General features: G+C 55.2%; 114 protein-coding genes and 1 pseudogene (1 of these 115 running past the window's edge). 30 read left to right on the top strand and 85 right to left on the bottom strand.

All coding sequences use genetic code 11. The features are described 5' to 3' along the window. Positions 1–601: the 3' portion of a tyrosine recombinase XerS gene (xerS, locus tag PVA01S_RS05740; RefSeq protein WP_127605889.1), read on the top strand. Its footprint begins 500 nt before the window's first position; the window shows 601 of its 1101 coding nt (coding positions 501–1101); its start codon lies beyond the left edge, outside the window; it ends in the stop codon at positions 599–601. A gap of 30 nt (positions 602–631) precedes the next feature. Here xerS and PVA01S_RS05735 read toward each other — a convergent pair whose 3' ends face one another. Both PVA01S_RS05735 and PVA01S_RS05730 read right to left on the bottom strand, forming a co-directional pair. Beyond that, positions 632–1930, bottom strand: coding sequence for a PASTA domain-containing protein (locus PVA01S_RS05735; protein WP_127605887.1), 1299 nt, complete (start codon positions 1928–1930; stop codon positions 632–634). Positions 1931–2331: 401 nt separating this feature from the next. Beyond that, a complete protein-coding gene (locus PVA01S_RS05730) occupies positions 2332–3024 on the bottom strand; it encodes an SOS response-associated peptidase (RefSeq protein ID WP_164751740.1) in 693 nt (230 codons plus the stop codon). A gap of 177 nt (positions 3025–3201) precedes the next feature. On the opposite strand from PVA01S_RS05730, the gene PVA01S_RS05725 reads away from it, so the two are divergent. Beyond that, positions 3202–4074 carry an aldose epimerase family protein gene (locus PVA01S_RS05725; protein ID WP_127605883.1) on the top strand — a complete coding sequence of 291 codons (873 nt, stop codon included), beginning with the start codon at positions 3202–3204 and terminating at the stop codon, positions 4072–4074. A 169-nt stretch (positions 4075–4243) separates the two neighbouring features. Here PVA01S_RS05725 and PVA01S_RS05720 read toward each other — a convergent pair whose 3' ends face one another. Next, the gene (locus PVA01S_RS05720) at positions 4244–4882 is read right to left on the bottom strand and encodes an NUDIX hydrolase (protein WP_127605881.1); all 639 of its coding nucleotides are present in this window, start codon (positions 4880–4882) and stop codon (positions 4244–4246) included. 193 nt (positions 4883–5075) lie between these two features. On the opposite strand from PVA01S_RS05720, the gene PVA01S_RS05715 reads away from it, so the two are divergent. Further along, on the top strand, positions 5076–5333 hold the full coding sequence (locus PVA01S_RS05715) for a YpbS family protein (protein ID WP_054795524.1): 258 nt from the start codon (positions 5076–5078) through the stop codon (positions 5331–5333). A gap of 101 nt (positions 5334–5434) precedes the next feature. On the opposite strand, the gene PVA01S_RS05710 is transcribed toward PVA01S_RS05715, so the two are convergent. The 3 genes from PVA01S_RS05710 to PVA01S_RS05700 form a co-directional block, all read right to left on the bottom strand. Continuing rightward, on the bottom strand, positions 5435–5983 hold the full coding sequence (locus PVA01S_RS05710; protein WP_174817561.1) for a hypothetical protein: 549 nt from the start codon (positions 5981–5983) through the stop codon (positions 5435–5437). A gap of 18 nt (positions 5984–6001) precedes the next feature. Further along, positions 6002–6766, bottom strand: coding sequence for an SDR family NAD(P)-dependent oxidoreductase (locus PVA01S_RS05705; RefSeq protein WP_127605879.1), 765 nt, complete (start codon positions 6764–6766; stop codon positions 6002–6004). An 85-nt stretch (positions 6767–6851) separates the two neighbouring features. Then, positions 6852–7376, bottom strand: coding sequence for an ADP-heptose synthase (locus PVA01S_RS05700; protein ID WP_127605877.1), 525 nt, complete (start codon positions 7374–7376; stop codon positions 6852–6854). 184 nt (positions 7377–7560) lie between these two features. Between PVA01S_RS05700 and PVA01S_RS05695 the strand changes: the two genes are divergently transcribed. Further along, a complete protein-coding gene (locus PVA01S_RS05695; protein ID WP_127605875.1) occupies positions 7561–8502 on the top strand; it encodes a DMT family transporter in 942 nt (313 codons plus the stop codon). Here the strand turns inward: PVA01S_RS05695 and PVA01S_RS05690 are convergent. The 10 genes from PVA01S_RS05690 to PVA01S_RS05645 form a co-directional block, all read right to left on the bottom strand. Beyond that, entirely contained in the window at positions 8499–9356 is an 858-nt protein-coding gene (locus PVA01S_RS05690; protein WP_244932910.1) for a DegV family protein, read from the bottom strand. The two genes, PVA01S_RS05695 and PVA01S_RS05690, sit on opposite strands and share 4 nt — an antisense overlap. Before the next feature lie 157 nt (positions 9357–9513). After that, on the bottom strand, positions 9514–10881 hold the full coding sequence (locus PVA01S_RS05685; protein ID WP_127605873.1) for a sensor histidine kinase: 1368 nt from the start codon (positions 10879–10881) through the stop codon (positions 9514–9516). Continuing rightward, the gene (locus PVA01S_RS05680; protein WP_054795439.1) at positions 10878–11567 is read right to left on the bottom strand and encodes a response regulator transcription factor; all 690 of its coding nucleotides are present in this window, start codon (positions 11565–11567) and stop codon (positions 10878–10880) included. The genes PVA01S_RS05685 and PVA01S_RS05680 overlap by 4 nt, the downstream gene beginning before the upstream one ends. A 137-nt stretch (positions 11568–11704) precedes the next feature. Then, complete coding sequence (locus PVA01S_RS05675; RefSeq protein WP_127605871.1) at positions 11705–12223, bottom strand: hypothetical protein; 519 nt, start codon at positions 12221–12223, stop codon at positions 11705–11707. Positions 12224–12264: 41 nt separating this feature from the next. Continuing rightward, on the bottom strand, positions 12265–12552 hold the full coding sequence (locus PVA01S_RS05670) for a hypothetical protein (RefSeq protein WP_127605869.1): 288 nt from the start codon (positions 12550–12552) through the stop codon (positions 12265–12267). Between the two features lie 82 nt (positions 12553–12634). Beyond that, positions 12635–14938: a thiamine pyrophosphate-dependent enzyme gene (locus PVA01S_RS05665; protein ID WP_127605867.1), complete on the bottom strand. Its 2304-nt coding sequence runs from the start codon at positions 14936–14938 to the stop codon at positions 12635–12637. Positions 14939–14967: 29 nt separating this feature from the next. Further along, positions 14968–15972 carry a 2-oxoacid:acceptor oxidoreductase family protein gene (locus PVA01S_RS05660; protein ID WP_127605865.1) on the bottom strand — a complete coding sequence of 335 codons (1005 nt, stop codon included), beginning with the start codon at positions 15970–15972 and terminating at the stop codon, positions 14968–14970. Positions 15973–16620: 648 nt separating this feature from the next. Further along, positions 16621–16920: a hypothetical protein gene (locus PVA01S_RS05655; protein ID WP_230875937.1), complete on the bottom strand. Its 300-nt coding sequence runs from the start codon at positions 16918–16920 to the stop codon at positions 16621–16623. A 55-nt stretch (positions 16921–16975) separates the two neighbouring features. Beyond that, on the bottom strand, positions 16976–18184 hold the full coding sequence (locus tag PVA01S_RS05650; protein ID WP_127605863.1) for an MFS transporter: 1209 nt from the start codon (positions 18182–18184) through the stop codon (positions 16976–16978). A 16-nt stretch (positions 18185–18200) separates the two neighbouring features. Next, complete coding sequence (locus PVA01S_RS05645) at positions 18201–19370, bottom strand: iron-containing alcohol dehydrogenase (RefSeq protein ID WP_127605861.1); 1170 nt, start codon at positions 19368–19370, stop codon at positions 18201–18203. Between the two features lie 181 nt (positions 19371–19551). Here PVA01S_RS05645 and uraA point away from each other — a divergent pair, with 181 nt between their 5' ends. Next, positions 19552–20844 (top strand): uracil permease, encoded by a 1293-nt coding sequence (uraA, locus tag PVA01S_RS05640; protein ID WP_127605859.1) that lies wholly within the window; start codon positions 19552–19554, stop codon positions 20842–20844. 68 nt (positions 20845–20912) lie between these two features. Here the strand turns inward: uraA and PVA01S_RS05635 are convergent, their stop codons facing one another. From PVA01S_RS05635 to PVA01S_RS05605, 7 genes are all read right to left on the bottom strand, one after another. Next, positions 20913–21308 (bottom strand): hypothetical protein, encoded by a 396-nt coding sequence (locus PVA01S_RS05635; protein WP_054795436.1) that lies wholly within the window; start codon positions 21306–21308, stop codon positions 20913–20915. Positions 21309–21504: 196 nt separating this feature from the next. Next, the gene (locus tag PVA01S_RS05630; protein WP_127605857.1) at positions 21505–23658 is read right to left on the bottom strand and encodes a hypothetical protein; all 2154 of its coding nucleotides are present in this window, start codon (positions 23656–23658) and stop codon (positions 21505–21507) included. A 39-nt stretch (positions 23659–23697) separates the two neighbouring features. After that, positions 23698–24873 (bottom strand): ABC transporter permease, encoded by a 1176-nt coding sequence (locus tag PVA01S_RS05625; protein ID WP_127605855.1) that lies wholly within the window; start codon positions 24871–24873, stop codon positions 23698–23700. Then, positions 24870–25589 (bottom strand): ABC transporter ATP-binding protein, encoded by a 720-nt coding sequence (locus tag PVA01S_RS05620; RefSeq protein WP_127606042.1) that lies wholly within the window; start codon positions 25587–25589, stop codon positions 24870–24872. Before PVA01S_RS05620 ends, PVA01S_RS05625 begins: the two co-directional genes overlap by 4 nt. Before the next feature lie 25 nt (positions 25590–25614). After that, the gene (locus tag PVA01S_RS05615; RefSeq protein WP_127605853.1) at positions 25615–27324 is read right to left on the bottom strand and encodes an efflux RND transporter periplasmic adaptor subunit; all 1710 of its coding nucleotides are present in this window, start codon (positions 27322–27324) and stop codon (positions 25615–25617) included. 141 nt (positions 27325–27465) lie between these two features. Further along, the gene (locus PVA01S_RS05610) at positions 27466–28725 is read right to left on the bottom strand and encodes a sensor histidine kinase (protein WP_054798934.1); all 1260 of its coding nucleotides are present in this window, start codon (positions 28723–28725) and stop codon (positions 27466–27468) included. Next, on the bottom strand, positions 28718–29404 hold the full coding sequence (locus PVA01S_RS05605; RefSeq protein ID WP_054795522.1) for a response regulator transcription factor: 687 nt from the start codon (positions 29402–29404) through the stop codon (positions 28718–28720). Before PVA01S_RS05605 ends, PVA01S_RS05610 begins: the two co-directional genes overlap by 8 nt. A gap of 181 nt (positions 29405–29585) precedes the next feature. Between PVA01S_RS05605 and udk the strand changes: the two genes are divergently transcribed. Continuing rightward, entirely contained in the window at positions 29586–30203 is a 618-nt protein-coding gene (gene udk / locus PVA01S_RS05600) for a uridine kinase (protein ID WP_127605851.1), read from the top strand. A gap of 111 nt (positions 30204–30314) precedes the next feature. On the opposite strand, the gene PVA01S_RS05595 is transcribed toward udk, so the two are convergent. From PVA01S_RS05595 to PVA01S_RS05580, 4 genes are all read right to left on the bottom strand, one after another. Then, the gene (locus tag PVA01S_RS05595; protein ID WP_054795432.1) at positions 30315–31139 is read right to left on the bottom strand and encodes a tyrosine-protein phosphatase; all 825 of its coding nucleotides are present in this window, start codon (positions 31137–31139) and stop codon (positions 30315–30317) included. 182 nt (positions 31140–31321) lie between these two features. After that, complete coding sequence (locus PVA01S_RS05590) at positions 31322–32824, bottom strand: flotillin family protein (protein ID WP_127605847.1); 1503 nt, start codon at positions 32822–32824, stop codon at positions 31322–31324. 12 nt (positions 32825–32836) lie between these two features. Next, positions 32837–33373 carry an NfeD family membrane protein gene (locus PVA01S_RS05585; protein WP_127605845.1) on the bottom strand — a complete coding sequence of 179 codons (537 nt, stop codon included), beginning with the start codon at positions 33371–33373 and terminating at the stop codon, positions 32837–32839. A gap of 127 nt (positions 33374–33500) precedes the next feature. Continuing rightward, positions 33501–34340: a hypothetical protein gene (locus tag PVA01S_RS05580; protein ID WP_127605843.1), complete on the bottom strand. Its 840-nt coding sequence runs from the start codon at positions 34338–34340 to the stop codon at positions 33501–33503. Between the two features lie 320 nt (positions 34341–34660). On the opposite strand from PVA01S_RS05580, the gene PVA01S_RS05575 reads away from it, so the two are divergent. Both PVA01S_RS05575 and PVA01S_RS05570 read left to right on the top strand, forming a co-directional pair. Then, the gene (locus PVA01S_RS05575) at positions 34661–35482 is read left to right on the top strand and encodes an NAD(P)/FAD-dependent oxidoreductase (RefSeq protein ID WP_236595901.1); all 822 of its coding nucleotides are present in this window, start codon (positions 34661–34663) and stop codon (positions 35480–35482) included. Between the two features lie 111 nt (positions 35483–35593). Next, positions 35594–36568, top strand: coding sequence for a YpdA family putative bacillithiol disulfide reductase (locus PVA01S_RS05570; RefSeq protein WP_127605841.1), 975 nt, complete (start codon positions 35594–35596; stop codon positions 36566–36568). Between the two features lie 63 nt (positions 36569–36631). Here PVA01S_RS05570 and PVA01S_RS05565 read toward each other — a convergent pair whose 3' ends face one another. Then, a complete protein-coding gene (locus tag PVA01S_RS05565; protein WP_127605839.1) occupies positions 36632–37360 on the bottom strand; it encodes a phosphonate ABC transporter ATP-binding protein in 729 nt (242 codons plus the stop codon). A 129-nt stretch (positions 37361–37489) separates the two neighbouring features. Here PVA01S_RS05565 and PVA01S_RS26490 point away from each other — a divergent pair, with 129 nt between their 5' ends. The 4 genes from PVA01S_RS26490 (at position 37490) to PVA01S_RS05550 (ending at position 39906) form a co-directional block, all read left to right on the top strand. Beyond that, positions 37490–37660 carry a hypothetical protein gene (locus PVA01S_RS26490; RefSeq protein WP_164751739.1) on the top strand — a complete coding sequence of 57 codons (171 nt, stop codon included), beginning with the start codon at positions 37490–37492 and terminating at the stop codon, positions 37658–37660. Between the two features lie 405 nt (positions 37661–38065). Then, positions 38066–38236: an aspartyl-phosphate phosphatase Spo0E family protein gene (locus PVA01S_RS05560; RefSeq protein ID WP_127605837.1), complete on the top strand. Its 171-nt coding sequence runs from the start codon at positions 38066–38068 to the stop codon at positions 38234–38236. Positions 38237–38418: 182 nt separating this feature from the next. Further along, complete coding sequence (locus PVA01S_RS05555; RefSeq protein WP_054795428.1) at positions 38419–38601, top strand: hypothetical protein; 183 nt, start codon at positions 38419–38421, stop codon at positions 38599–38601. A gap of 129 nt (positions 38602–38730) precedes the next feature. After that, positions 38731–39906, top strand: a complete 1176-nt coding sequence (locus PVA01S_RS05550; RefSeq protein ID WP_244932909.1) for a M20 family metallopeptidase — start codon at positions 38731–38733, stop codon at positions 39904–39906. Between the two features lie 50 nt (positions 39907–39956). Here the strand turns inward: PVA01S_RS05550 and PVA01S_RS05545 are convergent, their stop codons facing one another. The 12 genes from PVA01S_RS05545 to PVA01S_RS05490 all read right to left on the bottom strand — a co-directional run bounded on the left by PVA01S_RS05545 (position 39957) and on the right by PVA01S_RS05490 (position 49839). Then, complete coding sequence (locus PVA01S_RS05545) at positions 39957–40679, bottom strand: amino acid ABC transporter ATP-binding protein (RefSeq protein ID WP_127605835.1); 723 nt, start codon at positions 40677–40679, stop codon at positions 39957–39959. Then, positions 40672–41352 carry an amino acid ABC transporter permease gene (locus tag PVA01S_RS05540; RefSeq protein ID WP_127605833.1) on the bottom strand — a complete coding sequence of 227 codons (681 nt, stop codon included), beginning with the start codon at positions 41350–41352 and terminating at the stop codon, positions 40672–40674. The genes PVA01S_RS05545 and PVA01S_RS05540 overlap by 8 nt, the downstream gene beginning before the upstream one ends. Positions 41353–41461: 109 nt before the next feature. Further along, complete coding sequence (locus tag PVA01S_RS05535) at positions 41462–42301, bottom strand: ABC transporter substrate-binding protein (protein WP_127605831.1); 840 nt, start codon at positions 42299–42301, stop codon at positions 41462–41464. Positions 42302–42519: 218 nt separating this feature from the next. Further along, entirely contained in the window at positions 42520–42816 is a 297-nt protein-coding gene (locus PVA01S_RS05530; protein ID WP_127605829.1) for an RNA-binding protein, read from the bottom strand. A gap of 12 nt (positions 42817–42828) precedes the next feature. Further along, complete coding sequence (locus PVA01S_RS05525) at positions 42829–43035, bottom strand: YezD family protein (RefSeq protein ID WP_127605827.1); 207 nt, start codon at positions 43033–43035, stop codon at positions 42829–42831. 94 nt (positions 43036–43129) lie between these two features. Beyond that, positions 43130–43966: an alpha/beta hydrolase gene (locus tag PVA01S_RS05520; protein WP_054795424.1), complete on the bottom strand. Its 837-nt coding sequence runs from the start codon at positions 43964–43966 to the stop codon at positions 43130–43132. Between the two features lie 21 nt (positions 43967–43987). Then, positions 43988–45049, bottom strand: coding sequence for a sulfate/molybdate ABC transporter ATP-binding protein (locus PVA01S_RS05515; RefSeq protein ID WP_127605825.1), 1062 nt, complete (start codon positions 45047–45049; stop codon positions 43988–43990). Between the two features lie 5 nt (positions 45050–45054). Continuing rightward, entirely contained in the window at positions 45055–45942 is an 888-nt protein-coding gene (gene cysW, locus PVA01S_RS05510; RefSeq protein ID WP_127605823.1) for a sulfate ABC transporter permease subunit CysW, read from the bottom strand. A gap of 21 nt (positions 45943–45963) precedes the next feature. Beyond that, positions 45964–46800, bottom strand: a complete 837-nt coding sequence (cysT, locus tag PVA01S_RS05505; RefSeq protein ID WP_127605821.1) for a sulfate ABC transporter permease subunit CysT — start codon at positions 46798–46800, stop codon at positions 45964–45966. Between the two features lie 18 nt (positions 46801–46818). Then, positions 46819–47925 (bottom strand): sulfate ABC transporter substrate-binding protein, encoded by a 1107-nt coding sequence (locus PVA01S_RS05500; protein WP_127605819.1) that lies wholly within the window; start codon positions 47923–47925, stop codon positions 46819–46821. A gap of 272 nt (positions 47926–48197) precedes the next feature. Next, positions 48198–48692 carry a Fur family transcriptional regulator gene (locus PVA01S_RS05495; RefSeq protein WP_127605817.1) on the bottom strand — a complete coding sequence of 165 codons (495 nt, stop codon included), beginning with the start codon at positions 48690–48692 and terminating at the stop codon, positions 48198–48200. Between the two features lie 91 nt (positions 48693–48783). Continuing rightward, positions 48784–49839 carry a CobW family GTP-binding protein gene (locus PVA01S_RS05490; protein WP_127605815.1) on the bottom strand — a complete coding sequence of 352 codons (1056 nt, stop codon included), beginning with the start codon at positions 49837–49839 and terminating at the stop codon, positions 48784–48786. A 171-nt stretch (positions 49840–50010) separates the two neighbouring features. On the opposite strand from PVA01S_RS05490, the gene PVA01S_RS05485 reads away from it, so the two are divergent. Continuing rightward, a complete protein-coding gene (locus tag PVA01S_RS05485; RefSeq protein ID WP_244932908.1) occupies positions 50011–51369 on the top strand; it encodes an N-acyl-D-glucosamine 2-epimerase in 1359 nt (452 codons plus the stop codon). Between the two features lie 72 nt (positions 51370–51441). Beyond that, a complete protein-coding gene (gene trhA / locus PVA01S_RS05480) occupies positions 51442–52077 on the top strand; it encodes a PAQR family membrane homeostasis protein TrhA (protein WP_236595904.1) in 636 nt (211 codons plus the stop codon). A gap of 508 nt (positions 52078–52585) precedes the next feature. On the opposite strand, the gene PVA01S_RS05470 is transcribed toward trhA, so the two are convergent. The 3 genes from PVA01S_RS05470 to PVA01S_RS05460 all read right to left on the bottom strand — a co-directional run bounded on the left by PVA01S_RS05470 (position 52586) and on the right by PVA01S_RS05460 (position 56934). Further along, on the bottom strand, positions 52586–52999 hold the full coding sequence (locus PVA01S_RS05470; protein WP_244932907.1) for a DUF4395 domain-containing protein: 414 nt from the start codon (positions 52997–52999) through the stop codon (positions 52586–52588). A gap of 25 nt (positions 53000–53024) precedes the next feature. Beyond that, entirely contained in the window at positions 53025–55439 is a 2415-nt protein-coding gene (locus tag PVA01S_RS05465; RefSeq protein WP_127605811.1) for a type IA DNA topoisomerase, read from the bottom strand. A 247-nt stretch (positions 55440–55686) separates the two neighbouring features. Beyond that, entirely contained in the window at positions 55687–56934 is a 1248-nt protein-coding gene (locus tag PVA01S_RS05460) for a GTP-binding protein (protein WP_127605809.1), read from the bottom strand. Between the two features lie 320 nt (positions 56935–57254). Here PVA01S_RS05460 and PVA01S_RS05455 point away from each other — a divergent pair, with 320 nt between their 5' ends. Then, positions 57255–57680, top strand: coding sequence for an SRPBCC family protein (locus PVA01S_RS05455; protein ID WP_054796471.1), 426 nt, complete (start codon positions 57255–57257; stop codon positions 57678–57680). Between the two features lies 1 nt (position 57681). After that, entirely contained in the window at positions 57682–58071 is a 390-nt protein-coding gene (locus tag PVA01S_RS05450; protein WP_054799406.1) for an ArsR/SmtB family transcription factor, read from the top strand. 82 nt (positions 58072–58153) lie between these two features. Here PVA01S_RS05450 and fumC read toward each other — a convergent pair whose 3' ends face one another. Beyond that, positions 58154–59542, bottom strand: coding sequence for a class II fumarate hydratase (gene fumC, locus PVA01S_RS05445; RefSeq protein WP_127605807.1), 1389 nt, complete (start codon positions 59540–59542; stop codon positions 58154–58156). A 137-nt stretch (positions 59543–59679) separates the two neighbouring features. On the opposite strand from fumC, the gene PVA01S_RS05440 reads away from it, so the two are divergent. Both PVA01S_RS05440 and PVA01S_RS05435 read left to right on the top strand, forming a co-directional pair. Beyond that, a complete protein-coding gene (locus PVA01S_RS05440; protein WP_127605805.1) occupies positions 59680–59826 on the top strand; it encodes a DUF4023 domain-containing protein in 147 nt (48 codons plus the stop codon). A gap of 226 nt (positions 59827–60052) precedes the next feature. Beyond that, entirely contained in the window at positions 60053–62194 is a 2142-nt protein-coding gene (locus PVA01S_RS05435; RefSeq protein ID WP_127605803.1) for a HelD family protein, read from the top strand. A gap of 264 nt (positions 62195–62458) precedes the next feature. Here PVA01S_RS05435 and PVA01S_RS05430 read toward each other — a convergent pair. Then, positions 62459–62949, bottom strand: a pseudogene (locus tag PVA01S_RS05430) (cation efflux transmembrane domain-containing protein). Between the two features lie 237 nt (positions 62950–63186). Between PVA01S_RS05430 and PVA01S_RS05425 the strand changes: the two are divergent. Further along, positions 63187–63561, top strand: a complete 375-nt coding sequence (locus tag PVA01S_RS05425) for a hypothetical protein (RefSeq protein WP_127605801.1) — start codon at positions 63187–63189, stop codon at positions 63559–63561. Between the two features lie 68 nt (positions 63562–63629). Here the strand turns inward: PVA01S_RS05425 and PVA01S_RS05420 are convergent, their stop codons facing one another. The 8 genes from PVA01S_RS05420 to larE all read right to left on the bottom strand — a co-directional run bounded on the left by PVA01S_RS05420 (position 63630) and on the right by larE (position 72968). Further along, a complete protein-coding gene (locus PVA01S_RS05420; protein WP_127605799.1) occupies positions 63630–63890 on the bottom strand; it encodes an HPr family phosphocarrier protein in 261 nt (86 codons plus the stop codon). A gap of 25 nt (positions 63891–63915) precedes the next feature. Then, positions 63916–65661, bottom strand: a complete 1746-nt coding sequence (gene ptsP / locus PVA01S_RS05415; RefSeq protein WP_127605797.1) for a phosphoenolpyruvate--protein phosphotransferase — start codon at positions 65659–65661, stop codon at positions 63916–63918. A 33-nt stretch (positions 65662–65694) separates the two neighbouring features. Beyond that, the gene (locus tag PVA01S_RS05410; protein ID WP_127605795.1) at positions 65695–66852 is read right to left on the bottom strand and encodes a mannitol-1-phosphate 5-dehydrogenase; all 1158 of its coding nucleotides are present in this window, start codon (positions 66850–66852) and stop codon (positions 65695–65697) included. After that, a complete protein-coding gene (locus PVA01S_RS05405) occupies positions 66849–67286 on the bottom strand; it encodes a PTS mannitol transporter subunit IIA (RefSeq protein WP_127605793.1) in 438 nt (145 codons plus the stop codon). The genes PVA01S_RS05410 and PVA01S_RS05405 overlap by 4 nt, the downstream gene beginning before the upstream one ends. After that, positions 67283–69352, bottom strand: coding sequence for a BglG family transcription antiterminator (locus PVA01S_RS05400; protein WP_164751738.1), 2070 nt, complete (start codon positions 69350–69352; stop codon positions 67283–67285). The genes PVA01S_RS05405 and PVA01S_RS05400 overlap by 4 nt, the downstream gene beginning before the upstream one ends. Positions 69353–69425: 73 nt before the next feature. Beyond that, on the bottom strand, positions 69426–70877 hold the full coding sequence (locus tag PVA01S_RS05395) for a PTS mannitol transporter subunit IIBC (protein WP_127605789.1): 1452 nt from the start codon (positions 70875–70877) through the stop codon (positions 69426–69428). 196 nt (positions 70878–71073) lie between these two features. Next, positions 71074–72075 (bottom strand): 2-hydroxyacid dehydrogenase, encoded by a 1002-nt coding sequence (locus PVA01S_RS05390; protein WP_127605787.1) that lies wholly within the window; start codon positions 72073–72075, stop codon positions 71074–71076. Next, positions 72072–72968: an ATP-dependent sacrificial sulfur transferase LarE gene (larE, locus tag PVA01S_RS05385; protein ID WP_244932906.1), complete on the bottom strand. Its 897-nt coding sequence runs from the start codon at positions 72966–72968 to the stop codon at positions 72072–72074. Before larE ends, PVA01S_RS05390 begins: the two co-directional genes overlap by 4 nt. A gap of 312 nt (positions 72969–73280) precedes the next feature. Here larE and PVA01S_RS05380 point away from each other — a divergent pair, with 312 nt between their 5' ends. Both PVA01S_RS05380 and PVA01S_RS05375 read left to right on the top strand, forming a co-directional pair. Further along, positions 73281–74582: an AAA family ATPase gene (locus PVA01S_RS05380; protein ID WP_054796462.1), complete on the top strand. Its 1302-nt coding sequence runs from the start codon at positions 73281–73283 to the stop codon at positions 74580–74582. Positions 74583–74602: 20 nt separating this feature from the next. After that, on the top strand, positions 74603–76336 hold the full coding sequence (locus tag PVA01S_RS05375; protein ID WP_127605786.1) for a vWA domain-containing protein: 1734 nt from the start codon (positions 74603–74605) through the stop codon (positions 76334–76336). A gap of 46 nt (positions 76337–76382) precedes the next feature. On the opposite strand, the gene PVA01S_RS05370 is transcribed toward PVA01S_RS05375, so the two are convergent. The 6 genes from PVA01S_RS05370 to PVA01S_RS05345 form a co-directional block, all read right to left on the bottom strand. After that, positions 76383–77477 carry a DUF3900 domain-containing protein gene (locus PVA01S_RS05370; RefSeq protein ID WP_127605784.1) on the bottom strand — a complete coding sequence of 365 codons (1095 nt, stop codon included), beginning with the start codon at positions 77475–77477 and terminating at the stop codon, positions 76383–76385. Positions 77478–77668: 191 nt separating this feature from the next. Further along, complete coding sequence (locus PVA01S_RS05365; protein WP_054796461.1) at positions 77669–78286, bottom strand: superoxide dismutase family protein; 618 nt, start codon at positions 78284–78286, stop codon at positions 77669–77671. A 68-nt stretch (positions 78287–78354) separates the two neighbouring features. Continuing rightward, complete coding sequence (locus PVA01S_RS05360) at positions 78355–79740, bottom strand: MFS transporter (RefSeq protein ID WP_174817560.1); 1386 nt, start codon at positions 79738–79740, stop codon at positions 78355–78357. A gap of 359 nt (positions 79741–80099) precedes the next feature. Next, a complete protein-coding gene (locus PVA01S_RS05355) occupies positions 80100–80753 on the bottom strand; it encodes a GNAT family N-acetyltransferase (protein WP_397375996.1) in 654 nt (217 codons plus the stop codon). A 44-nt stretch (positions 80754–80797) separates the two neighbouring features. Further along, on the bottom strand, positions 80798–81661 hold the full coding sequence (locus PVA01S_RS05350) for a carbon-nitrogen hydrolase family protein (RefSeq protein WP_127605780.1): 864 nt from the start codon (positions 81659–81661) through the stop codon (positions 80798–80800). Continuing rightward, positions 81651–82337 (bottom strand): class I SAM-dependent methyltransferase, encoded by a 687-nt coding sequence (locus PVA01S_RS05345; RefSeq protein WP_127605778.1) that lies wholly within the window; start codon positions 82335–82337, stop codon positions 81651–81653. Before PVA01S_RS05345 ends, PVA01S_RS05350 begins: the two co-directional genes overlap by 11 nt. A gap of 176 nt (positions 82338–82513) precedes the next feature. Between PVA01S_RS05345 and PVA01S_RS05340 the strand changes: the two genes are divergently transcribed. Further along, on the top strand, positions 82514–82993 hold the full coding sequence (locus tag PVA01S_RS05340; protein ID WP_127605776.1) for a GyrI-like domain-containing protein: 480 nt from the start codon (positions 82514–82516) through the stop codon (positions 82991–82993). Here PVA01S_RS05340 and PVA01S_RS05335 read toward each other — a convergent pair. Further along, complete coding sequence (locus PVA01S_RS05335; protein ID WP_127605774.1) at positions 82990–83970, bottom strand: helix-turn-helix transcriptional regulator; 981 nt, start codon at positions 83968–83970, stop codon at positions 82990–82992. The genes PVA01S_RS05340 and PVA01S_RS05335 overlap by 4 nt on opposite strands. A 182-nt stretch (positions 83971–84152) precedes the next feature. Here PVA01S_RS05335 and PVA01S_RS05330 point away from each other — a divergent pair, with 182 nt between their 5' ends. Further along, a complete protein-coding gene (locus PVA01S_RS05330) occupies positions 84153–86306 on the top strand; it encodes a DNA topoisomerase III (protein ID WP_127605772.1) in 2154 nt (717 codons plus the stop codon). Positions 86307–86361: 55 nt separating this feature from the next. Here PVA01S_RS05330 and PVA01S_RS05325 read toward each other — a convergent pair whose 3' ends face one another. Together PVA01S_RS05325 and PVA01S_RS05320 are read right to left on the bottom strand one after the other, a co-directional pair. After that, entirely contained in the window at positions 86362–86667 is a 306-nt protein-coding gene (locus tag PVA01S_RS05325; RefSeq protein WP_127605770.1) for a hypothetical protein, read from the bottom strand. A gap of 13 nt (positions 86668–86680) precedes the next feature. Beyond that, the gene (locus PVA01S_RS05320; protein ID WP_127605768.1) at positions 86681–87577 is read right to left on the bottom strand and encodes a TIGR01777 family oxidoreductase; all 897 of its coding nucleotides are present in this window, start codon (positions 87575–87577) and stop codon (positions 86681–86683) included. Positions 87578–87756: 179 nt separating this feature from the next. On the opposite strand from PVA01S_RS05320, the gene PVA01S_RS05315 reads away from it, so the two are divergent. Further along, a complete protein-coding gene (locus tag PVA01S_RS05315; RefSeq protein WP_230875934.1) occupies positions 87757–92907 on the top strand; it encodes an AAA family ATPase in 5151 nt (1716 codons plus the stop codon). Positions 92908–92990: 83 nt separating this feature from the next. Here PVA01S_RS05315 and PVA01S_RS05310 read toward each other — a convergent pair whose 3' ends face one another. The 6 genes from PVA01S_RS05310 to purT form a co-directional block, all read right to left on the bottom strand. Further along, a complete protein-coding gene (locus tag PVA01S_RS05310; RefSeq protein WP_127605764.1) occupies positions 92991–93803 on the bottom strand; it encodes an alpha/beta hydrolase in 813 nt (270 codons plus the stop codon). Between the two features lie 34 nt (positions 93804–93837). Next, positions 93838–94179, bottom strand: a complete 342-nt coding sequence (ytxJ, locus tag PVA01S_RS05305; protein ID WP_127605762.1) for a bacillithiol system redox-active protein YtxJ — start codon at positions 94177–94179, stop codon at positions 93838–93840. Between the two features lie 50 nt (positions 94180–94229). After that, complete coding sequence (locus PVA01S_RS05300) at positions 94230–94736, bottom strand: metallophosphoesterase family protein (protein ID WP_127605760.1); 507 nt, start codon at positions 94734–94736, stop codon at positions 94230–94232. A gap of 166 nt (positions 94737–94902) precedes the next feature. After that, positions 94903–95175, bottom strand: coding sequence for a hypothetical protein (locus PVA01S_RS05295; RefSeq protein WP_127605758.1), 273 nt, complete (start codon positions 95173–95175; stop codon positions 94903–94905). 64 nt (positions 95176–95239) lie between these two features. Then, on the bottom strand, positions 95240–96028 hold the full coding sequence (locus PVA01S_RS05290) for a TIGR00266 family protein (RefSeq protein WP_054796447.1): 789 nt from the start codon (positions 96026–96028) through the stop codon (positions 95240–95242). A 97-nt stretch (positions 96029–96125) separates the two neighbouring features. Continuing rightward, the gene (gene purT / locus PVA01S_RS05285; protein WP_127605756.1) at positions 96126–97307 is read right to left on the bottom strand and encodes a formate-dependent phosphoribosylglycinamide formyltransferase; all 1182 of its coding nucleotides are present in this window, start codon (positions 97305–97307) and stop codon (positions 96126–96128) included. Between the two features lie 248 nt (positions 97308–97555). Between purT and PVA01S_RS05280 the strand changes: the two genes are divergently transcribed. Next, positions 97556–97879 (top strand): winged helix-turn-helix transcriptional regulator, encoded by a 324-nt coding sequence (locus PVA01S_RS05280; protein WP_054796475.1) that lies wholly within the window; start codon positions 97556–97558, stop codon positions 97877–97879. A 35-nt stretch (positions 97880–97914) separates the two neighbouring features. Here the strand turns inward: PVA01S_RS05280 and PVA01S_RS05275 are convergent, their stop codons facing one another. Together PVA01S_RS05275 and PVA01S_RS05270 are read right to left on the bottom strand one after the other, a co-directional pair. Next, the gene (locus PVA01S_RS05275) at positions 97915–98085 is read right to left on the bottom strand and encodes a hypothetical protein (RefSeq protein ID WP_244932905.1); all 171 of its coding nucleotides are present in this window, start codon (positions 98083–98085) and stop codon (positions 97915–97917) included. 114 nt (positions 98086–98199) lie between these two features. Beyond that, the gene (locus tag PVA01S_RS05270) at positions 98200–98403 is read right to left on the bottom strand and encodes an aspartyl-phosphate phosphatase Spo0E family protein (RefSeq protein WP_054799415.1); all 204 of its coding nucleotides are present in this window, start codon (positions 98401–98403) and stop codon (positions 98200–98202) included. Positions 98404–98634: 231 nt separating this feature from the next. Between PVA01S_RS05270 and PVA01S_RS05265 the strand changes: the two genes are divergently transcribed. Next, positions 98635–99345, top strand: a complete 711-nt coding sequence (locus tag PVA01S_RS05265) for a response regulator transcription factor (RefSeq protein WP_127605754.1) — start codon at positions 98635–98637, stop codon at positions 99343–99345. Positions 99346–99398: 53 nt separating this feature from the next. Here PVA01S_RS05265 and PVA01S_RS05260 read toward each other — a convergent pair whose 3' ends face one another. The 9 genes from PVA01S_RS05260 to PVA01S_RS05225 form a co-directional block, all read right to left on the bottom strand. After that, the gene (locus PVA01S_RS05260; RefSeq protein WP_054796446.1) at positions 99399–100139 is read right to left on the bottom strand and encodes a YhcN/YlaJ family sporulation lipoprotein; all 741 of its coding nucleotides are present in this window, start codon (positions 100137–100139) and stop codon (positions 99399–99401) included. A gap of 84 nt (positions 100140–100223) precedes the next feature. Beyond that, positions 100224–100745: a hypothetical protein gene (locus PVA01S_RS05255; protein WP_236595907.1), complete on the bottom strand. Its 522-nt coding sequence runs from the start codon at positions 100743–100745 to the stop codon at positions 100224–100226. A gap of 23 nt (positions 100746–100768) precedes the next feature. Further along, positions 100769–101416, bottom strand: coding sequence for a trimeric intracellular cation channel family protein (locus PVA01S_RS05250; protein WP_127605752.1), 648 nt, complete (start codon positions 101414–101416; stop codon positions 100769–100771). Positions 101417–101420: 4 nt separating this feature from the next. Beyond that, a complete protein-coding gene (locus PVA01S_RS05245) occupies positions 101421–102500 on the bottom strand; it encodes a Gfo/Idh/MocA family protein (protein WP_054796445.1) in 1080 nt (359 codons plus the stop codon). Between the two features lie 37 nt (positions 102501–102537). After that, a complete protein-coding gene (locus tag PVA01S_RS05240) occupies positions 102538–103197 on the bottom strand; it encodes a response regulator transcription factor (RefSeq protein ID WP_054796444.1) in 660 nt (219 codons plus the stop codon). A 6-nt stretch (positions 103198–103203) separates the two neighbouring features. Further along, positions 103204–103752 carry a sensor histidine kinase gene (locus tag PVA01S_RS27155; RefSeq protein WP_244932904.1) on the bottom strand — a complete coding sequence of 183 codons (549 nt, stop codon included), beginning with the start codon at positions 103750–103752 and terminating at the stop codon, positions 103204–103206. Between the two features lie 132 nt (positions 103753–103884). Then, positions 103885–104598 carry a hypothetical protein gene (locus PVA01S_RS27150; protein WP_244932903.1) on the bottom strand — a complete coding sequence of 238 codons (714 nt, stop codon included), beginning with the start codon at positions 104596–104598 and terminating at the stop codon, positions 103885–103887. Between the two features lie 19 nt (positions 104599–104617). Further along, positions 104618–105001: a kinase-associated lipoprotein KapB gene (kapB, locus tag PVA01S_RS05230; protein WP_054796443.1), complete on the bottom strand. Its 384-nt coding sequence runs from the start codon at positions 104999–105001 to the stop codon at positions 104618–104620. Between the two features lie 45 nt (positions 105002–105046). Next, positions 105047–105385: a thioredoxin family protein gene (locus tag PVA01S_RS05225; protein WP_054796442.1), complete on the bottom strand. Its 339-nt coding sequence runs from the start codon at positions 105383–105385 to the stop codon at positions 105047–105049. 107 nt (positions 105386–105492) lie between these two features. On the opposite strand from PVA01S_RS05225, the gene PVA01S_RS05220 reads away from it, so the two are divergent. Beyond that, entirely contained in the window at positions 105493–105681 is a 189-nt protein-coding gene (locus PVA01S_RS05220; RefSeq protein WP_054796473.1) for a hypothetical protein, read from the top strand. 107 nt (positions 105682–105788) lie between these two features. On the opposite strand, the gene abc-f is transcribed toward PVA01S_RS05220, so the two are convergent. The 3 genes from abc-f to PVA01S_RS05205 all read right to left on the bottom strand — a co-directional run bounded on the left by abc-f (position 105789) and on the right by PVA01S_RS05205 (position 110553). Next, positions 105789–107402, bottom strand: a complete 1614-nt coding sequence (abc-f, locus tag PVA01S_RS05215; protein ID WP_054799417.1) for a ribosomal protection-like ABC-F family protein — start codon at positions 107400–107402, stop codon at positions 105789–105791. Positions 107403–107517: 115 nt separating this feature from the next. After that, positions 107518–109461: an ABC-F family ATP-binding cassette domain-containing protein gene (locus tag PVA01S_RS05210; protein ID WP_127605750.1), complete on the bottom strand. Its 1944-nt coding sequence runs from the start codon at positions 109459–109461 to the stop codon at positions 107518–107520. Positions 109462–109506: 45 nt separating this feature from the next. Further along, positions 109507–110553: a M42 family metallopeptidase gene (locus PVA01S_RS05205; RefSeq protein WP_372812889.1), complete on the bottom strand. Its 1047-nt coding sequence runs from the start codon at positions 110551–110553 to the stop codon at positions 109507–109509. A gap of 105 nt (positions 110554–110658) precedes the next feature. Here PVA01S_RS05205 and PVA01S_RS05200 point away from each other — a divergent pair, with 105 nt between their 5' ends. Both PVA01S_RS05200 and PVA01S_RS05195 read left to right on the top strand, forming a co-directional pair. Then, the gene (locus PVA01S_RS05200) at positions 110659–110991 is read left to right on the top strand and encodes an ASCH domain-containing protein (RefSeq protein WP_127605747.1); all 333 of its coding nucleotides are present in this window, start codon (positions 110659–110661) and stop codon (positions 110989–110991) included. Between the two features lie 144 nt (positions 110992–111135). After that, a complete protein-coding gene (locus PVA01S_RS05195) occupies positions 111136–111567 on the top strand; it encodes a DUF2269 family protein (RefSeq protein ID WP_127605745.1) in 432 nt (143 codons plus the stop codon). An 8-nt stretch (positions 111568–111575) separates the two neighbouring features. On the opposite strand, the gene PVA01S_RS05190 is transcribed toward PVA01S_RS05195, so the two are convergent. Then, a complete protein-coding gene (locus PVA01S_RS05190; protein WP_054796439.1) occupies positions 111576–111866 on the bottom strand; it encodes a Dabb family protein in 291 nt (96 codons plus the stop codon). A 160-nt stretch (positions 111867–112026) separates the two neighbouring features. Continuing rightward, the gene (locus tag PVA01S_RS05185; protein WP_127605743.1) at positions 112027–112911 is read right to left on the bottom strand and encodes a PP2C family protein-serine/threonine phosphatase; all 885 of its coding nucleotides are present in this window, start codon (positions 112909–112911) and stop codon (positions 112027–112029) included. Positions 112912–113203: 292 nt separating this feature from the next. Between PVA01S_RS05185 and PVA01S_RS05180 the strand changes: the two genes are divergently transcribed. Beyond that, positions 113204–113593, top strand: coding sequence for a RidA family protein (locus tag PVA01S_RS05180; RefSeq protein WP_127605741.1), 390 nt, complete (start codon positions 113204–113206; stop codon positions 113591–113593). Positions 113594–113606: 13 nt separating this feature from the next. Here PVA01S_RS05180 and PVA01S_RS05175 read toward each other — a convergent pair whose 3' ends face one another. Beyond that, the gene (locus tag PVA01S_RS05175) at positions 113607–115259 is read right to left on the bottom strand and encodes a DUF6382 domain-containing protein (RefSeq protein WP_372812782.1); all 1653 of its coding nucleotides are present in this window, start codon (positions 115257–115259) and stop codon (positions 113607–113609) included. Between the last annotated feature and the right edge of the window lie 84 nt (positions 115260–115343).

Raw genomic sequence — 115343 nt, 5'->3', positions numbered from 1 at the left:
GAAGACGGGCTACGGCCAAGACGTGGCATCGAACAAGCAGGCGACCTATGCTTACGAGATCAATAAAACACGCGATGCCTGTCTCGTGAGCCTCATCCTCAACTCCGGACTGCGCGTGTCGGAGGTCGTTAACCTGAACGTCGAGGACGTCGATTTGAAGAAGAAGCTTATTTATGCGTTCCGCAAAGGCAAGAACGACGAGACGTTCAAAACGCCCGTCTATTTCCGGCAGGACGCGGTAGATGATCTGGCCTGTTATTTGGAGCTTCGCAGCTCTGTCTACAAAGCGCCGAAACGCGAGAAGGCGCTCTTCCTTGCTTTGGCTAACGGCAGACAGGAAGGCGAGCGTATGACCAAACGGGCGATTCAGGAAATGGTGATCAAATATGCCAAAAGATTCGGCAAACCTTACTTATCGGTTCATAAACTGCGCCATTCGTTCGCGACGGACTATTACTTGCGCAACGATCTGTACAAAACGCAGGAGCAGCTCGGTCACGCCTCGCCCGAAACGACACAAATTTACGCCCATCTAACCGATAAAACAATGTCTGAAGCGATCGACAAAGAGAAGAAGGACGGGATATCCGGTGCGTCTTGACGCCCGGAATTCCCGTCCTTCTTCGTCTGCTTAAGGCCCTTTGCTTACCCAGAACGATACATTGTCGCCTTTCTGGAGCGGAGTGCCCGGCGCAGGACTTTGACGAAACACCGTATTTGCCGAATGCGGGTTTTTCTCCAAATAAAACTGGTACCGAAGACCGGCAGCCAGCGCCTGTTTCTCCGCTTCTTCTTTGCTTAGACCGACCAGCTGCGGCGCTGTGACGGCTTGACCTTCTCCGGGTTGCGCCTCCGACGATGACTGAGGCTCAGCCGGTGTCGCGGGTACCGGGTTCGCTGCGGACGGCGTCTCCGGCAAAGCGGAGCTCTGGCCCGATTTCGCGGCGGTTTGCTGCGAGTCCGGAGACTTCCGGCCGATCCCGAGCTCCATAAACAATAGAAACACGCCGACCGCGGTCACGGCCGCCACCGTAAACAAGGCCATGCCGATCAGCGATTTTTTCCAAAAACCGCCGCTCTTAGCTTCTTCCACTTCTTCCACTTCTTCCTCTTCTTCGACGATCTCATCCTTTACGGTTGAACGAACGAGCTCATCCTTGGCCGGTACCGCTGCATGCTCCCGTTTGATCGCGAAGCGCACCTCTTCTTCCTTGTCCGGCATCCCGGCTGCCTCATCCGGCGCCGCCTGTCCGGACAGCTGGCCTAACTGCATGATGAACGACGATAAGGTATGCTGGCCCCTCCATGCACGTCCGAGAAGAACGAGCAATGCGTCCTTACGCTCATCCGTCGTGGCAACGAGAGCCGTACGCAAACGCTGCTCCCTCTGTTCCAGCGACGAAGGAATAGATTCCGTCCCCATAAACAGCTGATAGATCAAGCTGGCAAGTCCTCGAGCGCCCTGCTCGTCGCTCTTCACTTTTTCCCAGCAGTTAATAATTTTAAGGTGACCGTCGTTTCCGATCCAGACGTTGTCCGCCATGACGGAGAAGCCGGCGATGCCTTTTTCCAAGGCGTCTAGCATGCCTTTACTCAGCTCGAACGACATGGCAACGACGTCGGCCAAGGTGAATGCTCGGCGTTGTAGCCTGGCCAACAGCGGTTCCCCGTCGAACGATTTCAGAACGGCGTAAATCGATAAATCTTCGAAGCCGACGTCGAGCACATGCAAGAAGCGGGTATCATTTAAATGAGCTACCTCTTGAATCAAACGCATGTACGCTTGTTGTTCGTCGCGGTTCGGCTGCTCGGATACGAAAATAACGATATCCCGCCGCAGCGACAAATCCGTCCCCTCGAATAAAATACCGTTTTTGGCTGGAATAACCGGTTTTTTGAGTACATAACGGGCACGGAGCGTTTTCTCCATCGTGACCCCCTCCAAGCATTTACTTCTAAGCGATACTCGTTACTAACAGCATTAACCCGATTCGCAGGTTTTTAAACAGAACGGAAGACGGGCGCAAGACGGTTCTTATACGATTCGTACATCATCGTAAATTTGGAGGCGTAATCTGGAAAATCGCTTGCGGGATGCGGATGGGACACCGTTCGATAATTATTAATATTATTAATTATTAGTAATATTAAATATAAGATGACCTTCACATCTGCTTTAAGGTGTATTCGTGGGTAACCGCTTCTATACCTGACAAGTTCCATTCCCGTCTCATAGCCGCTTCATGCACGGATGATCTGTCCTGCACGGGAAAACGGCCGAAAAAGACGTTCCCAAGCGACCGTCCTTTTCGCCGCGGCACATGAACAAGCCTACCGTTTAAGCGATGCCTGAAGCAGCGCTTTTACCTTCATCGGCATCTCCCCCTCGCTGTCTTCGTCAGGGCTTGAGCCGGACCATTCGTCCGCACCTACCGGCTCCACGCGCATGCGCTCCGGCGGAAACGGCGATAACAGGCTTTGCAAAAAATCAGGCTCGCCGTTGCGCTTCGAGTCGAGCCACTCCTTCAGCTCCCGTTCCTGTAAAATCGCCGGCATCCGCTCCGTATAATCGTAGAGCAGCCGGTTGGCGGCAGTCGTCATCATGGTGCAAGTCCGAAACTCGCCGTTCTGCTTGTCTTTCCAAATTTCATAAAATCCCGCAACCCCGAAAGTCTTCCGGTCCGTCAACGAAACACGGACATAACGGCGGCGCTTGCCTTCCGCCGCAGATACATAAAACCCGTCGCAAGGAAACACACAGCGGTGTTTGGCAAACAGCTTGCGATACTCGCGTTTTTCCTGAATATCTGCGCCGCTGGTTAATACGGCGTCCTTCGCCCAAAAGGGGATCAGCCCCCAGCGGTACCCTTCCAGCTTGCGCTGTCCCTGCTCGTTCACGATAACCGGCACCGTACGGGTCGGAGCATAGTCCGAACGCGGACGGAGCGACATGCGGATGTCGTTCAACTCGAACCGATCGAATAACTCCGTAACCCCGCTCATGAGCGAGAACCGTTCGCACATGTCCATCCCCCCATCTTTATTCATCGATACATTACCAGTATCTTCTTGGGGTAAAATATTATGCACGCCGTCATCGTGAAGCCTTCTTGAAGCGGCGGCGATGAGCAGGGAATGAATGGCACAGTTTGTCCGGTTTATGATACCATAACGAAGTGTAATGAACGAGGAGGCGAACAAATGAGCGGTTATTCAATTCGAACCTACGAAGATACGTATACAGTTTATGAGTTAAAGGAAGCGGACGGCGACGCCTGGTTTCGCATCGTCCCGGAACGGGGAGGCATCGTGACGAGCTACGGAACGGCCGGAGTCGAGCGGCTTTACCTGGATCGGGCTACGCTGCTTGATCCATCCGCCAATATTCGAGGCGGCATTCCGGTACTGTTCCCGGTTAGCGGCTACATAACCGATAACCGTTACGAATGGAAGGGAACTCCATATTCGATGAAAAATCACGGCGTCGCACGGAACCACCCTTGGCGCGTCGAGAAGACCGGCGACGACAACGGCGTCTATATTACGCTGTCGCTCCGGGCTAACGAAGAGACGCTGGCGTCGTTTCCATTCGATTTCGAGCTGAGCTTCACCTACCGTCTGCTGAACGGGACCTTAACGATCGAGCAGCAGTACAGCAATCATTCCGCAGAACCGATGCCGATGTACCCCGGCTTTCACCCGTATTTCCTGGCGGATCGCAAGGCCGTCCGCTATGACATCGATGCGGATCGCTACTATGATTTCAACGATCATCGGGAGAAGCCGTACGAAGGTGAGGTCGATTTGGATCAGCTGCCTGAATCGGTCGTGTTCCTGGATGCGAAGGAACCGCGGATCGGTTTCACGTTCGAAGGCCGGCAAGTTGTCGAAATGACCTACAGCGAGGCGTTCCGATACGTCGTATTATGGTCGATTCAAGACAAGCCTTTCATCTGCGTCGAGCCTTGGATGGCGATGCCCGATGAGCTGAACCGCAAGCAAGAGCTTACGTATGTGCCGGCCGGCGGTGTCGTGCAGGCCGTTCTTGCCATAACGAGCAAATCCGGCGAATAGCAAACACGTGTTCGAAGACGGGCAAGCCGGCCGGGCGCCTTCATGAAACCCTGATGAAAGCCTGCGACATTGCCCGTTTCTCAAATTTCATGAACAGAAGGTAATTTGTCGAAAATGTCTGAAAAATCGAAAAACAAATCATTTCTTGCGCTTACCCGGGAAATGATCATCATTTCTCATCGTTTATTACCCGAACGGCATCGAGCACCATCCGGTAATACGCTTCCGGACGCGGTACGAAATCCGCCGTGGATACGACTCGGTGCGCGGCCGTCAGCTCCCCTGCATCATCCGGCCGGACACCGTGGATCCGCAAGTGATTCAGCTTGCCTGCCGCTAGAGCCTGGACATCCGCGAAGCGAACGGCGTACAAGCCGGTCACTTCGTCCGGTTGAAGCTTATAGGCCGTAAGCGGACGGCCGCTCTTCAACACAAATACGTGGCAAAACTCGCGGTCGATGCAGTCCGGCGCAAGGAGGGCTTCATCGGTATACATACCGCACTTATGCAGCTGCTCGAACGATGCTTCGACGCCCAGTTCTTCTTCCAGCTCCCGCAGGCCGTCCTCTACGCGTTCCCCCGCCAGCAAATGACCGGCGCACGATATATCGAGCAGTCCGGGATACGTATCTTTACCGGGATGCCGCTCTTGAAAGAGCAGCCACCCCTCCCCTTCCGTCTCGTACCACAGCCAGCATTGAAACGTCTGATGCCATAAGCCTTGCGCATGCACTTCGCCCCTGGATGCCGTTCCAACCAGGTTCATCCGTTCGTCGAATATGTCGAATCGCTCTTCTGATTTACTCATCTTTACCGGCCTCTCTCCGTGTATCGTTTCACTCTATCCGCGATCCGGAGCGACCCTGCTCCTGCTCCGTTCGCGCGGGCAATGTCCGTTGATACTCATAAGGTTTCGCTTTTCCGCCTGTTGTCATCGTCATAAGGGATAGTGTATCATGGATTTTATTGAAATGCATGATAACGAAGGAGTTGCAGTCTTCATGAGCGTACATGAAGCCATTACGGCCCATACGTCTAAGCAGCACGCCCATCTGGAGCGATTTCTACAGCTGGAAGAAGCGCGCGAGCGGGCCATCGATCAAGCGGCAGCCGACTGTGCGGCCGGGAAACCGTTCAGCGTCGAGGCGATCAATGCGATTACCGCACGCATCAACAGCCACGCGCAGCAGGGGATATCCCCCACCCGCGTTTATGTGACGGAAGCGATGATTCGCGAATTCGTCACGCGTAACAAGTAAATGCGCAGACGCGTCCGGCGTCGCGATCCATTTGGCGGATTCGCGGCGTCGGACGCGTTTTTTTGTCAACCGATAGCAGGCAGTGCCCAAGACGATCCGCCCTAACCCTGCACGAAATTTCTGCCCTCATCCGCGTACACAAGGCACATGACCGCGATATCGAGCCATTGCTCCAGCTCTTCGATGTGGCTTTCGTCGATGCGCTGACGGAATTTCAATTGAATCCGGTACGTTTCCGGCGCTTCCGAAGGGCCTTCGTTCGCCTCCGGCTGCAGCAGCACGGTTAATTCGTGGCGAATGTCCGCTTCCTCGCCCCACAGCCGGGTTAAATAATCGTGCAGCTCCGCACAGTGCGCCCGGCGTTCCCGGGGCAGATCGAGCGTCAGCAGCAGGTCCGCTCCCGGCCGCCTGTCGGCAAGCCGGGCAATGCGCCGTTCCGCCGCGAAGTCGGTCAGGCCGCTCGCCAGCGTCACCGCAGCCTGACACGTGCCGCCGTTACGTGCAAAGCGCATACAGAATTTGCGCGACATGGCGGCGAGATCGACGATATCCTCGCGTCCGCTGATGCGGATACGGTTTTCCGCATCCACATCGTACAGGCGCCCTTCCAACACTACTTTCAAATTATCGAAAATCGTAGGATCGAACATCCGTTCCGTTCTCCTTCACTAAAGGTCTCTCAAATCCAAAATATCGCCTTGCTTCCAATCGCCGTTGCGGACAACGCGAATCAGCTTATCCGCCGCCTCTTGCGGGGAGAACAGCTTGCCGGTACGCTTCAGCTCGACAAAGCGCGGCTTCGACGGGAATCGGGCTTCATCCGTTCCGCGAATTTGCTCCTGCATCGCCGTATCGACGACCCCGGGTGCAATCGATACGATTCGGGCCGCATGGGCTCCCTCCCCTTGCTCCGCCGCAACGCATCGGGTCAGCATGTCCATGCCGGCTTTAGCCGCGCAATAGGCGCTCCAACCGATATACGGCTTTTTGGCTGCGCCTGACGAGATGTTCACGATCGTTCTTACCGTTCGCTCCCGCAGCTCCTCCGTCAACCGCAGGAAAGCCGAAGTCATCAGCAGCGGCGCCGTTAAATTGACCTGCACATTGCGGGCCAGTTCGGCTTCGTCTGCAAGGCTAAGCTGCGCGATCGGTCCTAGCACGCCGGCATTGTGGATCAGCGTTAATCGGCCTCCGGCGTTCGTTTCCATCCGGACCGAATCGATAATACCCGCCATGCACTCGTAATGGCCATCCGCTCGTCCGAGGTCGAACGGCACGAAATCGAAACGCCCCGGAACCGAACCGGCGAGCTCGGCCAGGCGTTCATTGCTCGTCCGGGATACCCCGACGACGCGGTTATTTTCAAGCAGCAGCCGCTCGGCAAGCGCTTCGCCGAGGCCGCGTGACGAACCGGTAATGATATAGACGTCCAATTACCGTGTACCTCCTTCAAAAAAATATCCCCGAGACCGGGGATTCATCCGTTGTTGCCTTATTCGGTTTAGTTACGGTCCCAGCCTAGGGCTGCATCCAATCATCAGCGGTAATCCCCTGCTCAACGGCGAAATCAAAATCGTAAACATCGTATACTTGAACCGGAATTTCCGCTTGTATGATTTTATCCATAAGTTCAACCTGATCGGTCACGATGGGCGCTTGCTCACGCAGCGAAGTCAGAATAATTTCGGTTTCAATCGGATCGACGGCTTCGCCGTATTGGGCGTTCTCCATGGCATTGACGACGGTAAACGTCACATTGTCATTGATCGGCAGCGGCGGGCTTAAACGCCAAGGCGCCAGCAGCGCACGCTCCAGCTTCTTCTTATTGAACGAATCGTCAAAAAAGGCGATCAATTCACCGATTTTCTGCTTCACGTGAGCGTCGTCGTCGGCTTCCGGCATGACCGGCTCGGGGCTGTCTTTCATCTCGTAGAGCTCCATGATCGTGTTGTACGGGATCAAATACTCGACGGGCTGACTCGGTGCCAGCAATTCTCCATAAATCGCGACCAACACCGCTTCGATTACAAATCGCCGGGACATGCTCGATTCCTCCTTCAAATGATGCGTCCGTCCTTCTTGTCCGGCCTTAACTCTTTCTTAACATAAATGAACGGAAAAGTCCATCCGCAGCCGCACAAAGGGGCGTGATCTTTGACAAATATAGTGATATAATGGACTCTTGCTCACTATCCGACAACAAGATGCATACGAGGAGCGAATGCATATGAAGCCGTCCAAATCTTTTCCATTTCCGATCTCGCTGCTGCTTATCATCGGCATTGTGGCGATTTCATTCTCGTCTATATTTATCCGTTGGTCAAATTCACCTGTCTCGGTCTCGGCGATGTACCGGTTAACGATAACGGCGCTCCTGATGCTCCCGCTGCTGTTCCCATACCGGGCGTCCGTGCGTCGGATGCGCCTGCGCGAATGGTTGGAGCTGTTTGCTTCAGGACTTGCGCTGGGCCTTCATTTCCTGCTGTGGATGGGCTCGCTCCGGCTGACGTCGGTGGCCAGCTCCACCGCTATCACCTCGCTGGAGCCGGTGTTCGTGCTGCTTGGCGCCTGGTTGTTATATCGCCAAAAGACGAGCTGGCCCGCTATCCTGAGCATGGGCCTTGCCATGCTCGGCGCCTTGATGATCGGCTGGGGCGATTGGGGGCTTACAGGCTCGGCGCTGCTTGGCGATGCGTTATCGCTGCTCGGAACCGCCGCGGTGGCGGCTCACATGCTGCTCGGCAAGCGGCTCCTTGCCCACATGCCGCCTTTCGTATACAGCTTCTTCGTCTTCGTGTTTGCCGCCGTTTGTATAGCCGGTTACAACCTCGCGCTTGGCATTCCCTTAACCGGTTATCCGGCGCGGGAATGGGGGCTGTTCCTGCTGCTCGCGCTCGTACCGACGGTATTCGGCCATTATGTGTTCAATTGGCTGTTAACGTACATGCGGCCGGAGACGGTATCCATGAGCGTGCTGGGAGAACCGGTCGGCGCTACGCTGCTGGCGTATTTCCTGCTCGGCGAAGCGATCGGCCCGCGTCAGGCGGCGGCGGGACTGCTGCTGCTGCTCGGCGTATGGTTGTTCATCCGTACCCATGAAAAAGAGCAGCCGTCCATCCAGCCGCCCCTTTCCGTATCAAACGCGAACACGGATCGATCCATGAATTAATGATAGCAAACGAGCAGTCCGCCTTCGCCGGCATACGTGCCGATCACCGGGCCCATCTCCGTCACATACGCTTGCCGGAACGGATACCGCTTGAGAATCCGGTCCTTCAGTGCGATCGCTTCCTCCAGACAGTTGCTGTGTGCGATTCCGAGAACGCGCTCCTCCAGACCGTGACCGATATCTTCGAACTTTTCAATAAGACGGTTGAGCGCGTTTTTGCGCCCGCGCACTTTATCGGTCACCTCGATGGTGCCTTCCGGACTGGCATGCATCACGAGCTTGATGTTGAGGACGGAAGCGATGGCCCCTTTAGCCCGGTCCAGCCTCCCTCCCTTGATGACGTTCTCCAGCGTGTCGAGATAAAAGAACGTTTTCGTTTCCGGCACACGCTGCTGCGCTCTATCTACGATCTCATCGAAGGTACGGCCTGCCTGTACGTCAAGAATAAGCCGGTATAACATCAGGCCTGTGCCCATGGAAGCCGTCTTGGAATCAAGTACGGCGATTTTCCGCTTGGCGGCTCCGCCGCCGGATTCTTCCAGGATCGATTTCGCCATAGAAGCATGCTGATACGTGCTGCTGATATTGGATGATATGGTAATGAGGATGATATCGTCATCCGGATATTGTTCGAAAGCGCGTATAAAATCCTGCGGCGATGGACTAGCGGTTTTGGGTAAATTTGTATGCGTTTTAATTTCCTGGTAAAACACGTTTAAACCCAAGGAGTGATCGAACTCTTTACCGTCGAACGTCACATGAAGAGGAACGGTGCGAATCGGGTCGGTTCCCCCCCACTCCGCGGGAAAATCGACGCCGCCATCGGTTAATAATCGAATTGCCATGCGCTTCATTTCACTCTCTTCTTGGATGCTTTATTTCCTACAGTACGAGGAAAGTAAGATGCAGGTTTCATTATGACACACCCGGGAGGAAGCGACAATAAAAAAATAGGAGCCGTACCCGGATCGATACCGGATACGGCTATGCTTGCTGCAAGATCTTCCAGCGTCATGACGATTCTTCCGCGAGCGGCAGCCTGATTTCGACTTCCGTCCCTCGCGTTTCCCTGCTTCGGATGCGAATGCTGCCGTTATGCCGCTCGACAATTTGCTTCGCGATCGAAAGTCCCAGTCCCGTCCCTCCGCTGGAGCGGTGACGCATTTTGTCCACCCGGTAAAACCGCTCGAACAAATGCGGAATGTCTGCTTCGGGAATGCCGATCCCCTCGTCCTTCACGACAATGACAGCCTCGCTGCGCTCCCGGCTCAACCTGATTCGTACCGGGCGCCGGCTGTACTTGACTGCATTGTCGAGTACGATGACGAACAGCTGCTTCAGCGGTTCCGGTTCTCCCCAGCAAACAATCCGCTCATCCGCCGCATCCACGACCAAATCCCGTTCGAAAGCTACGCTCAACCTCCCGGCGGTCTCACGCATTAAGGCAACCGCCTCGACCGGCTGGAAAGAGATTTCTGCTTCCATACGCTCCAGCTCGGCCAGCCGCAGCAAAGCCTGAATGAGCCCTTTCAGACGGGAGGTCTCGGCTTGTATCGCCTGCAGCGCTTCTTCGCGAAGAGCCGGATCATTCGCTCCCCAGCGGCGCAGCAGCGAGGTATAGCTCTCAATGACGGTTAGCGGCGTACGCAGCTCGTGGGAAGCGTCGGCGACGAATTGCTTCTGCTTCTCGTCGTGCTCGCGAAGCGCTTCAATCATTTCGTTGAAGGTTTGACCGAGCTTGCCGAGCTCGTCCTTCTGCGAGGTGATCTTGGGGCTGAGCGTCACGAAGGTGCGGTTGCGCCGAACCGCCTTCATCGATTCGAGCAATTCCCGGATCGGACGGATAATAATTTGGGTGTAGACGAGCCCGCTGATCAGCGCAAAGGCGAGCACGCCGCCGGTCGCGATTACTAACCCGGTTCCGAGCTGCTTCATCCATTCGCTGACGACGTTCAGCGCCTTGCCCAGCTCCAACTGGCCGATTTGACGGTCATCGTCATAAATCGGCACCTGCAGGAACAGCATCCGAAATCCGAAATCGTTGACCATGTCGGTATAATAATTCGAACGAAACACGACCGGATACCCGGACAACTGCACATGGGTCGATATGCCGGCCACGACATCCCGGTTGGGCGCAATGATTCGAACCATCATATCGGGTTCTTTGAAATCTTCGAGCAGCTCCGGCTTCGTCCAATTGGAGCTATCGTGGATTTCCGGATTGCGCAGGATGATCTGTGCTTTCTTCCAGAGCAGCTTCGTTTCGTTAAGCGTCGTTGAAGCCGAGATATAAAAATATAACGATACGTTAAACACGACGACGATCAGTAAAATCCAGAGCGACGACAGCAGGATGAGCCTGGTGCGCAAGCTCATACGTCGGGAACCGATAACGCGTAACCGATGCCCCGCGCCGTCCGGATCAGTTTCGGGCGGTGCCCTTTATCGATTTTCAGCCGCAGATACCGCACGTACACATCTACGATATTCGTATCTCCCGTATGCTCATACCCCCACACATCGGTTATGATTTGCTCGCGGCTCAATACTTGCCCGGCGTGCTTCATCATATAGTGCAGCAGCTCGAATTCGGTGGGGGTCAGTTCAATCGGCCGGCCCCCGCGCATGACCTTCCGGGAGGCCGGCTCCAATACTAAATCGCCGACCGTCAGCGTCTGCTGGTCATCTGTTGCCGGCTCCGTCATTCGGATCAGATTGCGAATCCGTGCCAGCAACTCTTCGATGACGAACGGCTTGGTCACATAATCGTTAGCTCCCTGCTCAAAGCCGCCTACGATGTCAGGCGTCGAATCGCGCGCCGTCAGCAGGATGACGGGTACAAGCCGTCCATCCTGACGCAGGCGGCGCAGCACTTCGAGTCCGCTGCTGCCGGGAAGCATCACGTCCAGCACAATCAAGCTCCACGTCTGGCCCAGCGCCAGCTCCAAACCGGATAAGCCGTCACCGGCCACCTTCACCTCGTAGCCTTCGTGCCGCAGTTCCAGCTCAAGCACGCGGGCAATTTGTTGTTCGTCTTCGATCACAAGAATGGAACGCTTCATCCGGGTACATTTCTCCGCTCGTATGCGTTTTCACCTAGGTTCCCCTTGATGAAGTTCCTTTATTCGAGTGACCGTCAAGCATGGATAAACCGCCCGGTTGATGGTCCGGACGGTTCGGGTAGTTCGGGTGGTTCGGTTTACGCTTTCTTTTTCGACGGTTCGGAACGTTCGCTGCCGAACGCCATGATCACGTTTTGAATTTTTTGCAGCCGAATAAATTCGTTCTGCTTCAAGTCGGAGCGGAAATACGCGTACAAGTAGGCGCCCTCCAGAAACGTTAAGGACGGGTAGCAAGCCAAATCTGTATTCGTATACGGATTGTCAATGAGAATCTGCCATTCCCCGGCCCGATCGTCGCCTACTATCGATTCCAGCACGGTTTGCTTAAACTGTGCGATCTGCTCGAACTCGTTCCAGATGTCCACCCAAGAAGGGCTGAACCGTCCCGGCTCGGGAAACAACTGCCTGGCTGCGGCAAGCAGCCGGTTTACGCGCTCGATTTCACCATCCTCAAACCGTTTCAGCATGTCGCGGAATCCTTCCAGAAACAGCCGGAACGCTGTAAATCCGCCTTCAACGACCGTTTGCCGGAACTGCTGCAGCTCCTGATCGGTAGAGGCTTGTTCGAATATGTTAAAAGGGGTCGTTTGGTTCAATAGGTTACCCTCCCCGTTCCCGTCCTGACCCGCCTGCGTGTTTAACGCTGCCGGGTCGTCATCACGCCTTCCAAGCTTAACAGCAGTATTCGTGACGGATCGTTTTTCAATTTAACGTTACAAAGCTTCACGCGGTTCTCGTCGATGGACAGTACGAGCCAATACGGTGCGTCATCACGGCCGATTGCATGCAGAAACGATTCCTTCTGCGCTTCGGCCTCTTCTTCCGTTTCCCATTGCTTGACGCCGGAATAGTCCAAATCATAGTTGTTCTTCTGCAGACAGGCGGCGATTTCACCCGTGTTCGATTGTCTAAGCACAATGGGCATCTGATGAATCCCTCCCTTACCTGCGTCTTTGCGCCGGAAAAAAAGGGCGCAAGCCCATATCGAGTTTGCTCCCGGATTGATCTTACAAATACGGATTTTCGTGTCTGGCCTTCAGCCGGCTCCAGCGGCGCTCGACTTCGTTCTCGAACGATTGCAGCGCTTCGGCATATTCGGGCTTCGTCAAGTGTTTCGTCTTGCCCATGTTCTTCAACCAATCGCCAACCGGAATTCGCTTGTTTTTATCTTCCGGATTGTACGTGATCGTGGTCACGCCGTTCTCGATCTCATACATCGGGAAGAAGCAGGAGTTGACGGCTTCATCGATCAGCGTCTGGCCGATTTGCTCCTCGGACAACCAGTTAAGCGGGCACGTGATTAAGATTTTACCGTACACGAGGCCTTCGTTCTGGGCGTAATATTGAGCTTTTGCCGCTTTCTTCAGCAAATCCTGCGGCAGCGACTCGGAACCGGTGAACACGTAAGGGATGTTCGTGGCCGCCATGATTTGCGGCGTATCCTTATGGTGGAACAGCTTCCCGCCTTGATGCTTGCCGACGTTGGACGTGGACGTCCGGTGGCCGAGCGGCGTCGAGTAGGACAGCTGCGCGCCCGTATTCATATATCCTTCGTTGTCGTATTCCAAAATAATCATTTTATGATTGCGGAGCGCCGCGCCGATCGCAGGACCCATACCGATATCCATCCCGCCGTCGCCGGTAATCATGACGAAGGTGAAGTCGGCCGGCAGGTTATATTGATCGAGTTCGCCTCTTCGTTTGCGTTCCCAGAACATTTCGACCACGCCGGAGAGGGTAGCCGCACCGCTTTGGAACAAGTTATGAATGTATGTCGCTTTGTGTGAAGAGTACGGATAACCGGTCGTCACGACCATCGCGCAGCCGGTATGGAACAGCGCTACGATATCGCCCTCGATGCCTTTGAAGAATAGCTCGAGACCGGAGAAAATTCCGCAGCCCGGACAGGCCCCGTGACCTGGAGCGAGACGTTTCGGCTTCTTGGTCAATTGACGGATCGGCGGCACTTTCACTTTCAGCTGGCCGGTCTCTTCGTCTTTATTGACCGTGATCAGGCCGGTGTTCAAATCTTCGTACTTCATCGGCTCGATCACGCGCTGCGGCTTCTTGGCCGGATCGCCGGCCGTATGGCCATAGTAATCGAACGGCACGGCCACTTTGCCTGCCTCAACCGCCTCAAGTGCCAGTTGGAACAACGCGTGTCCGTCTTCGGCATAGAAATCTTTACCGCCGAGGCCGTAAACGCGGCTGATTACGAGCGTATCAGTGTAACCGGCCGTGTACAGCGCCGCTCTGATCTCGAGCGACATGTTCCCTCCGTGCGCGCCGTACGAATCCGCCCGGTCGCCGATCGTGACCGCCTTCACATTCTTCAACGCTTCGGCGATTTGCTTGGCCGGGAACGGACGAATCATGTTCGGTGCGATCGAACCGGCCTTAATGCCCTTCTCGCGAAGCTGGTCGACAACGTCTTTGATGATCTCGGACGACGAGTTCATCAGGAATACGGCCACTTCCGCGTCTTCCATCCGGTACAGGTCGAGGATCGGGTAGTCGCGGCCCGTCAACACTTTGTACTCCTGCCTGATGCGGTCAAATACTTCGCCCGCGCGATACATCGCTTCGGACTGCTGGTAACAGTTGTTGATGTAGTCCGGTTCGTTCATGTAAGGACCGACGGTGATCGGGTTGTTGCGGTCCAGCACGTGAGGGAAGTTTTGCGGCTGCTCGCCGATGAACGCATGCACGTCAGCTTTGTGAGCGAAGGTTTGCACCCGGCGCTTCTGGTGGGAAGTGAAATAACCGTCGGAAGCGACGATGACCGGCAAGCGCACTTCAGGGTCTTCGGCCAGCTTGATGGCCATGATATTCATATCGTATACGGCTTGCGGATCACGGCTCATCAGAATCGGCCAGCCCGTATTCAGCGCATAGTACAAGTCGGAGTGATCCCCGTGAATGTTAAGCGGTCCGGAGACGGAGCGGCACACCAGGTTCATGACCATCGGGAAGCGCGTACCGGATTGCACCGGCATTTGCTCCAGCATGTACAAGTAACCGTTGGCGCTCGTCGCGTTGAATACGCGGCCCCCCGCGGTCGATGCGCCGTAACAAATGCCTGCGGAACCATGCTCCCCGTCGGCCGGGATCAGTTTAATGTCGTGTTGGCCGTTGGCCTTCATCAGATCGAGGAATTGCGCGACTTCCGTCGACGGCGAAATCGGAAAATAACCCATGACATGATAATTGATCTGGTGCGCGGCATACGCAGCCATCTCGTTCCCGGACTCGTACACCATCCGCTGTTCGACCGTGCCCGTACTCACTTCTTTATTGATCTCAATAGCCATTTGTTTCGTTCACCTCTCCCGAATTTGTATTATTTCACCAAATCAAAGCGATGCGGCACGCGGTTCGCTTCGGCGTAGCCTTCCATTTCGCGGTTGGATGACAGCGCTTCCGTCGGACAGGCGACGACGCACTTGAGACAGCCCTTGCAGTATTGATAGTCAATGCCCTGCAGGAACATCTGCGGTCTGCCCTTCTTGTCCGGCTGCTCATCCCACACGAAACAAAAGTCGGGACAGGCGGTGTCGCACGCGGCGCAATGAATGCATTTCTCATCGTCAAAATGCGGCATCATCCCGTTCCGGGAAATGCTCAAGTCTTTCAAAATGCTGTTCCCCGGGTTGGAAACCATCCCGCCGATCGGCTGGGTCAAGTACCCGTATACCGGAATGTCCCAACGCTTCGGCTCCGGCATCGACTCGCCCTCGGGCAGCGTGAACGTCTGGAACCTGACTTCGTCGTAACCGCGTTGGAACGTGCGCAAAGCCGGCTCCACGGCGCCCGGGTATTTTTTCTCCAGACTCTTGCGGATAATGCTCTTCATATGTTCGAAATCCAGAAATTCGCACAGACGGAACAATCCGCCAAGCATCGCCATGTTGACGCGGTTTTTCTCCTCAAGCGCGATCCCTGTAGCATCGACGACGGCCACGGTTCCGCCGATGAGGTTCATCTTCTCTTTCAAATCTTCAGGAGATTTGCCGGAGTTCACGAGCACGACGCTGTCCTCGTAAATGCCGCTGACGACGTTAATCGTCTTGGATAAATTTTCATGAAATACGCCGACCACGTGCGGTCTTTCCACCGGTGTCGTATCGCGGATATTCGTTTGCAAGTCGCAGAATCGAATATGCGCTTTAACCGGAGAGCCTTTTTTCTCGGAACCGTAGGAAGAAAAGCTGACACCATTGAAACCGCTTCCGACAACGCCCGCTTCAGCAAGCATCTTGCCTGCCAGGTTAGCCCCAAGCCCGCCGATGGATTCTAGCCGAATCTCAAAGAAACCGAGCTCATTCGTTTTCGGGAGAACTCCCATGCTAGTAACGCCCCCTCGTACAATTGGATGGAAGGAATAGGATCCCTTTGCATCAGTATAACAGCTTCTAAGTTTCACGAATAGTGTTTTTATTATCATTTTTTCTGATAAGTGGCTTTCAGAAAGGATATTTTTCAACTTTACGCAGATATTTTTCACGTTGTTTAGTAGTATTTAGTAATACTACTAATACAGAATGAAAAGGAGTCTGACGGTGTAATCCTACGTCCTGTCAGCTTATCCGGACTGGAATTAAATTACATCCAAAGCAGCAAGAGAGCTTATGCGTCCGAGCGTTCAAGATGGTTTTGTCCGAAAATGGGGGTACGACCGGCAGCCTTTGCGCTATACATTTAGCCATGAGGGAACGTCAGGGAGCCTTGCGGCAGGCCGGCAGCCTGACATGTTTGGAAGCCCATATTCCGCGGAGATGTAAGAAAAGCTCCTGACCGGAGCCTTTTCGGGGAAGATACATTCGTGTTTTTAAGGCAGCTTTTCTTGCGATACAGCAAGTGTTCAGCTCCGCTGAAAACTAATACTTCCGGTATCTTAAGAAAAGCTCCTGACCGGAGCCCGGATCTTGTCTGCTGCGCTACGGTTTCCGAGCTAAAAAAAACTCCGTCCCGCACGGCAGGACAGAGGCATTCTTCAAACTTCGGTACGATAGCGGCGGAACAGCGTCCACCAGCCGATATACAGTGCGTACACGCCTAAATAGGCCCCGCTGCCCAAAAAAACAGGATCATAGAACACTTTATGCACTTCGGTCATCATCACGGTATCTTTCACGACAATATCGAACACCGCACGGGCCGTACACAATCCGAACCCGTACATCGCTGCAACCCCGACCGCGTCGAAAGCGATGGACGCCCGCGGCGCGAGAAAACGGATGACAAACATGAAGGCCGGAGCAGCGACGGAGCTTGCGGCCAGCAGCAAGAACAACGCGCATCACCTCAACCCTAGCTTGCGCCGGAGGCTGGGCGGCTATGCGCTGCTGTTACATTCTTTCCTCCCGAACATGCCGGACGGCCGAGCGTTTGCTCTTCGCCATAAACCATACGCGGGTCAATACGGCGGCGGTCAGCCCAAGAGCCCCGGCCAAATAAAATCCGCTCTTCAAGCCTCCCCATTCGTTCAAGCCTCCTGCCAGGAAAGGGCCTGCGAACATGCCGATCGCATAGACCGCCTGATAGAAGCCCATGGCAGTCGCTCGTTTCTCATCCGGGATATGTTCGATCGACAGACCGAGCAGCAGCGGCAGATGCAGCCCCTGCACGCAGCCGTTGATCGCTTGCGTGGCGACGAGCAGTCCGAAACCCGGTACGAGCGTAGTTCCTGCCGAGCATATCGCGCTGACAACGAAGCCGGTCATCACAACCGGCCATGCGCCGAACCGGGGCGCGAGCAGCCGGCCCGAGTAGTAGGCCGTCAAGGCGTGCGGGATCATGAAGGCCAACACGAGCAGGGTCAAGTCGAATTGATCGGCACCCATACTAAGTGCGTACGAAGGCGTAAACCCGAACATCGTAATAAAGAGGACGCCGTGCGCCAAGATCGAAAGCGTCGACACTTTCAGCAGCAGCCGGTCTTTCATGACCGCGAACAAATCCTCATACCGCATCGGCGCCCGATGCATCTCGCCCTTCGGCTCCTTCAAGGCAAACGCCAGCGCAAATCCGACCAGCCCAATGATGGTCCCGGCCCAGAACGTGGCCGCCCAACCGCCGGTTTCCACCAGCAAACCGCTGACGCTCATGCCGATCAACTGTCCGGCGGCGGTGAGCAGGCTGATCATGCCCATCGCACGCGTCGCCTCCTCTTTCCGGTACAGGCTGGCGTACATGACCGTAAAGGCAACCCATGTCGATGCGGATATACCGGCCATGATCCGCCCGGCAAGCGCCCAACCGAGCTGTTCGCCCATCGCAAAGCAGAGGCAGCTTAACGTGACGGTCAGCATGCCGAGAACCACATACGGCTTGCGGCGTTTCAACCGATCCGACGCGATGCCAAGCGGAAGCCGCAGAATGATTTGCATCAGCCCGTAACTGCCAAGCACGACCCCCATCATCGTATAAGAAGCGCCCAAATGCTCCAAGTACGGCGACAAAATCGGGACGTACACGTAAAGCGAACACCAATATAATATCGTTACGAGAATGAATATCGCATGGTTAAGACGATGCGAACGCTGGTTATTGTTCATGGCCGGTACCTGTCATTTACAAGCTCATGCGCAATATCGCCAGCACATCATCCGCGCCCAGCTTCCGGAAATAGCCGATCGGACCGAAGCGTACAGCCTCCTCCGCCATGCGCGGCAAGCTTTCCTCTCCGATGTTCAAGTCGCTCAACCGGGACGGCGCGCCGATACGCGTAAAATATTCGCGGGTCGCCTGAATGCCGGCAAGCGCGATTTCCTCGTCCGATTTGCCTTCGGGTTCAATGCCCCATACTCGGACGGCAAACTGGACGAAGCGATCGATCCGATCTCGGTATACGTATTTCATCCAGTTCGGGAAAATAATCGATAGCCCTTCCGCGTGGGCGATATCGTAGATCGCGCTAACTTCATGCTCCATGGCGTGCGTCGCCCAATCGCCCTGCATGCCGACGCTGATCATCCCGCCGTTCAGCGCGTAGGTGCCGCACAGCATCAGGTTCGCGCGCGCTTCCGGATGCGCCGGCTCCTGAAGTGCCTTCTCTCCGTTCTCAATGACGGTCTGCAGAATCGATTCGCACAGCCGTTCCTGCAGCGGCGTATCCGTCGTCTGGCTGAAGTATTGCTCCATCACGTGCGACATCATGTCCACAATGCCGTTCACTGTCTGATTCGCGGGCACCGTGTACGTCAACGTCGGATCCAGAATGGAGAACTTCGGAAAAGCGTACGGGCTGCTGAACGATTTCTTCAAATTTTGCTCCCAATCGGTAATGACGGCGCCGCCGTTCATTTCCGAGCCCGTGGCCGATAACGTCAGCACGGTTGCGATGGGAAGCGCCGCTTCAATCTTTGCTTTGCGAAGCAGAAAGTCCCACACGTCCCCTTCGTAAGGAACACCGACCGCTACAGCCTTGGCTGCGTCGATCACACTGCCGCCGCCGACCGCGAGTACCAAATCGACCGCTTCGTCGCGGCACAGCTTGATGCCGCGGCGCACGGTCGATACCCGCGGGTTCGGTTCAACGCCGGGCAGCTCGACGATTCGTGCGCCGATCTGGTGAAGCTGCTTAATCACCCGGTCATACAGCCCGGTTCGTTTAATGCTGCCGCCGCCGTAAACCAGCAGCACGGTTTGGCTGCCCAGTTCGGCTACTTGCTGGCCCAGCTGGTCGGCCATGCCTGCCCCGAACAAGATTTTTGTCGGGTTATGAAAAGTAAACGAGTTCATCGTGAAATGCCTCCTTCGTAGATAGAGCGATATCGAATTGCCAATTTTCATTATACGCTTCGAATTGTAAAGATGAAAATTTAGAAAAAACAATGGTATTTTCAAGGGAATTTGATTATGATATTAGCCGACGATACATACAGGCCTAAATTAATTCTACTCGTCAAAGGGGTGCATCATTTTGTCTCGTATTCGCGAAGTGAAGGTGGGCGAGCGCCCGCCGCTGCTTCAAAGTTTGCCGCTTAGCCTGCAGCATCTGTTCGCTATGTTCGGCGCCACCGTACTCGTGCCGGTGTTGTTCAAGATCGATCCGGCAACTATTCTATTGATGAACGGTATCGGCACGCTGCTTTACTTGCTGCTGTGCAAAGGGAAAATACCGGCTTACCTCGGCTCCAGCTTTGCATTCCTGTCCCCCGTCTTCGCCGTCTTAAGTTCCGGCATGCCGTATCAAGCCGCGCTCGGAGGATTTATCGTATCGGGTCTTATTTTTATCCTCGTCGCGCTTCTTATTCGCGCCGTAGGCACCGGTTGGCTCGATGTGGTTTTCCCGCCGGCGGCCATGGGCGCGATCGTCGCCGTCATCGGGCTTGAGCTTGTGCCCGTCGCCGCGGAAATGGCCGGGTACATCAAGCCGGCGGCTGCCGGCGCCGATTGGCGTATAGACCCGGATGCCGTGCTGATCTCGACCGTCACGCTGCTGATTACGATCGTCGGGAACGTGCTTTTCCGCGGCTTCTTCAAAATCATTCCGATCCTTATCGCGATTGTGTGCGGTTATGCCCTTGCTTACGGGCTCGGCTTCGTTAACCTGGACCCGGTCATCGCCGCCCGGACCTTCACGGTGCCGACGTTCTACGCGCCGCAGTTCGAGCTGTCCGCCATCACGATCATCGCGCCGGCGGCGCTCGTCGTCATCGCCGAGCATATCGGACACTTGATCGTAACGGGAAATATCGTCGGCCGCAATTTGTCGAAAGATCCGGGACTGGACCGCTCTCTGCTTGGAAACGGCATTTCGACGGTTATTTCGGGTTTTGTCGGCTCCACCCCGAATACGACGTACGGTGAAAATATCGGCGTCATGGCGATAACACGCGTCTATTCCGTCTGGGTCATCGGCGGCGCGGCCGTCATCGCGGTTGTGCTGTCTTTCTTCGGTAAGCTGGCCGCCTTCATCAGCACGATCCCTTCGCCTGTCATGGGCGGCGTATCGCTGCTCCTGTTCGGTGTCATTGCCGCTTCCGGCATCCGGATGCTGGTGGAAACGAAGGTCGACTATTCGAAGACATCCAATCTGATCCTGACCAGCATCGTGCTCGTCGTCGGACTTAGCGGCGCGACCGTGACCATCGGCAGCTTCAGCTTGAAAGGCATGGCGCTTGCAACGGTGCTCGCCATCCTGCTCAGCCTGTTCTTCAAGCTGCTGGAGAAGCTTAAGCTATCCAATGAAACGACCGACGCGCCGCACTGAACAGGCGTTTGTTACTTGCAAAAAGAGGACCGACCGAAGATAAACTCTTCAGTCGGTCCTTACTTCATTCAAGTCACGGCGTCGAGCCCGCCATATTTGGAGATCGCCAGCAGCAAATCGTTCAAGACCGGAAGGATGAACTGTGCCGTGCCAAGGCTGAACATTCCGCTTCGGTTATGCACAACGGCATCCTTGACATGAATACGGTAATGCTGCATGCCCGTCTGCATGTTGACCGTCTCGCTTACGCTTGAGCTTTCCCGCTTGATCCGCATCGGCTTGGTGCCGACGGGCAGTTCGAACGGGGTAATGCTGATAATGTCTTCCAAGCGGATATGGTAATTGGCGTGCGGCTTCTGATAGATCAGTTCTTTTGTTGAGACCGTCAACCCGAAATCACGCTTCTTGTGGGATAATTTAAGTTCGCCTTCCAGCGCTTTGATTCGAATAAAGTTCTCGTTCAAAGGGCCTTCCTCCTTGGGCCGGCGAGCGGCGGGAATCGTATGGATGCTGCAGCAGCTCATAATACCAATGCCTAAGGCATTAGAACGAGCATACCACATCTTACAGCGATGCGCTACACGCATCCTCCGGCTCCCCGCCGCTTCAATCCTCCTTGCCTTCCGGAGTGCTTCCCCCCGCAGGAACAAGCTCTTGCCGTTATTGTTTCAGGGTTGTTAACAATCGCTTGGCCGCACCGTTTGGCGTCTGAACCGTTTCATAGATGCGGATACTGAGCGGATAGTTGAACTGGTTGTTGCTTACGCTCGCCAGCGTAACGGTCTGCAGCCCGTCGATCAGCTTATTCGCGCCCTGCAGCGAGTAGGTCGTACTGCCGAGGCTGCGGCCGGTCTGATCCGCCAATTCGAATTCGAGCGCCGCCATGGCGTCGTCAAGGATCACCTGCGCCTCTTTCTTGATGCTTAAATCAAGGATAAGTTTATACGACCAGGTGCTGTTACTGTAATTGCCGCTTAAATCCCACTGCTTGATATTCACTTCGTATGGATACATCGCGAGCTTCGTTCCGAACAATTCCGGTTTATCCTCATCCGAAGAACGTACGGCCACTTGAGCCGACGAGATCGGAAGTTTCAGCGCGCTCGCCGTATTTTCCAGGATGTTCAGCTTGAATGTGCCTGTAACGCCAGGCGGCAGCATATAAGAATAGCTGTATACATAGGCCGAACCGGGAATCAGCTGGGTTAGCGTCGTCGTTTGCTTGACGCCCGGATAAGATTTGCCGGACGAATCCTGCAATTCCGTCGCAAATTCAGGCAAATCCAGCGTCTCCTGCCCTTTGTTCACGAATTTATATTTCGCGATCACCGACTGGTAGCCGCTCTCCGTGTTCGTGTGGGCGTTAATTTCAACTAAAGACATCTCCAAATCGGAATCGATCGTCTTATTGTCCGCTTCGAAGACGAACGGCGTGCCGAAGGTGTACGCGCCGGACGTTATTCCCTCAGAGCTCGAAGCAAGACCGTTGTCCAGGTTCACAGCCGCGACCGGAACGCCAATGGCGCCTGTAACGGCCGAATTGTTCCCGGATGCCGCCGCTTGTCCGCTGCCGGCTGCGTTCGTATTCGCAGCGGCGGCTGCGCTCGTCTGCGACGATTTCTCGGACAAATAAAATTCGTAAGCCTTCGAAACAAGCTCGTCAGGCAACTCTACCGCAAACTGATACGTTGTCGCCTTGCCGGCAGCCGTATATTTCTCGGTGCCGACGATGGTTTCCATCGTTACGGAATGTTGCTGATCTTTCGAGACGAGCAGCCCTATCAAATCAGGGTTGGCTATCGAACGGCTGCTGCCGTTGTGAACGACCGCTGTAAGCAGCGCCAGTCTTTTGCCGGACTGCCTCACTTCCTCCGCCTTCGTCACTTCAACCGACAAGCCTTCTTTTCCCTGACCGTTAAATGCGGCCTTCTCCCCCAATTGCACCAATTGGAACAAGGATTGAAGTCCGATTTCTCCGATTGATTTGCCCGTCGATTTGTTGTTCAATCCGAGGTTCACCTTCCCGAGCTCGGGCTCGGCATCCAACGAAGCATGAAGCAGCAAATGAGTGATCGATGATCCGTCCAGCTTGCTTTCATCCACTTTACTCGCCGTCAAAGCGAACGTTCTCTGCCCGTCCTGCAGCACATAATTCATATTGACCGGATCCCAGCTGTTTGCGCCCGATACTTTCACTCGCGAGTCCAGCGTGATGTTCCATTTGCCGTCTACCGGATAGGCGAAGGCCTTGTCGATTTGTACGGAAACAAACGTATTGCCGGTCACGGTGGAATCTGCGCTCGCAAGATTAAATACAAACTGATGATCGTTCTGCTGAACCGACATCGCTTTTTCAACGGAAAGCGCGCCCAGCTCCATATGATTCCGACTGCGGTCAAAGAAGCTTACCTTTAGCTGATCTACGGTTAAGGCCGAGGGCAGCTTGGAAATGAAGGAGAACGAACGTTCGGAGTTAGGTGCAACGAGAGCGTCCGCCTTTTCGCTCAGCTGCGCATAATAGCTTTTTCCGTCCGTTGTCGTCACCTGGACGCCATAGTTGTTAAAGTCAACCGCGGAACCGCCGGCGTTGTTCAACTGAACCCGGAACTGGATCGTTTGACTGTCCGTTCCCTTCGCTAACGAGACTTCTTCCAATGTGAAATAGACCGAGTTGTTAATAAATACGCCCTCTTTGCCTGCAAACGATACACCCGGATTCAAGGTATATAACAGCAGGCAAGCCACGATCAGCGCCCAGGCGATCAGCGGATATTTCACGCGGTGCGGTCGATTGAATTTTTGTTCTTTATTCAATGTTGTAGCCTCCTTAGAGCTTTTGCCAAAAAATGAGAGTCAATCCGTACGCAAGGCGTCGATCGGACGCAGCTTGGATGCTTTATTCGCCGGATAAATGCCGAACAGGATGCCAACTGCAACGGAAAATAAAAAGGCATAAATGCTGATGTCCCATGAAATGACGGTCATTTGATTCTTGTTGATGTAGGGCCAGGCCAGCGAAATGCCGATCCCCAGAACCAGCCCGATCAAACCGCCCAATCCGCTAATGACGACGGCTTCGACCAGAAATTGCATCAGAATGTTTTTGCGCTTGGCGCCGATCGATTTCCGGATCCCGATCTCTCTCGTTCGTTCCGTAACCGTTACGAGCATGATGTTCATGATCCCGATCCCGCCGACCAGCAGGGAAATGCAGGCGACGCTGACAAGCTGGCTCGTCAACGAACTGGTCGCAGCCGTTCGCGCCTCGACCAGCGAATCCTGGTTCAGTACGCGGAAACCGTTCGCGCTCTTATACTTGGTCGTCAAATAATTCGAGAAAGTCTTCTGTGCCGCCGCCATCTGTTCCTTGTCGGCCGCTTCGATATAGGTCGTCCGGATGTTGCCAAGGCCCAGCTGTCTTTGTGCCGTTGACAGCGGGATAACGATCGATTCGTCCACCGAGGTTCCCATCGTAGTCCCTTTCGTCTTTAACGTGCCGATGACCGTAAACTCGTACCCTTTAATATTAATTTTTTTGCCAATCGGGTTCGCCGATTCGAACAGTTCCGTTGCAACCGTACTGCCGAGTACGGCGACATTGGTCCGGAAGCTTAGGTCCGATTCCGAGAGCAATCGACCGGCAGCCAAATTTAATTTCGTAATCGAGAAGTAGCGGTCGTTCGTCCCGATGACATTATAGGACTCCTGCGTGCGGTCATACTTGATGTTCACGCCCGAGGAAGTGACGGTAGGAGCCAAGTAATTGAATTCCTTGAATTGCTCGAACTGCATCACTTCGTCGTAGTTCAGGCTGTTCGCGCGTCCCTGACCCATAATGTTTACGGTGATGAGATTCGTTCCGAGATTTTCATATTGTTTTTCGATGGCAGCCGTAGTTCCGCGTCCGATGGAGACTAGCGTAACGACCGACGCTACGCCGATAATAACGCCCAGCATCGTAAGCAGCGTTCGCATCCAGCTGGCCGTTACCGTTTTGAGCGCCATGGAGATGAGTTCCGATACTCTCATCGCAATACCTCCGCTACCGCCCGGTGAGTGGGCGCAGCATTGCGTTGATCGCTGACAATGTGCCCGTCCCGGATCGTTACAACGCGTTTGGCATTCTCTGCGATATGAAGATCGTGCGTAATCAGAATGATCGTGTTGCCCGCATGGTTCAGCTCGATCATCAGCTCCAGCACTTCCTGGCCGGTGGTCGAGTCCAGCGCGCCGGTCGGCTCATCGGCAAGCAGAATGGCCGGCCCGATTGCGAGCGCCCGCGCGATCGCTACCCGCTGCTGCTGTCCGCCCGACAATTCGCTCGGCCGGTGATGCGAACGCTGGCCCATTCCGAGCGTTTCCAGCATGTGCATGCCGCGCTCTCTTCTCTCTTTCTTGGAAAAACCGGCATATATCATCGGCAGCTCGACATTTTCAATGGCGGTTAATCTCGGCAGCAAATTAAATTGCTGGAAAATAAAGCCAATCTTTTTGTTCCTCACTTCCGCCAATTGATCGTCCTTCAGCTTCTCCGTCACGACGCCGTCCAACACGTAGGAGCCGGATGTCGGGACGTCCAGCAGCCCGATCGTATTCATCAAGGTTGATTTGCCGGAGCCGCTGGGACCTACGATGGCGATAAACTCCCCCTGTTCGACGGAGAGGGAAACGCTCTTCAGTATGGTCAAATCCTCCGTTCCCCGTTTGAATTGTTTGACGATATCCTTCAATACAATCAAGCTCATAACCGCTTCGCCTCTCTCTCCGGCATTATCTGTTGTTGCCGCCTCCACCGCCGCCAAAGCCGCCTCCGCCTCCGCCTCCGCCTGGAAAACCTCCGCCCTGGAAGCCGCCCTGGTTTCCTCCGGAGCCTCCGAATTGTGAAGCGCCTTGTTGGAATTGGTTGCGCATTTGCTCGATTTGCTGCGGGGTTAAATTGTTCGCTCTGGTCGATCCGGCTAGCACGACTTGATCGCCTTCGGCCAAGCCTTCGGTAATCTCGACATGGCTGCTGTCGTTCGCGCCTACCTTGACTTCCTTCCGCTCTAGAGTGCCGTCCGCTTTCTGAATCGAGACTGTATGCCGCCCATTTCTCACTTGAACCGCTTGCGTCGGCAGCAGGAGCACGTCTTTCTTGTCGGTGATAATAATGTCCGCACTCGCGGTCATGCCGTATTTCAGCTCCGGACTGCTCTTCATGCTCAGAATGACGCTGTATGTACTGACGCCGTTGGTAGTCGTGCCGACGGTCGATACTTGCGTCACTTCCGCATCGAACGTTTTGCCCGGAATGGCATCGACACGCACCTTCGCCTGCTGCCCGACCTTGACGGAAGGCAGATCCAACTCATCCACGCTAATCGCCAGCTGCAAGGTGTTCAGGCTTGCGACCGCGCCCAATTTAACATCGCTTTTAATGGTCGATCCGACGCGGTAAGAAGCGAGCACATTCGTTTTGGTATCTGCAAAATCCGTAGAGAACACGCCGTCGAACGGCGCGTATACTTTCAAATTCGCGAGCTGATCCTCCAAATCCTGAATCGTCTTCGTTTGCTGCTCGATTTGCTGTTGTTTCGTCGCTATATCTTTGGACAAGCTGTCGTTCACGATCGTGGCAATCAACTCCCCGGCGCGTACGCTGCGGTTTTCCGTAATCTCCAGCTTGCCGATCGTCCCTGTAACGCCTGCGAATACGGTCGTGGTCGTTTTGTATTGAAGCTTGCCTGCGGCCGTCGACTCGACCTTCAATCCATTCACGGACATAGAGCCTTGAACGTTAAGATCCGCATCCAACGTCCCGTCGTTATCCACTCGAATCTTCACATCGCTGATCCGGTTTCCTTTCGAATCCGCCTTGTTCCCGGTCGAAATCGATTCGATCGTGCCCGACTTGGTCAGCAGAAATCCATCGATCGTTAATTCCACCTTATCGCCGGCCCGAGCCTGCGCCGCTTCCTCCTGGATGAACGGCAGCGTGACCGTTAACGTTCCGGTATCCGCTATCGTCGCGATTTTCGTCGTTTTGGAAACGCCGGCGCCTACGCTGATATTGGCGGCCAAAATCAGCTTTCCGCTCGTCGGCGCCGTCGTCTTCAGCGCCCGCAGCTGCTCTTGAAGATCCTGCAAATCCGTCTGGTATTGATTCAAAGTAATCTTGGCGCTGTCCAATTTCTCGACCAGATTCGTATCGGTGAGCTCCAGCAGCAGGTCTCCTTGCTTAACGGTTTGATTCCGCGCCAGGTTGATCGTTTTGATCATCCCTTCCTTGGGCGGAGTGATCATCTGCAATTGCTCCGCGGCCAGCTGAGAGGTGCCGGTAATCGTAGCCTGAAGATTGCCCCTGGTTACTTTGACGGTTTGTTGCCCGGCTGTCGCTCCGGGCTTCGTCGTTTTGGCGCCTTGGGTGAAATAAACCGCTGTCCCTCCCCCTGCGACGAGCAGTGCAGCCACTACAATGATTAGGGTTTTCTTCTTGTTCACTGGCGATGTACCTCCCGATAAAACTTCTCAAATTCGTTTCCCTGTGATTATTAAATCAGAAGATTATTAAAATAAAATTTGAAAAGCTTAAGAATAGCTTAGTTTAGCCTGAAAAAATGCAAAAAAAAGACCCCGGATTTTTCAGGATTGAAAAATCCGGCGTCTCTTCTTCAGCAGCTTCGGATTCCATTCGCAGGGAAACCGCATTTGAATGACCGTGCCTTGACCCTCATTGCTTTCCGCACGGATGGAGCCGTGATGGGCTTCCACAATCCACTTCGCAATCGATAAGCCGAGACCTACTCCGCCGTCCGACCGCCTGCGCGCCTTATCCGCTCTGTAGAAACGATCGAACACATGTGGCAAATCTTCCTTCTTGATGCCGATACCCGTATCCGCAATTTCGATGGTGACGTAGCTGCCGTCCGTCTCCGTCCGGATGCTTATCGAGCCTTCGTGTGTATATTTCAACGCATTATCCAGAACAATGACCAGCAACTGATGCAAATAATCCGGATCTCCCGTCATGGACAAAGCCTCGGGCGTATACGTTCGCAAGCGGATGCCTTTCAGTCGGCACAAGTCCTCGAACTCGTTCGCGACCTTAACAATCATGCCGGCCAGCTCCACCTTGGTATATTGAAGCTGGAACTGGTGTGAATCGGAACGGGCGAGCGTCAGCAAGTCTCCGACCATCTTGCTCATGCGCTTTGTTTCATCGATCATCACGGCGATTTTCGCGCTTTCCTGTTCGACCGTTCGCTCCGGATGCCGGAATAGACGCTCCAAGTGAAGCTGCAGCACGGATAACGGCGTACGCAGCTCGTGTGAGGCGTCCGAGACGAACTGCTGCTGCTGCTCCCAAGCCTTCTGAATCGGCACAAGCGCGCGGCTTGCCAGAAACAACCCCGTCATGACGGCGATCAACAGGCTGACAAGGCTGCCCGTTCCGATCAGAAACAGCAGATTGTGCAGCACGTTCCGCTCCGGCTCCAGGTTGTATGCGATCTGCAGCCTTCCGTTCGGAACCGTTTTCGTCAACACCCGATATTCGGAATCCTGGACGGTGATATTGACGAAGGCTCCTTCTACGCCGGCTTGCTTCAACGTTTCGAGCAGCGGTTCTTCCACGCCGTCGCGCGGCGCCTGGAACTGTACGTTGCCATGCGCATCCCATTGGACGAATGTCATTAATTGAGGGGGGCGAAAAGGGAAATTTCTGCCCGGTTGACGGTTGCTGATGAACGTGAAGCCGTTCATTTCGTTCTTCATGGCCCGATCCGTCTGCGCATATAACCGCTTCTCGGTCGAATAGTAGAGAACCGCGCCCAGGCCATTGAACAGCAGAAAAAAAACAAGGGAAAATAACAGGACCAACCGATACCTTGTCTTGTTAAACATGCGCCCCCTCCGCCTTCAGCATATATCCGACGCTTCGCACCGTACGAATATACGACTCGCAGCCGCAAGCGTTCAGCTTCTTGCGAAGGTAGTGCACGTACAAGTCGACGGCGGTTTCGTTCGCATTCGAATCGAGTCCCCACACCCGGTTGAAGATTTGATCGCGCTTAACGATCTGCTCCTTATGCTGAATCAAGTAGGCAAGCAGCTCGTACTCTTTGCTCGTCAGCTTGATCAGAGTGCCGTTGCAGGTTGCTTCGCAATCGTCCGGCGACAGAACGAGGCCGCCATAAGTCAGGGGCGTTTCTTCCGCCGGGCCTTTCTTGCGCCGATGGAGCGCGCGCAGCCGCGCCAGCAGCTCATCGATCGCAAACGGCTTCACCAAATAATCGTCGGCCCCGGCATCAAGTCCCTTCACTCTCGCTTCTATCGAATCCCGCGCCGTGAGAAACAGGCAGGGGGTACGTATTCCGTGCTTTCGCAGCGATTGGATCATGCTGAGACCGTCCATGCCCGGCAGCATGATATCCAGTACCAGCAGGTCGTAATGTCCTTGCTCTGCGAGCGCATATCCTTCATGACCGTGCTCCGCATAATCGACCTGGTAGTGCTCGTCCTCCAGCACAGCCACGATCGCATCCAATAAATGGGCGTCATCCTCGACAACCAACACGCGCACGTTCAAGCACTCCCATCTGAACTGAATTCCTCGTATGATCTAGTATAACCGCGGTTTTTCACAGGAAGCAAGATCAATCCCGGCGAGCGTGCACATGTTGTCGAACAAACTCGTTTTCCCAACCCGCTTATGCTACAATACTACAATCGAAACTGTATGCTGCAGGAGGACAAGGATCACCATGTTGATTATCGGTATCGCCGGAGGCACGGGCTCCGGGAAGACGACTGTCGCCCGATCGGTTATCGACCGTCTCGGGATGGATAAAGTTACGTTTATTTCACAGGACAACTATTATAAAGACCATTCGCACTTGCCCTTTCATGAAAGAGAATCGATCAACTACGATCATCCGCTCGCCTTCGATAACGAACTGCTTCTGGAGCATCTCCGGACGTTGAAGCAGCACCGTACGCCGGTCCAGGCGCCCGTCTACAACTTCTCCATGCACAGCCGTTCGACAACGGAGACGGTCGAGTTGATGCCGAATAAAATTGTCATTATCGAAGGGCTGCACGTATTGTCCGACGAAAAACTCCGCGGCATTCTCGACATCAAGGTGTTTGTCGACACGGACCCGGACGTTCGCATTCTGCGCCGCGTGCTGCGTGATATTCACGAGCGCGGGCGGTCTATCCAATCGATCCACGATCAATATTTACACACGGTCAAGCCGATGCACGAAGCGTTCATCGAGCCATCCAAAAAATATGCCGACATCATCATCCCCGAAGGCGGGCAAAACGAGGTCGGCATTCAGCTGCTCTCCATCTTAACGGAGAAATACTTAACGACGTAAACTATATGTGTTATTAAATATATATCAAGCTAACAGATTCAGATACGGTTTGCGCTTCAGTGCGCAGTGAAAGAGCTTCGCCCATCCGGGCGAAGCTCTTTCATCTCTGCCTTATACAACCGATCGCGCCGCCTCTTCTTCAAGCAGCAATTGCTTTAACCGCTGAACGCAGCTCGGATCGATGCCGCACACATCCGCGACGTAACGGTCCATCGATCCGTGGGTTTGAACGACCTCCTCGAGGACACGTACCAAATATTCCCGCTTTACAACTAACAAATCCTCGAAACGCTCGGGTGGGATTTGGAACAAGGTAACCCAGCGCATGAACCGGATAAAGGGGCGGACCCTCGGTTGAAAATACGCGTTCGTCAATTCATACTCGTCCAGCACCGTAGACATCGGCACCCCGACCAGCAGCTGGATCAAAGCGCTCAAGTAGCCCGTCCGGTCCCGGCCGGCCGTACAATGAATCAATGCGGGCATGTTCGAACGCTCGCTCAACAGCGAGATCACTTCCTGAATTTGAGTCGTGCTTTGATGCGCAATGCTCTGATAGAAAGCCCGGTTGAACGCGTCAAATTCGGATTTGGCGCTTTTGCGGAGGAGCATGCCGATCAGCTTCGCTTGATTGAGCTTCTCCCCCTCTTTAAACGGATAAATCGGGATATGAACGGTTCGCAGCCCTTCGGTCGGAGGAAGCCGATCCGGCTTCTTCTGTCGTTCGTCGGGCGTGCGCAAGTCACAAATCAGCTTCAACCCGTATTGATTCAGCTTGTCTAGGTCCTGCAGCGTCAGACGGGATAAATCGTCGGAGCGGAACAAAACGCCCGCTTTCATCCGGCGACCGTCGGCGGTCGCCAGCCCGCCGATATCGCGAAAATTGAATAACTTGGTAAAGGGTCTTACGATGGGTCTTTCTTCGGTTCCGTTCACGTTGTATACATTCCTCTTTCTACAATCAGTGTTATTCAATCAGGATAAAGCATTCCACTTGCGCACGGTTCGTACAAAACGATTATATCGTTTTTTTCCGTAAACGAATATAGACAAGGAGGCAGCTTTGCAGCTGCCTCCTTGTCTTTCGGCGGAATGTATCGGCTTACAGACCACTTGCGTTATTCGGCCGCAGGCGGCTCCACGGCTGCCGGCGCCGCAGACGGCGTCACGGATCGCTTCGTGAAGTTTTTGATCAGTTCCTCCACGTCCAAACCGCTGACGTTTTTCAGCATGTCGGGAGCCGTCGCCATCAGCTCGGTCACGTAATTGCTGACGCGCGTCGCCCCTTTGCCGCCGCCCGTATCGACGACGGTCAGCTTGTCGATCGACTTCATCGGCTCCGCGATTTTGCCGGCGAGCTCCGGCAGCATCTTCACGATGATGTCGAGAATCGCGGCTTCGCCGAACTTCTCGAACGCCTCCGCCAATTTCTCCTTCGCCTCGGCCTCCGCCAAGCCGCGCAGCCGTATAACCTCCGCTTCCGCCGAGCCCTTGGCGCGCTCCGCATCCGCGATGGCCATCCCCTCCAGCCGCTTCTGCTCGGCCATCGCCTTCGCTTCGGCTTCGATCCGGTACTGCATCGCGTCGGCTTGCGTTATTTGCTTCGCCTTCTCCGCTTCCGCCGCCTGGATGACAGCATACCGGTCGGCGTCCGCTTTCTTCTTCACTTCCGCATCATACTGCTTCTCCCGGCGTAAAATCTCTTTAGCCTCGAGGTCGATCTCGCGCTCCTTGCGGACGATCTCGACGCGCATTTGCTCTTCGACCACGCTTTGCTTTGCGCGAGCCTCCTGGATGTTGTACGCCTGATCCGCTTCGGCCCGCGCCATCTCTTGATCTTTCTTAAAGGAAGCGACCTTCAGCTCCTTCTCCTTGTTCGCTTCCGCAATGTTCGTATCGCGCAGCAGCTCCGCCTTCTGCCCTTCTTCCTCAGCAAGCGCCTTCTTAATCCGCGAATCCCGCACGGCTTCCGCCTCCGCGATTTCGGCATCGCGCTTCACAGCCGCGATCCGGGGTTTACCCAGCGCGTCCAAATATCCGTGCTTGTCGCGCAAGTCTTTGATGGTGAACGAGACGATTTGCAGACCCATTTTCTTCAAATCTTTGGCCGCGACGCCTTGAACCTCTTGCGCGAATTTATCCCGGTTGCGGTACACTTCCTCTACCGTCATCGAGCCGAGAATCGCCCGCAAGTGCCCTTCGAGCACTTCCTGCGCCTCACCCTTCAATGCTTCCGTCGGTTTGCCCATGAACTGCTCCGCCGCCGTCGCAACGTCCTCAACCGCGCCGCCGATCTTAATGATCGCCACGCCGTCGGCCATAACCGGCACGCCCTGCTCGGTATACACTTCAGGCGTCGAGACGTCGAGTTTATGCGACAGCAAGGATAAAAACTCGGCCTGCTGGAACACCGGTAATATGAACGATCCGCCACCGCGCACGATTTTAATTCTACGGCCGGTATCGTCCTCCATCACGTTTTTGCTGCCCAGGAAGGAACCGGTTACAATCATCGCTTCATCGGGACTAACCGTCTTATACCGCGCCCAGAACGCAAGTCCCAGCACGACGATCACACCGACAACAATACCCGGAATTACAAATACATCGTTTACATTCATTCCCTTCACTCCCTATTCCAAATTGGTTTCAAGCGGAGATACCCAGACCGAACCTTCACGTACTTCGACTGTGACGACACGCGCCCCGGATGCGATTTCGATGCCGTCAAAGCTCTCCGCGATTTGATTCGTCACGCTGCCGCCCATCCGATACAATACTTCCCCGCAGCCGCGCGCCGGAATCGGGACCGATACTTCCCCGATGCGCCCAACCAGATCGTTCATGGAGAACGCAACGGAATTATCGGTGTTGTTCATCGGTTTAACATACAATAAATAGACCAGAACCGAAGTTCCGACGGCCGCAAGTGACGCCAACGCGAGCACGTACGCCGTGCCGAGAGAGGTGAGCCTCATCAGCATTAGCCCTGAGCCGCCCATAACCGTAATTGCGCTAAACAAGACCATCGGTTGAAAAACATGCAGCAGATCGCCGGACATCCAATCGAACATCCCGTCCAGCGCATTGCTGAGCAAATCTCCTAGCAGCACAGTCACCAGCGCAAACAAAATACCCGTCACCAGCAAGCCCGTATAAACTTCCTGCATCCGATCTCCCCCCTGGCTGTTTAGGAATTACCCAACGGTTAATACGTGAAATCCCGTCAAATAGTTGCACTTTCACCTGAATATTCTACAAATAAAGTATATCAAACAAAACCACCGCCCGAGTAACTTATCGGTCGGTGGCTTTGTTTTTCAACGCCATCATTTGATAGACGGCTCTCGTATCTCCGCGCAGCGTCACCTCGGCGCTGCGCATTTGCGATGAACCGTCGCCGTCCAGGAAGATGCCGTCGACCAGTTGGCCGGGTGCGATCGTCTCCCGAATCGCCGTGCGGAACGCTTCGACGGTGCACGGCTTGTCCGAGACGATCATCCACAACGCTTGCTGCCGGTCGTAGACGGCTGCAGACCGCAGGCGCGGAGCGTCCATCACGGGCATATTCTCTTTCCTTGCCTGCGCCCGCCACCCGGCTTCGTCGTTCAGCGACATGCTGACGCCGCCTTGCGCCCAATACCGTTTCCGGTCCGTGACCTGCAGCCGGTTCGCGGCATCCGTCACCTGGATCGAGAAGCGCTGCGAAGCTTCGTCCCACACCAGTGTCCCTTTCGGCACATCGATATTGGTCCATCCCGAACCGTAGTCGTGCGGCTGGCCTTTGAGCGGACGATCGCCGATGACCGCGATGCTGAGCAGATCTCCGTTCCAGAAGAACCCTCCGTTCATCCCGTATTCGTTCGTATCGGTTACATTCGTAGCGATTGCCCGCAGTTCGACATTAGCGGGGCTCGTACGCAGCGCATGAAGCCGTACGCCGTTGGAAGCGCCATACAGGGAGTACGTATAGGGCGGGGGCGGGGCCGGCGCGGGCTTCCGGAACGTCGCAATCGGCAAGCCGAGCTGATGGGCCAGCAGCAGCGACAGCCATAATCCCAATAGAAATCCGGCGATTAACAGACCGGGAGATACGGTGCGCGTCGTACGCACCATTTTCGGCAGAGCGGTATGCATCGGTGTTCCCTCTCCTTCTCGTTCAGAGCGGCCCGCCATATCGAGCCTCGCAATCTATTCTATGAATCCAAACTAGCGATTATGACGGGACGTCGCATAGAATGCCCTGATGGACGTACCGGTTATGCCGAATAATGGATAAAAAACGCGCTTCCGATCTCATACTAAGTGTTGTGTCATTCCATACCGAATTCAATCCTAGGAGCGCCTCATGAACCTTATATCCGGGCGGTTGTTGTGGCCGCTCACCTGGTTAGACGCACCGACTTATCCGAAGCTCGGACACGATATTGAATGCGACTGCTTGATCGTCGGGGGTGGTGAAGCAGGAATATGAAACGCTCTCCCGATACGGATTTCCTGTGGCCTACTTGGAAGCCGCCAACATCCGGGCGAGATTTCCCTTCGAGAAGCCGGGTGCCATTCTCTCCAACGGGGACGCCGAAATCAATCCGTACAAGAACGCCCACGCCTTGATACAGACCGCGCGCCGCCACGGGCTGCGCGTCTACGAGGAGACGCAGGTCCAGCGGCATGAAGCCGGTAAGGACTACAATATTTTTATCACAACCGACGGCCGGCGTATTCAAGCGAAGAAAACCGTGTTCACGACAGGGTATGAGACGCAGGAAATCAAACCAAATCCCAATGCCGTAATGTCCAGCACTTACGCCATTGCCACGAAGCCTGTCGAAGCACTGGCATACTGGCCCACTCGCTGCATCATTTGGGAGACGGCCCGGCCTTACCTGTTTATGCGGACGACCGCCGATAACCGTGTCATTATTGGCGGCTTGGACGAAACAACGACGGACCCGGACGAACGCGATCGTAAATTGCCGGCCAAGCAAAAGGAGCTGCTGCAGGAGGCGATCAAGCTGTTCCCTGCCTTATCGGGATCTGATGCCGAATACGCGTGGGCCGGGTTATTCGGAGGCACGCACGACGGCTTGCCGTTAATCGGCAGGCAGGCCGGCTTCCCGCATTGTTACTTCGCCTTGGTGTACGGCGGCAACGGTACCCTATACAGCACAATAGCGGCGCGGATAATAGGAGGACTCATCACCGAAGGCAGCCACCCGGACGCGCCGCTGTTCCGGTTCGATCGTCCGAAGCGCGACCCAGGCTTCTCTGTCGGGTGACCGCCTGCTTCTTTTACCACGTAAAAACTGGAATCGTCTCGCCCGATCGGTTACTATGGTAATGAAATGCTATTTCATACTATGAACCTATCGCATCGAGGTGATCGTTAAATGGAAGAAGCCGTCGTGATTGGAGCCGGCCCTTGCGGCTTATCCGCCGCCATCGAACTGCAAAAAATCGGCATCGACCCGCTGGTGATCGAAAAGGAGAACGTTGTTCATTCCATTTATTTATATCCGACGTACATGCAATTTTTCAGCACGCCGGAACTGCTGGAAATCGGCGATTATCCGTTCAGCACCCCCAATGAGAAGCCTACCCGTCAGGAAGCGCTCACTTACTATAGGACAGTGGCAAGCCGCAGGCAGCTGCGCGTACGCCCTTATCAGCGCGTGACCGAAATCGGAACGGCTGGGGACGGCGCCTACAAGCTGACGGTGGCGGACGCAAGCGGACGGGTTAACATCGTCGAAGCGCGCCATGTCATCGTGGCGACCGGCTATTTCGACCAACCGAACCTGCTTGGCATTCCCGGTGAGCAGCTGCCGAAGGTGAGCCATTATTTCCGGGAAGCGCATCCTTATGCAGGAACGAAGGTAACGGTCATCGGCGGCAGCAATTCCGCCGTCGACGCGGCGATGGAGCTGCTCCGCGCGGGGGCGGAAGTCACCGTCGTCTACCGCGGAGATACGTACTCGCCCGTCATTAAGCCGTGGGTGCGGCCGATCTTCGAGAGCATGGTGAACAAGGAACGAATCCGGATGTGGTTCGGCTCCCGGGTTACACGGATCGATGAAGCATCGGTCACCGTCGTCAAGGACGGCCAGGAGCATACGATCGAGAACGATTTCGTGCTGGCGCTTACCGGGTTTCATCCCGACCGCAGCTTACTCAGAGCCGTCGGCGCCGCTTTCCGCGACGACGACGAAGTGCCGCTCTTCGATCCGGAGACGATGGAGACGACTTGCCCGGGCATTTATATCGCCGGCGTCGCCGCGTCAGGCAGGAACGCCAACGAAGTATTTATCGAGACAGGCCGCAATCACGGCGTCTGGATTGCGAGGCATATCGCGAGCAAGCGGTAGCCATCAAGTGAAGAAAGCCGGGGTCCCCATGGGTTCCCCGGCTTTCTTCGGTACGTGTATCGGTTAAAATATAAGTTCTTTTTCCCTCTGGGTCAAACGACGACCGGCGATATCGACGACGAAGCGCCCGCCCGAAATTCCCCAGATGCGTGAGCCGAATTTCTCGGCGAGCTCGATTTGGTGCAGGCTGCAGAACACGAGCAGCTTCTCTTTACGGCAAATGGACTGCAAATCCTCCATCACGCGGCTGGCCGCTTCGGGGTCGAGACCGGACACCGGCTCGTCCGCGAATATGACTTTCGCGCCTTTAATCAGCGCCCTGCAGATGGCGACGCGTTGTTTCTCGCCGCCGCTTAATTTCTCTATCGGCTCGTGAGCTTTGTCGAGCAGTCCCACCTTGTCGAGATAGTCCATCGCTTCCATATGATCTTCTTCCGAGACGGAGTTCGTCAGAAAGCGCCACCATGATTTTTTGAACAACAGCGCGCCAAGCACGTTCTTCAGCGCCGATTTCCTCGGATTGAACTGCGGCTTCTCCTCCAGATAGGCCCACTGCTTCTGCAGCTTGAATTTCTCCCATGCGTTCAGGGACGTAATGTCTTTACCGTCATAAATATATTGCCCTTCATCCCATTTCTCCTTGAGCATGAGACAACGAAATAACGTCGTCTTCCCGCTGCCGCTGGCGCCGAGCAGGGCAACCAATTCGCCCTCGTCCGCTTGGAAGCTAAGCCGCTGCAGCACGCGATGGTCGGGCTGGAACGTTTTGGATAAATTTCGTACGATGATCATCCGAGCTTTAATCTCCTTTGTGCGCATCCGGTAGTCTACTCCACTATATCACGTCTTTCCACATAAAAACCACATTTCGGAACATCCTATTACAGGTTCAATCCCACTTTATAAAGGAGGTTCACCCGCATGAAACATCAATTGGTGAAATTGGTCAGTGAGCAAGCCGGCATTACCGAGGGTCAAGCGGACAGCGCTGTAGAGGCCGTAATCGGATACTTCAGAACGCGTGTGCCTGCCGACATGGCTGAAGAAATCAACAATTTGGCCGTCGGTCACAATCAGGACGATCAAGGGTAACCCCAGGGGATGGCCTTGCCAAAGAAGCCGAACGCGCAGAGCGTCCGGCTGCTTGCTTGCGGAACGAATCCGCTTATTGCGGGTTCGTTTCCTTTGGAACTTCATTTAAACTCGGTGGCCGTTTTGCGGCTTTATCCGCGTCCACGGGAGTTTCCTCTTCCGTAAATTTATTTTCTCTGAAGTCCGGACTGTTTTTCGTATGTTTTCGTTCGTTATGCATAAGCATTCACCTCCCATTATGTTGGTAATATGCCGCATTCGGAACGTTCGTATTCGAAATTTGTATGATTTTGTCATAAAAATTATGAATCCGTTCGACAACGATTTACAAACTTTACGCATGATTTATATTATAATATTCAAGATCGGACAACTTTATCACGCTGGGAGATGGGGTCAGGAAAGATGGAAGAAGTGGAATTGAAACGTCGCTTGGAGCGGATGCAAATTCAGCTCTATCGGCTAGTTGAACAAAGAGGCAGCTTTGTAGACCCCCAAGTGGTTAAGCTCAGTCAACAAATCGATCGTCTGGTCCTGACCATTCAACGAAGGAAGATGAAGGAACGCGTGCAGTAAACCAAGAGGCCATTCAAAAAAATGCGCCTCTTTTTTGCGCCCGCACTTGTAAAACGTTACATGATGTGTTATATTAAAACCGTGGAATATCAAGGGTTTCAGCAAAATGACGACGTTCAGTCCCCCTCTATGCCGCGCTTATGATCGCACCATTCACGAACCTAATAAAGGAGCGATGCAGCATGACTTATGAAGCACAACAACCGCAGGAGAAGAAAATTCTCGTCGAACTGACCCTTAATGAAGCGCTTTCGCTAACCGGCACCCGTTTTCCGCAAAACCATCGTCTGGAAGTCGATGCCATGCACAAGATCAAGAAGCAGTTGGATGAACAACTAATCGATAAGCGTAATAGCCTGCAATAAAGATGATACCTAGCCTTCGGCAGCCGCCGGGGGCTTTTTACTTTGCCTGCCGGTGTGGCGGCTTTCGTTGCTTACCTACAGGTCAATCTCTATAATGGACGTATACCGCTCAACCGGAGGTAAAATCTTGTGGACAAACAAACCATTGTAAATCGCATCGATCAACTGGCTTCCGAATTTATTGACATCGCTGCCTTCATCGGGGAGAATCCCGAACTCGGTCATGAGGAATGGAAAGCGTCCGCGCGCTTGAAGGAAGCGCTCGAACGGCACGGCTTTCAAGTACAGTCCCCCATACTCGATCTGCCTACCGCTTTCCTGGCAACATATAAGGCGGCAAAACCGGGGCCTACGATCGCTTTCCTGTGCGAATACGATGCGCTGCCTGAGCTTGGTCATGCGTGCGGCCATCATCTGATCGCCGTGATGGGTCTTGCGGCGGCCGTCGGTTTGCAAAGCGTCATCGAACAAACCGGGGGCACGATCCGCGTATACGGCACGCCGGCCGAAGAAACAAAAGGCGCCAAAGTAACGATGGCCGCTGCCGGCTTGTTCGACGACGTCGATGCCGCATTAATGGCGCATCCCTACTATGCTTACGAAAAATCCGGCATGTCGCTGGCGATGGACGCGCTGCAGTTTGAATTTCACGGCAAAGCCGCCCATGCCGCGGCCAGCCCCTATGAAGGCGTTAACGCGCTGGATGCGGTGCTGCTGCTGTTCCAAGCGGTCGGTCTGCTGCGGCAGCAGCTGCGCAGCCATGCGCGCATCCACGGCATTATTACGGAGGGCGGGAAAGCCCCGAATATCATTCCCGCGTATGCCGCCGCCCAGTTTTACGTCCGTTCCGCCGATCGGCCGTATACCGATGAAATCGTCCGCAAGGTGCTGAGCTGTGCCGAAGGCGCCGCTTTACAAACGGGCTGTACGATGAAGTGGTCGAATTACGAGTACTCGTACGACGAGCTGATCACGAACGAAGCGTTATCAGAAGCGTTCACGCACAACTTGATCCTAATGGGGATTCCGGAGGCGGACATTCAGCACGGCAAGGATCACGGGTCGCTCGACCTCGGCAACGTGTCCCGTCAATGTCCCTCCATTCATCCGTATGTGAAGGTCGTCGACGAACAGCACCTGCTGCATACGAAGGAGTTTCGCGATCTCGCCATGCAGCCCCGCGCCTTCGAAGGGATGCTTCTCGGCGCGAAGGTACTCGCCCGGACGGCTTATGACGTCGCCTCGTCCCCGGCGCTGCTGCAAGCGATTAAGAGCGAGTTCGAGCGGCGCGTATTGTTCAAATAAAAAGCCGCGGCGCCGGATCATCCGGTTCAGCCGCGGCTTCGTTGTTCAAGCTAAAGCACCTTGCGCAAAAATTCTTTCGTTCTCGGATGCTGCGGGGCGGCAAAGACGTCGGCCGGCGTTCCCTGCTCGACGATCTTCCCGCCATCCATGAAGATGAGCCGAGTACCCACTTCGCGGGCAAAGCCCATCTCATGCGTGACGACGACCATCGTCATGCCCTCTGCGGCCAGCTCCTTCATGACGTCTAGCACTTCGCCGACCATTTCCGGATCGAGTGCGGACGTCGGCTCGTCGAAGAGCATCATCGTGGGCGACATAGCGAGGGCGCGGGCGATCGCAATCCGCTGCTTCTGGCCGCCGGACAGGCTGCCCGGATAACTGCCGGCCTTCTCTGCCAGGCCGATCCGCTTCAGCAGCTGCTGAGCGATCTGCTGCGCTTCGTCCTTCGTCCTCAGCTTGAGCTTCACAGGAGCCAGCGTAATATTCTCCATCACGGTCATGTGCGGGAACAGATTAAATTGCTGGAACACCATCCCCATACGCTGACGCAGCTCGTTGATATTGGACTTCCCGCGCAGCAGTGAGACACCATCGAATTCGATATCGCCGCCGGTCGGCTGCTCGAGCAGGTTCAGGCAGCGCAGGAATGTGCTCTTCCCCGAACCGCTGGGACCGATGATGACGACGACCTCGCCCTTATGAATGTCGAGATCGATTCCGTTCAACACGTGATTGGAACCGAATGTTTTGCTTAATTGGGTTACTTTAATCAGAGGTCTTCATCCTCCTTTCGGCAATGCCGAGCAGCTTGGACAGCGTGAATGTCATGATGAAATAGATGAAGGCCACGACAATCAACGGCTCGAACGGCAGGAACGTATTCCCTTTTACCGTATCTGCGCTGTACATCAATTCCCCGATTCCAATGACGGAAACGATGGACGAGTCTTTAATGATGATGACGAACTCGTTACCAAGAGCGGGCAGCACATTACGAAGAGCCTGCGGCAAAATAATGTGTCTCATGGCCATCGCATGCGACATGCCAAGCGAGCGGGCCGCTTCCATCTGGCCGCGGTCGATCGCTTGAATCCCGGCCCGAAACGTTTCGGCAACGTAAGCGGAGCTGTTGATCGACAACGCAATAACCGCAGCCATCATATCCGGGAAAGACGATCCGAAGTAAGGCACCTCGGGAAAGTGAATACCGATCTTGGGCAAGCCGTAATAAAACAAGAACACTTGCACGAGCATCGGCGTTCCGCGAATAAACTCGATATACGAAGTCGCGAACAGCCTCAGCGGCCATATTTTGGATATGCGCATTAAGGCAATGAAGATGCCGAGGATAACCCCGAGCACTACGGTGAAGGCCGACAAAATTAAGGTGACCTTCGCCCCGTCGATAAAAAACATATAATATTTCGGTAAGAATGAAAAATCCACGACTCGCCCTCCCTTCCTCTTCTAATATCGGTTGTAAACCGAACAAAAACCCGCCGGAAATGGACTCCGATCAGGTTTTCATTCCAGCGGCAACAGCCGCCTGACCTTCTTATTCCACTAATTCATTCGCTTCTATGACCAATTTATCGATCGTTTTGTCTGCAATCAGCTTGTCCAGCGCCTTGTTCATCGCTTCAACCAGCTCTGGGTTGTTTTTCTTCACGGCAATCGCCGATCCGCTGTCTTCCGTCGTCAGCTTAATGTCCGCAAAAGCAAGATCCTTGTTCTTGCTCAGATATGCGGCTGCAACGGGCTGTTCGACGACCAGAGCTTCCACTTTATTGTTCTTGAGCTCCAGCATCAAGTCGGAAATTTTACCAATAGCCTTCACTTCGGAACCCGGCATTTGCTCTTTGACGATCGCTTCTTGCGTAGCGCCTTTTTGCGCGCCGACCTTCTTGCCCTTCAAAGCTTCGATCGTATTGTACTTGTCCTTGTCGGCCGCGCGAACGACGACCGTTTGAATCGCCGTATAATACACTTTCGTAAAATCGACGGCTTGTTTGCGTTCTTCGGTCGGCGTCATGCCGGAGATGACGAAATCGATATTGCCGGCTTCAAGCGCCGCGAGCAAGCCATCGAATTTCATATCTTTCAGCTCCAAAGTGACCCCTAATTCCTTGGCAATCGCTTTAGCGATTTCAATATCAAAGCCAACGATCTGGTCTTTTTTGTCAATTTCTTTATGAAATTCATATGGCGGATAGTCTGCGCTCGTACCGACGACGATTTTGCCGGCTTTCTTGATTTGATCCAGCTTTGTTTCTTTTTGGGCTTCGGCAGGCTTGTCCCCTCCGGTAGTTGTCGTGGATGCAGGTTTCGTACCGCAAGCGGAAAGTATGAGCAGGAAACATACCAAAAAAATAAAGGACACTTTGTTTTTAGGCATTGGTCAATTCTCCTTTCAAGATAACTTCAACATTATATTATACGAGATGTTTTTTTACAATAACTTTGCATGATTGCGGCTGCATAATTCCGTTATACCACGATCCATTTAAGTAAATCTAGCAGCCTATGAACCAGGAAACGAGGTGCTCTACCGGCAAGTTGCAACACTTCCAGCCCTGATAAAAAGGGAAAAAGCGGCAATCCCTCCTAAGAGGATTACCGCTTTTCGATATGAGAAACTACGAACTCCGACAACTGTTTGGTCAAGCCGCCCTTGCCGAACTTGAGATAAACGCCTTTGGAGCGATCTTCCCCCTGCAGCGAGGTCAGAAAATCGACGATTGTCTGCCGCCGGGCAACGATATCCCGAATGCCAAAGCGGTACAACCATTCGTCCACGGTATTATAGATGCCGCGGTTCAATCCGTACTGCTCGAAGCAATACGTGACAAATTGAAAATCGGGAATTTGAAGATCAGGCGATGGTGATGTATTTTCCACTCTGGAGAGCATGAATTTCCCTCCTTACGGATTTGTTCGCTGCTGCTTCGGTTCAATTGTCGTCCGTCTCACTTGCTGTTCCGCCGCTTCAAACCGTTTACGTTCCGTACGTTCAATCTGAACGATTCTACCATCATGTACGACAATTTGTACGCTGCCGTACTCTAACCCATTCACGCTTTGCAGTATTCGTTTTGTCCAAAGATCATCCACATCAAGCGGCTTCGCCATCATAATCCCTCCGTGACCAAATTTATTTAACCCTATGCGTTAACTCGGCTTTTAATGTATGAAAAGCAGACGATTAATCCGCTTCCCGCTGTTCTTAAATCGTCCAATCATTCCATTCGTTCTTCCGTTTATCGATGTACAGGAGCCAATCCCGCGTCTTCTGAATCAGCTGTTCTTTCGCTTGTCCGCCGGAATACGTATGATCGGCCTGAAAAATAACTTCCTTGTCGCACTGCCCTTGACTCCGCAGCCAAAACAGCTTCTGATACAAGAAGCAGTAATCGACCGGGATCACTTCATCGGCCGTTCCATGTACGAGCAGCACGTCTCCGTTAAATTTCCGGAGCTGCTCGAACGGCTGATGCCGGGTCAAGCTTTCGAAGAACACCGGCTGAAGCGCGTAGCCCAAATAGTCGGAAGAGCCGAACTGCACCGCTTGCTCGTACACTTTCTTGCCGGTAATGCCAACAATATCGTTGAAGGGATAGGCCACGGACGACCACATCACCAGCGTCTTCACACGTTTGTCCTTCGCGGCTGTCAATAAGGCTACGGCGCCGCCTAAGCTGTGGCCGAGCAGCACGACCCGCTGCGGGTCGACGCAGTCGATAGCGAGCGCATAATCGATCACGCTGCGCGTCTGGTCGATCATCGCGTCGAGGCCCCCGGCACCGTAATCGCCGGTGCTTTCGCCGCAGCCCCCGAAGTCGAAGCGCAGCACCATGTAGCCGTGACGGGCGAACTCCCGGGCCGACATAACGAACAACCGATCCACGCCGATACGCGTGCCTACAAATCCGTGGGCGATGATGACGATGGGCGTGCGCGCTGTCGCGGAACGGTCCGGCGTCTCGTTCTCCGTGAAAACCGGATAATGTAAAGTTGCCGCTAGCTCAATGTTTCCGCTTTGAATGGTGATGTGATGTTCCATGGCAGGATCCCTCTTTTACAATTAAATGTGAACCGGCATCGGATCGTTCTTCAATCCGTTCTCGAGAATAAGATGCCTCTCCTCGTTAAACAAATACAAGCGGTGAATCAACACGTGCACATCAGTGCCAGGCTTCAGCTCGGGAAGCTCCAGAGAACGGTAAGCGAACAGCCGATCGCCTTCGACCTCCACTTCCACCTGCCAATGTATGCCCCTGAAAAATACGTTTCGAACGATGCCTCGCTCGGCCGCCGACGGATAAGAAACTTCGCCGGGCAATCCGACCTCGATAAATTCCGGCCGAATGATCGCTTTCGACCGGGATAAGACATCCGGATCGAATCCCTTTAAGTTCGAGATGTCGTCCAGCGGATTCGATTCCCCGATAAAACCAGCTACGAATGGTGTCCGCGGGTGCTTATAGATGTCGATCGGCGATCCCTGCTGCTCTAATCTCCCCTGATGAATGATCATAATCTGGTCGGCGACCTCGACGGCTTCCTCCTGATCGTGCGTGACGAAGATGGTTGTGATGCCCACGCGGTCGATCATCTCTTTCAGCCAGGTCCGCAGCTCTTTGCGAACCTTCGCATCAATCGCGGCGAACGGCTCGTCGAGCAGCAGCACTTGCGGTTCCGGCGCAATGGCGCGAGCGAATGCGACCCGCTGCCGCTGACCGCCGGAAAGCTGATGCGGCAGCCTTTTCTCTAACCCTTTCAATCCCGTGAGTTCGATCAATTGTTGAACTCTCTCTTTAATTTGCGCTTTCGTCCGTTTTTGAACCGTTAAGCCGAACGCAATATTGTCGAACACGCTCATATGCCGGAATAACGCATAGTTCTGAAAGACGAAACCGATGCCGCGGCTTTGCGGCGGTTCATTGTTCACGCGTTTGCCGTGAATAAGGATATCGCCGGAATCCGGCTCCTCGAGTCCTGCCAGCATGCGTAGAATCGTCGTTTTTCCGCCGCCGCTCGGTCCGAGCAGCCCGATCAGTTTCCCTTTCTCAACCTCGAAGCTTACATCTTTGGTCGCTTGGAAGCTGCCAAAGCTTTTGGTCAAGTGTTTGGCAACGATATGCATAGGCCTTATTCCCCTTCCCGGCTTTGCTCTTTGGCATGCTTCCATTCGATGACAGACTTGACGACAAGCGTCACGACAGCCAACAGGACAAGCAGCGACGCGATGGCAAACGAGCCGGCAAAATTATATTCATTATACAAAATTTGAATGTGCAGCGGCATCGTATTCGTCTGGCCCCGGATATGACCCGAGACTACGGAGACGGCGCCGAATTCACCCATCGCACGGGCGTTGCACAAAATAACCCCATACAACAGGCCCCACTTGATATTCGGTATCGTGACTTTCCAGAAGATGCGCCAGCCCTTGGCGCCGAGCGTCACGGCCGCCTCTTCCTCTTGCGTACCCTGGGCCTGCATCAACGGCAGCAGCTCCCGGGCGACGAACGGGAACGTAACGAAGATCGTAGCAAGCACCATGCCGGGCAGCGCAAACAATATTTTGATATCGTACTGCTGCAGGAGCGGCCCGAACCAGCCTTTGGCGCCGAACAGCAGCACGAAGATCAGGCCGGCGATGACCGGAGATACGGCGAACGGTAGGTCGATCAGCGTGATAAGCAGGTTTTTCCCTTTAAAACGAAACTTCGTAATCGCCCACGCGGCGGCGACGCCGAACACAAGATTCAGCGGGACGGCGATGGCAGCGACGCTTAAGGTCAACCGGATCGCCGCGGCGGCGTCGGGCTCGGTTAAAGCTGCGGCATACACTTCCCAGCCTTTGCGGAACGCCTCCGCAAACACGCTGATAAGCGGCAAGATCAGCAGCAGTCCAATGAACAGCAGCGCGATTCCGATCAGGATAAATTTGACGAAACGCGATTCGGTAATATGGCGGGGCCGATCTGCGGTCTTGGCCCCGGCCTTGGCAGTTGTCGTGACATAGCCGGCCATGGCGGTCCTCCCTCTCTCGACCTACACGGTCGTGAAGCGGCGGTTAGCCCGCCACTGGATCAGGTTGATGACGAACAAGGTGACGAAGGAGATCAAGAGCATGACCAGCGCAATGGCCGTCGCCCCCGCGTAATTGTATTGTTCCAGCTTCGTCATGATGAGCAGCGGAGCGATTTCCGTCTTCATCGGCATGTTGCCGGCGATAAACACGACCGAGCCGTACTCGCCGACCCCGCGTGCGAAGGCCAGCGTAAATCCGGTAATCAGCGCCGGGAACAACGCCGGGAAAATAATGCTGCGAAACGTCCGCCAGCGGCCGGCACCCAAGCTGACCGCGGCTTCCTCTACATCCTTCTCCAGTTCTTCAATGACCGGCTGCAGCGTCCGGACGACGAACGGGATGCCGATGAACGTTAAAGCGAGCGTGATCCCGAGCGGTGTAAACACGATCTTGATGCCATGCGGTTCGATCAGCTTGCCGATCCAGCCGTTCTGGGAATAAATCGTCGTCAAGGCGATCCCCGCCACCGCCGTCGGCAGTGCGAAGGGCAGGTCGACGAGCGCGTCGACGATCTTCTTGCCCGGGAACGTGTACCGGACGAGCACCCAAGCGACGATAAAACCAAAGATGGAATTAATCGCTGCCGCCGCGAGCGACGTGCCGAAGCTGATTTTTAAAGACGCGATGACACGTTCGTCCGCAATCGTTCCCCAGAAGTCCGACCAGCCCATACCGGACGTTTTAATAAAAATAGCGGACAGCGGGAACAGAACAATAAGGCTTAAGTACAATACAGTAAAACCCATCGAAATCCCAAACCCGGGTAAAATACTGCGCTCTTTCCAAGCTTTTCGCATACCGTCGTTCTCTCCCCGTTACGGTTTGTAAATTTTGTCGAACACGCCGCCGTCGTTAAAGTGTGTCGTTTGGGTTTTCGTCCAACCGCCGAACGGCTCGTCGTTAATGGTAAACAGGCTGACTTTGGCGAATTGGTTCTCGTATTTCTTCGCGACCGACTCCAGACGCGGTCGGTAATAGTTTTTAGCGGCGATCTCTTGGCCTTCTTCCGAATACAAATATTCGAGGTAAGCCTGAGCGACTTCGCGGGTGCCCTTCTTGTCGACGACTTTATCGACGACGGCAACCGGCGGCTCCGCCAATACGCTGATCGAAGGTGTCACGATTTCGAATTTGTCTTTACCGAACTCATTGATCGACAAGTACGCTTCGTTCTCCCAGGCGATCAGGACGTCGCCGATCCCTTTTTGCACGAACGTGTTGGTTGAATCGCGTGCCCCGGAGTCAAGCACCGGTACGTTCTTGAACAGCTTCTGCACGAATTCTTGCGCTTTCGCCTCGTCCTTGTTGTTCTTTTGGTAAGCGTAGCCCCATGCGGCTATATAGTTCCAGCGTGCGCCCCCCGACGTCTTCGGATTCGGCGTTATGACTTGAACGCCCGGCTTCACCAGATCGTCCCAATCTTTAATCCCTTTCGGATTTCCTTTCTTCACCAGGAACACGATGGTCGAGGTGTACGGCGTACTGTTATCCTTCAGTTTGCTTTGCCAGCCCTCGTTGATTAAGCCGGCATTTTGAATCGCATCGATATCGTAAGCGAGCGCAAGGGTCGTGACGTCGGCTTCCAAACCGTCGATAACCGAACGGCCCTGCTTGCCGGATCCGCCGTGCGACTGTTTAATCGTCACGTCTTGACCGGTTTTATTTTTCCAATAAGCGGAGAAAGCTTTGTTATAGCTGACATACAGCTCGCGAGTCGGATCATAGGAGACGTTCAGCAGCTCAACCGCCGGTTTGGCCGATGCGGCCGGCTTCGAACCTTCTGCCGTAGCGGCGCCCCCAGTGCCGGCTGTCTTGCCCGATCCTCCGCCGCAAGCGGTAAGACCGACTAATGATAAGGTTAAAGCGCCGAACAAGGACCACTTGCCGAAGGAACGGAACGCTTGTTGATATACGGTTGTCATAACAGTTACTCTCCCCTTGTATAAGTTTCTCTTATGAGTACGTCGTGAGTTTATCGGGCAAGGGTAATTGGCCAATCCCCAAGCATCGTAATCAGCGTTCCGGTGGTCCGGTAACAAACAAATAATTCCGATAAACTTACTATGTTATGGAAGTATATTAGCATCCGTCTTTTCGTCCTGTCAATTGTTTTTTTATTTTTTCTTCCTTTTTTTACGTGCAAAAGCCCCGCCTTCCGTCACGGTTATCCGCTGGGAAGACGGGGCTTATAAAGTTACGCCTCGGGGACGAGCGAATCGGTCGTGCCGCCGGATTTGGCCGCCTCGCTGCAATCGCTGCAGTACCCGAGAATGTCGAACCGATGATTCACGACTTGAAAGTCTTGCGGAAAATTGGACATATGCTTCATCGGGCAAAATTCAAAGGGAACCGTCTTCTCGCACTGCATACAGATCAGATGATGATGATGGTGCGATCGGCAGCGGGCGCGAAATTTCAATCCTTCGTTCAAATAAATTTGCTCCAATACGCCCATTTCGCTTAACAAACGGAGGTTGCGGTATACCGTATCGAAGCTGACTCCCGGGTACGACGCCCGCATATATTCGTAGACGTCCTTCGGTGACAAATAGCCTGGCGATTCGGCGAACAAAGCCGCCAATTTTTTGCGCTGGTCGGTGATCCGCCAGCCTTTGGCCGACATCGCTCTGACAATATCCTGAATTGTCTCTTGAACTTCGTGCTTATGCACATGCTCGTGATTTTCCATAGGGACCTCATCTTTCTCTACCGGTAACGCTCCCGAACGATTGGCGTTGCCGGATATCTTATCTCATAATGCCGTATTAGCCAAGGAAGAGTCAAGACTCCGAGCACTCAAGCGCCGTCAACTCGGTTTCCAGGACGGACCGGTCGAAGTGCTCCCCGATAAAGACGGCGACGCTTGGCACGTTTTCCTTCGGCGCAATTTTCATAAAATCCATTTGCCGGTACGCATACTGGAACATAAACGGACTTGCCGTATCGGTAAACCGCAAAATACCCTTGGCTCGAAAAATGTTGTCCGGCAGCCTTCCAACCAACGCTTCGAACCGCTCGCTGTCGATGGCCCGGGTGAAAAAGTGCGTATACGCCATGACGTGGTCATGCGAATGATGCGCCGCCTTCGCAGCGTCCTCGCTGTGCCCGCCATGCTCCGCATGGTGTACTGCGCAACCGTGATCATCAGGATGCTCGTGATGCGAATGCCCCTCGGCGCAGGTGCAGCCCAGGGCGTTATCGCGATGGTGCCGAACAACGCCTCCTTCCAGCCGATCGAACAGCGTGAAGTCGATCTCGCTGCGTACGGTTCGCACGATCGGAGCCGACGGATTCAGCTCGCGGATCAGCGCTTCCAGGCGAAGCCACTCGCTCGGGGGAACAAGATCGGTTTTATTGAACAAAATGAGGGTGGCGCATCGAATTTGGTCGGCCATCAGCCGGTATGTCCGCGATTTCGGCGATTCCGACTTTTCGGCGAACAGCGCCGCATCGACCACGGTCACAACGGAGGCAAGCTCCACCCGCGTCAGCAGCGAGGCGTCGGTCACACCGTCGAGCATTTCCATCGGATTCGCCGCGCCCGTCGATTCCACGAACACGACATCGGGCTGGTGTTCATCGATCAACTGCTTCAGCTCGAGTCCGAGATCTCCGCGAATCGTACAGCAAATGCAGCCGCCTAGCATTTCCGTCATCGGTACCTCTGCGCTCACCTGCATGCCGTCGAGGTTCACCTCGCCGAGCTCGTTCATAAGCACAGCCGGTTTACGGCCGTTTAATTGATAGTAATCGAGTGCGCGCGTCAGCAGCGTCGTCTTGCCGCTGCCGAGAAAACCGCTTAATATATGGACAGGAATCGTATGTGTATGCTTCATGAAGTTCACTTCCGTTTTTCTTCAAATTGTACGCCGCACGGAACGGAATGTCAATTAAACGAAATATTTACGATTATAATCAAGCGGTGTCTGCTTCTATTTGAGCGCGCTTTGGAATACATGCTAATAAAACCGGTCCACCGCAACCGCATGGAAAGAAGGGCTGTTTTGGTGAAGGACGCGAACCCGCTCTGTCAAGCCACCATTCAAATCGACCCCACGTTCGCCTATTACGTGGATCGCTCGGAAGCGAGCGTCGCCGCCGAGCTTGAGCAAGCCGGCTACCGCAGCGTACGTTATTTTGTTACCGATGAAACGAAGATCAACGGACGCCTGGTCCGTGCCCTGCGCGAGCGCGGCATGGAGGTTTGGGCGATGGCGCTGGGCAACGGCGCGTATGGAACCGGGCATCTTCCGCCGGCGTGGCGAAGCTGGCAGATGGAGCTGTTGAAGCCGGTGAACGACGGGTACGTCCGGCTCTCCCCGTTCAGCGCGGGATATACCGCCTGGAAAAAATCCGCGTTAGCCCAAGTTGTCCGCGAGCATCCGTTCACCGGCCTGGAAATCGCAGAAGCGTATTTTCCCGAATGGAACGGGCTGGGCACCGGGGTCTACGGGGACGTCGGCCCGTTGGCGCAGGCGGCTTTCCGCCAGTTCAGCGGCGGGGCGATGCCGGAATTCCGTCTTCGCACCTCCCCCCTGTACTATAAGAAAGACCGCGCCCGTTACTTGCTCTGGATCGACTTGCGCGTGCGCGCAGTGAACGACTTTCTGCACGAGGTTATCAACGGCCAGGGCGGCGTGCGCGATGCGAATCCGCGGATTCGCATCGCCACCTGGTCGCTCGCCGTCGATGCGGGCCGCGACCCGGTCGGGGACGTCCGTGAAGCGCAGGGGATCGACGCGGTCGCGATGATCCGGCGCGTCCGGCCCGACGCGCACGTGCTGCAGACGCATTGGCCGGACTGGATGCGGGCCCGTCTGCCGGCGGATTACATCCGCAGATACCGTCCCTTCGCAGAGCCGATTCGTCTCGCTTTTCCTTCCCTGCCGCTTGGCGTACAGACGGACATCGGATCGCTGCGCGGGATGCGCCGGAGCCGGGCCTGGCTGAAGCGGTTCGGAACCGAGGCGCAAGCGCAGGGCTACCGCTTCTGGACCGCTTACGAGCACTCGATCGGGCTGCCGATGTATGCGGAGCCCCCGCTGCCCTTGTCGGCGGCACGCTTAGGCGACGCGCACCGGGTACGGTTGACGTTCAGCAAGCGGATCGATCCGGCTTCCGCCGCAGGCGGAGCATTCCGCATACGTACGACGAACGGCGGCTTTGGCGGCGAGCTGGCGCCGATCCATGTGGAGGCTGTGGACGGACAGCTCGTCGAGCTGTGGTCGGACGGCTTTCCGCCGGAGGCGTTCGAGCTTGAAGTCATCGGTGTGCGCGATACGCCCGACCGCTGGCTGCTCCGCGATCAGCCGGCCAACACGACGCCGGACGGCACCCGTGTGTCGATCCCCGCATTTCCCGATTGATCATTGGTCATTTATCTCATGAAGGGTTACAATTAAAATAAATCCCATCCATGCCCGAAGGAGTGAATGCCCGTGAATGCCGCCGCTCTTAAACAAGAACGCGCCAACGCTATCAGCCACGGCATCGGAGCCGTGCTCAGCGTGGCCGCTCTCGTCCTGCTGGTCGTCCGTTCTTCGCTGTACGGTACGCCCTGGCACATCGTCAGCTTCGCCATTTTCGGCGTGTCCCTAATCCTGCTTTACGTGTGCTCCACCCTGCTGCACAGCGCCCGCAAGGAACGCTGGATCAACCTCTTCGAGATTATGGACCATGCCGCCATCTATGTCCTGATCGCAGGCACGTACACCCCTTTCCTGCTGGTGACGATTCGCAGCCCGCTAGGATGGAGCTTGTTCGGCGTTGTCTGGGGACTGGCGCTCGCCGGCATCATCTTCAAGCTGTTTTTCGTTAAACGATTCAACGTGCTGTCGACAATATTCTACATCGCCATGGGATGGATGATTATTCTCGCCTTCCGGCCGCTGGTACAGCAGCTGCCCGAGCCCGGCGTCATGTGGCTTGTCATCGGAGGGATCCTGTACACGTTCGGCACCGTGTTTTATTTGTGGAGGAAGATTCCTTATCATCACGCCATCTGGCATACCTTCGTCCTGCTCGGCAGCGTCAGCCACTTCATTTCCGTTTATTTCTACGTCCTACCGAACTAAGCGGCGAAAAGCGGCAGCATCAATAAATTTGTTGGTGCACAAGGTCCACGAGGACCACAAGGGCAACAAGGAGCACAAGGTCCTCAAGGTATACGAGGGCTACTGGAGCCGCTGGTGCTACGGGCGCTGCTGGTGCAGCGGGAGCCACTGGCGCTACGGGCGCTGCTGGTGCTACGGGCGCCGCTGGTGCCACAGGTGCTATGGGCGCTACAGGGGCTGGGCTATCCCAATACGGGTACATTTATGGTGTACACCAATAAAATTTTTGACTTTGAGTGGATACATGACTTCACGACTGCTAGAATTTTTCATGCAGCTTGAAAACTGCCGAATTTGTAGACGTCAATATGAATAGTTCCCGCACAAGAAATCATTTTTAGATAAGCAGTTAGCGCTATTCAAAGCAAATAATCAAAAGCCATTCCTCCAGCCGCCGAATGGGCGTCTTGATGGAATGGCTTTACATTTACCTATTATATTAATCCTTCATGTCATTCGTATGATGCTGTTAACGCCGCCGCAACCGTTTAAATTGATAATACAGGAAGCATCCTACGCAAAAGCCGCAAATCGCGACGAAAGCGGCCACGGCTACAAGTGCAGCCGCCACATAGCCGCTCCAGCCGGAAGGATCCAGCCAGAACGCAATCATGGACACGGTCAGCAGCGTCACCGCGATGGAGTTGTTAAACCGGCTGAGCTCCGCCGCCTCGGTTTGCGCTCCCTGGATGCGATGCTTCAAAAAGGGCGATGCCAGCTGCACGAACACATTGACCCGGATGCCCCGCCATAACATAATCAATTGCACCGCCCATAACGCCGCAATCAGTGCGGGCTGCTGCAAGACGATTGCCAGCACTACGAAAACGACGATGCCGATTTGATTCGTACGAATGAACGGAATCGGAATTTCTTTCATCATTTTTTCCCTCTTTTCAACCAGAATATTAACGCTCTACGCTTAACTCCCCGGTGCTCGGGTCGCGAAGCACGATGCGGCCTTCAACGGCAACGCCGTTTCCGCCCAATACCTGCATCGTATCCGTTCGCCCCTGCTTCAGCAAGCGCGCAACGGCGGCATCGGTCAGCGCTGCCCCGACGCCTTCCTTCCAGATCACGAACTTGCAGCCGCTCTTATACGCGCTGCAGCCATACCCCCGCTTGCCGCGAATAATATGCCCGCCGCAGCCGGGACGCGGACACGCGCCCAGCGCCTCCCGAGTCGCCGCAGCCGAAGGGGGCACCGTCTCGGTTGCCCGCTGCGGGTGGACCGCCGTCGGTGCCTCGCCCGCGGAGGAGGCGGCGACTGCCGCTTCAAGGGCCGCTGCCGTCCGGCGCGGCGCACGCTTCGGCGCTGCTCCTTCCTCCGCCTCGCTGCGCTTCCGCCTCCCGCGCCCCGCCTGCGACGGCTCGCCCGGCACAGCCGCTTCGCCCGCCGCCTTGCCGCGCGCCGTGCTTTTGCGCTTCGGCTTCTCGCCCTTGGCCGGCTCGGCGTCGGTGCCGAACGCCTGCTTCGCGGCCGGCCGCTGTACCCGCACCTTGTTGACGATCGACAAGGTGAATTTCTTGACGTTCTGCATGAACGTCTCGTCGGAAGCCGCACCGCGCGCAATCTCGTTCAGCCGCCGCTCCCAGTGGCCGGTCATCTCCGGCGAAGTGAGCAGCTCGACGCCGGCCCCGCGGATCAACTCGACGGCCATACGGCCCTTGGTCGTAATTTCGATGCGCTTGCCCTGCATGACGACATAGCCGACCTGCTTCAGCCGCTCAATGATCGCGGCCCGCGTGGCCGGCGTGCCGAGGCCGGAATCTTTCATCGCGTCGCGAAGCTCCTCGTCCTCAATCTGCTTCCCGGCGCTTTCCATCGCTTTCAGCAGCGTGCCTTCCGTATAAGCTTTGGGGGGCTGGGTTTCTTTCTCCTTGGCAATGGCGTTCACGCAGTGTACGCCCTGCGTTCGGTCCAAGTTGAACGGAGTTGTCACTTCCTCTTCCGCCGCTTTCTCGTCATCGTCCTCCTTCTCGGATTTACCGCGGGATTTGGCCGTCGTCTTTTCCTTTTTCTGATCGGCGTATAGGACTTTCCATCCCAAGGAAATCAGCTGTTTCACCGTCGTTTTGAACTTTTCCCGCTCTACTTCCGTGAGCACCGTATGCACCTTATATTCGGCAGCAGGATAAAAATGAGCTAAAAAGCGCCTTACAATCAAATCGTATACTTTAGCCTCATCCGGCGCCAACCCTTTCGCCGTGCGGAGGGTTGGCAGGATGGCGTGATGATCCTCGACTTTGGCCGGATTGCAAACCGCTTTATTGTTTTTGTGCACCAGCTGCGGATTGGCCGCTTCAACAAACGAACGATAGTCCGTTCCGCGCAGCTGCTGAAGCGCCTTGTGCATTTCCGGGATGTTTGACTCGGTCACATAATTGGATGTCGTTCTCGGGTAGCTGATGACCTTATGTTTTTCGTAAAGCGCCTGCGCCACATCCAGCGTTTTCTTGGCCGAAAATCCGAACTTGGCATTCGCTTCCCGCTGCAGAAGGGTCAAATCGTACAGCTTAAACGGGTATTCCTTCGTGTCCTTGACTTCATACGACTGGATCGTGCCCGCTTTGCCTTTTACCTTGTTGACGAGCGCTCCGGCTTTCTCCGGGTCCGTTAGCCGATCCCCCTGCCACAGACCCCGGTATTCCGCAGCCCCTTGCTGAAAATAAGCCTCTACGTCATAAAAGGTATGGGAGCTGAACGCTTCGATTTCCTTCTGGCGATCATACAGCAGCGCCAAGACGGGCGTTTGCACGCGTCCAACGGATAACAGCACCTGATGCTTGGTCGTGAACGCGCGCGATCCGTTCATACCGATCAGCCAATCCGCTTCGCTGCGGGCTCTTGCCGCTTTCGTTAAATTGTCGTACTCCACCCCTTCTTTCAATTCAGCAAAGCCTTTCCTGATCGTTTCAGGGGTCAAATCCGAGATCCACAACCGTTTGACCGGGTGTTTCAATTTTAAATACCGCTGGATGAGGGAGAAAATGTGCTGCCCTTCCCGCCCTGCATCGCATGCGTTGATCAACAAATTGCTTCGCTTGGCCAAGTCCCCGATGACCTTGAGCTGATCCTTTGTTTTGAGATTGGGCAGCAGTTTAAACTGTTCGGGAATGATCGGCAAGTCGTGGATGTTCCACTTCTTATATTTTTCATCATACGCATCCGGTTCGGCCAAACCGACCAAGTGGCCGATCGCCCAAGTAATAATGTATTGTTCACCTTCGAGATAAGACCTGTGATTCTTCGCTTTCGGATCGATCGCGGCGGCAATATTGCGACCCATATCCGGTTTTTCGGCAATGATAAGAGTTTTCAAACCTTGTACGCGCCTCCGTATCCAGAGAACTTTCTTTGCCAATCGTAACGAATAATCGAAGCTTTGTAAACCCGCTGCCGGTAATCCGGCATGCTTCTCGGCCAGGTTTCCCACGCTTGCTTGAAGCGTTCGCGAAGCTGAAAAAGGACACCTTCCCCCTTCTAGAAGAAAGGGAAACGTGTCCTTTGGAGCAACGGGGATTGCAGTCGCACGCCTTGCGTCTTGACGGTTGCCGAACGGGAGACCGCTACTTTTCCGAGCCGGACAGGATCATTTCGAGTTGTTCGGATGAGGCATTCGGCAGTTCATCCTTCAACTTGCTCCAGTTCGACTGCATCTCAGCGTCGGTCAGCAGGCACCGGTCGAGTCCTTCGGTTAGTACGGCCTTGTCCATGTTTATGCCGATCAGCACAAGCTTGGTGATCCGGTCGCCGTATACCGGGTCCCAATCCAGCTTGAGCTCGGGCTCTTCGGCCAAGGTCGCCTCCCTTTCCGCTGCCGGAAGGGCGGCAACCCACAAGCCCGCCGGTCCGATTTGAATCGAGGGGCCGGCTTGGCTTAAATTTTGGGCAACCGCGTTTCGGGTAGCCAGCCACAAAATACCCTTCGCGCGGACAACCTCCTCCGGCCAATCGGCCATCCATGCCGTCAGACGTTCCGTATGGAAGGGTCTGCGCCGTTCGTATACGAAAGAAGATATACCGTACTCCTCCGTCTCCGGCGTATGATGGGCGTTCTGCAGCTCCTGCATCCACCCGGCCGACGTACTGGCTTTCTCGAAATTAAACCGTCCGGTATTCAAAATCTCCTTCGGTTCGACCTTCCCGTGAGACGTGCGAACAATCGATGCCCGAGGCTGAAGTTTACGCAGCACCTGCTCCAATTCATTCAATTCGTCCTCCTGGACGAGATCGCATTTGTTCAACAGCAGCACGTCGCAAAACTCAATCTGGCTGATGAGCAAATCTACGACATCACGCGTATCGTCTTCGCCCACGGCCTGCTGCCGCTCCAGCAGCGTCTCGCCGGACGAGAAATCGTGCCAGAACCGGTAAGCGTCAACGACGGTGACCATGGTATCGAGGCGGCAATAGGTAGACAGATCGATGCCGTGCTCTTCATCGATATACGTGAAGGTTTGCGCGACGGGAACCGGTTCGCCTACGCCGGTCGATTCAATAAGGATGTAATCGAATCGGCCATCCTTCGCCAGCCGCTCTACCTCGCGCAGCAAGTCCTCCCGCAGTGTACAGCATATACAGCCGTTAGACATCTCGACCAGCTTTTCTTCCGTGCGGGATAAGCCCCCTCCCTCTTTGATCAGCTCTGCGTCGATATTCACCTCGCTGAGGTCGTTGACGATGACGGCCACCTTCAAGCCTTGGCGATTGTTCAACACATGGTTCAACACGGTCGTTTTGCCCGCTCCTAAATACCCGCTCAACACTGTGACCGGCAGCAGCTTTTCCTTTGAGACGATATGCGCTTCTTGCATGGGACACACTCTCCTTTATTTGGACTACACAAGTAAAACAGTTAGTTAATTATACGTAATATTTACGTATATTGAGCATAAAATAAACTCCAACCCTGGATTTATTCGTAATTATTACTATCTAAATACATTCTATCTGATTTCGCCCCCTTTGTAAATAGTATTAATTACGATTAAATAATTGGTGCCTCCCCTCGCTGCATCCCATCATTTGACATGCAACCAAAAGGTGTCATATAATACATAACGAAACCAAATGGTTTCTTATCGATAAGAGCACAAGCGAACAAACAACCCATTCCGGTATTGGAGGAATTCTCATGGAAAACGACCATTCACAATCACTGCCCGACATTCGCCAGACGCTGGTGCTGAACGCCCCGATTCGCAAGGTGTGGGACGCCGTTGCTACATCCGAAGGTATTGCGGCCTGGTTCATGCCGAATGATTTTCAGCCTGTAGCCGGCTTTGAGTTTCACTTGGAGGCGGGTCCGTTCGGCAAGTCACCCTGCAAAGTAACGGAAATCGATCCTCCGAACAAGCTCTCCTTCCGATGGGGAGCGGACTGGACGCTGACTTTCGAATTGATCGACCTGGACGGCAAAACGGAGTTTACGCTGATCCATTCCGGCTGGGATGCCGACAAAGTCACTGAATTCGGGGAAACGCACACGCTGGTGCGCGATCGCATGAACAATGGCTGGGCCGGACTTCAGCAGTCGCTGCGCAAGTATGTAGAGGCCTAAGATGGCGGCACCATCCGCGAAAAACGACGTCTTTCAAGCGATCGCCGATCCTACCCGCCGCAAGCTGCTGAAATTGCTTGTCGACCAGGAAATGCCTGTCACCGTCATCAGCGGACACTTTCCGATAAGCCGGACAGCCGTTTCGAAGCATCTTCGCATTCTGGCCGACGCAGGTCTTGTCAAGGATAGGAAAGTCGGGCGAGAGACGCGATACCGGCTTGAACCGGAACCGCTCCTCGAATTGAAGCGATGGCTCGCTTATTACGAGCGCTTTTGGGAAAACAAGCTGTCCACGCTCAAGCGTTTCGTAGAGTCCGGCGATTCGGAGGGGACGGGCCTGTATGGCCCGCTGGAAGTGATCGATCGAAACAGCAAGGACTCCGGGAAGTAAGTGCATGACATGAACCCTTTGCGAGTAACAAAAACGGCCTTGAGCGTGATGCTCAAGGCCTTGTTATTGTCTCCGCCGCCAGTTACGCTTCCGGCCGAATCATGTTCTCCGGCCGTACGACCTCGTCGAACCGCTCAGCCGTCAAGTAGCCGCTGCGCACCGCCGCTTCCTTCAGGGTCAGCCCTTCCCGATGGGCAGTCTTGGCGATCGACGCCGCCTTCTCGTAGCCGATATGCGGATTAAGCGCCGTCACCAGCATAAGCGACTGCTCCAGATGGCGCGTAATGACCGCGCGGTTCGGTTCGATGCCGACGGCGCAATGCTCGTTGAACGAATTCATCGCGTCGGCGAGCAGGCGGACCGACTGCAGGAAATTGTGAATGATGACCGGCTTGAACACGTTTAATTCAAAATTTCCTTGACTTGCCGCAAAGCCGATTACGGCGTCGTTGCCCATCACCTGGCAGGTAACCATCGTCATCGCTTCACTCTGTGTCGGGTTCACCTTGCCGGGCATGATTGAGCTGCCCGGCTCGTTCTCCGGGATCGTCAGTTCGCCGATGCCGCTGCGCGGACCGCTGGCCAGCCAGCGGACGTCGTTGGCGATTTTCATTAAATCGGCCGCCAATGCCTTCAACGCCCCGTGCGTATACACGATCTGATCGTGGCTCGTCAGCCCGTGAAACTTGTTGTCGGCGCTGACGAACGGCAATCCGGTTTCGCGGGCGATCTCCGCAGCGGTCGTCTCCCCGAACGCCGGATGCGCATTCAGTCCGGTGCCGACCGCCGTGCCTCCGATCGCCAGCTCGTACATCGACTCGAGACTTTGCCGAATCATACGTTCGGTTTTGTCCAGCATCGCCCACCAGCCGCTGATTTCCTGGCCGAGCGTTAGCGGGGTCGCATCCTGCAAGTGCGTCCGGCCGATTTTCACAATGTCCGCGAACGCTTCGGACTTTTGTTTCAGCGTCGCCTTCAGCGCGTCCAGTGCCGGAAACAGCCGGCGATGCAGCGCCAGCACACCGGCGATATGCATCGCCGTCGGGAACGTATCGTTCGAGCTTTGCGAGCGGTTGACGTCGTCGTTCGGATGGATGCGCACGTCCGCGCCCCGGCGCTCCAATTGCTCGTTGGCCAGCCGCGCGATCACTTCGTTGGCGTTCATGTTCGACTGCGTACCGCTGCCGGTTTGCCATACAACGAGCGGGAAATGATCGTCCCATCGCCCTTCCTCCACCTCGCCGGCCGCCTGCACGATCGCCTCGGCTTTAACCGCTTCCAGCTTGTTTAGCTTCAGGTTCGCTTGCGCCGCCGTTTTTTTCAGCAGTCCGAACGCATGAACGACCTCGAGCGGCATTCTCTCTGTGCCGATTTTGAAATTTTCGCGGCTGCGCTGCGTTTGCGCACCCCACAGCTTATCCGCGGGCACTTGAATTTCACCCATCGTATCCTTCTCGATCCGGTATTCCATTACGGCTAGTCCTCCTTTTTTTACCATCGTCCATCCGTTTAGTTTATCGTAAGAACGACTGTTTTATCCTTGCGGCGATTCGGGTGATTTCATTCGACTACGGGCATACTACGTGTTGCGTGAAAGGAGGGATCAGTATGCGCGATGACTTGAAAGGAACAACCGGGGAGTTTGTAGCGAAGCTCCACGATACACAAGCCAAAGACGAGAAAAACCGCGAGCACCAAGGGAAGGGCGATCCGGAGAAAATGCTGGCATCCAAGAAACACCTCAACGGAGGCTGACTCCCGGAATGGCAACGGCAGCCTGACGTTCGGCCCTCGAGGCCGGCGGCGGGCTGTTTATCTTTTCTTTTATACCGGAATTTGCCATTCTCTGATTCTATAATAATAGGTTGCCGCTTCAGCCGCAATAACCGGATTCAACGCCGGTTGCCGACCTTCCTGCTTTATGTTATAATCGACCTCCTGTTGTCAGTTATTGGGATCTCATTAAACGGGAGGTATGAAGATGGAAACCGCTTTGCACCAGGCTTATCAAGAGGAACTTGCTCATTTGGAGCAAACGATCCGCGAGATGGAAGATCATCTTGCAAGGCTCGAAGCCGTTCCCCGTTACACCGGTCAAGATGTGTCGGAGCAGGTCCTGGAATCGATCCGCGAGACGAAACGCCGCAACCTCGCGCAAGCGACCCCCGAACCTTATTTCGGCCGGCTCGACTTTCAGGAAGAAGGCAAGCCCGAACCTACGCCCATGTATATCGGTAAATTCGGCGTAGAGAAAGCCGATTCGCCCGAGCTGCTCGTGATCGATTGGCGGGCGCCGGCCGCCAGCTTGTTCTACTCGTTCACCGGCGGGCGTGACGCCGCCAGCTACGAGTCGCCGGACGGCACCGTGGCGGGGCTCGTCTATTTGAAACGAAATCTCGTCATCCGCAAGCAGATTTTGCAACGGGTGGTCGATACCTTCGACCGCGAATCGGATGCGATGGCCGTGACGGACGAATTTCTGCTGTACCGGCTCGGGGAAAACAAGGACAATAAGCTGCGCGATATCGTGTCGACCATACAAGCGGAACAGGACGCGATCATCCGGGCGGGCAAGAACGACGCACTCGTCATCCAAGGCGTCGCAGGGAGCGGCAAGACGACCGTCGCGCTGCACCGTTTAGCGTTCCTCCTCTACCAATACCGCGATCAAGTGAAAGCGGAGAAAATGATTATTTTTGCGCCGAACCGGATGTTCCTCGATTATATTTCCGGCGTGCTGCCCGAGCTCGGCGTCGGCCATATCCAACAAACGACGTTTACCGACTGGGCGCTGGAACTGCTGGAGGACGAAGTTTCGCTCGCCGATTCGGGCGAACGGTTGAATCGATGGTTTCAGGTCGGTGCGGACCGACCCGCCGCCGATGATACCGCTCCGGGACGTTTCAAGGGCTCGATTCGTTACATGCACTGGATCGACAGCATGCTGAAGGCGTATGAAGCGCAGGCGGTTCCGACGGAACCGTTCTCACCGTGGGAAGGCAAGAAGCTGCCTGCCGCGATCGTAAAGCAATGGTACGATGTAGAGAACAAGCACGAGCCGTTGATGAAGCGACGCGAACGCGTACTTGCCCGTATGAAGCGCTGGGCCGAGATGGAGCTGGACAAAGTATGGGAAGTTCACCTTCGGAAGGAATATAAGAAGAAATTAACGACGCGGCTGCGTGAATATGGCAAACGTTGGACGGCTTACTCCCCGTTTGCGTTCTATAAGGAGTTGGTTCAGCCCGAAGCGGAAGCCGCGGCTTTTGTCCGGGCGGGATCGGACGGCTTGGCGATTCCCGAACCGATACGCGAGCAAACCCGCCTGCTGGCGAAAAAAAAGCGGGTGCAGCCCGAAGATTTGGCGCCTCTTCTCTACATCCGCGAGCGATTCCATGGCATTCCCGGCAACCACCGGTTCGATCATACGGTAATCGACGAAGCGCAGGACTTCTCGCCGTTTCAAGTCGCGCTGCTGTCCCATCATACGAAGAACGGGTCGTTTACGATCTTGGGCGATTTGTCGCAAGGCATCCATGCCTACCAAGGCATTCATCGCTGGGAGGAGCTGCTGGACTTGTTTGCGCCGGAGCAGCGCGGATTTTTCACCCTCAACCGCAGCTACCGGTCGACGACGGAAATCATTCAGTTCGCGAACAGCGTGCTTCAGCGAGCGCCCGAAGAGCCTCCGGCCCTCGCTGTACCTGTGTTTCGCAGCGGCGACGAGGTCGAGCTGGAGCAGGTTCCGGGAGCGGCGCTGGTGCCGCGGCTGGTCGAGGAGATTGCCCGGTTTCGGGCAAAGCAAGAGGCAGGCACGCTGGCCATCTTGACGCGTACCGAGTGCGGCAGCACGGTGCTTCACGAAGCGCTGCTGCAAGCGGGCTGCGGACAGGTGCATCGTATCAGCGCCGGTCAGCAGCATTACGAAGGCGGCGTGTCCGTCCTTCCGGTTTATATGGCCAAGGGCTTGGAGTTCGATACGGTGCTGATCGTCGACGTCGATCCCGTCCACTATGAGCGAACGACGTGGGATGCCAAGCTGCTCTATGTCGGCTGCACGCGCGCTCTGCATGAGCTGAAACTGTTCTACGAAACGGAACCGTCGCCGCTTGCATTCGGGTAGCATGAACGCCATGACTGCGTTACAGGATGGATCGACATCCTTCAGGCATAGCCGGAAGCCTCCGTATCGGCGGCAAAAAAACATAGAGGAACGATGATTCCTTACTCGGAGCATGCGGGGACTGCGGCAAACCATAACGGACAGGGGGTGCTTTATTGGTCTTTTGAGAGTATAGCGGTACCCATTTCGATCAAATTGCGCATCGCTGTTCTGCTATGGTTACGATAAAGACGTAAAGGGAGCCAGCAGCACACCCTCTTACCCTTACACGCCGCCGTTCACCGGCCTTTCTTCACGGCCCTTCCAATCCTGAACCCCGTTGTCCTCAATGATCCCGAGCGTCACGTCGGTAATGTCGGACTCGGCCAGCAGCTTGTCGCGCACGCGGAACTTAATGTCATCCGCATCCGCAAGCGTAAGCCCCTTCCGCAGCTCGATGTACCCTTCGACGTGATACGCGCGCCCTTCTTGAATAATGCGCAGCTTGTTGATATCCGTCACATCCGGGCTGTCCAGAATCATCCGGGCGATCTTCGATTCCACTTCAACCGGCGCCGCGACGCCAGTACGCTGCCCACGAAGACGAAGCCTTGGTTTACGGCGTCCGCAACCGAGTGCATGGCCGATGCAAACATTGCACCGCTTCCACTGAGCGCTGCGGCGACGCCTTTCAGAATCGCAATCGCCGCGTTGCCTAATGCGGCCACAGCCGAAGACGTATTTCCTTTTTTGACCCACTTCCAAAAGCTGCTCATAACACACCTCCAGATGCCGAAGTACATCGGACTCATCCAACTAACCGTTTCAATCCTTATTATTCCCGAAAATAGGCCAAAAAAGGCTCTATTCCGTTTTAAACATGAAATAGCCAGTCTGAACCGGGCTCTATTCAACCCGTATTCAACGGATATCTTGTGTGCATCTGAGGATAGCGGAAATCCACTTATGATATGATTAGGGTATCATTCATGAACAAAGGAGGCGTCAAGAGTATGGGAAGAACTGTCCGGTTTGGAGAGACCGAATTTACTTTAAATCTCACGGGACTGCACTGTTTCTTCGCTCTCAAACAAAAAGTAACCATTCCCTATTCGACGATCAAAAGCGTATTTGTGGATGATTTCGATGCCCCCAGATGGATGCTTAGAATGCCTGGCACTTCCATATCGCCGCTTCATATTTACGAGGGGAGCTTCAAGCATGCGGACAAGTGGTACTTTCTCTCTTACGAGAGCCGTCAGTCCCTTGTCATTATTGAATTGGAAGGACACAACAAGTACGCCTATGTCATTTTTCAACACGAAAATCCTACAGAAGTGGCCGCCGAGCTGCGAAGACGCGTAAGAAATTTGCAAATGGGCGACTAAGCCGGGGGTTCAATAAAAAAATAACCTTACCCCGTACAAACGGAGCAAGGTTATCGGTTTTAGGCAAACTACTCATATATTTTCACAAGTAAGGCGCCGAGCTTTTCCATGGCTTCGGCCTCTTGTTCGCCGTCGATTTCAAGCACCACCTGATCGCCGGCCGCGATGCCGAGGGTCAGCATACTGATCGAGCTTTTTCCATTCGCTTTTTTATCTTTGTTGATCACGTTGATTTTACAAGGAAAGGCGCTTGCGGTTTGTACGAATTCCTTGGAAGGACGCACATGGAACCCTGTCGGGTTGATAACGGTAAATGTTTGACTGATCATGTTTGATTACCTCGTTCCTTTAAATTTAGAGGGTCGCTGCGCTGTGCGCCTTTGGCCGGGACAAGCGCTCACGCACCAATTGTTTGACTTCCTGCTGGCTGCGAAGCGTCAGCGCCTGCTCGGCCAGCCCCTCCCACTCGCGTTGAGATAACGTGCCGATCAATGCCCGGCTCGGCAAGATCGAGCTCGCACTCATGCTGAACTCGTGCAGGCCGAGACCGAGCAGCAGCGGAATCGCCGTTTCGTCGCCGGCCATTTCGCCGCACATGCCGACCCATTTGCCTTCGCGCCGGGCGGCGCGGATAACCGTCTGCACGAGCCGCAGCACCGTCGGGTGGCATGGCTGGTACAAGTACGAGACCGTTTCGTTCATCCGGTCGGCCGCCATCATGTATTGGATCAAATCGTTCGTGCCGATGCTGAAAAAATCAACCTCGCTGGCGAAAATATCGGCACCGATCGCGGCAGCCGGCACCTCGATCATCATCCCGACCTCGATGCGCTCCGCTACGACCTCCCCTTCCCGCAGCAGCTTCTCTTTCTCTTCCTGCAGCAGCCGTTTGGCTTCAAGCAGCTCATCAAGTACGGAAATCATCGGAAACATGATTTTCAACTGCCCGTGACGGCTGGCGCGCAGCAGCGCGCGCAGCTGCGTACGGAATAAATCCTCGCGGCTCAGGCACAAGCGGAGCGCCCGCAGTCCGAGGAACGGATTGCTTTCCTTCGGCAGGCTCATGTAAGGAAGTTCCTTGTCGCCGCCAATGTCGAGCGTCCGGATGACGACGGGCTTTCCTTCCATTTTCTCAAGCACGTGCTTGTAGCTGTTATACTGCTCTTCCTCGGTCGGCAACGACGTTCTGCCCATATATAGAAATTCCGTACGGAAAAGGCCGATGGCTTCCGCCCCGTTCTCGAGCGCCTTCGCCACATCTTCCACACTGCCGATATTTGCCGCCAATTCGACCCGGTGTCCGTCAGCGGATTCGGTTGGTCGATCCTTCAATCGCGCCAGCTCGGCCTTGCGCCGCTCATACTGCGCCTGCTTCTCCCGATAGTCTGCCAGCTCGGCATCGCTTGGATTGACCACAATACGGCCCTCCAATGCATCCAGAACTACCGTATCCCCCGCCTGAATGGCATGGACGCCCGCGCCTGCCCCGACAATGGCCGGTACATCGAGCGACCGGGCCATAATGGCCGAGTGCGACGTGCGGCTGCCGATTTCGGTGACAAAGCCGCGAACGATTTCCAAATTTAATTGCGCCGTATCCGAAGGCGTCAAGTCCTCAGCCACGATAATGCACGCTTCCAGCAAGCTGGAAACGGTCGTGTGCGACACGCCCCGCAGATGATTGATCACGCGTCCGGCCACATCCTGCAGATCGACTGCGCGGCCGCGCAGCAATTCGTTATCGAGCGACAGCAGCGCCTCGATGAACGATTGTGACACTTCATAGAGCGCGTACTCCGCATCGACCGCTTGTTCGGCGATCTGCTCGGCGGCTGCATCGATCAGCTCCGGATCTTCCAGCAGCAGCAGATGCCCTTCGAAAATTTCCGCTTTATCGGGGCCCAGCCTTTCTTCCGTTGATTGCCTGATGGCTTCCAGCTCCCGTTTGGCCTCCGCTACCGCCTTCCGGAACCGTTCCGTCTCCGCCGGAACATCATCGATGCTGCGGCGCTGAGGAACATACTTCTCGGCTTGCAGCGGCACGGCCTTCGCAATGGCGAAACCCGGGGAAGCGGCAATTCCAGTAAGTACATGGGACATCACTCAATCCCTCCTTATGCTTTTCTCTGATGATTAACGCTTAACCGTCAGCTTCAACGCTTCATAACGGTTATATACGTTTTGATGAATGGGATGCTCCCCAGGCAGACCCGTGTACGTTTCAATAGCATGATGAATGCCGTGTTCGGCAATTAAAGCCTGAATGGCCGCAGCTTCCTGATCTTCGGGATAGTCGAACAACAGCGCGGCGGCCATCCCGGCAGCCAGATGCGGCACCTCCATGCCCAGCTCATGCGCCAAGAGCGCCGGACGAACGAGCCTATCATTCGGGGACAACTTGCGGATCGGCGAACGCCCGACCCGTACGACCTCGTCATCGATATACGGATTCGTGAAGCGATCCATAATTTTAGCCGCATAGGTCTCATGTTCCTTTGCGTCAAATCCGAATTTGCGCACCAGCATGGCGCCTGTTTCTTGCAGAACGGACGCTACCTCCGCCCGGATCGCCTCGCTGCTCATCGCTTCCTGAATCGTGGAGCAGCCTGCAAGATAGCCGTGATAGGCCGCGCAGCAATGTCCCGTATTGACGGTGAACAGCTTGCGCTCGATATAGGGCTCCAGCTTCTCGACATAATGAACGCCGGCAATTTCCTGAAAGCCGGACGGCATCGCGGACCGGTCGACGACCCATTCGTAGAAAGGCTCGACCGTTACCTGCAGCGGGTCCTCGTGGTGCTGCAGCGGCACGATCCGATCGACGGCCGCATCCGGGAAGGCAACGAGGCCATCCGCCAGCACACGGTCTTCGGGCGTCAGATGCGCATACACCTGTTCCTTAAGCTGGGTGCTGCCGCCGATCGCATTCTCGCACGCAATGACGGGCAACGGCGCGGCGGAAGCGCGCAGCCGGACCCGGATTCCCTGGGCGATAGACGGGGCAATGTGCTTAAGAACCGACACGCCGACCGCCGTCGTCACTAAATCCGCACCTGCGATCGCCTCCGCGACTTGCTCCAGGTTCGTACCGTTAACCGCGGTCACGTTCCGTACAAGCTCGGCATCCGCCTGCGCGTTCGCCAGCGTGACTGTATACTGCCCGCGTTCGCGCAGCAAATCCACGAGCGACGCGTTCACGTCCACGAAGCAAACCTCATAGCCCGCCCGCGACAACAGCAATCCGATGAAACCTCTGCCGATGTTCCCTGCTCCAAAATGAACCGCCCTCATGCGTCCAGCCCACTTTCGAAAATATCGACTAGTTCCGCCTCCGAAGAAGCATTCAAAATTCGCTTCATATCCTCCTCTTCGGACACAAGCATCGCAACGTTCGTTAAAATTTCGAGGTGCTCGTCGCCCGCAGCGGCAATACCGATGATCAGGTTCGCGCGCTCGCCTTCGCCGAAGTCGACACCGTCCGGCACGATGACAACCGACAGTCCGGTCGACTTGATCAGCGCCTTAGCCTCATTCGTGCCATGAGGAATCGCCAGACCGCCGCCCATATAGGTAGAGAGCGAGCGCTCGCGTTCGATCATTTTATCCACATATTCGGAAGGCACATGGCCGGCATCGACCAGAAGCTGTCCAGCTATCCGGATCGCCTCATATTTATCGTTCACTTTTACGTTCAGTCTCACTTTATCTTGGGATACAATGCTCATTTCGTCTCTCTCCATTCCATTTTTGTTTGTATAAATTGTTCCAGCTCTTCCGATATCGCGCGGCGAATCGTCTCGGCATCGGCGGTCCCGAGCTGAACGATGAATTCCGGCAGCAGCAGCATGGCGCTAATTTCGCTCAGCACCTCCAGGCTCTCCCGCGGCAATTCCATCGGAGCAAGCATCAGCAATGCTTGCGTCACGGCGTGCCGGCCTTCAGGACCCATATGGACCGGCGGGTTCAGGACAAACAACGCGACAAGCGGCTCCTGCACCGAATCGCTTCGGGTATGCAGCAGGGCCAGCTCCGTTCCCGGAATGACCTGGCTTCCATAGCTTTCCCGGGCCAACAATTGCGAAACCACGGTTTCGATAGGCTCTATGCCGTAAGCCTGCTGAACCACCCTGCAAATGTCCGTAATGACGTCTCGCAGCTCGTAGTTGACACGTTGACCGTCCAGCCGATAAACCTCAAACCGGTCGAGCAGTCGGATCATTTCCTCGACGTAACGTTTCAGCATACGCAACCGGTCAACGGTACCACCCGCTTGGAGAATGCCGTCCTGCTCCGAGGACGGTCTTTCGATGAGAATCGTTTGAATAAATTTTCTCAGTCGTTCCGTCTCGTCCGCCGTAAGCAGCGGACTCAGTTTGATGTACTGGTCGGCTTCCACGGGGAGATCAACGGTCGAGATAATCAGATCGTAATCCTCTTTCGGTCGATGAGCCGCCTCGAACCAGGAAGCGTGTCCGACAATGTCGATCTGCGGGAGCTCTTTCGTAATTCGTGCCGCCAGCAGCTTGGACGAACCGATACCGCTGGTACATACGATCAGCGCCCGGACATGACGGGAGAATTGCTTGGCACGTTCCAGAGCCGCTCCGAAATGCATGACCAGATAACCGATTTCCTCGTCGGGAATTTGAAGTCCCCGAATCGTCCGGTCAACCACTTGGCGGACCGTGAGGAATAGCGATTCGAAGTCTCGCTTGATTTGGGAGAGCAGCGGATTGCGAATGGCTTCGCCCTGCTCGATTCGCTCCAGCGCCGGCTTCAAATGATGCAGCAGGCCTTCCACCAGCGAACGATCGGAAAGCAGCGGGACCTTGATGCGCTCCTCGACGAAACGAATCAGATTCACGACGGTTTCCACCATATCCATATCGTCTTGAAGCAGCAGCTCTTGAGACGGAGTCCCCTTCCAGAAGGAAAGCAAATCCGCGAAATACCCGGACTCTTCAGGGGACAAGTCCAGCTCCAGCAATTCGGCGAATAGCGCCAGTCTGCTATGCGTTTCCCGGTCTGCTTGCGATTTGGCACTATATTCTCCGGGTTTGATGCACCGGCCCTGACGCACGCGCGTTATGGCGACGGACAGCCGAATAAGCAGCTCCGTGTAAGCCGCCTCCGACAACTGCGTAGGCCACTGCTCCTCCAACTGCCAAACCGCCTGCTCGACCCTGAAAAAGCTGCTCTTTCCGATCATCTCCAGCAGCTTGCGCGTAACCGGATGCGGGGAAGGATTGCCGGGCTTGCCAAATAGGTCGGAGTCGTCCAGACGGTCTCTGGCGAGCCTGGCAATCACAGATCGCTTGGCCGGTTCCGGCCCGACCAGCTGGATGCCGTATCCTCTTCTTCGCACCAACGTCAAGCCTTCTTTGCTCAACCCGTCTTCGTGTTCGTCCAAATCCGCGCTGATCGTAGGCTCGGTAACATGCAGCTCATGCGACAGCGTGAACAGCTTGATCGGTTCGACGGAATCGAGAAGCCGGCACAGGATAAGAACCTTTCGTTCGTCTGCGGTGTGGGCATCGGTATCCAATCGGAGAAGCCGCCGTGAAAGGGCCTCTAGCTGACCGGGCTCCGCCTGAAGCTGGATGCCGACCCCGGACTTCTTGGATAGCGTCAGTCCTTCGGCCAGCAAAATCGATTCGATTTCCGGAAGCTCGCGATGAACGGTCCGGGTGCTCACTTTAATGGCATCGGCGATTTCACCGGCGGTAATTTCACCTTGTCTGCTGAGCAGCAGCTCTAATATTTGTCGCTGTCGATTGGACACCTTCCGCATAGGCTGAATCATCCCTGCTTACAAGAAATGGGCTTGACGCCGACGAAATTTTTCGCCAGCGTCAAATTAAACTTTATTCACCTAATCTGTTAATCAATGAATCGTATTCCGGGCTTTTCAGAAAGTCGTCGATCGAAATATGCTCCGCCTTGGGCGCGACCAATTTGGCCCGTTCCGTCAACGATTTGTGGGTGATGACGATATCCGCATCCTGCGGAATTTCGCTGATCGCCGTATTGGTTACCGTGACCGGGATACCGGCTTTATTTATTTTTTTCCGCAGGATCGACGCACCCATAGCGCTGGAGCCCATTCCGGCATCGCAGGCGAAGACGATTTTCTGAACTTCGGACTTCGCTTTCACAACGGTTGTTGTGCCTGCCGCCGCCGCGGGAGCCGCAGAAGCCGGATTTGCGTCCTTGCCTGCATTTTTCATTTGTTTCATTTGCTCGGTTGCTTGTTCAAGATCACCATCCTGCTCCTTACCGCTCGTCTTCAAGAGCGCCGAAGCGATGAGGAACGAAGCGACCGTTGCCGTCACCACCCCGCAGAGCACCGGGAGCAATCCTCCCTTAGGAGCCATCGCAAGGTAAGCGAATATACTGCCCGGAGAAGGCGTCGCCACAAGTCCCGCACCGAAGATCGAGAACGTATAGCTGCCTACGACACCGCCGGCAATAGCGGCGAGGATCAGTCGCGGATTCATTAGAATGTACGGGAAGTAAATTTCATGAATACCGCCAAGGAAGTGAATGATCGCGGCGCCCGGCGCCGATTGTTTCGCCGAGCCGCGGCCGACGAGCCAGTAGGCCAGCAGAATGCCAAGTCCCGGACCAGGGTTCGATTCCAGCATGAAAATGATCGACTGACCGGTCTTAGCCGCTTGATCCAAGGCGATCGGACCTAATACGCCGTGATTGATCGCATTGTTGAGAAACAGAATCTTACCCGGCTCGATCAAGACGTTCGCCAGCGGAAGCAGCCCGTTGTTGATCAGGAATTCAACCCCGGCGGCAAGTGTTTTACTGATAGCCTGCACAACAGGTCCGATGCCGGTGTAGGCGACCAACGCAAGCGCGGCGCCGATGATTCCCGCCGAGAAGTTGTTGACCAGCATCTCAAACCCTGAACGGATTTTGCCTTCGATCGATTTATCGAACTTCTTCAGAACCCAAGCCGCCGCAGGTCCGACGATCATGGCGCCCATAAACATCGGAATATCCGCTCCGACGACGACGCCCATCGTGGCCACCGCGCCAATGACGCCGCCGCGCGTACCGTGAATCATCGTTCCGCCGGTATAACCGATTAACAGCGGCAGCAAGTACGTAATCATGGGCCCGACAAGTTTGGCTAAATATTCATTCGGAAACCATCCGGTTGGAATAAACAAGGCGGTAATTAACCCCCATGCGATAAAAGCTCCCATATTCGGCATCACCATTCCGCTCAAGAAACGACCGAAACGCTGCACCGCTACCCGGACCCCCCCGGGAGAAGCTTGTTGTTTGGTGTGCTCGCTCATTAGGTATCCTCCTCACTTCTTTCCTTTGCCTGATCATTATTCCGCAAAGGGTTATGAACTAATCGTAAAGTGTAACGCTTTCAATTTCAATCGAAGGAAAAGGAGGTTTCGTCATCATCGCTGATGACAACTTTTAAGGAGCCCGGCGCGTCAAAAAAGCCCGCCCTCGCTCTAAAGCGAAAAGCGGACTTTGGGGTTATCGCTCGATCCGTTCGAGCAGTTCCGGTACAATGTTCGGCGGTTGCTCGCCATGAAGCGCTGCCACGAGATTGCGTGCGGCGAGCATGGCCATATCGAGACGGGTGGCGGCCGTCGCCGAACCGATATGCGGCAGCGTGACGACGTTCGGCAGCGTGAAGAACGGATGATCCGGCCGAGGAGGCTCCGGATCGAACACATCGAGTCCGGCGCCGCGGATGCTGCCGGATTGAAGCGCATCGAACAGCGCGGCTTCGTCGACGGTCTGGCCGCGTGAAGCGTTGATGAAGAATGCCGTCGGCTTCATCAAATCGAAATGCTCGCGGCGGATCATCCGGGTCGTCTCAGGGGTCAGCGGCGTCATCATGACGACGAAGTCCGAGCGCCGCAGCAGCTCGTCAAGCTCGCAATAAACAGCTTGAAACCGCTCTTCCGCTTCCGGCTTGCGCGAACGGTTATGATAGAGCAGCTGCATGCCGAAGCCGTGCACCGCCCGCTGCGCGATCGCGTCCCCGATGCGGCCCATCCCGATGAGACCGAGCGTGCGATGATGCACGTCGAACCCGAAGAAGTCTTCGTCGGTCAGCCCCTGACCGCGCTGCCAACGTCCCTGCTTCACGAACGCATCCAGCTCGGGAATGCGCCGTGCCGCGGACAGCATGAGCGCAAGCACCAAGTCAGCCACCGTATCGTCCAGCACATAAGGCGTGTGCGTGCCGATCACGCCGCGCGCTCTCATCGCCTCAATATCGAAATGGTTATAGCCGACCGAGATGGTGCTGACAGCGCGCAGCTTCGGCGCGCGATCAAGCAGTTCCTCGTTGATCGGTACGCCGGTCATCAGCAAACCTTCTACTTCGCTTAATTCGGCAAGCAGCTGCTGACGGGAGGCGGTGCCTTGTCCGTCCCACATCCGGCATTCGCAGTGCTCTTGCAAATAGGCCAGAACTTCCGGCGGAACGGGCTTCGATATGTAAACCTTCGGTTTGTTCGACTTCATATATGCACCCTCCCTTTCTGCCCGGAGGCGGAAACCGCAGCCTGGACGGCTTGCTGCTCCGCCGGCAGCACTTCATTCAAGCTGCCTGAACGATAGCCCTTCAAATCGAGCGTGACGTACGCATATCCGATCTCCCGCAGCTTTGCGTGCACCGTCTCGGCAATCGGCAGCAGGGCAGCCAGGTCGGCAGCCGGCACTTCGATGCGGGCCAAATTGTCGTGTTGACGCACCCGCACTTGCCGAAACCCGAGCTGCATGATGAAATCCTCGGCACGGTCGATCATCGACAGCTTCTCCGCCGTGATCAGCTCGCCGTATGGAATTCGCGAAGACAAGCAAGCAAACGAAGGCTTATCCCACGTCTTCAATCCGAAGAGACGCGACATGTGGCGGATTTCGGACTTCAGGATGCCCGCCTCCAGCAGCGGCGCGCGTACGCCCCGTTCATGCGCGGCTTGCAGACCCGGACGGTGCTCGCCGAGATCGTCGGCGATAGCGCCGAAGACGACGTACGGATACCCTTTGGCTTCGGCGATCGGAATCAAGTGATCGAACAGCGAATTTTTGCAAAAATAGCAGCGGTTGGTCGGATTTTCGGCATAGCCGGGGATGTTCAGCTCACTGGTCGGGATGACTTCGTGCGGTGCGCCTAACGATCTGGCGAGCACAATAGCCTCTTCCTTCTCGCGGGCGGGATACGTCTCCGAATCGGCCGTGATCGCAAGAACATTGTCGCTGCCAAGCTCCTCAAGGGCCGCTTTCAGCAGGAATGCGCTATCAACGCCGCCGGAGAAGGCAACGACTACTTTCCCCATGCCGCGCAGTATATCTTTAAGCTTCTCGTATTTCTGATTCATCTGGTTATCGGTGACGCTCATCTGTTCAGCCTCCATAAGTGTGCTTCTCCAAGCATTGCACACGTCTTCCGTCTTACGGTCACCCGAGTGGTCCGCTTTACTTATTATAATCGCTTTTGCAAGAAGAAGAAACGGTTTTTGTATCAAACGGCGGAAACCGCGCTTTCGCGCATGCCTCTACGCACGTCGTTTCCCCCTTTTTTGTTCCATCGAATGGTCTCTCCCGGTCTATGCGGCCGGCTCTTTGGCCGCCTGCCAATTAGAGAATTCGATTCGGGTCTGTTACAATGTTACAAGATAACAAGCTGGTTACATCTCGATCTGATCCTAGCCGAGGGAGTTAGTGCCATGAATGAAATAACGGTAATTCAGCAAAAGCTCGAACAAGCGATCGAAGCGCTTGAAGCCCGTTTTCTTGAACGGGAGGAACTGATTCGCCTGCTGCTGCTTGGTTTGATGGCCGGAGAGAACGCCTTGCTGGTCGGGCCTCCCGGTACGGCCAAATCGCAGCTGGCCCGCGCCGTGGCGCAAGTGTTCGGCGGCGGGCGCTGGTTTGACTACTTGCTCACCCGCTTCACAACGCCGGACGAAATGTTCGGACCGGTATCGCTGCAGCAGCTGAAGCAGGACCAATATGTACGTCAGACGGACGGGTATTTGCCTGCGGTCGACTTTGCCTTTTTGGACGAAATTTTCAAAGCGAACAGCGCCATCCTGAATGCGCTGCTGTCGATTTTAAATGAGCGTATCTTTTTCAACGGACAAGATAAACAGCAGGTACCGCTGCTCTTCCTGATCGCCGCCTCCAACGAGCTGCCGGAAGAGAACGAGCAGCTTGCGGCTTTGTACGACCGTTTTCTATTGCGGTATGAGGTTGAATATTTAAAACAAATGTCCAGCTACGAACGGATGTTCCAGCTGCCGAACGAGCCTTTGCCGTCGCTGCTCACCCTGAGCCAGGTTGAAAAGATCCGCAGCGCCGCGGACCGCGTATCGATTCCGGAACCCATCATCTATATGCTGTATCAGCTCAAGACGGCGATGGAGGACAAGGCGTTCAGACTCTCGGACCGCCGCTGGCGCAAAATCGGACACGTCTGGAAAACGTCCGCCGCCTTGAACGGGCGCGACGCAGTGCAGGTATGGGATACCGTATATACGCCGCACATGCTGTGGGATCACCCGGAGGATTACGGCACGCTGCACGACCTGTTCCAGCAATCGTTCCAAGAGGCCCTGAAAGCGGAAACCGAACGCGAGCTGCCGCTCCGGCGCTACGACCGGATCGCCAAGCATTGGCTCTCGAAGGAAGAAGAGCTGCATGCGTTTCAATTCAAGAAGGAAATCGGCGCCCGGCTCAGCCAGGAGGATCAAGCCAAAGCGAAAGCGAATCTCGAGGAATGCAAGCACGAGCTGGAGGAAACGGCTCGCGAGCTGCAGGGCAAGCTGATCCAGTGGCTGCAGCGCGAGAAGGATTTGCCGGGTTACATTCGCAACCGGAACTTCCTCGTCCTGCAAACCGCGCAATATGCGGTCAAGTACACGCATCTGCGCATCCAGGGCGAACGGACGCTGCAAACGATGCAGGGGCTCTACCGCACCTTGTTCGATCGGGAGCTGCCCGGCATCGATTACGACTACACGCTCTAGGAGACCTGTGAGGAGACGTTATGATCATTCGTTCCACCCGGATAGACCGCTATGTGTTTGACGGTTACGTCACCTCCTCCCGCACCGCGCAAGAATGGATCCGGGAGGCGGAGAAGCGCACCGCCTGGTTCTCGATCGAATTGTTCGCCGACTTTTACATGTGCTTCTATCTGGCCCGCCCTGCCGAGGATGCGCATGCGGAGGCGACGCCTTTCCACCGCTGGCTCGTCCGGGAGCTGCGCAAGCAGCACTTCTACCGCTCCCTTCATCCGCTCACCACCGGGGAAGTGAACGCGGCGTTCAAAACGTCGCTCAAAGCGCTCATGTGGCTCACCTCCTCTTTCGAAGACGAGGTGAAGCGCCGCCTACAGGAGGAGCAGCAGCTGCGGACGATCGGCCTGAGCGAGAAAAACAAGCAGCAGGGCCAGGAGCCCTCGCAGCAGGTGCAGGAGCAGCTGTCGGAGAAGCAGATCGAGAAGCTGCGCCTGGTCGGGTATACGCTCCAGCAGGGCAAGCGGAACGTCGAGGACAAGCAGGCCGCCCTCGACGCCAGGCCTCTCGTCGCCTCGGAGATCGAGGCGCTTGCCAGCCGCGTCCGCTCGCTGCAGGAGGAGATGCGCACCGATTTCCTGCGCCGGGACAAGCTGCGTACGAAGCTGGCCAAGGCCGAACAGGAGCTGAAGCACGCGGAGAAACAGCTGGAGCGGCTGCGCAGGAAAGAGCAGGAAACGTTCAAGCAGCTTGAAGAGCAGCTCGGCTCGTGGTTGAATGAAGCGCTTCGGGCCTCGCTCGGCAGCGAGCAGACCGAGACGCTGGCGCTTGCGGACTTGCTCCAGGCCAGCCAGCGTGTGGCGAACCGCCGCTGGGGGAGCGATCTGGGACGGCTGCAGCGGCAGCCGTATGCCCGTTTTCTGGAATGGATCGAGAAGCTGAAGCGGTATCCCGACCTGGTTGCGTTCATGCAGGAGGTGGGCCGTCAGGTGCAGCAGTTCAAAGCCGTCCGGAAAAAGGTGCATGCCCCCCGTATCCCCGAAAGCTACGACGATTTGCGCCAATCCGGCGACATCGCCCGCATGCTGCCTTCCGAAGCGAGCCTTCTGGCCGATCCGGATTACGAGGCGTATTTCATGGTGAAATGGCTGGAGCGCAAGCTGCTCAGCTACAACATTGCCGGTAAGTCCGAGGAGCCCGAGAAAGGTCCCGTCATCTGCATGCTTGACACGTCGCACTCGATGCGCGGCGCCAAGCTTCGGGTTGCGCAGCTGTTCGTCGCCACGTTCGCGGCGTTCGCCATGCTCGAGAAGCGCGACTTCCTGCTGATGATCTTCGGCGCCCGCGGCGAGCTGCTCGAGCATCCGCTCTACTGGAACAAGCCGAACTGGGCGGCGTTCTATGCGTTGACGCAGCTCGCCTTCGGCGGCGGCACCCACTTCGATGCGCCGATCCGCCGCGGCATCGAAATCGTCGCTTCGCAGCCGCGCTACCATGACGCCGACTTCGTCATGGTGACCGACGGCGTCGGCGCCGTCTCTCCGCCGGTGCGCGATGCGCTGGCGTCGCTCGGACAAGCGAAGCAGGTGCGGCTGCACACGCTGATCGTCGGCAGCGCGCGCCAGCATTTGGCGCAGCGCTACGACATCGCCGGCGTGTCGCACCAAGTGCGCTTCGCCGCGACTTGGGAAACGCAGCAGCAGCATGACCTGCTGCTGGATGTATTCAAGGCGCGGCGTACGGGCCGGGCTGCGCCCCAATAGAACAAGGCTGTCTCCCCTGCCGGTGCAGGGAGACAGCCTTGTTGGTTTAATATGGCAGGACGGCTTCGCGGCCTTCCTCCTCTACCTTTTGCCGCAGGCGCTGGACCAGCGATTCCAATGATTCCGGCAGCAACAGCTCGACCGGAGAGATCCCCTGGTCGAACTGCAGCGCTTCGGCTTCCAGCAGCACGACATACCGGTCGCCCAGCTTCGCAATATGCAGCCGGTCTCCGTAGTCGGCAAGCAGCGCGCGCACGGACATGTGCCCAAGCTTGATTTTCATATCAAGATCCGGCTTTTGCTCCACCATAATCGATGTCGCCTCCATCACTTGCGCCGCTTCCCATTTTTCCTGCAGCTCGCGTTTCTCGCTGTGGGCCCACAGCTCCATTTCTTCCATTTCCCGTTCCTTTGCCTCAACGTTATCCTCGTACACCTGCTCGACATACTGCTGCACAAAGCCAAGCACCTGCTCGTTCATCAGTTCGGGAACGGACTTCTCGTACTCGACAAACTTTAAAAAATCTTCGAAATACCGCGCGTGCGAAGACTGGTGAATTTTCAGCTCCCAGTGGTCCATCATGCCCGGCTCCGGCATATGCGGATACATGATCGACTTCATGTTTTTGGCGTTGATGGCCATTTCCACCCGGTTCAGCAAACTGCGCTCGTCCGTAATGCGGGCGATTTTCTGCTCAAAGTCGCATTTGAACACGAACAGAAACGGCTCATCGAACAGCTGGCTGTACCGCGCCCGCACGACGAACATCGCGCCGCCCCGTATTGCGCTCGCATCCATATAAGTGGTCACGAGCTCGTCCGCATGGCCCATGAACGCATCGATCGATTCGGCCATACGCAATCTCGCGAATAAATTGTAGTTCGGGTTGCTGTCCAGCTCGTAGCCCGGTTCCACGATAAAGCGCCCGATTTTGGTCGGAACCTGCTCGGCTTTCGGATGCCGTTCCGCTTTCCGCTTGGCCGTCTTCCCGAATTCGCCGTCCAGAAAGTCGCTCAGCTCGCTTACGGCATAATCCTCGGCATCCATCGTGATGAAATGCTTGCTCCGCTTGCCCCCCTGCCCGTCTTCCCCATCCACCTGAATGACAAAAAATGAAATATAATCAACGTCAAATTTCATGCGTTGTTCCCGCCTTCCTCTACCATTCCAATCCACCTATAAGAAAAGACCGAATTTTAGTATACAACAGAGCGGCCTGTTGTCTCTAGTGGAAATGAGATGCGTGCCTCTGGGCACGCCGCATGCCAAAAAACGCATCCGCTTCCGTTGGAAGCGAATGCGTTCATCGTCACGCGTGCCGAACGCGCGGCTTATCCGGCCGAGATGACCCCGCAGGCGACGCGAGCGCCGGCATTGCCCGAAGGCCCCGTTTTGTTATCGTCCGCTTTCTCATGAATGATCAGCGCCGTACCGCCCGCTTTGGATACCGAGTTCGGCTTATCCTTCTCCAGCGTCAGCGACTTGGCCACCACCTCCGCTTTCACGACGCCCTGCTGATCTGCCACAAGGTTCGGCAAATCGCCGGCATGTGGTCCTGATGAGCTTTCCAGCCCATGCGCGTGACCGTCCGGATTGAAATGACCGCCTGCCGTCGTGAAGTCCGGTGCGGCGCATGCGCCGGTTTCATGGACATGAAACCCGTGCTCGCCCGGGGTTAATCCGCTGGCCTCCAGCCGAATCCGCAAGCCTTCGGCGGTTTGGGTCAGCGTCGCCGTGCCGACCGTTGTTCCTTTCGTGCCGATCATATTGATGCTGACCGGCTTGGCTTCTTTCGCCATGACGGCCGTACTGTCGTCCGGCTGCTGTGTCTCATGCCCGTGCCTGGCTTTGGCGTCAGCACCGATCCAAGGCACGGATAAACGTTCGCAGCCGCTGGCGATCAGCATCGTTACGACCGCAATGCACAACCCTAACATCGATTTGTTCATTCTTCATTTCTCCTTAGGTTCCAATGTTCCATCGTTCATTGTTACCGTTTCGGAGGAAGTTTAAACCGTTATCCCTGGCGGGCCGGCTTGAAATCTTTGCGCCGCTGGCCGAGTAGCGTTGCGTACAGGACAAGTACTAAACCGAGCACCACCGCGAGACATACGAAAATGTTGCTGTAAATCAAGCCGTCCCGCGTCCCGAACAGCGGATTGAACTGAATCGACGGGGCGCCAAGATCCAGCGTTTTGCCGATCAAAGCGGTTGTCGCCGCTCCCGATATAAAGTTCAACATGGAGAACATCCCCATGCCGACGCCTGCCTGCTCCTTCGATAACGTTCGAGATACCGTGTTGGACATGGCGATTTGCATGAACGTTTGGCCTATGCTGCCGAACACGAGAAACAACGTAATCCAGTATGGCGACAATCCCGCAACCGTAGATAAGGCGAGAAAACAAATCAGAAGCAGCAGAGCCGCCGTGTAGACCAGGAATGAATTGCCCTTCTCGTCGGCCAGCTTCCCGCCCCGCCGGCCCATCAAGGCTGAGGCGATCGCCGCCGGAAACATCGCGAAACCGATGACGGCGGGATTCAGGTGGTTCACGTTCGACAACAGCTGCGGCGTCGTATAAGCAATGCCGAACATAAAGCCCGTCGCCAGAAAAGCGATCAGCAGGCTGAACGTATACGATTTGTTCGCGAACAGCGCTGGATCGACGAAAGGCTCGGCAGCGCTGCGGATGCGGACCACGAACAAGACGAACAAGACGGCGCCGATCGCGGCCAGGCTCCAATCGGACAGCGTTACCGCCAGCAGCAGCGCAGCAACCGTACCCGCGAGCAGAAGTCCGCCGACGAAATCGATGGAGCCGACTTGGCCGCGCTCGTCATCCAGATACTTGCGGTAAAACGGCAGCGTCAGCAGCGACAAAATCGACAGGGCGAACAGCAGCCGCCAGCTCGCCAAACTTGTCACGAAGCCGGATACGATCGGCCCGAGTGCGGCTCCCAGCGACAGTCCGATCGCCGTCGTGCCCAGCGCGCGTCCGCGTTTCTCCGGCGCAAAGTAACGTACCGGAATGATCATCGCCGTTGCAGGGATGACGGAGGCTCCCGTCGCTTGGAGGATCCTTCCTGCGATAATCATCCAAAAATGTGTCGCCGCCAATCCCACAATGGAGCCTAACGTAAAAAAGATAAGGCCGAACGTCAGCAAATCTTTCAACCGGTATTTATCGGCCAGCTTGCCGAAGGTGACGGAGCCGATCGCATACACGATCATATAACTGGTAACAATCCAGCTGACTTGCGAAGCCGACAGCTGAAACTGACGGCTGATTTCCGGCAGCACGACATTAAACATCGATGCATTCATCACAGAAATAATTAAGGTGAACACCAAGACACGGAGCAGCTTTTCCCCGGCCTGTTGTTTGGTCAACGCATGATCCATAACAGCGCCTCATTTCGTTTGTTTGATTCCTCGCTTCATAAAGTAAAGATATGAACTTTTTTCGAGTTATAAATCTCATTATCGTTCTTTTTTTATACTTCGTCAAAATAAATGTATATGAAATTTGTGTGAAAATCTTTCACTTTCCGCTGCTTGGACGCTTGACCAACCTGCTTCCTTTGGCTCAATAGCGCACCGGAGCTCCGCTAATACAGGTACACTCGGAACGCGCAGACTGAAAAGAGCAGGTCAAGACGACCTGCTCTTCTCACAGCAACCTGTTTCCTTGCCGGAACGTACACTAGCACTTGTTCTTGCAGCTTACTCGTTCCCTTAAGCATCTAAGCATCTCTGCGGCGTTACTTCCGGCGAAACGGATTTCGCCATTCCATCAGCATCGCATAGTTGCGCGACTCGTCATCCTCCAAATAGTTCGAAACAAGCTTCAACGGCGTGCGGCCGCAGCGCAGCAGGAACGTCATGACCGGGTCCTTCAGCTTGCCTTCCATCACCTGCTCCACATAAGCTTCGGCCGTCATCTGATCGGCGACACGTCCGTAACCGGGAATACGCCCGCCCCCGAGCAGCCGTTCCAGCTTCAAATTAACGACCGTTTCGTACATGGACATCATCAGCCATTTGCCTAAACCCAGCTTGCGGTACGCCGGCCGCGCGCAAATATCGACGATGTACAGCGTGTTGCCGTCCGGCTGATGGTTCCGAATATACCCGCCGTCGGTGATTTCCTCCCAGCTATGATCCGGGTCGCCCGGCTCATAGTTGACGAGAAGTCCGGTAATCGAGGCTGCCAGCTCACCGTCGATCTCGACGCATAGCGCCCCTTGCGGAAACAGCCGCACATGATTGGCAAGCTGCTCGCGGTTCCACCACAGCTCCGACGGGAATGGCGGCGGGAAGCTTTCCTGCTGGATACGAATCAGCCCGTCGAAATCGGCTTCCGTGTAAGAGCGAATGACGGCCTTCACCGGACGGTCTTGGTCGAAGACGTACATTTCCTTACGATACAAGGTTAAGCTCACGCTAGTCACACACCTTCCTATTTCCAATCGGTGTACAAGTCCGTTCTCCTATCGCGCCACGTTGTGACCGAACCTTTTTCCCGCACTTCATACAGCAAGTCCAGATCCAAATCTCCGGTGATCACCATATCGTCGTTGATCTCCCCGACCGTCATGATGCCAGCCGGCGGGAACGGCACATCGTTCGGCGTGATGATCGCAGCTTGCCCGTAATTGCCGCGCATGAAATCAACCGTTGGCAGCGAGCCGACGGTGCCGGTCGTCACGACGTACACCTGGTTCTCGATCGCGCGGGCGTGACACGTATATCGAACCCGGTGAAAGCCGTGCCGGTCGTCCGTGCACGAAGGGCAGAAGATGACATCCGCCCCGCGGGCTTTCGCCATTCGCACGATTTCCGGGAACTCGATATCGTAACAAATGAGCAGCGCGATCCGCCCTTTATCCGTGTCAAATACCTGCAGACCGTCTCCGGCGCCCATGGTCCATTCCTTCACTTCCGTCGGCGTGATGTGCAGCTTCCGCTGCGTCTCGATGCGGCCGTCCGGGTAGAACAAATAAGCCGCGTTGTACAGCTTGCCGTTCTCCTCGATAATATGCGTACCGCCGATCAAATGCATACCCGTGTTCCGGGCCAGCCCGGCGAATAGCGCCTCGTAACGCTCAGTGAAACCCGGCAGGGCTGTAATCGGCAGCGCCTGTTCCTTCCGGTCCGGTTGTCCGATCGACAGCAGCTGCGTGGTGAACAGCTCAGGAAACAACACGAAATCGGCATCGAACTCGGCGGCCGTTTTCACATAATGCTCCACCTGGGCGGCAAACTCCTCAAAACTTCCAATCGTATGTAGATGATACTGTACGGCAGATACTCTAAGCTTCATGCGAATGCTCCCTCTCTTCATTAGTAGGTTCTTCCGATGCGGTTTCCCCAATCGGATCGAAAAATAAGATATGCGGCTTCTTCACGCACCAGGTCGTCATGGAGCGCAGGTCTTCGACCTGCACCGTTTTGATCGGTTCGACGAATACGCCATGCATTTTCTCCGTCCACCTGTGCAGCGTCTCCGAATCGACCAAGTAACGTTCGCTTCCATCGGGCAGCTTGTACCGCCTGTTTCCGAGCGGCTCGACCCGGCCCTCGATCCCGATCTTCGACGCCAGCCGCGCGAACAGCAGTCCGCCCGGCTTCAGCACCCGCCACAGTTCCGATACCATTTGTCCATAGTGAGCGTCATTCTCGGCAAAATGCAAGACGGCACATGCAATGACCACATCGAACGTATCGTTGGCAAAGCTCATTTTCTCAATCGGTTCGATCCGAAACCGATCCTCACTCAGCGTCGGGGCCAGCTCCGACGCCGTTCGCCGCAAGCTTCGGACCGCCTTCTCCGCACAATCCACCCCGTACACGTCATATCCTTCGCGCAGGAAATAGACGAGATTGCGCCCGTCCCCGCATCCGGCATCCAATATGCGCATCCCGGGAGCTATACGGCCTTTCAACAATTGATCGAACAAATAAATATCGATCGGACCAAACTGTTCCCTCGGATTCATGCCCCCAGCTTCACTCGCTTCCCAAACAACCCCTTGTTCGAGTATTATATCATCCAGCGCACCGTAACTCCAAAAATGAAAAAAAACGAACTAACCATGACCGAAAATGTCATAGTTATACGTTATGCTTGGTTTGTACATAATCCAACCACCCCTGCCGTTAAGGAGAGATTTCTATGATACCTCAAATTCAAAGCAAACCGTCCCTGTACGTTGTCGGTATTAAACAGACGCACCGCCTGACGGAAGGCGCTCCGATTCCGACCATTGCCGAACAATGGGGCGTCTTCGCGTCGAGACGGCATGAAATTGAAGGCCACGGCCCCGTCACGCTAGGGCTGTCGCTCTGTGCCGATCCCTCTAGGGGAACGATAGATTATGTGGCCGGGGCGCTTGTCTCACGGCTTCCAGACGCCGTTCCGGACGGCCTCGAGACGTTGGAGCTGGAGCCGCACACGTATGCCGTCTTCACCCATCGCGGACCGGTAGCAGGGCTTGCGGCAACTTACCCGGCCATTTATGCATGGCTCGGGGAGAACGGCGAATATACCCGTGCAGCCGCACCTGAATTCGAATGGTACGACGAGCGTTACACCGGGGTCGATGCCGAGGACAGCGCCTTCGACATTTACGTTCCCGTGTTGAACGTCGGTTAGTCTTTTACGTTATACACACGCATCAGTTCGGACAGCGCCTGCCGAATCAAATGAACGAACTCGGCAGGCCGCTCAACGACGACGTCCGCTCCCAGAGTGAGGAAATACCGGGCAAAATAATCCGCTTCGTTCGGTTCGATGAGCAGCTGCAGCCTGCCTTCTCCGTTCTCGTCCACCTGCAGCTCTTGTTGAAACCACGACTCCCAGCGGCACCGCCGCACCCCGTTCACCGTAAGCTTCGCTTCTATCTTAAGCTTGCTCATGCTCCCGGACGCCGTCCCCTCTCTCCTCTCATCCGGCGGCATGAACCATTGATTGATCGGGAAATCTTGCAGATCGACCGTAGGATGATCCTCGCCCGCCCACACCGCCGACAATACGCGGTCCGCGCGAAACAGCAGGTACTTGCTTTTGAGAAAGCAGTAAGCCGGACAATACCAATATCCGTTGTGCGAATAAACGCCGATCGGTTGAATCGACCGTTCCTTCGCGCCATCGCGCGAATCGTAATGGATGCGCAGCGGACGCTGCTGCAGCGCGGCATCCAGCAACAACTGCAAATAAGGTACGGGGGCCTGACGCTTCGGCGTCCAGAAGATGACCCGCCGCTTCATTTTATCAATCTTCTGTTTCGTGTCGTCGGGCAAGTAATAATAAAATTTAGTAAGCGCCGTCACCGCTTCCTCGCTGAACGGGAGCGCGCCGTAATGCTGCAGCGACTGGTAGGCGAAGAACATCGCCACCGCCTCCTGCTCCGAGAACATGATCGGCGGCAGCAGCCGTTCGTTCAACACCCGGTAGCCGCCGTGCGGACCGTATTCGGCATACAACGGTAAGCCGAGATCGTCCAACACCTGCAAATCCCGCATTATCGTCCGCGAAGAAACTTGAAACTCTTCGGCCAACTCGCGAACCGTAAACTTCCGCTTTTTATTGACGGCAATCATTAACTCGAGCAGTCTCTTGGATTTGGACACCCGGGCGCCTCCATTCACATCGAGCGATTCGTCCCCATCGACGATTCTCTTCATTATACATGATAACTATGACAAGTTCTGTCAGTCTTATCTCAAGAAAGTTAGCGGACTTCCTGAAAATATGTTACAACTGAGAGGAACAAGAACAGCCGCTTGCCTCTTTACGGTTGAAAGGAGTCCTTATGAAATCATTGGTATTAGCCGAGAAGCCGAGCGTCGCCAAGGAGATTGCGCGAGTGCTGGGCTGCGGGCAAAAGCATAAGCATTACTACGAAGGCGCCGGTTACGTTGTCACTTGGGCGCTCGGTCACTTAGTGACGCTAGCAGAGCCGGAGGATTACGATCCGAGCTATAAGGAATGGCGGCTTGAGGATTTGCCGCTCATCCCGAGGCAAATGAAACTGAAAGTGATCCGTGAGACGACGCCTCAATTCAAGGCGATAGCCAGCCTTGCGAAACGCAGCGATCTTGGCCAGCTTATTATAGCTACCGATGCCGGCCGTGAAGGCGAGCTCGTCGCCCGCTGGATCATGGAGCTGGTGCGCTGGAACAAGCCGTTCCAACGGCTTTGGATATCGTCGCAGACGGACAAGGCGATTCGCGACGGCTTCGCGTCGTTGAAGCCGGGTACGGCCTACGATCCGCTGTACCGGTCCGCCGTCTGTCGGGCGGAAGCGGATTGGCTGATCGGCTTAAATCTGACGCGTGCGCTTACCTGCAAGCATAACGCCCAGCTCGCCGCCGGCCGGGTACAGACGCCGACGCTCGCCATGATGATGGAACGCGAGAAGCAAATCAAATCGTTCCAAGCCAAAGATTATTGGCTCCTGCGGGCCGACTTCGGCTCCTTCCAAGCGACATGGCGCAGCTCGGCCCACCCTGACGGCCGATTGTTCGACAAAGCCGCGGCCGAGGCGCTGCTCGCCAAGCTGAACCGCACCCAAGCGGCGCAGGTGAGCCAGCTGAAAATGACGGAGAAGCAGGAGCCTCATCCGCTTGCCTACGACTTGACGGAGCTGCAGCGGGACGCAAATAAACGGTATGGCTTCACGGCGAAGCAGACGTCGAACGTGCTCCAACGTTTGTACGAGCAGCACAAGCTTGTCACCTACCCGCGAACGGATTCCCGCTTCCTTTCCACCGACATCGTACCGACGCTGCCGGGCCGTCTGAAATCGCTTCAGGTACAACCTTACCTCGGCCTGGTCAAGCCGTTGCTGGCGAAGCCTTTACCGGTCACCAAGCGGATCGCCGACGATTCGAAGGTGACCGATCACCATGCGATCATCCCAACCGATGAACGCCCGCAGCTGAACAACTTAAGCGCCGATGAGCGAAAATTGTACGACCTGATCGTCAAGCGGTTCATCTCGCTGTTCTACCCGGCTTACCGCTACGATGAAACGGCTGTCGTCATCGAGCTTGGCGGCGAAGCTTTTCATGCGAAGGGGCGCGTCGTCCGCGACAAAGGATGGCGCAGCATGTACGAGGAGGCGGCCTGGTCCCACTTGGCGGATGACGAGGAAAGCGACGACCGGGATGCCGCCGACGGCTCGAACGCGGTCCAGACGCTGCCTGCGCTGCAAAAAGGGATAGCGCTGAACAACGTCCGCCTGTCCTTGCATAAGCAAATGACCAAACCGCCTTCCCGGTATACGGAAGCAGGACTGCTTTCCATCATGGAAAAGCATGGGCTCGGGACGCCGGCCACGCGAGCCGATATTATCGAGAAGCTGTTGTCGACCGATACGATCGAACGGCGGATGAATACGCTGCAGCCGACGGGCAAAGGCGCTCAGCTCATGGAGCTCGTGGTGCCGGAGCTGCGTTCGCCGGAATTGACGGCCGCCTGGGAGCAGGAGCTGCAGCGCATTTCGACCGGTCAAGGGGATGCGCAGTCGTTCATGAACCGCATCCGGAAGCAAACCGAATCGATCGTACGGGATGTCAAAGCGAGCGAGGCCGAGTACAAGCCGCATAACCTCACCAACTCGCGCTGCCCGGAATGCGGAAAGTCGTTGCAGGAAATCAAAGGCAAACACGGCAAAAGGCTCGTCTGCATCGACCGCGAATGCGGCTACAAGCGTGCCGCGGAAGCGCCGTTATCGAATAAACGGTGTCCGCAATGCCGCAAAAAGATGGAAATTCATACCGGCAAAGCGGGGAAGTACGCGCAGTGCCGGCCTTGCAATGTCGTCGAAATGCTGGGGGATGCCCCCGGCGGCCGAGCAGGGAAGCGGCAGCAATCGAAGCTGGCCGAACAGTACAGCGATAAGGTCTCGCTAGGCTCCAGCCTGGAGGAAGCCCTTCGCGCTGCGATGGAGAAGAAAAAGTAAAGCGGAATCGCAGCCAAAAGCCCCGATCGGAATAATCCGTTTCGGGGCTCTTGGTTTAACCCTTATTCAACTCCGGGAGCACTTGCGCTTGAAAATACCGGCGGAGCTGCTCCTTCTCCGACTCCGTAAACTGGTATTCGCAATCCCTGCCCTCATCCTGCGGCGCGATCTCGACAAGCAAACCGTCCGCTGTGCAAACGAGCAGAGCGCCCAGCTCTTCGATTCCTTCCGGGAGGAGCGACGGATCGATAAGGTCGAAGCTGACGTAAATATCGAACCATTGCTCGTTTCGGCGTTCGAGCGTATGGGACAGGTGTACGAATTGTAATTCTTGTATATCCGTGCTGCCGTATGTCAACATGTACCGTTCCCCTTCACTTTTTGTCCGCGAGCAAATCTTCCAGCGCCATCTCGATAACCGGATACAGGTAATGGAAGTTATGTTTCACGGCAACCGACGGAAAAACCTTCTGCCCCTGCAGCAGCAGCATCGACATCTCGCCGAACAGCATCTTCATCATGAACGCGGGGACCGGGAACAAGTAGGGCTTCTTCAGCTTGGACGCCACCGCCCGGCCGAAGGCATCGTTCGTTACGGCCATCGGCGTCGTCGCGTTGACCGGCCCTTCAATCTCTTCATGCTCGATGCAGAAATCGATTAATCGGCACAAATCGTCGATATGGATCCACGATAACGGCTGTCTTCCCGTACCGATCCGCCCGCCCAGGCCGAATTTGAACGGTGCGATCATCTTCGGGAAAGCGCCTCCGTCTTTGCCGAGCACAACGCCTAGCCGCAGCAGCACGACCCGGGTATCCGGAATATGCTCCGCCGCCATCTCCCATTGGTCGACAACGCTCGCCAAGAAATCGTCCTTCTTCCATTCACTCTCTTCGATGAACGTTTCCGAATCGGACGTCCCGTATATGGCTACGCCGGATGCGTTGATCAATACCGGCTTTCGCTCCATCCGCTCGATCCACGATTGCACGCTGGCCACCGAATCGAGCCGCGATTGCAGAATACGGGCCTTCGCCTCTGCCGTCCAGCGCTGATTGATCGTCTCCCCGGCTAAATTGACGATCGCGTCCACGCCTTCAAGGGGCAGCAAGCTCGTCTCGAGCTCCTCCCAAGTCGCATATCGGACAAGCGGATGGTCCGGTTTGCGCTTCTTTCGCGCGACTACGACCACCGACGCCTTCTGCTGAATATAGTATTGGGTCAAGTGACGACCGATAAAACCGGTTCCTCCTGCAATTGCAACTTTCATGTTCATTCCTCCGCATGTGTCCACTACCTTAGGTTGATTTTCATTATATAACAAATGTTACGATTATGGAAAATTAGTGAAGTCTTCAGGCCCGATTACAGGCGGCATTGAGGTTGATTAACCTAATATAGGAAAGTACAATGGATAGTAAGAAGGTTAGTTATCGGAGGTCTGTCGAGTTGGCTTGGAACTTAAACGAAAAAACCGTCGAACCTGTCCATGAGAACGGCCATACTTTGCTGTTTCGGGCTAAGGAACAAGACACAGGCTTCATCCGTTATTTCAAAGCGCTGCGGCCCGGACTGGACTATGATCCGCTCCAGCAAAGATTGCTGCAGGAATACGAGCAAGCGAAACGGCTTGCTGCCGCTGACGTCTGGGTGCCGGAGCAGGCTTACGAATGGAACGGCGCCCCCGCCCTGCTGTTCCAGCCAATCGAAGGACAGCCGCTCTCGGCTTACCTGCAATCAGGCCCTGCCGAGCTGACCCTGTTTCTGAACCTGGCGATCGGCGCCGCCGAGGCGGTCAGCAAGCTGCACCAGACGAAACACCTGCATCTGAACTTAAGTCCGTACGCTTTTTTTGTAGAATCGAATCGAAAAAAATGCAAGCTGACCGATCTGTTCCGGGTCACCCCGATCTCAACGGTACCGGAGGCGCATGTGCTGCCGCAGCCCGTATATGAAACGAATGCGCTGTTCTATGCAGCGCCTGAGCTTACCGGCCGGATGAACCGGCGGCCGGATCATCGAACAGATTTGTATGCGCTCGGCATCATGTTCTATCGGATGCTGTCCGGCGAGCTGCCGTTCCAGAGCGACGACGTGTTGGAACTGCTCCATATGCAGTTTGCCAAAGAACCAAAGCCGCTCACGGAATATCAAATACCGAAGCCCGTCTCGGACATTGTGCTGAAATGTTTGGCCAAACATCCCGAGCACCGCTACCCGAGCGCGTTCGCCTTGCGCCACGATCTGGAGATCGCGTTGAACAAGCTGCTGACCGATGGCTATCTGGAACCGTATGAAATCGGCAATGAAGGCGTTTCCGATCAATTCGTGATCTCCGAGAAGATATACGGACGCGAAGCCGCTCTTCAAGCGCTGAGCGAGGCTTACGCCCGGGTTCGCAAGGGCGGAATGGAATTCGCGTTCGTGTCCGGCATATCCGGTATTGGCAAGTCCTATTTGATTCATGAATTTCAGAAGCTGATTCAACAACAGAACGGTTTATTCATCTACGGCAAATTCGATCAATTTAAACGCGCTACCCCTTACCACGCCTTGCACGAAGCGGGCAAGCAGCTGCTTCAATACTTATTGACCTTGAACGAAGAAGCGTTTCACAACATGAAACGACGTATTCTGGAGGCAGTCGGCCCTAACGGTCAAGTGCTCATGGAGATGGTTCCGGATCTCGAACAGGTGTTCGGCAAGCAGCCTCCGATTACAAAGATGCCTCCGGCGGAAATGTACAACCGGCTCATGATGACGGTGCAGAAGGTGCTATCCGTGTTTACTTCCAGAGAACAGCCGCTCATCCTATTTCTCGACGATTTGCAGTGGGCCGACGCCGCGTCCATTCAATTGATACAGGATATTGGGCTCGGTACGAACAGGAACTACCGCTTGTTTATCGGTTCATTCCGGGATCGCGACGTCGGGGGCTCGCATCCGCTCCGTGTCATGATCGATAAGCTGCAGCGGCAGAAGAGCAGCCATACGACGCAAATTCAATTAGAGCCGCTGGATGAACGTCATTTGGAGCAAATGCTGACCGACACCCTGCAGTCTGCGCGGCAACCCGTACGCGCCTTGGCGCAATTGATGATGAAAAAAACGAAGGGCAATCCGTTCTTCACGAAGCAGTTTTTCCGCTCTATTTACGATCAGCAGCTGCTGTGGTTCGACTACTCGGCACGCGCATGGACATGGGACGAAGCGAAGATCCAAGAGCTGCACATGACCGAGAACGTCGTCGATTTTATGATCAACAAAATCGTACGGCTCCCGGAACAGCTGCAGTCTTTGCTCCAGCACGCAGCTTGCATCGGTCATCAGTTCACTTCGGAGACGCTTGCGCTCGTCACCGGACGGACTGCCGAAGAAGTGGAAGAAAGCTTGAAGGATGCGGTCAAAGACGGCCTTATCCACGCGGTCCATACGGGCAGAAACAGTGTAACCCCGGTTACAACGTATAAATTTTTGCATGATCGCGTTTACCAAGCTTTGTACTCCTTGCTTTCAGACTATCGCAAACAGGAAATTCATTTACAAATCGGTCGTCTATTGGAGCATCATTATGCGGACGCAAGCGCACAAGAAGAGAATACGTTCGAAATCGTGAACCAGCTGAACCTTGGCGCGCCGCTGATCGGATCACGGGAAGAGAAGGAACGGCTGGCTGCCTTAAACTTAAAGGCTTGCCGCAAGGCAAAAGAAAGCTCTGCGTACGATACCGGACTGAAGTACGCGCTGTGCGGTTATCGGCTGCTTGAATCGGATCACTGGGAGCGGCAGTACGAGCTGGCTTACGCGCTTCAGCTGGAGAAAGCGGAGCTTGAATACTTAAGCGGGCAATTCGAGGAAGCCAAGCATTCGTTCGCGGCCGCCTTATTGCATGCGCGCACCAAACTGGAGAAAGCCGAAGCCTACAACCTGATGATGGTGCTATTCACGAACCTGGGCGAGCACGAGGAAGCGCTGCGGATCGGATTGAAAGGACTGAAGCTGCTCGGGATTCATATCCGCCCGAACACGGGGAAAGCGAGCATTGTTTGGGAGATGCTGAAATCACAGGCGCGTAAAGGCACCCGCAGCATCGACGATTTGATCGACATCCCCGTGATGACCGATCCGAATCACAAGGCGGTTATGCAGTTCCTGGTTAATCTGATTCCGCCTGCGTACTACATAAACTCGGAATTGTACATTTATTTGATGCTTCGCATGTTCAATTATTCGCTGGTGCACGGACATGCGGAAGGCAGTGCGTTCGCTTATACGACTTACGGCGTGATTATGAGTTCGCTGCTCGGCAGACTGAATTCGGGTCTGGCCTATGGACGGCTCGGCGTGAAATTGAGCGATTCATTCAATCATTTGCCTATCAAATGTAAAGTTTACTTCGGCGCAGGGGCCTTCACCAGCCATGTGAAGGAGCATATCGAGACGAACGTCGAACTGCTGCGCAAGGCTTATCAATTCGGGGAAGAATCGGGGGATTTCGTATACGCCGGATATTCGATCACGTTTAGCTTTTTCCTTCGCTTGTTTCGGGGGGATCATCTATCGGACGTGTTCAAAGAGACGGAGCACTACCAAAATTTTATATATAAAGCGCAGGACCGCGATACGATCATGATCCTAACCGTTCTCCAGCGTTACATGCAGAACATGAGAAATCAAGCGTTCTCTCATACATCCGATGAAACAAGATCCGAGCGGTTCATGAGCGCCGAAGAAATCGAGCAGCTTTCCCGGTTCACCAACAATGCAATCATACATACATATTATGTCATGCAGGGGCAAACGTTTTATATGTTCAACCGCCTGGACGAAGCCCGGAAGCTGTTGGAAGAAGCGGAAACGGTACTGTCGACCGTCTTCGGGATGATGCACGTGCATCTGCACCACTTTCATTATGGCATGGTGCTTGCGGGACTTTACGATCAAGCTGCCCCAGCCGAGAGAAAGCGCCTCCGGGATCGAATTCAATTCAGCATCCGGTTTATGGACAAATGGGCCCGGCATTCACCCGATAATTTCTTACATCTGAAACTGCTGCTCGAAGCCGAATGGTACCGGATCACCGACAAGCGAGCGCTCGCGGAAGAAAAATACGATCAAGCGATCCATTATGCGGGTAAAGGCCGCTTCGTCCAGTACGAGGCCATGGCCAGCGAATGTGCAGCCAAGCATTATTTGCAAGCAGGCAAATTGAAAATCGCCCGCTCCTATTTGCTCGAAGCGCGCAGCCTTTACGCCAAATGGGGCGCCGAGCGCAAAGTGACCGATCTCGACGAGAAGTACCCGTACCTGGTAACCCGAGGCCAAGCAGCGGAAGCGAGCATCGACCTCTCGTGCGTCGTGAAAGCGTCGCAGGCGGTATCGAACGAAACCGTTCTTCAACAAATGCTGGACAGCATCATGAGGATCGTACTGGAAAATGCGGGAGCCGAAAAAGGCATGCTCGTGCTGGAGCGCGACCGGAGGTTGTGGATCGATGCGGAGAAAACCGCCAACGCCCCGTTCGCGGCGATGCAAATCATGCCGCTTGAGGACTGCCGAGACGCTGCGGTCACGGTCATTCAATATGCCGCCCGCACCGGCGAGACGGTGCTGCTGCAGGATGCGGTATTATCCGAGCTGTTCTCGAAAGACGCCTACATTCAAACCAAACGGCCGAAATCGATTCTCTGCGTCCCGATCTGCCGATTCAACAAGCTCGTCGGCGCTTTGTACCTGGAGAACAACCTGGCGACGCACGTGTTTCAAGAGGAAAGGGTTGAAACGCTTAAGCTGCTTGCCTCGGAAATCGCCGTCTTGATCGAGAACGCCAAGCTGTACGATTATCTCGAATCCAAGGATTACAAGCTTCAGCTGTTGGAGGAGCAGGAGAAAAACATTCGCCTTCAGCTCGATGAGAAGGAGCGCTGGGCGCAGTCATCCGAGGCGACGATGCTCAATATCCGAAAATCGCAGCATGAGTTGATCAACAACGTCCAAACCGTTCATGCCCTGCTGATGATAAACAAGTACGACTTGGCCAAAGATTACATCTCGGTTTGGTGTAAGGAAATCGTGCAGCAATCCGTCATAGGCTCGGTGAAATTTCCGATCCTCGCGGTCGTGCTCAACCAACTTTCGCTAACATGCGTTTCCAAGAAAATCGACCTGCAGGTAAGCGGTAACCTGGACTGCGCGTTCGATCAGCTGACGCTGCCGATCAATTATTTCTCCAGCGTAATGCACAACCTGTTGAAGAATGCCGTCGAGGCGATCCCGCAGGACGATCTGCTGCGGACTGTCCGGCTGACGATCCAGGAACATGAAGATCACTACCGGTTGACGGTGTATAATACCGGCTCCTACATTTCGGCGGAAGAACGCAACCGCATCTTCGACAAAGGGTTCTCGACCAAATCGGAACAGGCGAACTCCGGACTCGGCCTGCACCTTGCGCACAATTATTTGCAGCATTACGGCGGTTTCATGGAATGCGAATCCACACTTGATCACGGCACGTCTTTCATCGTGTACTTGCCCAAACGGGCAACCGAAGCCGTCGGCCGTGCGGACCGGCTGCCCCTCGACGCCAATTCGTCCTGAATTTCACGACATAATAAAGCCCGTTCGGGATTTCTATGCGATAGCATAGCTCCCGGAACGGGCTTTACTTTCCACCTGTCTCCTTACCGCGCCGGCTCGGTGACTTGCAGCGCTTTCTCGATAAACCGCAGCGCATCCGTCAGATGTTCGCTGAAATACGACCATTGATGGTCGCCTTCGAACTCCATATACTCATGCGGATAACCGAGCTGATCAAGCAGCGCTTTGAACGCCTGGTTGGCCGGGAACAGAAAGTCCGAACGGCCGCAGTTGAAATGCAGCGCCGGTCTTGCCTCATCCTTCACCCGCCGCCCCGCCAACACGTGCAAATCCAGCTCCTTGGCGTAAGGCCCGTACATTGGCCCCATGATCCGCGGCGTCGTGTCCGAGCGCAGATCCTGCGGAGTCATCAAGGAAACCGACACGAGCGCTCCCGAGATGCTTGCGGCTGCACTGAACACGTCGGGGTTGCGCAGCGCCAGCGCAAAGGCGCCGTAACCGCCCATCGACAGCCCGCACACGGCGCGTTTCGACCGGTCGGCAATCGTGCGGAATTCATGGTCGATGGTCGGGATCAAATCCTGGAGGATGTAATCCTCGAATCGCCCCGTCCCATCATACCAATTGACGTAAAACGTCCCGTGCCCGTACCCGCCGTCGTTCGGCATAACGACTATGCTCTCGCTGAGCTCCCGGGAAGCGATTAACGCATCCAGGGTCGCTTCCGCGTTTCCTTTCACCGTCCAGCTCGTTTCGTCGCCGTGCAGCCCGTGCAATAAATAAACAACGGGGTAACGACGATCCTCATCGAGATGATAACTATCGGGAACATAAACCTGGCACACTTTCCGGGCGAATAACGCTGCAGAAAAAAACGAAAACGGTTGAACGGCCATACGCTCTCTCCTCTACCCGGTGACTAAACTTGCCTTAGTTCAAGACGGCATGAATGTGTTCTTCCGTGATCGCCCAATGGGACGTATTCCATACGGTATCTTTGTTTTTCACGTATAAAATTTGCGGCGAAGCGTGTTTCACGCCGGTATCTTCAGCGATTTGGTTGGACACCGGACGCGATTCGATCACCTTCACCAGCAAGTAATCAACCTCCGGGTTCGGCGTCTTCCCAAGGTATGCTTCATACTCTTGCAGGGCATTGAAGCTCACCGGACAGGCCGTGCTATGTTTCAGAATAACAATTGGCTTGCTGACGCTGGCCGTGAGCGCTTGTTCCCACTCTTCGTTCGTCGTAATTTCTTTCCAAGAAGCCATGTTCAGGTTCCTCCGTCTCCTAATGGGTTTATTGAATCGTGAATGGAACGTTAGCTGCGATCCGCATAATAGAAGTGCGTGGCTTCGATGCGGTCCGTCAGCTCGATGATGCCGTATGAGTACTGCGGCTGCCGCCGCTTGTCAGCGGCCGAACCGGGATTGAACAGCAAAGTGCCGCCCCGTCTTTCCAGGAACGGGATGTGCGAATGACCGAAAATGACCACATCGACGGTCGAGTGTCCATGCGTGTCGCAGAACGACTGAAAGGCGGTCTCGGGAGTCGAGCGTCCCCCGTCCCCGTGAACGAGTCCGATGCGAAACCCGCCGAGCGCAAGCACCTTTCGCTTGCCGAACCGTCGGATGATCTCCACCCCGTCGTTGTTTCCGGCTACACCGTCCACAGGGGCGATCGATTCGAATAAGGCGACGATCGATTCGTCGATCCAGTCGCCGGCATGCAGGATGCAGTCCACGCCTTGCAGGCCGCGCACGAGCGCTGCCGGAAGTGCCGTCGAGCGGCTGTTTAAATGGGTGTCGGATACGACGCCGATTCGCATGGCACAACCCCTTTCGCCTTTAACAACATTTTACCATAGTTCCCCTCTGCAGGACAAAAGATCAATGCTTTAACCCTGCCATGCGGCGGCAGGTTTTTAACAAACGACAAGCCCGCAGGCAGAAAACCTACGGGCTTGTCGCGCCGCGCAACGAGTGCGAGACTGCTTATTGAGGAGTTCCGGCCTTCTCGAGCGCCTGGCTGGAAATGGTTTCCTTGAACTTGGACATGCAGTTGCAAAGAAAATCTTTGCGGCAAATCGGGCAAGGCTCCTTCAGCAAGCGGTTGATATGAGTCGGCCTTGGTTGACCGGACGCATCCTTTTCATAAATCAAACGGCATACGGTCCTGTCTTTCATTTGAGCAACGATTTCGAACAATCCGTTCTTCGGATTGTGACTGACGATTTTGGCATCGACGACTTGTGGGTTATATGCCATCTTCGCACCCCTTTTCCAAAAAATAATGAGAGGTTACTTATTTGTATTTAGAATCATATCGCTCTTAACGGTCGCCGTCAAGCAGGTTGCCTAGTCCGCCGAGAATGCTCCCCTCTTCTTTACGCCCGCCCGGCCCCGCCGCGCTCATGACGCGGTCGGCCAGACGGCTGAACGGCAGCGATTGAATCCACACCCGTCCCGGTCCGCGCAGCGTTGCGAAGAACAAACCCTCGCCTCCGAATAAAGCGGTTTTGACACCTTTCACGAACTCGATGTCGTAATCGACTTCCTGCGTCATAGCTACCAAACATCCGGTATCGACGCGAATCAGCTCACCCGGCCGCAGCACGCGTTCGCAAATCGCCCCGCCCGCATGCACGAACGCCAGTCCGTCGCCTTCGATCTTCTGCATGATAAAGCCTTCGCCTCCGAAGAAGCCCGTCCCCAGCTTACGCTGAAAATCGATGCCGACTGAGACGCCCTTCGCGGCACACAGGAAGGCGTCCTTCTGACAAATGATTTTATTGCCGAGCTCGGATAAATCCATCGGCATAATACGGCCCGGGTACGGAGAGGCGAAGCTGACCCGCTCTTTCCCGGAACCGCGGTTCGTAAAGAGCGTCATGAACAGGCTCTCGCCGGTTAACAACCGCTTGCCCGCGCCGAACAGCTTCCCCATCAGCCCTTTCCCCTGATCGCTGCCGTCGCCGAAAATCGTCTCCATATGGATACTCTGATCCATCATCATTAAGCTGCCCGCCTCGGCAATTACGCTTTCGCCGGGATCGAGCTCAATTTCAACGTATTGCATTTCGGAGCCCACAATTTGATAATCGATTTCATGTGCGTTCATCGGTTCCTCTCCCCTTCTTCATCCTGCTTATATGCATATGTACGAGACGATCAGCTGCGCGTTTCACTTATAACCGGGAAGCTCGGACGGATACGAGTTAGGACGTATAGTCGATATGTAATTTTTCTGCGGCTTGTTTAGCCTGTTCTCTCGCTTGGGACGTCGTGTCCGCCGAGCTCAGCGCGACAGCCATCCTTCGGCCGGGCTTCGTCTCCGGTTTGCCGAAGACGCGGACCTGCGTGTTCGGAACCGCCAGCGCTTCCCCGATGCCGCCTATGCGGAAATCCGTGCTGTCGCGATCCGCCTTCAACGTATACGACGCACCCGGCGTCAACAGACGAACCGTCGGAATCGGATAGCCGAGTATCGCCCTTACATGCAGCGCAAATTCGGACAAGTCCTGCGTCGCCATCGTGACCATACCGGTGTCGTGCGGCCGCGGGCTCACTTCGCTGAAGTACACGCGGTCCGTCGATAAGAACAGTTCAACGCCGTATAGCCCGTATCCGCCAAGCGCATCGGTGATCGCTTTCGCAATCGCTTGCGACGCTTCGATTTGCGCCGCGGACATCTCGTGAGGCTGCCACGATTCGATATAGTCGCCGTCCTTCTGAATATGGCCGATCGGCGCGCAATAAGCCGTGCCGCTGACCGAACGGACCGTCAGCAGCGTAATCTCCGAATCGAACTTGATAAATTCTTCGACGATGACGCGGGTCCGCTTGGCGCGGCCGCCTTCCATCGCATAGTTCCACGACGTCTCGATATCCTCCGGGGTCCGGCAGACGCTCTGTCCTTTGCCGGACGAGCTCATGACCGGCTTAATCACGCAAGGAGTGCCGATCTCGGCAACGGCAGCGCGAAGCTCCTCCAGACTATCGGCGAACGCGTACTTCGCCGTCGGCAGCCCGAGCGTTTCCGCAGCCAGGCGGCGGATGCCTTCACGATCCATCGTCAACCGCGCCGCATTCGCGGTCGGCACGACCCGGTACCCTTCCGACTCGAGCTCGACGAGCGTCGGCGTCGCGATCGCTTCGATCTCCGGCACGATCAGATCCGGCCGCTCCTGCTCGATAATCCGCCGCAGCGCTTCCCCGTCCAGCATATTCACGACGTGCGAGCGGTGCGCGACCTGCATGGCCGGCGCATGCGCATAACGGTCGACGGCGATCGTTTCAACACCGAGACGCTGCGCTTCGAGCACGACCTCCTTGCCCAGCTCGCCCGAGCCGAGCAGCAGCATTTTATGGGCTTGTCCTGATAAAGGGGCTCCGTACATCAATAAATCCTCCTGATGGTTAACTTTTTTAGGCCTATCGCAGTTATACTGTACTTGCCTCATTTTTTCAACCAAAAAATGCATTTGCCGGCTTCCGGTTCCGCTCAAAACGACCGAAACCGTTCTAATGACGCTTTGCATCCGGTTATGACCCCAGAATATGTTACTATTTGTGCAAAAACCCTTCATAAAAATCTTACGAAAGTAAAGGAACTTATGATAAAATAAATAAAGAAGAGGTGAGAACGATGAGTGATCAACCGCAAACGATGTGTCCGAAGTTTGAAGCGGCTTTTGAAATTTTAGGTAAACGCTGGACCGGCTTGATTGTCCGCGCGCTGCTGGTGGGCCCGCGCAGATTTAAAGATATTTCAGAAATGATACCCGGTATGAGCGATAGAATGTTGGCCGAACGGTTTAAAGAGCTCGAGGCCGTAGGCGTTATTAGCCGACACGTCTATCCCGAAACGCCGGTGCGAATCGAGTACCAATTGACGGATAAAGGAAAGGCGCTGCGGCCGGTCATGGAAGCCGTGCAGCAATGGGGAGAAGCATGGTGCTGTAAACAGTAACCATGTTTCTTCCTTCTTCATGTTAGGGGGTACGGCTATTCGCCGTACCCCGTTTCAGCCATATAGGTAACGGGGTAGTAAAATAGGCGGCTTCCGCACCGGGGACAGGTTGTCGTCGCTTGGAGGTCGTCCAACCCGTTCATCCACATGGCAAAAGAAAAAGACGATTCATGGTTGATCGTCCGAATGATATCGTTATGTTGCACGTAGTCGCAATCCCGTGTACTGCAGCAAGCGCGCACTTTATAACAGCTGTTCAAGTCGGACACGTCCTTCCGGGAAGTAGTCAAGCTTCCTTTCTTGGTATGTACGCGATCCTTTCATTTTATGCATGACCGATCAAAGACGAACGATGAGCCGTCACACTTTCGGCGCATCGCTTCCAAGATCAGTTCGTCGAGCTCCATACTTATTTTCACTACAAGCGGATCCGTTAGCGTCAAGCCTTTATCGATCACGAGAATGTTTAGATCATCGATGCATTTTTGAATTTGACATCCCAGCTCGCTGCCTGATATGTTCATGATCGATTCCCCCTATTCGTACGTTCGTTTTTGCGAACAACTGCATAACTTGAGAGGCTCTTCGATCTCGGTTACTGTTTATTTACCCTTTACAACAGGATCGAAATCGCCTATTTTACAGTTTACTTTCATTTTGCATCATCTTTTTGGAAAAGTTGCAGACGGACATTAGTTCTCTATGAGCATTGTTAATGATTTCCTACTATTCATCGATATTTGAGGTGGCAAGTCATGTCTAGAATATTGTTGGTTGAAGATGATCATAGTATCGCAGATATGATATCCATCTACTTGAGCGAAGAAAATTATTCGGTCAGCATCGCCTATACCGGCCAAGAAGCTATCGATTTGTTTAACGAAGCTGAACCGGATGTTCTTATACTCGATTTGATGCTGCCGGATACGAACGGTATCGACTTGTGCAAGCAGTTCCGCTCCAAATCGACGGTGCCCATCATGATTGTGTCCGCCAAGAGCGAAGTGGCCGAGCGGGTGAACGCCCTGATGAACGGCGCCGACGATTACATGTGCAAGCCGTTCAGCATGCGCGAGCTGGCTGCCCGTACGAGCGCCCTGCTGCGAAGATCCGCGCTCACGCAAAAGGTCAAAGCGGCCGCTTCTGCCGCTTCCACCAAGCCCGCAGCGCAGCAGGAGACAAGCGATATTGTAGTCGATATGGAGAAACGGTGCATTTACGTGCATCGCCAGCCTGTTGAAACCACCTACTCCGAATTTGAAATCATGAAGCACTTCTGGCTTCATCCGGGCAAAGTGTTTTCCAGGGAGGAGCTGTTGAACAACATTCGCGGCATCGATTCTTTCGTCACCGAGCGCTCCGTAGACGTACATATTACAAATTTACGTAAAAAAGTAGAAACCGATCCCAAGGATCCGAAGCACATCAAGACGGTGTGGGGTGTCGGATACAAGTTCCAGCAGTAAAAAAACTCCTTTATGCCGCATCAAGCGGTTAAAGGAGTTTTTGATGTGTCCGATTATTTCCTGGTATTCCCGTTATCCGGAAACACATACTGAATCATGGTATTAAACTCGTTCGTATAATCGGCGAACGTGCCACGCTCCTGCTCTTCCTTGGCGTAAAAGCGGACACGCTGCACGAAATTCGGGTTGGCCGATACGTATACGTCTTGAATATGGGTCGGCGCCATGGTCAGCACCAGCTTGCGGATTTCGTCGGCTTTGCCGTAGCCGAGCCCTCCGTTCTCCGTCCAGGAAATCCGGTTGGGAGTCCCCTCCACCGCGCCGAATAAACCTGCGCCGCCTTTAGCTGTTATGCGATGACCCCACGTATCCGGATTCGCTTCCTCGTCCGGCTTATGTCCGTCCAGCACTACGGCGACGTACGCGTTAACTTCCGTCAGCAGCACTTGCGCGGCTTGAACGCCTTCAAGATCGGCGATTCTAGACGCTATCCCCGGTTCGAAGCCCATCGTCTTGGCCAGATGTCGATTCGTCATATCGAGCTGCGTGCGTCCGCCGTTTTCCGGCTGCTGGCGGTTCTCCTGTTCTTGAATCCAACGCGGCTTCACACCAAGCGATGCGTCTTCGTTGTTGCGGGAATCGCGGTCGAATAAGGCTTGCTGCCGGTGGTCGTTCAGCCCTCCCCCGGCACTGCTCGTACCCGGCTTGTTGCCTGCGCAGCCGGCAAGCACCAGCAAGCAGACGCCTGAGACGAGCCCTATGCGCTTCGTTCCTTTGCCTAATGCTCGATACATGCTTGACATTCCCTCCTGTCCTCTCCTAACACAACTAAGACTTAAGCTTAGGATGAATCACAGGGTGGAAATTATGCGCCAGCCTTATTTCTTTTTGTCAGATTCAGGGTCGAAGCCGGCATCGACTCCCGATAAGAAGCGGCGCACCGCCTCCTCGGATAAATCTCCCTGTTCCTTAAAGCGGGCCAGCTGCTCCGCGATGCTGCGGCCGATCGACTCGAATTCGGCCTCCTGCGCGGCATACGACGGGTCAAACCATACATAGTCGCCTTCCGGACCGTTGCGCAAAAAGGGCTTTTGCCAATGCTCCGGATACGTGTAAGGCTGCTCTTCGAACAAGATCCCGAGCACGTCGTCGGAGTCAAGCGGAAGCAGTTGATGGAACACTTCATCTTGTGCCCCTGGCGTGCCGATGGCCGCGACGTTGCGATGCAGGTAAGCGTAGTGCAAGTAATGCTCCGCACTCACCTTGTCCTTGCTGATTTCATACAGTTCCAGCTCGCTCTCCTGCAGCGTTCTGACCGTTTCCAACCGCTCTTGAATGGAGGATGAAGGGACGAGCCTCCACTCCTTCCATGAAATACCCGGTTCTTGGTTATTACTCACGATTAGCCCCCCTTATTCCCGATTCAGCTTTTTTCCATGGACGGTTCTTCGGTCAAGTTTAAAGCCCGACGCGGCAGTCGCCAACGACGGAATACGGACATCATCCGGAGAACAACAATGACGGCAAACAAGACGAGCAGCTGCCAAGAGCCTTGCACCCAGCCTAAGCCGATCAAGAAGCCGGTCAGCATCGCCCACACCGCATAAATTTCGTCTCGCAGCACAAGCGGTTTACGGCCCGCCAGCACATCGCGGATGATGCCGCCGCCGATCCCGGTCAGCATGGCGGCAACGATAACCGCGGACAGCGGGGCGTTCATTTGCGTCGCGTACAGCGCCCCCTGAATGGCGAAAGCCGACAGGCCGATCGCGTCGAACAGCGCTTCCCACGTTTTCCACTTGCGAATCCAGCTGACAGGAACGATAAAGACGAGAAATGCGGCGATAAGCGCCGTCAAGAAGTACGTCCGCTGCTCCCACAAGGTCGTCACCGGAATGCCGATCAATACATTGCGAACAACCCCGCCGCCGAAGGCGGTGACGAGGGCCAGTACAAACACGCCTAATATGTCGTACTCTTCTTCCATGGCAACGACCGCGCCCGAAATGGCGAACGCGATCGTGCCGATCATGCTGAATAACTGCAGGTTAATTTGAAGAAGCTCATCCATCCGATTAATCCAAACTCCAATCTAAGTTTACGACGTTCCCGGTACGGGACGATTCGTAAATCGCTTCGAGTACCAAACTGTTCGCCAGGCCCGACATGGCGGACGTCATCGGCTCGCGCCCTTCGCGGACACATTCCAGGAAGTGTGCGTTCATCCGAATGCGGGGACCTTCGTCTCCTTCGGGCACGTTCACTTCCACGTCGGCTGTCCGGTCGAAGAGCTCGGTGTGCAGCGTGCCCTGGCCCATTTTAAGCGAAGCGCCGCCGTCCGTGCCCATTAAATAAATATACGGACCGTTGTCCTGGAACGTCGTATTCGCCGCCCAGCTTACGTCCAGCGTAATCGTACCGCCATTCTCGAGCTTGATCAGCGCGGTTGCCAAATCTTCCACGTCGTAGAAGCCGTTCCAATCCGGCTTGCCCCAGTCGCCGATCCCTTTGCGCTTCGGCCCGAATTCGGCATAGGTCGTACCGAAGACGGACACCGGCTTCGGGCTGCCCATAAAATGCAGCGACAAATCAAGCATATGTACGCCTAAGTCGATTAACGGACCGCCGCCCGCTTTATGCATTTGTGTAAACCAGGAGCCCCAGCCCGGTATTCCTTTACGCCGCATCCAACCGGCTTTCGTATTGTAGATGCGTCCGAGCGCGCCTTTGTCGATCTGCTCCTTCACTTGCAAATACACGGATTCCCAGCGCTGCTGATGCGAAAGCATCAGCACTTTGCCGGATTTATGGTGGGCCTTGACGATTTCCTTCGCAGAAGCGGCATTCATGGCCATCGGTTTCTCCAGCAGCACGTGTTTCCCCGCCTGCAGCGCTTCGATGGCAATCGGCGCATGCACATCGTTCGGGACGGCTATGACGACGGCATCGACCCTCGGATCCTGCAGCAGTTCCTGATAGGTCGCATGAACGTTCGGTATGCCGTATTGCTTCGCCCGTTCGAGGGCGAGCGGCTGGTATACGTCCGTCACAGCCGTGACGACGGCGCCCGGCGTCGCCTGGAAGCCTTTCATATGCTCATTGCCGATACCACCGGCGCCGATGATGCCGATTTGAATCCGATCATTGGCAGACATCGCAAATTTCCTCCCATTCAAGATGTAATGGTGCTTCTTACAGAATGCCCATATCCTTTGCTTTTTGCGCCGCTTCTTTGCTGCTTTTTCCGCCAAGCTTCTTCAAAATGTTGCCTACATGCACTTTCACCGTCCGGATCGAGACGACGAACTTGTCGGCGATTTGCGTCTGCGTGTGCCCTTTCTCAATTAAATCGAGCACTTGAATTTCCGTTGGCGTCAGCAGCTCGCGCAGTTCCTTGGCCCGCACATCCTGTTCGAGCTGCTTCAAGCGCCGGAATTCCTCACGCATTTGCGCCGCTACGCTCGGATGGATGGCGCTGCGGTTCGCATAGGCGCTGCGCACCGCTTTCGGAATTTCAGCGAAATCCGATTTCACCATATAATCGACCGCTCCCGCTCTAAAAGCCTCGAAGATCATGTCCTTTTCCTCCATCGAGGACAACATGATCACCCGCGCGCCGCTGCACTTCACAATCTCGGCCGCCGCCCATAGCCCTTCCGGGCTGTCGGACATCATAATGTCCAGCAGCACGACGTCCGCTTCCGTCCGTTCGAGCAGTTCCACAGCGTCGGCGCCGCTGGAAGCCGTTCCGACGACCTCGATGTCCGCTTCCTTGTTCAAGTAGCTTTTCAAGCCGACCAGCCAATCGGGGTCATCCTCCACGATGGCAACCCGGATGACGTTCGTCTCCATCTCAGATCAACCCTTTCCTTCAACAGAATTATCATGCTGCTGCTTCGGCTTCGGGAACTGCATGAATACGCTCGTGCCCAGCCCCGGCTTGCTGTGCACGTTCATGGTGCCCTTATGCTTATGCACGATGGCATAACAGTAAGACAGCCCTAGTCCGAAATTCATCTTTTTCCCGCTCTTCGTCGAGTAAAAAGGATCGAACACCCGTTTCAGCTGATGCTTTTCCATCCCGATTCCGTTGTCCTTGATTTCCACCACGATTTTCCGTTTCGTCTCCGTCATACGCACGATTAACACGCCGCCTTGCGGCATCGCTTCCATCGCATTCGTCAGCACGTTCGTCCATACTTCGACGAGCTGCGCGCGGTCAGCTTCCATGGCTCCCCTGTACGCATACTCCTCGCGGACCTCGAAGCCGCTTAACTCCGGAGCCAGCATGCGCAGGCATTCGTGCATGACATCGGCGGGAACGATGCGTTCCTTCTGCAGAACGACCTCCTGCGTTTGGCCTTGAATCCGGTACATCATATCGTAAATGTGCTGGGAAGCGTTCATAATCACTTCCAAGTCCCGCACGAGCTCGACCGGATCGGGACTGCCTGTTGCGGCATCGGATTTGATTTTTTCGCCAAACAGCCGAATTTTCCCTACGTCGTTCTTGATCGCATGGTTCAGGATCGACGTTCCCTATGTAATCGCCCTCAGCGTATAATCGAGCTTCTGGTTTTGGATCGAAATTTGCAGCCCCATAAAACCGTACCGAAAGCTGGAGCCTATAATGACCGCAATCGTAAAGGCGATAACCCAGGCGTTATACCGCCACAGCTCATAAATGCCGAGAAACGTCGGAAATAAATATAATGTGAATAGAGCAAAAAATAACGTCGGCGCCGCCGCCGCCGCAACCAGAAACCGGCTGCGGCGCAAGAACGAGTTGCGCTCGCGGTAGGCCGCCGTCAGCAGCAGGCCGATGCCGGTAAGGATATAAGGCGTCGCCCAGAACGTAACATAACCGTAAGGAATCGGATCGTTCGGCTTCGGTTCGAACAGGAACGTTCCGGCAAGCGGCAGAAGCAGTGCCCACGGCAACCATTTACGCCAAGTCCACAGCGGATAATTCGGGTGATAAACGATGGCGAACATCAGGAACGTGTACGGCAGTCCATAGTAACAAATTCGGGACGCAATGAGCTCAGCGTTCGCAAGCAGTTGAGCGACCGGCTCGGTAAGCCATTGTCGCTCGAGCAAGTACGGAACCACCTGATCGGCAATGACCGCGGACAAGCCCCCGGACCCGCCGGTAAAGGCAATGCTGCTGATCCATCGGGTCGTCAGCCGCTTCGGATCGGTTACGAGCAAGAGCAGCCCGACAGTCCATAGACCGATGAGTACGAACAGCATGGTCAATCACTTCCGTCTCTTAGAGATAGTCCTGCTTCAGCTTCTCCAGCTCGCTGAGCGAGCGCTCTGCAAAGCGGCGGAGCCGGTCGAAGCTGGCGATCTCCCGATCGAGGGCCTGCAGCAGCGATTGTTTGTAATCCGGAATCGAACCGTGATAAGCAGCGATCGTTTGCGGCGGCATTAAGGCGATCTCCTGGTAGGCCAGCGCGCGGCGTTCATGAAAGAACGGCACGTCCGGGTTCATCGGATTGTGCAAATCGCCTTGGGCCGGATGTTTCACTACGGCAAGAATGCGCACAGCCGCTTTACCGGTTGACATCAGCTCGATGACTTCGCCGATGTACTCTCCCGTTTTGTATGACGCCGTAACAATTTGACCCGGTTGACATGTATCCGATTGCATATGAATTCTCCCTTCCTTCATTCAGGTTTCGGCTGGATTACGTTGTTACGTTGTTCTCATCCAGGCGTAGAGCTCGGCGACCCCTTCCATTCTGTACCGCTTGCCGGTCGGAACACCGCGCTCCAGTTTGACCAGGCAAGGTACGCTTTCGATCTGCCAGTCATAAGGCAGCTCCCGGCACAAGTTGATGTTCGTCTGTCCGATAGTCAGACCCGGATCCATGGAGGCCACGACCTCCAGCATTCGCCGGCCCGCTTGACATGTGCCGCATAGCGGCGTATGGAACAGCACATAACGCGTCGGTTCGTCCGCTCGGTCCGCAGGCGTAACGGGCGGGAGACTCAGGGCCTTCAGCTCCTTCTCCGACCAGTCGGGCAATCCCATCTCAACGCCCCCTTCTCGGCTTTATTTTTGAATGTTGCTTCCGGGTGGACAAATCCGGTATGATGGTACTATATTGATCTACAGGCAGGTGTATACAAATGTCGGAAATGAATAACTCGGAAGAACCGCGCAAGGTGAGCTTGGCGGATGCGATCAAGAACAAGCTTGCACAGAAGAAACAAGCTCAGCTTGACGCGAAGAACAATCCGCAGCAGCGGGCTGGCAGCGACGCGGTCATGCGCAGCCAGAACAATAAGAAACCGAACAATCAACGCCGTCGTACCGGCGGAAGCTAATCGGCCATAGGTGTTAAAGAAGGATGAGGGCTGCCCGGAAGGGCTGCCGCTCATCCTTTTCTTTTGTCGCGCGCGACGGAAGCAAACGCGCTGGCGTCAGACCTGTATTAAGCGTAGGCAAGCTCGCGCTGACGCTTAATATCGTCGTTCTCCAGAAACTCGTCGTACGTAATGACCTTGTCGATAATTCCGGCCGGCGTAATCTCGATGATGCGGTTGGCGATCGTTTGCACGAACTGATGGTCATGCGAAACGAACAGCATCGTGCCGTCGAAATCGATCAAGCCGTTGTTCAGCGCCGTGATGGATTCAAGATCCAAGTGGTTCGTCGGCTCGTCGAGCAGCAGTACGTTCGCACCGCTCATCATCATTTTGGACAGCATGCAGCGCACTTTCTCGCCTCCGGACAGTACGCTCGCCTTCTTCAGCGCTTCTTCGCCGGAGAACAGCATCCGACCCAGGAACCCGCGGAGGTACGACTCGTCTTGATCCTTCGAATATTGACGCAGCCAATCGACCAAATTCATATCGGACTGGAAATAAGCCGAGTTGTCTTTAGGGAAATAGGCTTGCGTTGTCGTTACGCCCCAGCTGTACTCACCGGAATCGGCTTCGATTTCGCCCATCAGGATTTGGAACAGCGTCGTTTTGGCGATCCCGTTCGGGCCGACAAGGGCGATTTTATCCCCTTTGTTCACGGTGAAAGAGACATTGTTCAGCACAAGCTGGCCGTCGATCGTTTTGTTGATCCGGTCAACCTGCAGCAGTTGTTTGCCCGCTTCGCGTTCCGGCGTAAATTTAATGAACGGATATTTGCGCGTCGACGGCTTGATGTCCTCAAGCTGAAGCTTCTCGAGCGTTTTCTTCCGGGACGTCGCCTGCTTGGACTTGGACGCATTGGCGCTGAATCGGCGAATAAACTCCTCGAGCTCCTTGCGCTTCTCTTCGGTTTTCTTGTTTTGCTCCCGCACGAGCTTGAGCGCCAGTTGGCTGGACTCGTACCAGAAGTCGTAGTTGCCGACGTACAGCTGGATTTTGCTGAAGTCGATGTCTGCGATATGCGTACATACCTGGTTCAGGAAGTGACGGTCATGGGAGACTACGATGACGGTGCCTTCGTAGCGGGACAAGAAGTTCTCCAGCCAGCGGACCGATTCGATGTCCAAATGGTTCGTCGGCTCGTCGAGCAGCAGAATGTTCGGATTGCCGAACAACGCTTGCGCCAGCAGGACGCGCACCTTCTGGCTGCCGTCAAGTTCTTTCATTTTGATATCGTGCAAATCTTTCGGGATGCCAAGACCGATCAGCAGCTCCGCCGCATCGGACTCCGCCTGCCAGCCGTCCAGCTCTTGGAATTCGCCCTCAAGCTCCGCCGCTTTCATGCCGTCATCTTCGGAGAAATCGGGCTTTGCGTAAAGCGCATCCTTTTCCTCCATAATTTGAAACAGTCGGGCGTGGCCTTTAATGACCGTTTTCAACACGTCGATTTCGTCGTATTCAAAATGGTTCTGCTTCAATACGGCCATGCGCTCGCCCGGCGTAATACTCACTTCGCCCTTGTTCGGTTCCAGCTCGCCGGATAAAATTTTCAGGAACGTCGATTTGCCCGCTCCGTTCGCGCCGATCAACCCGTAACAGTTGCCCGGAGTAAATTTGATGTTGACGTCTTCGAATAACGCGCGTTTGCCGTATCTTAACGTGACGTTAGTTACCGTAATCATGAATCGATGACCTACTTTCCCATGGACTAAAACTAAACGATAAAACAAATAGCTTCCAAACGTATATTATAGCATAACTAGAGCTTGTTTCCCAAAAAGATTATACAGCGCGCCTTTATTTCTGTTGGGAGATGCTCTCGACCAGCTCCGACAGCTCCGACCAGCGCTCCATCGCCTGCTCCAGCTTCTCGGTAAGCTCCTGCTCCTCGCGGTAAAGCTCCTGCACTTTGCCGTAGTCGCTCCCGGCTCTCTCGATGCCCCGCTTCACTTCCGCGAGCTTTTCTTCCATATCGGCGATTTTGCCTTCGATTTCGTCCCACTCTTTCTGTTCTTTAAAAGAAAGCTTTCTCGGACGGTTCTGGTTCGCCTCCCGGCGGTCGCCTGCCGTCGATGCCTGGCCTTGCGCACTCTTCGGTGCATCCGCCTTCCCGGTACGAGCCGTATCGCTCTCCTGCTGCCGCTCCTGCTTCGTCTGCTCCAAATATTCGCTGTAGTTGCCGTAAAACTTGCGCACCTTCCCGTCCCCTTCGAAAACGAACAAATGGTCCGCCGTCCGGTCCAGGAAATAACGGTCATGGGAGACGGTGATGACGACACCCGGGAAGTCTTCCAAATACTCTTCGAGAATCGTCAACGTCTGAATGTCGAGATCGTTCGTCGGTTCGTCGAGCAGCAGCACGTTCGGTTCGCCCATCAGCGTCCGCAGCAAATACAGCCTTCTGCGCTCGCCGCCCGACAGCTTGCCGATCGGCGTCCACTGTTGAGCCGAGGTGAACAGGAACCGCTCCAGCATCTGTGAAGCGGTAATGGCTTCGCCGCTGGTCGTGCGGATCACTTCGGCCGCTTCCTTGATGTACTCGATCGCCCGCATCTTCTCGTCCATCTCGACGCTCTCCTGCGTATAGTAGGCAAGCTTAACCGTCGGTCCGACGGCGATTTCGCCGCTGTCCGGCTGAATCCGTCCCGCCAGCATGTTGAGGAACGTCGATTTGCCGGTGCCGTTCGGACCGATGATGCCGATGCGGTCTTCGGGCAGCACGATGTAGCTGAATGAGTCGACGATGCGGCGCGTGTCGTAAGCTTTTGAGACATTCTCAAGCTCCATAATCTTTTTCCCTAGACGGCTTGCGCCCAGCGACATATCGAGGCTCCCGGACGGACCGTCGACCTTGCGGTCGCGCAGCTCGACGACGCGGTCCACGCGCGCCTTCTGCTTCGTCGTCCGCGCTTTTGCGCCTCTTCGCAGCCAGGCCAGCTCGCGCCGCAGCAGGTTCTGCCGCTTGTCTTCCATGGAGGCTTCCCGTTCGAGGCGTTCCGCTTTTTTCTCCAGAAACGAAGCATAGTTCCCTTCGTAGCTGTACAGCTTGCCGCGATCCAGCTCGAACATGCGATTCGTCACCCGGTCCAAGAAGTACCGGTCGTGCGTAACAAGCAGCAGCGCGCCTTTCCACCCGGCGAGGAAACCCTCCAGCCATTCGACCGTCTCGTGGTCGATGTGGTTGGTCGGCTCGTCCAGAATCAGCAGGTCGGCAGGCTGGATGAGCACGCGCGCCATCGCGACGCGTTTGCGCTGGCCGCCGGACAGGGTGCCGACCTTCTGCGCGAAGTCGCGGATGCCGAGCTTGGAGAGCACCGTCTTTGCCGTCGTCTGCGCATCCCAGGCGCCGCTGGCGTCCATCCGGCTTTGCGCGGCGAACAGCTTCGCCTGCCGCTTCTCATCCTCCGGCGCGAGCTGGAGTTCGGCGAGCGCCCATTCGTACTCGCGGAGTGCCTTCATAATCGGCGTATCGCCGTGGAACACCTGTTCGAGCACCGTCGACTCCATGTCGAACTCGGGCTGCTGCGGCAAATATTCGACGTGAAAATGATTGGCGTGCGTCAGCTTGCCGCGCTCCGTCGTTTCAAGACCGGCCATCACCCGAAGCAGCGTCGATTTGCCCGTCCCGTTCACGCCGACGAGGCCGATCCGCTCCTTCTCATTGATTTGAAACGAAATGCCGTCGAACAGCACTTTTTCACCGTAGCTTTTATATAAATCTTCAACCGTCACGATATTCATGATCGCATCTTCCTCTCTTCAAGCGGCTGCTTACGGGCAAGGCTGTTACGCCTCGTACAAGGGCGCCGGGTCCGTCACGTAAGCGGCGAGCAGCGCCGCGGTATGAGCGATGCCTTGCCGGTGCGTCCGTTCCATCGCATGCGAAGCGTGTACGCCAGGACCGATCAGCGCGGCGCGAATGTTGCTGCCTCCGCGCAGGGCGGCCGAGGCGTCGGATCCGTACTGCGGGTAAATGTCGACCGCATAGGACAAGCCTTCGCGTTTAGCCAGCTGGATCAATTGCGACGTCATCGCGTAATCGTAAGGCCCCGACGAGTCTTTGGCGCAAATCGAGACGTCCAGCTCGGTGCTGCGCAGATCGTCACCCATTGCCCCCATATCGACGGCGAGCAATTCGGTAATGGCGGAGGGAATCCATGCGGCGCCGTGCCCGACTTCTTCATACGTGCTAATCAGCAGCTGAAGCGTGCAGGCCGGCTGAACGTTTTCCCTTTTCAGCCATTCCAGCAGTCCGAACAAGGCCGCGACGCCCGCTTTATCATCAAGGTGGCGGGACTTGATATACCCGTTCTGCAAAAATTGCGCGCGCGGATCGAACGAAATAAAGTCGCCTGTCCCGATCCCAAGCGCCTTCACATCCTGCTCCGATGCGACCGGCTCGTCGAGCCTCACTTCCATGACCGCCTCTTCGCGTTTCAGCTCGCGGGCGTCGGCGAACACGTGGACCGACGGCTTGTTGGTCATAATCGTCCCCGTGTAGGTTCGTCCGTCACGCGTGTGGACGAGGCAATACTCGTTCTCCACGGAGCCGAGCATGTAGCCGCCGATAAGCGTGAATCTCAAGGCTCCGTTCGATTTGATCGAACGCACCATAGCGCCCAGCGTATCGACGTGTGCGGATAAGCCGATCGTCCGGCCGGGCTCGCGCCCTTCTACCGTCAGGATGCCGTTGCCCTTGGGCGTCAGCTGCATCGTATAACCGAGCCCCGCGGCTTCCTGCTTCAACAGGCGCATGATATCCGCGCAAAAGCCGCTCGGACTGGGGGTTTCGAGCAGCGTTCGGAGCAGCTGCAGCATATATGACTCGTTCATGTTCAAGTTCACGTCACGCTCCTATATTTGATTCGAATTTCGTTTTCGTGTAAGCTTTTGGATGGAATTGCATAACTGCAGACGAACCCTCAAGGAGGAAACAAAATGACAACCGAAGCATTGCCGCCGAAAACCTGTTCGATCGACCGGATGATTACGGTGGAAGCCGACATTGAGAAAGTATTGAGCGGCCAAAAAACAACTACCCGCCGCAACGGACGGTACGCCGACCCGGGTGAAATTATGGAGCTGCGCGGGCATCGATATGAGGTCACACGCGTCTACCAGCAATCGATCGGCGAATTGACCGACGAGAACGTGCAAACGGAAGGTTACCCGAGTGTAGAGGCCTATAAGACGTACATCATGTCTTTGCATGCCGGGATGCCGTGGATGCCGCAAATGAAAATGTGGGTTCACGAGTTTCGCGCCTTGTAAGAAAAGCTCCTGTTGAAATGAAAACAGTGCAGCGCGGCGCCGTTTGCCCGCTTGAGGACTTCCTCAAGCCGGCGACCGGCCGATCTCGCTACACTTGTTCTTGTTTGTTCACCCATCCCCCTGCTTGGAGGTTGTTTGCCGCTCATGTACGCTTGGCTCGTTTATATTCACGTGATCAGCGCGATGGTATCCATCGGTCCGTTCTTCGTCCTCTTGCCGATGCTTCGCAAGCTGCAAAGCGCCGAAGGCGCCGTCCTGCATACTTATCTGGATTCATTTCAATTCGTCGTGCGACTTTCCAAACATACCGGTCATGTGCTGGTCTTCTCCGGCTTGCTGCTCATGTGGCTCAGCGGGCTGCCATGGACGACCCCGTGGATATTCGGCACGTTCGTCGTGCTGTTCGCTTCACTCTTCTTTATGGCTCGCGCCTTCTCACCGACACTCCGCAAGCTGCGTCAGCCGGATCACGAGCGTGAGGTCCTCGTCCGCAAATTAGGCCGGGCCCTTTATTTGTATATGTTCGTCTTGTTCGTTATGCTCGGTTTGATGGTCATGAAGCCCGCCTTGTGGTAGGGCTTTTCTTAACTTTCGAAATCGACGCACACGCTCGTTCCGTCAACCGCCTGCTTGAGGTACGCTTTCACTTCGACATGCAGCGGGTGGTTATCGTACACACTCAAATCGTCCTTGGAATCGAACTTCGTGATCAGCACGATGTCGTAAGAGCGGTCCGAACGAAGGACGTCAATCCCTACTTCGATCGAACGCAGCACCTCGATTTTGCCTTCCATATTTTTCAGCACCCCAGCCGTCGCTTGGACGGCTTCCGGGCTGCGGTCCTTCAATTTGAACATAACTACGTGTGTCAGCATCTCACGTTCTCCTTTTGTTGCTACGCATTATATGTATCATTCTGCTTATTTACCGGCTTGCACAGCCGACCATTCATCGAAGTTCCAAACCTTGATGGACAACTCATTATATCATTACCTGTAAGGAGGAAGCTAGATCGATTCGCTTCCAAGCTGTCGTTTACGGAAGAAAATAGGATGACAGCCGCAAACGACGCAGCCGGTGCAAGAAAAGCTTTAACCCGATCAAGATCGGGTCGTCGCCCGCATGCCGGTCCATCGCCTTCAACACGAGAATACTGATATTGTCCGCAGCCCGGTGCTCCAGCGTCCGGGAAAGCAGCTCGTCGCAGATCGCCTGCGCGCCCTCCCCGCGGTCCCGGGCTGCCGTCAGCATGACGCGAATTTCCGTTTCCGGGAACGATCCGTGAAATCCGTCGCTGGACAGCAAGAACAGCGTCCCCGGCGTGTAAAGCCCGCTTTGCACCTCGACGCGCGGATTGCCGTTCATTCCGAGAAACGAGAGCAGAACGTTCCGCTTCGGGTGTTTACGTGCCGTCTCATTCGACATCAGCCCCCGCCGCACTTGTCCGTTTACCCAAGTATGATCGCGGGTGAGCCGCTTCAAGTCTTGGCCCGGACTAAATTTGTACACGCGGCAGTCGCCGATATGAACGATCAAATAAACGGCGCCGATCAAAAGAAGCAGCGTAAGCGTCGTTCCTTGACGCTCCCCCTGCTTATGACTTTGTTCCACGATTTGGCCGTGAATCGTTTGGAATTGCCGGACGGCTTCACGCTCGAACGCGCTCCACCGGTCCTTGCGATCGAGCAGCTTCGACAGCCGCTCCTCCAGCCATGTGCGAAGTCCCTCCATCGCGGCGTCCCCGGCCGCCCCGCCGGCCCCAAGCCCGCCCATACCGTCGGCAAGCGCCGCCACGGCATAAGGCGTTCCGCCAGCGGTCAGTCCAATGCGTATCAAAGAGCGGTCGTCGTTCGTCGCACGGTGCCAACCGCTATGGGTGGCGGCGCCATAGTGCCAGTGTACGGCAATCGTTTTTTTCACGGCTCAAGTCTCCAATTTATAGGTGATTTCGGTCGTTATGATGTTTACTATATCATCTTAGCCGAGCGGATGCACCTGAAAAAGGGGTAAAAGTTCGCCGGTCACCCTTGCAACATGGCAAATTCCACAATTTTTGAGTCCATTTGACGACTTCATCTGACACTTAACTGTTTCATATAAAGGAACATCGCAATTGAAAAAAGTGAAGTTTAGCTTTTTACTTGAAATATCGTTACATCACGCCGGATGAATACTCCCGGTGATTGTTAATTGAAAAGGAGATAAATTGTGCATGAGTAAAATCCGACGCATTCAGAAAAACTCCCGGAAAACGGGCGTGCTTTATAGCGACGCCGTGATCTTCGGTAACATGATGATCGTATCCGGGATGCTGCCTACCGATCATCTTGGTCGCCTTGTCGGCTTGGGGAATGCCGAAATCCAGGCCGAGCAAGTATTTCAAAACATCAAGTCGGTTTTAGACGAAGCGGAAGTCCATTTCTCCGATGTCGTCAAACTGACTATCTTTTTGACAGACATCCAACGCCGTTCTGAAATCGCCTCTGTCCGCGAGCGTTATTTCGGCAATGACAAGCCTGCCAGCACACTGGTTGAAGTGAGCAGACTCTCTCACCCCGACGCCCTGATAGAGATTGAAGCCATGGTTTATTTGGGCGATTGAGCTGCGATGATCTTCAAATTTTATAGATGATTTCGGTCGATATAATTTTTACGATATCGCCTTCACGAAGAGGATGCGTCTGATAAGGAACCAACAACTCGCCGTTCAGCCATGTTCCGTTGCGCGATCCAAGATCTTTAACCGCGTATCCGTCCGGCTCTTTCACAAACTCGGCGTGCAGCCGGGATACGCCTGCCTCCTCGATCACCCAGTCGGCCTCCGCCCCTTGGCGTCCGATCACGAAGCTGGGCTTGCTCAGATCGATTCGCTCCAGGCTCCCCCCGCTCCCGCTTCGCGATACTTCCAAATACGGCATTTTCACATGAATGCCTGCTTGCGGCGGGCCAAGCAGGACGGTGGCATCCGATGGAAGCAGCAGCGTCGTTCGACCGCTTAATTCCGAATGGACGGAAGAATGCTGCCACAGGGATGGACCTGCCGCAACGTGACCAGCCTCGTTCCTTGCGGACGACGACTGGAGCGCATAATCTCCGGCTTCATTCTTATTCCATGCGGACGACCAGATCGGGTTATCGCCAGCTTTATCCCATGCTTGCGCCCGGACCGCATAACCGTCCGGTTCGGCAAGCGTCGATCGATCGTCCACCGGCGTATACAATTCTTCCACCAGTCCGGCACGGCTCAAAAATGCGTGCCTGGCTGCCTCCTCCTCTGCTTTCGGCGCCAATACGCCAGCGCTGCCTAGTTCGATGGAGCCGGGTCGTTCATACCCGCGTTCCCGTCCCATTCTCCGATAACCCCATAGTAAAGCAGCTCCCAAGAAAACCGTACTTCCCGCGCTCAAGTAAAGCTTCTGCTCGTTCGGATTTTCCGCATACAGCTTCCAAACGAAGCAAAGCACGAGCACAGCTCCCAGCAGGAGAAACAGCCGCTTCTTAAGCGGTTCAAAGGGTTGCTTTTCCGATTTATCGGGTACCGGTATCACAGCCTCGTCCCCCCAGGGCGTCTCCTTGAACAGGGGAGGTGCAGGCGGAACCAAGTCAGGGCGAACAGCAGACGAGGCTCCCGCCTCCATCATTTCCTGAATGACGGCGGATGGACCTGCTGCCGCTGCCGAACCCGGCGAACGCTCCAGCTGCCGCAGCAGTAACCGCTTCAGTTCCGGAAGGTTGAACGTTTCTTCCTGCAAGTAACGCATCACCTCCTGAAAGCCGTTACCCTGCAGTTCTACGACCCGATGGATCCAGCGGGAGGCCAAATGCTGCAAATCTGTGGAAACCGACGCCTTCCCGTCCAAATGTTCTTTAGGCACATAAGTCAAATACAGATCATCAAGCCCGAACCCGTAAAAAATAAAATCCTCTTTAAGCAAGTAACGTCCAGGCTGCAGCATATACACGCTGCTGTCGTCGAGCACTTCAACGATTTGCAGCAGCAGCCCGTAGTATTGCTTCAAAGAAAGCGGCTCGATTCTAAGCCCCTGCGTTAACATACGTTTGCCTGTAATATTGTAAAACAAAGTCAGCCTGGCGTCTTTTGCTTCCACTTGCAGCTCAAGCAGCTTTGGTATCCGATTCGCTGACACCATCCGCAATTGAAACTCGGACAGTTCTTCCTGCTTCAGACCCTCAGGGGCCGTTAATGTCATAAAGTGACCCTGTTGTTTCTTGTAATCGACCTGAAGCCCGTAGATCGATTGTGTCAAGTTCATCCCCCCTTTATTCCGATCCGATCTTCATCTTTTCCTGCGCCTGGCTCAAAACAATCCGTCCCCCCCATAAATAAACGT

The organism is Paenibacillus validus NBRC 15382 (genome assembly GCF_004000985.1).
GTDB lineage: Bacteria > Bacillota > Bacilli > Paenibacillales > NBRC-103111 > Paenibacillus_G > Paenibacillus_G validus.
Note: the sequence above shows the minus strand (reverse complement) of the source record. Positions and strands in the feature narration are given on the sequence as shown.

Coding starts and splice junctions, on each gene's coding strand:
- PVA01S_RS05735 (WP_127605887.1), bottom strand. CDS start 1,930: ATGGAGAAAACGCTCCGTGCCCGTTATGTACTCAAAAAACCGGTTATT.
- PVA01S_RS05685 (WP_127605873.1), bottom strand. CDS start 10,881: ATGAGCTTGCGCACCAGGCTCATCCTGCTGTCGTCGCTCTGGATTTTA.
- PVA01S_RS05440 (WP_127605805.1), top strand. CDS start 59,680: ATGCGCGATGACTTGAAAGGAACAACCGGGGAGTTTGTAGCGAAGCTC.
- PVA01S_RS05725 (WP_127605883.1), top strand. CDS start 3,202: ATGAGCGGTTATTCAATTCGAACCTACGAAGATACGTATACAGTTTAT.
- PVA01S_RS05525 (WP_127605827.1), bottom strand. CDS start 43,035: ATGGCGAAGCCGCTTGATGTGGATGATCTTTGGACAAAACGAATACTG.
- PVA01S_RS05225 (WP_054796442.1), bottom strand. CDS start 105,385: ATGGGATTGCCCGACTGGTCGGAGAAGGAGCTGAAGGCCCTGAGTCTC.
- PVA01S_RS05555 (WP_054795428.1), top strand. CDS start 38,419: ATGACTTATGAAGCACAACAACCGCAGGAGAAGAAAATTCTCGTCGAA.
- PVA01S_RS05580 (WP_127605843.1), bottom strand. CDS start 34,340: ATGCATACCGCTCTGCCGAAAATGGTGCGTACGACGCGCACCGTATCT.
- PVA01S_RS05370 (WP_127605784.1), bottom strand. CDS start 77,477: ATGAAATTTGACGTTGATTATATTTCATTTTTTGTCATTCAGGTGGAT.
- PVA01S_RS05660 (WP_127605865.1), bottom strand. CDS start 15,972: ATGGGAGTTCTCCCGAAAACGAATGAGCTCGGTTTCTTTGAGATTCGG.
- PVA01S_RS05250 (WP_127605752.1), bottom strand. CDS start 101,416: ATGGATGAGCTTCTTCAAATTAACCTGCAGTTATTCAGCATGATCGGC.
- ytxJ (WP_127605762.1), bottom strand. CDS start 94,179: ATGGCTTCTTGGAAAGAAATTACGACGAACGAAGAGTGGGAACAAGCG.
- PVA01S_RS05310 (WP_127605764.1), bottom strand. CDS start 93,803: ATGGCCGTTCAACCGTTTTCGTTTTTTTCTGCAGCGTTATTCGCCCGG.
- PVA01S_RS05490 (WP_127605815.1), bottom strand. CDS start 49,839: ATGAAGCATACACATACGATTCCTGTCCATATATTAAGCGGTTTTCTC.
- PVA01S_RS05375 (WP_127605786.1), top strand. CDS start 74,603: ATGATCATTCGTTCCACCCGGATAGACCGCTATGTGTTTGACGGTTAC.
- PVA01S_RS05425 (WP_127605801.1), top strand. CDS start 63,187: ATGGGAAGAACTGTCCGGTTTGGAGAGACCGAATTTACTTTAAATCTC.
- PVA01S_RS05570 (WP_127605841.1), top strand. CDS start 35,594: ATGGAAGAAGCCGTCGTGATTGGAGCCGGCCCTTGCGGCTTATCCGCC.
- PVA01S_RS05435 (WP_127605803.1), top strand. CDS start 60,053: ATGGAAACCGCTTTGCACCAGGCTTATCAAGAGGAACTTGCTCATTTG.
- PVA01S_RS05325 (WP_127605770.1), bottom strand. CDS start 86,667: ATGTTGACATACGGCAGCACGGATATACAAGAATTACAATTCGTACAC.
- PVA01S_RS05620 (WP_127606042.1), bottom strand. CDS start 25,589: ATGAGCTTGATTGTATTGAAGGATATCGTCAAACAATTCAAACGGGGA.
- PVA01S_RS05195 (WP_127605745.1), top strand. CDS start 111,136: ATGTACGCTTGGCTCGTTTATATTCACGTGATCAGCGCGATGGTATCC.
- PVA01S_RS05535 (WP_127605831.1), bottom strand. CDS start 42,301: ATGCCTAAAAACAAAGTGTCCTTTATTTTTTTGGTATGTTTCCTGCTC.
- PVA01S_RS05355 (WP_397375996.1), bottom strand. CDS start 80,753: ATGTACGTCTTCGACCAAGACCGTCCGGTGAAGGCCGTCATTCGCTCT.
- PVA01S_RS05625 (WP_127605855.1), bottom strand. CDS start 24,873: ATGAGAGTATCGGAACTCATCTCCATGGCGCTCAAAACGGTAACGGCC.
- PVA01S_RS05245 (WP_054796445.1), bottom strand. CDS start 102,500: ATGTCTGCCAATGATCGGATTCAAATCGGCATCATCGGCGCCGGTGGT.
- PVA01S_RS05515 (WP_127605825.1), bottom strand. CDS start 45,049: ATGCATATCGTTGCCAAACACTTGACCAAAAGCTTTGGCAGCTTCCAA.
- PVA01S_RS05295 (WP_127605758.1), bottom strand. CDS start 95,175: ATGGCATATAACCCACAAGTCGTCGATGCCAAAATCGTCAGTCACAAT.
- PVA01S_RS05560 (WP_127605837.1), top strand. CDS start 38,066: ATGGAAGAAGTGGAATTGAAACGTCGCTTGGAGCGGATGCAAATTCAG.
- cysW (WP_127605823.1), bottom strand. CDS start 45,942: ATGGCCGGCTATGTCACGACAACTGCCAAGGCCGGGGCCAAGACCGCA.
- PVA01S_RS05340 (WP_127605776.1), top strand. CDS start 82,514: ATGATACCTCAAATTCAAAGCAAACCGTCCCTGTACGTTGTCGGTATT.
- PVA01S_RS05210 (WP_127605750.1), bottom strand. CDS start 109,461: ATGAATATCGTGACGGTTGAAGATTTATATAAAAGCTACGGTGAAAAA.
- PVA01S_RS05320 (WP_127605768.1), bottom strand. CDS start 87,577: ATGAAAGTTGCAATTGCAGGAGGAACCGGTTTTATCGGTCGTCACTTG.
- PVA01S_RS05205 (WP_372812889.1), bottom strand. CDS start 110,553: ATGAACGAGTCATATATGCTGCAGCTGCTCCGAACGCTGCTCGAAACC.
- PVA01S_RS26490 (WP_164751739.1), top strand. CDS start 37,490: ATGAAACATCAATTGGTGAAATTGGTCAGTGAGCAAGCCGGCATTACC.
- PVA01S_RS05720 (WP_127605881.1), bottom strand. CDS start 4,882: ATGAGTAAATCAGAAGAGCGATTCGACATATTCGACGAACGGATGAAC.
- PVA01S_RS05380 (WP_054796462.1), top strand. CDS start 73,281: ATGAATGAAATAACGGTAATTCAGCAAAAGCTCGAACAAGCGATCGAA.
- PVA01S_RS05470 (WP_244932907.1), bottom strand. CDS start 52,999: ATGATGAAAGAAATTCCGATTCCGTTCATTCGTACGAATCAAATCGGC.
- PVA01S_RS05395 (WP_127605789.1), bottom strand. CDS start 70,877: ATGAGCGAGCACACCAAACAACAAGCTTCTCCCGGGGGGGTCCGGGTA.
- PVA01S_RS05710 (WP_174817561.1), bottom strand. CDS start 5,983: ATGTTCGATCCTACGATTTTCGATAATTTGAAAGTAGTGTTGGAAGGG.
- PVA01S_RS05260 (WP_054796446.1), bottom strand. CDS start 100,139: ATGTATCGAGCATTAGGCAAAGGAACGAAGCGCATAGGGCTCGTCTCA.
- PVA01S_RS05730 (WP_164751740.1), bottom strand. CDS start 3,024: ATGTGCGAACGGTTCTCGCTCATGAGCGGGGTTACGGAGTTATTCGAT.
- PVA01S_RS05500 (WP_127605819.1), bottom strand. CDS start 47,925: ATGACAACCGTATATCAACAAGCGTTCCGTTCCTTCGGCAAGTGGTCC.
- kapB (WP_054796443.1), bottom strand. CDS start 105,001: ATGCAATCGGATACATGTCAACCGGGTCAAATTGTTACGGCGTCATAC.
- PVA01S_RS05680 (WP_054795439.1), bottom strand. CDS start 11,567: ATGAAGCGTTCCATTCTTGTGATCGAAGACGAACAACAAATTGCCCGC.
- PVA01S_RS05350 (WP_127605780.1), bottom strand. CDS start 81,661: ATGAAGCTTAGAGTATCTGCCGTACAGTATCATCTACATACGATTGGA.
- PVA01S_RS05650 (WP_127605863.1), bottom strand. CDS start 18,184: ATGAACAATAACCAGCGTTCGCATCGTCTTAACCATGCGATATTCATT.
- PVA01S_RS05645 (WP_127605861.1), bottom strand. CDS start 19,370: ATGAACTCGTTTACTTTTCATAACCCGACAAAAATCTTGTTCGGGGCA.
- PVA01S_RS05530 (WP_127605829.1), bottom strand. CDS start 42,816: ATGCTCTCCAGAGTGGAAAATACATCACCATCGCCTGATCTTCAAATT.
- PVA01S_RS05455 (WP_054796471.1), top strand. CDS start 57,255: ATGGAAAACGACCATTCACAATCACTGCCCGACATTCGCCAGACGCTG.
- PVA01S_RS05420 (WP_127605799.1), bottom strand. CDS start 63,890: ATGATCAGTCAAACATTTACCGTTATCAACCCGACAGGGTTCCATGTG.
- PVA01S_RS05300 (WP_127605760.1), bottom strand. CDS start 94,736: ATGCGAATCGGCGTCGTATCCGACACCCATTTAAACAGCCGCTCGACG.
- PVA01S_RS05700 (WP_127605877.1), bottom strand. CDS start 7,376: ATGTCCCGGCGATTTGTAATCGAAGCGGTGTTGGTCGCGATTTATGGA.
- PVA01S_RS05405 (WP_127605793.1), bottom strand. CDS start 67,286: ATGAGCATTGTATCCCAAGATAAAGTGAGACTGAACGTAAAAGTGAAC.
- PVA01S_RS27155 (WP_244932904.1), bottom strand. CDS start 103,752: ATGAACGCTTCCCAGCACATTTACGATATGATGTACCGGATTCAAGGC.
- PVA01S_RS05450 (WP_054799406.1), top strand. CDS start 57,682: ATGGCGGCACCATCCGCGAAAAACGACGTCTTTCAAGCGATCGCCGAT.
- PVA01S_RS05390 (WP_127605787.1), bottom strand. CDS start 72,075: ATGAAGTCGAACAAACCGAAGGTTTACATATCGAAGCCCGTTCCGCCG.
- PVA01S_RS27150 (WP_244932903.1), bottom strand. CDS start 104,598: ATGCTGTTCGTACTCATCGGTCTATGGACTGTCGGGCTGCTCTTGCTC.
- PVA01S_RS05345 (WP_127605778.1), bottom strand. CDS start 82,337: ATGAATCCGAGGGAACAGTTTGGTCCGATCGATATTTATTTGTTCGAT.
- PVA01S_RS05365 (WP_054796461.1), bottom strand. CDS start 78,286: ATGAACAAATCGATGTTAGGGTTGTGCATTGCGGTCGTAACGATGCTG.
- PVA01S_RS05665 (WP_127605867.1), bottom strand. CDS start 14,938: ATGGCTATTGAGATCAATAAAGAAGTGAGTACGGGCACGGTCGAACAG.
- cysT (WP_127605821.1), bottom strand. CDS start 46,800: ATGCGAAAAGCTTGGAAAGAGCGCAGTATTTTACCCGGGTTTGGGATT.
- PVA01S_RS05265 (WP_127605754.1), top strand. CDS start 98,635: ATGTCTAGAATATTGTTGGTTGAAGATGATCATAGTATCGCAGATATG.
- PVA01S_RS05190 (WP_054796439.1), bottom strand. CDS start 111,866: ATGCTGACACACGTAGTTATGTTCAAATTGAAGGACCGCAGCCCGGAA.
- PVA01S_RS05290 (WP_054796447.1), bottom strand. CDS start 96,028: ATGAACGCACATGAAATCGATTATCAAATTGTGGGCTCCGAAATGCAA.
- PVA01S_RS05200 (WP_127605747.1), top strand. CDS start 110,659: ATGACAACCGAAGCATTGCCGCCGAAAACCTGTTCGATCGACCGGATG.
- PVA01S_RS05590 (WP_127605847.1), bottom strand. CDS start 32,824: ATGAATGTAAACGATGTATTTGTAATTCCGGGTATTGTTGTCGGTGTG.
- PVA01S_RS05690 (WP_244932910.1), bottom strand. CDS start 9,356: ATGAAGCGCATGGCAATTCGATTATTAACCGATGGCGGCGTCGATTTT.
- PVA01S_RS05220 (WP_054796473.1), top strand. CDS start 105,493: ATGAATAACTCGGAAGAACCGCGCAAGGTGAGCTTGGCGGATGCGATC.
- PVA01S_RS05270 (WP_054799415.1), bottom strand. CDS start 98,403: ATGAACATATCAGGCAGCGAGCTGGGATGTCAAATTCAAAAATGCATC.
- PVA01S_RS05280 (WP_054796475.1), top strand. CDS start 97,556: ATGAGTGATCAACCGCAAACGATGTGTCCGAAGTTTGAAGCGGCTTTT.
- PVA01S_RS05670 (WP_127605869.1), bottom strand. CDS start 12,552: ATGCCCATTGTGCTTAGACAATCGAACACGGGTGAAATCGCCGCCTGT.
- udk (WP_127605851.1), top strand. CDS start 29,586: ATGTTGATTATCGGTATCGCCGGAGGCACGGGCTCCGGGAAGACGACT.
- PVA01S_RS05715 (WP_054795524.1), top strand. CDS start 5,076: ATGAGCGTACATGAAGCCATTACGGCCCATACGTCTAAGCAGCACGCC.
- larE (WP_244932906.1), bottom strand. CDS start 72,968: ATGGAGGCTGAACAGATGAGCGTCACCGATAACCAGATGAATCAGAAA.
- PVA01S_RS05695 (WP_127605875.1), top strand. CDS start 7,561: ATGAAGCCGTCCAAATCTTTTCCATTTCCGATCTCGCTGCTGCTTATC.
- PVA01S_RS05495 (WP_127605817.1), bottom strand. CDS start 48,692: ATGGAAAATCACGAGCATGTGCATAAGCACGAAGTTCAAGAGACAATT.
- PVA01S_RS05330 (WP_127605772.1), top strand. CDS start 84,153: ATGAAATCATTGGTATTAGCCGAGAAGCCGAGCGTCGCCAAGGAGATT.
- ptsP (WP_127605797.1), bottom strand. CDS start 65,661: ATGTCCCATGTACTTACTGGAATTGCCGCTTCCCCGGGTTTCGCCATT.
- fumC (WP_127605807.1), bottom strand. CDS start 59,542: ATGGAATACCGGATCGAGAAGGATACGATGGGTGAAATTCAAGTGCCC.
- PVA01S_RS05410 (WP_127605795.1), bottom strand. CDS start 66,852: ATGAGGGCGGTTCATTTTGGAGCAGGGAACATCGGCAGAGGTTTCATC.
- PVA01S_RS05360 (WP_174817560.1), bottom strand. CDS start 79,740: ATGGATCATGCGTTGACCAAACAACAGGCCGGGGAAAAGCTGCTCCGT.
- PVA01S_RS05460 (WP_127605809.1), bottom strand. CDS start 56,934: ATGCAAGAAGCGCATATCGTCTCAAAGGAAAAGCTGCTGCCGGTCACA.
- abc-f (WP_054799417.1), bottom strand. CDS start 107,402: ATGATTACGGTAACTAACGTCACGTTAAGATACGGCAAACGCGCGTTA.
- PVA01S_RS05240 (WP_054796444.1), bottom strand. CDS start 103,197: ATGGAGACGAACGTCATCCGGGTTGCCATCGTGGAGGATGACCCCGAT.
- PVA01S_RS05520 (WP_054795424.1), bottom strand. CDS start 43,966: ATGGAACATCACATCACCATTCAAAGCGGAAACATTGAGCTAGCGGCA.
- PVA01S_RS05610 (WP_054798934.1), bottom strand. CDS start 28,725: ATGTTTAACAAGACAAGGTATCGGTTGGTCCTGTTATTTTCCCTTGTT.
- PVA01S_RS05585 (WP_127605845.1), bottom strand. CDS start 33,373: ATGCAGGAAGTTTATACGGGCTTGCTGGTGACGGGTATTTTGTTTGCG.
- PVA01S_RS05400 (WP_164751738.1), bottom strand. CDS start 69,352: ATGCGGAAGGTGTCCAATCGACAGCGACAAATATTAGAGCTGCTGCTC.
- PVA01S_RS05180 (WP_127605741.1), top strand. CDS start 113,204: ATGAGTAAAATCCGACGCATTCAGAAAAACTCCCGGAAAACGGGCGTG.
- purT (WP_127605756.1), bottom strand. CDS start 97,307: ATGTACGGAGCCCCTTTATCAGGACAAGCCCATAAAATGCTGCTGCTC.
- PVA01S_RS05565 (WP_127605839.1), bottom strand. CDS start 37,360: ATGATCATCGTACGAAATTTATCCAAAACGTTCCAGCCCGACCATCGC.